Raw genomic sequence first — 115,343 nt, forward strand, 5'->3', positions numbered from 1 at the left:
TTTATAGTAAAAGTGAGGTTTTTGGTAAAATATATAAAGACAGAATAGCAAAATTATTACAAGGATTTGGTTATGAATGCAACTCTATTAATTCTCTCAAGGATCTTGAGAATCATATTAGAGTTAATAAACGCATTTTGATAGTTGATGATGATCAAAATGTTTTGGATGCAATATCTTTAGATATATATGCTGAACAATATACTCCAGAACCAGTTAATAATGCTTTTGAAGCTGTTAAGTTGATTAAGGAAAATCCATTACAGTACTCTTTGGTATTACTTGATATGGTGATGCCTGAAAAAACCGGAGAGCAAGTTGTGCAGGAAATTTATACAGTAACAAAAATGTATGGCATTCCTATTATTATTATTTCAGGTTATAGCCAAACCTATGAAACTAAAAACCTGCTTTATTCCATGGGAGTAGTAGCCTTCATTGAAAAACCTTATACTTATAATCAGCTTCGTAATGTCATCAACAACTACCTTAAGCAAACAATTATTCCTATTCCTTATTCTTATCTCCCTTAGATTATATCACTCTTTTATGTTAACTATTAGAGTTCAGATAGACTTTTTGAAAAGTATATATTACATCAATTCTACAAAGTTAGCAATTTGTCATAACAAACACATTTTCAGCAATAGAGTTTTTAACAAAATTTCTAAAATTGGTAAGAGTAGTTATGGCTGGTTCTTATGCTTTAAGCTTCATCTTATAATCAATAAGATGTTCTATAGGTAAATGTGCAAAGGTAGATCAAGTATAAGGGAGAAGAAAAGTTAATTTTTGTTAACTTCTACACTTTATAGAACCTACTATTAACTTGTGTTAATTTTTATTAATATTTTTAATCAAGCTTCAACTTTAACTATAAATATATTTGCAATATTTGTCAATATAACAAAAAAATTAAAGCAAAAGGTTGACAGAAAATTTAGGAAATTGGTGTCCAGTTTTCAATCTAGAGGTTAATCTAATGATCGAAAAATATATACAACTTGGGATTGATAAGCGATTTTCAAGTTATATGTATTATGAACAAATTAGTATAAAAAATTTGCTATCAAATAAACAGTATAATATAGATCAGCTGTTTAATTAAACGTAATACTTTAATAATAAACATTAATAACGCTAATTTAGGATAAGGGATTAGAAGAGAAAGAAGAAGAGATAAGATAGGGATTAAGTTTGGAGATGGAATAACTAGCAAGAGAAGCAATTATATGAACAAAGAAGTTAATATGAGAGCGATGTCGAGTATGCTCTAAATGCATGTGTTTTTTTAGTACATTAAAGACAGACTCAATTAAGGAACGTTTATTTAATAAAAGCTTATCATCTATGTCCAATAAATATGTTTTCATATCTTTACGAAGATTAGTAAATAAACGTAGACCATTGGAGAAGAGTTGATGAAATAACTCTTTAGATATGTAAGCTTTATCACCAAACAATTTACCAGATAAGCCTTTAGAAATAACTGAAGCTACAGATAGATCGCTTTTATTGCCTTTAGTAATTTTAACTGACATTATTTCACCTTTATTATTAATTATGAGATGCAGCTTAAAACCTAAGAACCAGCCATAGCTACTCTTACCAATTTTAGAAAATCTGTTAAAAACTCTATTGCTGGAAATACGTTTGTTATGACAAATTGCTAACTTTGTAGAATCGATGTAATATATACCAGTCTCTTCTCCTTTCAGATAATGCATTAATACGGCTAATGGTAGCAACATTCTAGGTAATAGTTGTATTATCGTACTATAGCTTGGTAAACAAAAGTATTCTTTATACTTATAACGCAAGTAATATAGATAATAATTTTTAAAATCCTTGCATGGAGATAAATAAAAATATATCGTTATTGTTAATAACTCAGCTAAGGACAACTTTCCATCTCTGTTCCTTTGATTACTACCTGGTATTAATCTCTTTCTTTCCCAGTCTTGATATATCTTGCAAAAATTATCTATTAAATAGTATACTGTTATAATACATTTTTTCATGTTGGGTTATTTTATTTTTATTTAAATTTTCTTTTTAACTCAACATTCTCTCTTTGTATACCTTTTGTATTATGCCTTCCCTGCTTCCTCTTATCCTAAACTGGCGTTTATAACACCATTCTACATCATTCTCTAGTTTCGAAAGAAGTCTATTGTTCTATTATTAAGATCAATAAAACCTGCATTCTCTTAATTCTACTAAGCACTACCTAACCCTTCTGCGGTGAAGACCTAATGACTCTTCAAAAAAAAGTAATAACTCTCCTGTAATTCTTCTATATCTTTATTGTAATAGATCTATAATCTAAATACTATCAATGATAAAAGCTGTTTAGATGTTTTGCTTAATTCTTTTTCCATTATCTCCAGTTAGCTTTCTCCATTCGGCTGGTATAAAATTTCCAATCAAACGATAAAATATTGTGGTATTATTGTTACTATTATTTTTAACAAAATTACAACCATTAGTTAAAATATCGCGTACTATATGTTGCACTTTTTACCTCCAAAATGCAGCTATAGCAGGTATTTTAGAGAATAATTTTTTTATAAATTATTCTAAAATTTTTATACAAAAGGTAGAAAATAGGTAGAAAAAATTTTTATACCAAACCTATATAAATCTTCATACTGATACTATCTACCTTAGAAGACCAATTTTACCTATAGATAATGTTATATGTAAAAACACACATTTTTTTTATAATAAAATTATTATTTATTTTCTTGATTTTTAACATAGTATCTAATACAATTAAGTTTATTAACTCTCTAGTAGTTTCTAACTACAGAATATTTTTTTTAAATCCTGTAACTACTTTTTTAGTTATGTTCAGAGTTTGAGCATAAAGTAAATAATTTAGTTATAAAACTATCTAAATTAGAGTATTACAGTGTAGTATTGTTTAACTTCAATGTCAAAAATGGGGCTATAGCTCAGTTGGTAGAGCTTTTGAATGGCATTCAAAAGGTCAGCGGTTCAATTCCGCTTAGCTCCACCAATTTTTTTTGATGAAATAACATAAAAGAAGTACTATGTAAAAGCAAACAATACTCTTATGAACTTAAATCCTATATTCAATTATTCAATAATGCTATAGACTGTGGATTATTAGATAAAATCCTGTATATAGAATAAAAAATCGTAAGCAAAAATCAAGATCTAGATATATAACAAATGAAGAAATGGAAAGACTCATAAAAGTGCTGAAAGAGTAGGAAGTCATCAATTAACAGAACAGCAAAAACAATTAAAGATATTAGAAAAATCCATGTTTGTATTTATAGCTTTTACATATAGTGTTAGCTGATAAATTAATAAAAATACTGAAAAACAGAAAACCATGCTTAAATAGTGAATTAATATTGCCAAAATCCAAAAGACAATAGACCTCTTTCAAAACTAGTTAACGTAGTTCAAAATTATTGCTGATAAATATCGAAATAGACGTAAAAGATTCGGTCTTAGTTTTAATTTGATCTCTGGCATTTATAATTTTGAACTACGTTAACTAGTTTCGAAACAGGTCTAATAGTAAACACATATCAAGTTCAACAATACATCGAGCGTGTGATGAGATTCAGAAAAAAGGCTGAAATACCGAATGAACAATACATGATCTTAGAATAAGATTTGCCACTTGAATTGTAAATAATGAAGAAGAACTTAATGTAATAGCTAAAATATTATTGCATAGTATTCAACAACTGAAATTTATGCTATAACTAGGTTAGATAAGGCAAAAGTAGCTACAAATAAAGTTGTAGAAAACATGCTGATGATATGTGGTTCCAATTTTTATCTAAACGGAGATACTATCTGGAATCTTACCATCATTAGATTGCAGTGAAGAAATATTGACAACAACTTAGCTAGGTAGTTACTCTACATTAGATTTTGCTAAATTTTTGAAAATCACAGAGTAGAATAAGATTTTTTATGCTAGAATTGAGGCTGAAGGTTATTATGCAAAAAAATTATGTTAGTCGTTATCGAGGCGTTGAAGTATATAGGTTTGAGCATTGACGAATAGGAAGTAGTGTTAGCTGAAGTAGCTACAGGAACAGCAATTATTAAAGTTCATAAGAGTAATATTTGGCTGGTCTGAAGAAAAAGAATATTCAGAGATTAACCAGTATGAAATATTGTCTGAACAAATTCTAAGTTAAGATTTTTCGTTACTTGAAGAGATTGATTGTGTAAATGTAAATGATGATCAAATTATTTATCAGTCTAGAAGCAAGAAAGAGGCCTGAGGAGTGGAAATTATCTGTCATGTATTTGCTTTTAGACAATGAAATGCGTTGTGATGAATATATAAAATCAAATTTCCTGATCCATTTTGGTCTGTAAATTCTACCAAATCAAGCGATTGAAAGTACTGCTGCCATAACTAAAAGAGAGGCACTAGAAAGAAATATTAATGCAGAAATGGGTAAATTTCCTGATATACAGCAAGAAGTTGCTGATTTAGCAGATGTAGTAGCTACTTTACAGAGCGGTGATTATTATGTTGGATAAAACAAAAAAAGCTAAGCAATATGCATCAGCATTTTGTTCGATGTTAAGACGCAGTAAATGGTATTTTGTTCTATGCAAATATGATTATGTAGCTATTTTATTAGCTGCGCTACCAATGCAGTAAGTTGAGTAAGGTAGAAGAGGTGTATTAGGTCAAAAAAAATATCAGGAGTCGGAGTAGCACTTTCTAGCTTAGGTAGAAGCATAAAAACTGTTTCTGTAGAGAATAAAGTATTATTAAGCCTTTTTAGAAACTGGTTAACGTAGTTCAAAATTATAAATGCCAGAGATCAAATTAAATCTAAGACCGAATCTTTTACGTTTATTTCGATATTTGTCAGCAATAATTTTGAACCGTTTTAGCATACCAACAACGTTTTCATTGACAACTCTTTCTCCTGCTAACCTACGATTATTCTTTTTATCATTTTTAGTTAAAGGATTTTTCTTGCTTTTTTTCTTTGGTAATTCAGAATTATTGTGAATTTTTTGTATACCTTGATATCCTGTGTTAGTAATCGCTTTAACTTCAGGATGAATAAGAATTTTGGATTTCTTAAATAATCTAAAGTCATGTTTTTTACCGTTAGAAAAATCTGTACATATTACTTGATGCGTTTTCTTGTCTACCACTATTTGAGTTTTTAGTGTATGCATTTTCTTCTTTCCTGAATAATAGAATTTTTGTTTTTTTTAGGTCTTTCTATAGGACTCTCAGTAGCATCAATCAAGACTACTTCATAATTCATATCACTCTTCATTAAAGCTTTACGGCCTGGAAAAGCAAAGTTTGGGTGTTTAACTAGGGTGTCTTCTACCCATTTTACAGCTTTATATGCTGAACTTTCACTAATTCCATAGTTCTGACCTATATGGAAATAAGTACGGTATTCTCTAAGGTATTCTAACACCATCAGCAACTGTTCCTCCAAATTGAGCTTATTTTTACGTCCACCTTTTGATTTCTTAAGACCATCAGCTTTCCTCAAAATATCCACCATCTTTAAAAATGTTACCTTCATTACTCCTGTTAATTAACGAAATTTTTCATCCTTTAACTCTTTAATCTGATCTAATTTCATTATTACTTCAAATTAGATTTTTATAACAGCATTCTACATCATTCTCTAGTTTCGAAAGAAGTCTAATATAAAAACCAGAGTTTAAAAATAACGATAGGGGCATTTCCAGATTTATCTATTAAAGAAGCTAGAAAAATAGCAAGAGAATTAAAGAGATTAATGACGAACGGAATAGATTCAAGAGAAGTAAAATGTTAACAACAGATAGAAGAAAATGAGAATCGTATAAAAGAAAGACAAGAGATTACATTCAAAGAGCTGTGTTATAAGTATATTGAAGAGTATGCCAAAATATATACTATAAACTTGCAGAAAGATACTGCAAGAATACATAATTATGGGAAACTGTTATTTTAAAAAAGATAAGTGATATTAAAAGTAATGATATTGAACAAATATTCAATGATATCAGCAAAGAGGGAAAATATGCCACAGCAAATGCATTGCTAGCAACCTTACGCACTATATTTAATAAGGCAAAAAAATGGGGATTAATAGAAAACAATCCTACTCTAGGGATAGAGCTGCATAAACTGCAAGCAAGAGAAAGACGTCTAAGTTACGATGAAATTGGTAGATTTTTACAAGTATTATGTGGAGAAAAAAATACGTTGATAAGAGATTTTGCATTATTAGGGTTATATACTGGAGCTAGAAAAAGTAATGTGTTGGAGATGGAATGGGACAATATAGATTTTGTAAGAAAAATATGGCATATACCAAAAACTAAGAACGGAAAGGCGCAAAATATACCATTAACAAATGAGATGATAAAAATATTGCAAGCAAGGAAATTAACATCTACAAGTAAATGGGTGCTACCAAGTGATAATAGCAAAAGCGGACACTTAGAACAGCCATATGAAGCATGGAATAGGATTTGTAAAAAGGCTTGCATAAAAAATTTCAAGATACACGATCTAAGAAGGACGTTTGCAAGTTGTCTGTCAGATATAGGTGCAGGTCATTATATAATTCGTGCAGCATTGAATCATATTAATTTTGAATCAACAAGTGATTATAGTATAGTTAGTACAGAGTTACTAAGAGAGTATATGTCTAAGGTTACACAAATGATTAGTGGATATATGCAAAGTTATAATATTTTATAATACTATCTGACTAAAACGTTGTGGTAAGAATAGTGCGACTTCATGTCGCACATGCATGTATGCAAACTAATTATTGCAGGTAAAATCTATGTTTGAAGATATTTAGCTAATTTAAACATTATAGTAGCAGAATGAGAAATCTCATGCTACAATTGGGGCTAAAGGTGATTATGCAAAATCAAAAATTATGTTGGGCATTATCGAGGCCATTGAAGTATATGGGTTTGAGCATTGATGAATGGGGAGTAGTGCTAGCTGGAGTAGCTCCAGGAATTGTACTACTAAACAGCAGGCATGCTAAATTAGGCCTAGCATTTATGGTTGGAGGAATTGCTCTATGTTATTGCTTTAAGAAATTTAAGAAGGTATCGGAGAATTTTTTGCTAAAAAGTTTTTTAGTAGCTAAAGGTTTATTGCCAGCTCCATTAGGATATTCAAGATTGCTGGGCAAAAAAGTTGGCAAATAATGAATCATCTCTTTAAGCAAAATGCTATACAAGAGCTGGTTAAATATAATAAATGCTTACTTTCAGTAACTATATTGCTAGCTGCAGCTAATATAATTGCGATAATGGCTGCAATTACCAAAGAAGAAAAGTGGTTGTTAATTCCAGCAATGGAGCCTGATCGTAAAATGACGATTTCATCAAAAAATTACCATGAAACCTATTTAAAGGAATGGGCAATTTATGTGATGAAATTCTTATTTGCTACTTCTCCAAATGAGGTAGAAAGACAAATAGCAGACATGAAAGTGGTATTCAGTAATACTGAATCTTTAAATAAATTTTTTCATGATCATTTGCAATTTGTTAAAGGCTTAAATGTGTCTTCAGTCTTTTTTTCTAAAGAAGGTTGAAGTGATAAATGAATGGAGTATTAATTAGTAGAACGCTTCGTTATTGGTTTAGCGATAGTAAACATATAGCTGTCGATAAGACTTACCTTTTGACTTACAAGCGAACTCCTAATTACCTTTTATTGTTGACTGGTGTTAAAGAGAATGGAATAAAAAAATGAGTATTAGAATTTTGAGATTTATCATAGGGTTTATTGCTTTGGTAAACGTTAATAATATATATGCAGTAGAATATGAGTTAGAAGCTGACAATTTACTAAAGCTTGAGATTTCTGATAGTGGGCCAACAAGAATTAATCTTAAAGATGAAAAAATTAATGATATTCTTATGTACCCTCAAAACACAGTTGAAGGTATAGTTCATGAGTCTGGATGTTTGTTTATTGCTCCACGAGCAGAAGAAAACAAAGTTTATTTAATGGTAATAGGAAAATATAAAACAATTCAAGATTTAATGTTAACTTTTACTCCAAAAACTCCAAGCCCTATAATGCTTGTTAATGCTGCTACAAAAATAGAGGAAAAGGATAATTCAAAACAAAACAATAACAATTTGTTCAGTAATGACCTTAATACAAAAGAATTAACAGCAAAACCTTCTAAAAAACAAAGTAGAAATACTAAGGAAAAATAAAACTGGCTTAAAATGCTAGTTTTTACTTCAAAGACTTGAAGTTCTGGTAGGGTATCTGAAACTCGCTTCAAAGTAAAATTTCATTCAATGTGGAATTCACTAGCACTAGGAGAATAATGCAAAATTTACTAATAAGCAATAACAATGTTCATATATCAAAAATCTCGACTAAATATGCTAAACCCTACATTTAGAATACAGTGGAATAATGTAGTTGTAGGGCTGTTAATTATTATAATTACTGCTTGTGTTTTTTCTTTTGAGCCAGCATTAGCTGATACTCTTGAAGGACAGCTTAATAAAATAGACGGACTTTTTAGTGGAAAGCTAAAAACAATAGGTATATCAAGCGCAACTATTTTATCATCGATTTGGGCTGTAGCACGAGGGAATATAAAGCTTGCAGGAGTAATGGTAGCAATTGGTGTTATTTTAGGCTTTTACCTAGTGAATTGCCAGTGGTATGAAAATTAATTGATAAGGTAGAAACATTAACATTCAAAAAGCGGAGGAATAGTGGAACAGGACAATTCAGACAATAATAATACAAAAGAAGAAGATTTAGAGCTAAATGATAAACCAAAGGCTGAATCTGGTGTTAGGTCTAATAGCAAGTTATCAGAATTAACAAATATCATTCGTAGAAAGCCAGTAATTGCCTTAACTTTTATAAGCATCACAATAATGGTTGTTTCATTTTTTTTATCTGAAAGTGGTAAAACGAAAGAATCTATAATTTTTATTGAAAATCGTGAGTCAAGAGAAGCGATTTCTGGAATAGAACAAGCTGTAGATTTGAGAGCGAAATGGACAGAGGAAATACTTAATGAAGTCAAAACATTAAAAGATAGATTTGAAAATGTAACAGAAAGCAGATATTTAGAAATTACAGCCCAAATTAATAATTTTAACCAAAAACTTGAGATATTGGAGAATCAGCCTAAGCAGAGTCTATATAATAATGATAGTGATGAATTTAGTTCTGATCTTAATCATCATATTTTAAATTCACCACATGATAACAAAACAGAGCAAGCTCCTGTAGTAGTAAAGCCTTATGTAAATCTTAGGAGAGCTGAATCTGAGCAAAAAAAATGTTGAGAACTATGTTACTAGCGGTAGTTCTGCTAGAGCTGTCCTGCTTATTGAAGTCGTTGTAGGCACAGGAACAAACAGCTCTTCATCACCAGAACCAATTGTTCTGCAGCTATTAGATACAGCTATTCTTTATGATGAATATAAAACTGATCAAATCAAAAAGGCGATTTTAATTGGATCATGTAATGGAGAGATTTCCTCAGAGAGAGCTAAATGTCGCATCGAAACTCTTTCAGTAGTCAATAACCAAGGAGATATTATCGAAAAAAAAGGTGGAAGGCTGATTGATAGGCGAAGACGGACGTTTTGGAATTAAAGGAATAGTGGTGAATAAATCGTCTAAAGTAGTAAAAATGGCTGCATTAAATGGAGTATTTAGCAGTATGGCTAAGTTTCGGCAAGCTAAAGCTATTAAACCTGATATGACAACAGCTCCAACGTTAAATATAATGACTCCAGGTCAGGCGCAATCAGAGTTAAGTGTTGGAGATGCGCTTCAGTCTGGAGCTTACGCTGGAGCTAGCAATGCTTTTGATAAGCTAGCTGATTTTGCTATAAAACGAGCTGATTCTATTTTTCTGAAGTGCCAGAGGATGACAGCGCAAAGTCTATAGAAGCTAGATCGGATTTTTTATCTAACTTTCCATCCATTTTAGCTACTATGGCTGCTCCACAGTATGGAACAAGCGATTTACAACAACCAATGCTACAGAGGGCTTTGATATCAGTCTGGCAAAAAAAGGGAGCTAAAGCTGAAATCACGGATATTGCAGACTGGTTATCAAATAGAGAAGAATCATATGCTAAAGAGCTTGGAAATATGCTCTTTCCTTTTACTAAAGATGGTCAACATGGAAGATTTTTTAGCGGTAAGGCGCAATTATCTCTAAACTCTGATATTGTGGTAATTGAAACTGATCATCTACGCTCTGTACCAGAGCTATTAGCTGTGATTGTACAGATTATGATTGTTCATATTAATCAAACAATGGTTAAGGGAGATAGAAGTAGACCATTTTTAATTATGATAGATGAAGCTTGGAAGCTATTAGCTGGAAAGCGTTCAGGAGAGTTTATTGAAGAAGCAGGTCGAATAGCTCGAAAATATAATGGATCGATTGCTTTAGCAACTCAGCAACTCACGGATTACTTTCGTCAAGAGGGTTCTGCGTCTGAAAAGGCGTTTGAGAACTCATCGCATAAGATAATTTTGAAGCAAAATTCGGAATCGTTTAAGGCAATGAGAGCTAATCCTAAGCTTGCAGGCTTTGTTGATGAAGATTGGAAGCTGAATTTGCTGCAATCTGTACATTTAAATCCTTCACATTATAGTGAAATAGCTATTTACAGCCCTAATGTTTCAGGTGTTATAGGCAGATTAATGATTGATCCATTTACTCTGCTGTTAACTTCGACGAATGCTAGAGATTATCAAGCTATAGAAGATCATATAGCTAAAGGGATGAATGTCAGTGAGGCAATTAATTATGTGATAAGAGAGCGGAAAATAATTCCATGAAGCAAGGAGTAGTAATTTGTATAGGCACATTCTTTGCTTTATTTGCTGTTGCTTATCAAGTAAGCGATATAAGGGCCAATTTATTAAATGCTGATATAGGTATTGAGATTAAGGATTATGGTACTAGAGGGCATGTTTTTCCAATCATTGAGGAATCATTACTAGAAGTGATTATGGCTAAACTTAATGCTGCATCAAAAAGTGGATTGTTGAACCAAATGCAGCTGGAATTTCAGGAAAAAGTTAGGCAAAAAATCATGAGACCAGTTCCAGTAAAAAATTTAAGTAAAGCTACTGAAAATAAAACGCGAATATATGATTCTACCTATGTTCAAAAGGATGACATTAAGACAAAAAATGGTATAATAATAGTAAAGGGAGGAACTAAAATAAATCCTTTAGAGATAATAAATTGGGGTGAACCACTAATATTAATTGATGGAGATGATGAAGATCAGGTTGCTTGGGCAAAATCAAGACCAGGAAAGATAGTGTTAGTTAATGGAAATCCTATTGAACTTAGCAATCTATTAGGCCGGCACGTATTCTTCGATCAATTGGGTTTTTTGAGTATGAAGTTTAAAATACAAGCTGTGCCAGCCATAATAGAACAACAAAATAACGTGCTTAAAATTAGCGAAGTAAGCACCCTATGAAAAGCATGTAACATACACTTGAAGCATATGTTGTAAGTAGTATAACTCAATATACTATTTGATTCAACTTAAAAGAAGGTTTTATATGAAAAGTTGGAAATTACAGCAATTAGAAAAAGATCTAGTCAAAATATTCAATTATACGCTTATAAGTGGTGAAATACAGGAGATAGTCAATCTAGGTGGCAAAACTGCATATTTAGTACCAGGAAATAGATATCCAAAACTTCTTCGTAAAATCTCATCAATGCAAGCAAAGTGAGTGAAGGAACTGGTAATTTTGTTTGCGATAATAATGTCTATAACAGCTAATAACTGTTATGCAGCTGCTGGATGTGTTGGACGATTTGTAAATCCCATAACAGATGTATGTTGGAAGTGCTTGTTTCCAATTACTATAGCTGGATTTAAGGTAGTTAGTAGTTCAATGCCTGATACTAATGCTTCTGGTAGACTTATATGCCTTTGTCCAAAACCAGGGATTCCAGTGCCTATACCTGGTATTCCGGTAGGATTTTGGGAGCCAGTACGCCTTGTAGATGTTACGAAATCACCAATGTGTATGGTAAGTCTTGGTGGTTTGTCATTTGGAAGCCCTACTCAAAAAGGCATGAAAGATGAGGCTGAAGGAAGTGCTTTTTATCACATTCATTGGTATGTCTACTCAATGATTTATTGGCTGGAAATTTTGCTTGATTTTATTTGTCTGGAAATGGCTGCAGTCGATATAGCATATTTAACAGAGTTTGATCCATTATGGAGCGATGATGCTAAATCTGCGATTTTAAATCCAGAAACGCTGTTGTTTCAAAATGTAGCTGCTTATCAAGCATGTATAGCTGATTGCATGAGTTGTAGCGCTGGTTTATTAGCAAGCGATTATGCTTTTTGGTGTGCCGAATGTCAAGGAATGCTTTACCCTTTTATTGAAACTGCTGCTGCTCATAATGGTGGAGTTGGAACATCTGTATTAATGGTAAGTAAGTTTATGGCTAGAATGCATAGGCAACTGATGTTATGGGGATATTATGGTTATAAAGGCCTATGTGGCAAGTATCCTATGCCTATCATGAAGAAAAGTCAGTATCGACTACAAATGACTTATTCAATTCCAGAAACAAAATCCTGCAAGAGCATAGGTCAAACAGAAGCTACATGGCAAGCTGGTAGAGAATTTCCAGTTAATGGTGAAGATTTTGGTTACTTGATTTGGCGAAAAAGAGATTGCTGTTTGCTTTGATTTATAAAGCTTGGAGAGGAATATGGTTATACGAGTAATGATGTTGATGGTTTTATTATTTGTTAATAATGCTAATGCTTTTTTTTTGGATCAGCAAAAAACTTTTATTTTTGTCTCATTTTCAATGAGTGATGAGGCTTTAAAAAGCTATTTTGCTGAATCTCAAAAGGCTGGAGCTCAATTAGTGATGCGTGGGTTAATTAATAACTCATTTATACAAACAAAGAATAAAACTATGGAGCTTGGTATTAGCTTCGATATAGATCCTAGCTTGTTTGAGAAATATAAGGTTGATGTTGTACCAGTGATAGTAATAGATGATGAAAAAAGAGGATTAACCAAGAAATTAACTGGCCACATTCCTTTAGCAACCGCATTAGAAATTATGAATGAGAATACTCAATGAGATTATTATCTATATTAACTTTAATAACGCTCAATATTAGCAGTTGTATAGCTTCAATGCAAAGCAGTTATAATGAAGCTAGCAACTATAATGTAAATCTTGGAAATTCTTCAAATACACAAGAATTATTTCATCAAGGTAGTAATGTCAATTATCCTAATAATGATGAGGATTTAACCTATCATGGCCGTAATCAGCTTGGTACAGAAAGTGGGGCAATGTTATTTCAAGCTGAAAACAGTAAAAACAATGCCTTAACTCAACATAATATCAACGATCAAAATTATATGATAGCTAATTCAATGAGAATTGAATCTGATCCTTTAAGTGCCCTTGATAGCAGTAACTTCGTAACTCAGACAAGTACAACTAATACTGAAATTATTCAAAGTTGTACTGAAGGCAGTAAGTTCAATATTGAACTTATTCGAGAATTAAATGTTGAGTGCAGATTAGAGAATGTATGGCTTCCATGGCAAAACCGGCAAATGGAATTTGCAACAGAAAAAATAAAGGAGAATCATAGTAATTGGCTTAAGAGTCGTAGCGATGTCTATGATGAATCAGGTGCGCAAATATACTGCCTAGTAGATGATCCCGAAGCAATTGAAAGACAAATGAAATGGGCTATTGTTAATAGGCTCGGTGTACCTACACAGCATATTGGTAGAAATTTTTTATTAGAAGTAAATGAAAAAATATGTATACTTCACTATGACTACAGAGATAAGACTCAAGAACTAAGGAAAGTAGCAGAATATTGGAAAGTTTTAAACCCTGAACTTGAGCAATTAACAGAAAGTAACGAATGCTATGAGGTCAATAGAATCAACTATGATGGTGGTGATAGAGTATTTTTTGACAAGTTTAAAGTCAATCGTCCATATTGGAAACAAAAGATTGTTTTTTCTTGTACTAGCGATCCAAAAGATGGTTGCAAACACCTTAAAATACAAAATTGTGAATTAAAAAACAGCACTTGCCAAAAATCGGTAGCAAATATTTGTTTACTCTGGCAGCACGATTATAGCTGTTCAACTGAGAAGCAAACAATGCTACACTCATCGTTGCGTAATAACTCGATCTTTTGTTTAGGAGGTAATTGCAACACTCCGACTATTATACCAAACAGGGATATAGCTAAAGTAGCTCATCTAGCAATGCTAAATCAGATGAGCAAGGACATTAAAACAAATCCCGTTTCTGTATTTTCAGGTAAACATCGCAAATGCAAAAAAGATGTATTTAGTTTTTTGAATTGCTGCTCTTCAATGACTGGCTGGGGGCGTGATATAGGCTTATCGCAATGCAAGTCTAAGGAACAAGAATTAGCTCTATATAGAAAAAAAGGTTACTGCTACTATATTGGAACCTACTGTTCTTCAAGAATTCCGATATTAGGTATTTGCTTAGCTAGAAAGTCTACTTACTGCTGCTTTCAGTCGAAACTTGCTAGAATTTTTCAGGAAGAAGCAAGAAAACAGCTAAAAATAGACTTTGGTACACCTGAATGTCCAAATTGTAGAGGCCTTACTGTTAAGGAATTACAAAAAGTTGATTTCACTAAAATCAATATGGACGAACTATTTGGTGATATACTCACTAAGGCTCAAAACAGCATGAACAAAGACATTATTGCAGGAATCAAAGATAAAGTTCATCGTATGCAACAAAGTCGTTATTAAATACTATAGCTAGTTCCTATTACACAAAAACTCTACTAGATCTTTGCTGCCACTTCGAGCAGCAAAGTGTAAAAGAGTTTTACCATAATCATCTTGTAAATTAATATTAGCTACACTATTAGGCAGAATCTGCATTATTATATCATTCATACCATGGCAAGCAGCGACATGTAGAGGAGTCCTACCATCCCTATTTTGTGCATTAATATTAGCATTTTTATCCAATAAAAGATATATTATATCTACACGGTTATACCAGATAGCAACATGTAAAGGGGTGGCACCATAACCTCTTTGCTCATTTGGATCAGCTCCACTATCTAACATAAGCCTCACTAGATTTATATCATCATTTATAACAGCCTCATGTAAAGTAAACCCAATACCATATAATGCATTGATAATGTCACCAGCATTATATTGTGCTAGAAGCTGCTTTACCCTTTCTACATTACCCTCTGCGGAGGCATGACGGAATTCAAGCAATAAATCATTATTATTCATTAGTTTTTCACCATATTTAATATACAATAATCATACACATTTTATGTATTTTATTATTATACATTAAAAAAAATTAATATAAAGTAATATACAATACAATAATTACTAATACAATTAGTAATTATTGTATCTACTACTCTGCAAGTTCAATAAGTACCTCAATAATGTTGTATTTGTTGTATACGATGAACTTTATCTTTGATGCCTGAAATAATGTCTTTGTTCATGCTGTTTTGAGCCTTAGTGAGTATATCACCAAATAGTTCGTCCATATTGATTTTAGTGAAATCAACTTTTTGTAATTCCTTAACAGTAAGGCCTCTACAATTTGGACATTCAGGTGTTCCAAAGTCTATTTTTAGCTGTTTTCTTGCTTCTTCCTGAAAAATTCTTGCAAGTTTTGACTGAAAGCAGCAATAAGTAGACTTTCTAGCTAAGCAAATACCTAATATTGGAATTCTTGAAGAACAGTAGGTTCCAATGTAATAGCAGTAACCTTTTTTTCTATATAGAGCTAATTCTTGTTCTTTAGATTTGCATTGTGATAAGCCTATATCACGCCCCCAGCCAGTCATTGAAGAGCAGCAATTCAAAAAACTAAATACATCTTTTTTGCATTTTCGATGTTTACCTGAAAATACAGAAACGGGATTTGTTTTAATGTCTTTGCTCATCTGATTTAGCATCGCTAGATGAGCTACTTTAGCTATATCCCTGTTTGGTATAATAGTTGGAGTGTTGCAATTACCTCCTAAACAAAAGATCGAGTTATTACGCAATGATGAGCGTAGCATTGTTTGCTTCTCAGTTGAACAGCTATAATCGTGCTGCCATAGTAAACAAATATTTGCTACTGATTTTTTGCAAGTGCTGTTTTTTAATTCGCAATTTTGAATTTTAAGGTGTTTGCAACCATCTTTTGGATCGCTAGTACAAGAAAAAACAATCTTTTGTTTCCAATATGGACGATTGACTTTAAACTTGTCAAAAAATACTCTATCACCACCATCATAGTTGATTCTATTGACCTCATAGCATTCGTTACTTTCTGTTAATTGCTCAAGTTCAGGGTTTAAAACTTTCCAATATTCTGCTACTTTCCTTAGTTCTTGAGTCTTATCTCTGTAGTCATAGTGAAGTATACATATTTTTTCATTTACTTCTAATAACAAATTTCTACCAACATGGTGTATAGATGCACCAAGCCTATTAGCAATAGCCCATTTCATTTGTTTTACAATTGCTTCGGGATCATCTGCTAGGCAGTATACTTGCGCATCTAATTCATCATCATAGACATCGCTACGACTATTAATCCAATTACTATGATTCTCCTTTATTTCTTCTGTTGCAAATTCCATTTGCCGGCTTTGCCATGGAAGCCATACATTCTCTAATTTGCACTCAACGTTTAATTCTCGAATAAGTTCAATATTGAACTTACTGCCTTCAGTACAACTTTGAATGATTTCAGTATTAGTTGTACTTGTCTGAGTTACGAAGTTACTGCTATCAAGGGCACTTAAAGGATCAGATTCAATTCTCATTGAATTAGCTATCATATAATTTTGATCGTTGATATTATGTTGAGTTAAGGCATTGTTTTTACTGTTTTCAGCTTGAAATAACATTGCCCCACTTTCTGTACCAAGCTGATTACGGCCATGATAGGTTAAATCCTCATCATTATTAGGATAATTGACATTACTACCTTGATGAAATAATTCTTGTGTATTTGAAGAATTTCCAAGATTTACATTATAGTTGCTAGCTTCATTATAACTGCTTTGCATTGAAGCTAAACAACAATTGATGTTCAATATTATCAAAACTAGTACTATAAGTTGCTTCATGGAGTATTCTCATTCATAATTTCTAATGCTGTTGCTAAAGGAATATGGCCAGTTAATTTCTTGGTTAATCCTCTTTTTTCATCATCTATTACTATCACTGGTACAACATCAACCTTATATTTCTCAAACAAGCTAGGATCTATATCGAAGCTAATATCAAGCTCCATAGTTTTATTCTTTGTTTGTGTAAATGAGTTATTAATTAACCCACGCATAACTAATCGAGCTCCAGACTTTTGAGATTCAGCAAAATAGCTTTTTAAAGCCTCATCACTCATTGAAAATGAGACAAAAATAAAAGTTTTTTGCTTGTCCAAAAAAAAAGCATTAGCATTATTAACAAATAATAAAACCATCAACATCATTACTCGTATAACCATATTCCTCTCCAAGCTTTATAAATCAAAGCAAACAACAATCTCTTTTTCGCCAAATCAAGTAACCAAAATCTTCACCATTAACTGGAAATTCTCTACCAGCTTGCCATGTAGCTTCTGTTTGACCTATGTTCTTGCAAGATTTTGTTTCTGGAATTGGATAAGTCATTTGTAGTCGATATTGGCTTTTCTTCATGATAGGCATAGGATACTTACCACATAGGCCTTTATAACCATAATATCCCCATAACATCAGCTGCCTATGCATCTTAGCCATAAACTTACTTACCATTAATACAGACGTTCCAACTCCACCATTATGAGCAGTAGCTGTTCCAGTAAAAGGGTAAAGCATTCCTTGACATTCGGCCCACCAAAAAGCATAATCACTTGCTAATAAACCAGCGCTACAACTCATGCAATCAGCTATACATGCTTGATAAGCAGCTACATTTTGAAACAACAGCGTTTCCGAATTTAAAATCGCAGATTTAGCATCGTCACTCCATAATGGATCAAACTCTGTTAAATATGCTATATCGACTGCAGCCATTTCCAGACAAATAAAGTCAAGCAAAATCTCTAACCAATAAATCATTGAGTAGACATACCAATGAATGTGGTAAAAAGCACTTCCTTCAGCCTCATCTTTCATGCCTTTTTGAGTAGCACTTCCAAATGATACCCCACAAGACTTACCATACACATTGGTGACTTTGTAACATCTACAAGGCGTACTGGCTCCAAAATCCAACAGGAATACCAGGCATAGGCACTGGAATCCCTGGTTTTGGACAAAGGCATATAAGTCTACCAGAAGCATTAGTATCAGGCATTGAACTACTAACTACCTTAAATCCAGCTATAGTATAGGGCTGTAAATAGCTATTTCACTATAATACGGAGGATTTGAATGTACAGATTGCAGTAAATTTAGTTTCCAATCCTCATCAACAAAGCCTGCAAGCTTAGGATTAGCTCGCATAGCCTTAAATGATTCCGAATTTTGCTTCAAAATTATCTTATGCGATGAGTTCTCAAATGCCTTTTTCAGACGCTGAACCCTCTTGACGAAAGTAATCCGTGAGTTGCTGAGTAGCTAAAGCAATCGATCCATTATATTTTCGAGCTATTCTTCCAGCTTCTTCAATAAACTCTCCTGAACGCTTTCCAGCTAAGAGATTCCAAGCTTCATCTATCATAATTAAAAATGGTCTACTTCTATCTCCCTTAACCATTGTTTGATTAATATGAACAATCATAATCTGTACAATCACAGCTAACAGCTCTGGTACAGAGCGTAGATGATCTGTTTCAATCACTACTATGTCTGAATTCAAGGATAATTGCGCCTTACCACTAAAAAATCTTCCATGTTGACCATCTTTAGTAAAAGGAAAGAGCATATTTCCAAGCTCTTTAGCATATGATTCTTCTCTATTTGATAACCAGTCTGCAATATCGGTAATTTCAGCTTTAGCTCCCTTTTTTTGCCAGACTGATATCAAAGCCCTCTGTAGCATTGGTTGTTGTAAATCGCTTGTTCCATACTGTGGAGCAGCCATAGTAGCTAAAATGGATGGAAAGTTAGATAAAAAATCCGATCTAGCTTCTATAGACTTTGCGCTGTCATCCTCTGGCACCTCTGAAAATGGATTAATTGATACAGGATTTTTCATGTCGAATTCTATGTATCTACCACCTAGAATCAAGCATGTACGCTTAAACGATCTTCCGTAATCAAGAACAAAAACTTTACCACCAACTCCTAGAACAGATAGCATTAATTCTTGCATGAAAACAGATTTTCCAGAGCCTGGAACTCCAGCTATACAAAGGTTAAAGTTCTCATTTGGAGCTGCTGCATTCTTATTTAATGCAGGTAATAAAGCTCCACCAAAAGGAGACCAGTACATTATTTGACCTCGTCTTCCAGCTAGCAACATACCTGGAGAACTTAAATCACCTTTCCATTCACCGATTATTGGTAATAATACTTTACTCTCTACAGAAACAGTTTTTATGCCTCTACCTAAGCTAGAAAGCGCTACTCCAACTCCTGATGTTTTTTGACCCAATATACCTTTTGGGCCTTGCTCGACTAACTGCATTGGTAAGGCTGCTAATAACACGGCTACATGATCATATTTGCATGGAACAAAATACCATCCACTGCGTCTTAACATCGAACAAAAAGCCGATGCAGATTGCTTAGCTTTCTTTGTTTTATCAAACATGATAACATTGAAGTGAATATTAACAACTCTATCACCGCTCTGTAGAGCAGCCACTACACCGGCTAAATCAGCAGCTTCTTGCTGTATGTCAGGAAAAAATTTGCCCATTCCTGCATTAATATTTCTTTCTAGTGCCTCTCTTTTAGTTATGGCAGCAGTCCTTTCCATTGCTTGATTTGGTAAAATTTGCAGACCAAAATGAATCAGGAAATTTGATTTTATATATTCATCACGACGCATTTCATTGCCTAAAAACAGATCCATAGCAGATATTTTCCACTCTGCAGGCCTCTTTCTTGCTTCTAGACTGATAAATATTTGATCATCATTTACATTTACACAATCATCATTCTCAAATAACGAAAAATCTCCACTTAGAATTTGTTCAGACAATATTTCATACTGGTTAATATTTGAATGTTCTTCTTCAGGCCAGCCAAATATTACTCTCAAAAACTTTAATAATTGCTGTGCATTCACATTTTCAGTACTTAATCCAATGGACCTAAACGTATCTTTTAAAGCATCTCGTCTGCGAATCATATCATCGATATTTGCATTTAAATTAGGTATAGTAACTGAAATTAACAATACTACATCCTTTATAGAACCTATTTTTTGAGCTTGATCACGTAAAAATTCTGTTCTTTTATTAGCTAACTCAATAAATATCTCTCCTTTACGATATGACTGCCAGTTGCTTAAAAAATTCTCTATATTATTACTATCAAGCATCAAGACTTGAAGGCTACTTTCACCAGGTAAATTTTCATCGCTTTTCAGAAATTCAGCAATTTCATTTTGAGCAGAAACACTAGCTTCAGCCAATGGCCATGCAAGCAATACAAAACCTATTGAACCACGATTAAAGAATAGCTGAGTCTCATCATCATATGATTCATAGACAAAGTGTTTAGAAAATCTTTCTCGATCAAAATCCTTATGTATGCTTGCGTTCACCTTGACTCTGTTTTGATTTAAATAAATTAATAAGATATTTTTTTGGTTTTTTCTGCGACTTGTTAACAACATCTACGCCTTGAACTGCTTTAGCTTGCCTGTAGCATAGAATACAACGTCTTTTTGATTTAGTTTTGGATGTTTCAACTTTCTCAAGATTATCAATATCAAAAGCGCCTTGAGCAACCATATTCTTTATTTCGTATAAAGACTTACATTTTAGCCCTTTAGGAATTTTACAATCAAAAGTACTCCTGTAAAAGAAACTGGTTAGGCTCATACAGCACAATAGCAATAATAAAAACTTCATTATAAATACTCCTCTAACTTTTGTGATTGATCGAATTTATTATGCAAATTAACTTTTTCATTGTTAGTTGATTGTGAATAAGTTAAATTATGCGGCTTCTTCTTGTGCTCAAGTAAGTCAAAACCTTTTTTAAATACAACATCGATGACTCTACCTGAGGCAACAACAATGACTTGGCTCATGGAATCAGCTCGCTTTATAGCAAAATCAGCCAGCTTATCAAAAGCATTGCTAGCTCCAGAGTAAGCTCCAAACTGAAACGCATCTCCAACACTTAACTCTGATTGCCACTAACCTGGAGTCATTATATTTAACGTTGAAGCTGTTGTCATATCAGGTTTAATAGCCTTAGCTTGCAGAAACTTAGCAATATTGCTAAATACTCCATTTAATGCAGCCATTCTTACTACTTTAGACGATTTATCTACCACGATTCCTTTAATTCCAGAACGTCCATCTTCACCTATCAACCAGCCTTCCACCTTTTTCTCGATAATATCTCCTTGGTTATTGACTACTGAAAGAGTTTCGATGCGACATTTAGCTCTCTCTGAGGAAATCTCTCCATTACATGATCCAATTAAAATCGCCTTTTTGATTTGATCAGTTTTATATTCATCATAAAGAATAGCTGTATCTAATAGCTGCAGAACAATTGGTTCTGGTGATGAAGAGCTGTTTGTTCCTGTGCCTACAACGACTTCAATAAGCAGGACAGCTCTAGCAGAACTACCGCTAGTAACATAGTTCTCAACATTTTTTTTTTGCTCAGATTCAGCTCTCCTAAGATTTACATAAGGCTTTACTACTACAGGAGCTTGCTCTGTTTTGTTATCATGTGGTGAATTTGAAATATGATGATTAAGATCAGCACTGAACTCATCACTATCATTATTATATAGAAGTTGCTTAGGCTGATTCTCCAATATCTCAAGTTTTTGGTTAAAATTATTAATTTGGGCTGTAGTTTCTAAATATCTGCTTTCTATTACACTTTCAAATCTATCTTTTAATGTTTTGACTTCATTAAGTATTTCTTCTGTCCATTTTGCTCTCAAATCTACAGCTTGTTCTATTCCAGAAATCGCTTCTCTTGACTCACGATTTTCAATAAAAATTATAGATTCTTTCGTTTTACCACTTTCAGATAAAAAATATGAAACAACCATTATTGTGATGCTTATAAAAGTTAAGGCAATTACTGGCTTTCTACGAATGATATTTGTTAATTCTGATAACTTGCTATTAGGCCTAACAGATTCAGCCTTTGGTTTATCATTTAGCTCTAAATCTTCTTCTTTTGTATTATTATTGTCTGAATTGTCCTGTTCCACTATTCCTCCGCTTTTTGAATGTTAATGTTTCTACCTTATCAATTAATTTTCATACCACTGGCAATTCACTAGGTAAAAGCCTAAAATAACACCAATTGCTACCATTACTCCTGCAAGCTTTATATTCCCTCGTGCTACAGCCCAAATCGATGATAAAATAGTTGCGCTTGATATACCTATTGTTTTTAGTTTTCCACTAAAAAGTCCGTCTATTTTATTAAGCTGCCCTTCAAGAGTATCAGCTAATCCTGGCTCAAAAGAAAAAACACAAGCAGTAATTATAATTAACAGTCCTACAACTACATTATTCCACTGTATTCCAAATGTAGGTTTTAGCATATTTAGTCGAGATTTTTGATATATGAACATTGTTATTGCTTATTAGTAAATTTTGCATTATTCTCCTAGTGCTAGTGAATTCCATGATCAATGAAATTTTACTTTGAAGTGGTTTTAATAAGCTTGATTCAGAGCGGGCAAGTCTTTGAAGTAAAAACTAGCACTTTAAGCCAGTTTTATTTTTTCTTAGTATTTCTACTTTGTTTTTTAGAAAGTTTTGCTGTTAATTCTTTTGTATTAAGGTCATTACTGAACAAATTGTTATTGTTTTGAATTATCCTTTTCCTCTATTTTTGTAGCAGCATTAACAAGCATTACAGGGTTTGGAGTTTTTGGAGTAAAAGTTGACATTAAATCTTGAATTGTTTTATATTTTCCTATTACCATTAAATAAACTTTGTTTTCTTCTGCTCGTGGAGCAATAAACAAACATCCAGACTCATGAACTATACCTTCAACTGTGTTTTGAGGGTACATAAGAATATCATTAATTTTTTCATCTTTAAGATTAATTCTTGTTGGCCCACTATCAGAAATCTCAAGCTTAAGCAGCTCATCATCTTCTAACTCATATTCTACCGCATATATATTATTAACGTTGACTAAAGCAATAAGCCCTATCATAAATCTCAAAACTCTAATACTCATTTTTTTATTCCATTCTCTTTAACACCAGTCAATAACAAAAGGTAATTAGGAGTTCGCTTGTAAGTCAAAAGGTAAGTCTTATCGACAGCTATATGTTTACTATCGCTAAACCAATAACGAAGCGTTCCACTAATTAATACTCCATTCATTTATCACTTCAACATTCTTCGGAAAAAAGACTGAAGATACATTTGAGCCTTTAACAAATTGCAAATGATTCTGAAAAAAATTTTTAAAGATTCAGTATTACTGAATGCCACTTTCATGTCTGCTGTTTGTCTTTCTACCTCATTTGGAGAAGTAGTAAATAAAAATTTCATCACATAAATTGCCCATTCCTTTAAATAGGTTTCATGGTAATTTTTTGATGAAACCATCATTTTACGATCAGGCTCCATTGCTGGAATTAATAACCACTTTTCTTCTTTGGTAATTGCAGCCATTATCGCAATTATATTAGCTGCAGCTAGCAATATAGTTACTGAAAGTAAGCATTTATTATATTTAACCAGCTCTTGTATAGCATTTTGCTTAAAGAGATGATTCATTATTTGCCAACTTTTTTGCCCAGAAGTCTTGAATATCCTAATGGAGCTGGCAATAAACCTTTAGCTACTAAAAAACTTTTTAGCAAAAAATTCTCCGGTACCTTCTTAAATTTCTTAAAGCAATAACATAGAGCAATTCCTCCAACCATAAATGCTAGGCCTAATTTAGCATGCCTGCTGTTTAGTAGTACAATTCCTGGAGCTACTCCAGCTAGCACTACTCCCCATTCGTCAATGCTCAAACCCATATACTTCAACGGCCTCGATAATGCCCAACATAATTTTTGATTTTGCATAATCACCTTTAGCCGCAATTGTAGCATGAGATTTCTCATTCTACTACTGTGATTTTCAAAAATTTACAAAATCTAATGTAGAGTAACTACTTAGCTAAGTTGTTGTCAATTTTTCTTCTCCACAACTTAATTATGGCACTATTCCAGATAGTATCTCGTTTAAACAAATATTGGGACCGAATATACTCAGCATATTTTCGACAACTTTATTTGTAGCGATTTTTGCCTTAGCTAAACTATGTACAATATAAATTTTAGTTATGTTAGTATCACTATGTCCTAGTATTTGAGATATTGTATCTAGTGTTTCACCATTATTTTTCATCCAAGTTGCAAACGTTCTTCTAAGATCATGTATTGTTACATTCTGTATTCCGGCTTTTTTTCGAATCTTAGCCCATGCTCGCTGCATTGTTGAACTTGATATGTGTTTACTATTGTCTGCTGAACTTGGAAATACCCATTCACTTTTTGAGCATAGTTTTCTGGTTTGCAATACTTCTATTAATTTATCTGCTAACCCTATATATAGAGTTTTACCATTTTTAGTCTTAGTTTTTGGTATACACCATATTTTTTCGCTAAGGCTTATCTCGTCCCATCTCATTGCTAATATATTGCCACTACGAGCTGCTGTGAATAAAGCTGTAAATAAAAACAGTTTTTCTGATATCTTTGATTGTTTTTGCTCTTCTGTTAATTGACTATTTTCTTTCTCTGCCAGCACTTTCATGACTCTTTCCATTTCTTCACTTGTTACATATCTAGATCTTGATTCCTCTTTGTGCCTTTTTATTCCACATACAGGATTCTTTTCTATTAATCCCCACTCTATAGCCTTATTAAATATAGGGCTTAACAGTTTTAGAATACTGTTTGCTGTTACATAGTGTTTCCTTGCTGTTATTTCATCAAAAATTTTCTGAATATCTTCTTTGGTAATCTCTGATATCTTTTTATTGTATAAAAATGCTGCATATATCTTTACTCTTTCAGCGGTTCTCTTCCAACTTTTATGATAAAGACTACTATATTCAGTATATTTTACATGCACCTGTCCGAATGTTAGTTCATTCTTTAATTTAAGCCTCTTCTCTCTTTTTTCATTTAATGCTGATTGTGTAAATTTAAATACTTTTACTGGCATATTTATCACCCTTAATTAATTTAAAATTGAAGTAATTAAATAATAACTTATTAATTTTTAAAATTAGCTTAAACTTATAGTCTAAGTATGATTTTTATTTAATAGCAAATACTTTTGTAAAAATAAAAAATATTTTTAAGCGACGTTATCAACTGAAGGTTACTCTGAGCTTATCAACTATAAATTCAAGTTGTTGGATTAAAAATTAGCACTTCAACTAGCCAAATATTAGACATAAATTTCGTTATATTTTCGCAATTAACATCAAGATATTATTGTCATATTGACAAAGAATATTAATACATCTACAGTTAAATTCATGTATCAATTCAAACGAGAATAAACTACATGGCAGATTTTATAAAGCGTATAAAGCTCATAATAGCTCTTAATCTAACTTATTTCTTCTTGTTAGTTAAATCATCTTAAACATGACATGTACAGTCATTATTTCCCTCTTACATTCTGACTTTTCTGCTAACCTTCAGCTCCATCCACGTTACTGGATTTCATCACTACTATGGCTAACTCAGCCATCCTTACACCATCTCCAAAGCCTTATGTTTCACCACTTGTACTTTAAATACTTACTTAATTACGTAAGAGTTATAAGGACTTCTCAAGTTGTGTCATTTTTACAAACTCGCTGATGCCTGCGACCCCGGTGGTTGAAAATTTTTGGATTTTTACTAGTTTGACATCCAATCTTCTTTTGCCTACTATGTGGTAGAACATATCGGCTTCCACAACATCATACTTTCGTGGCTATCACGTTCACCATTTGGTTTCTGCTCGAATATTTCGCTGTCTACGCTTTACTACTGTTGCTACCTTCAGCAGTACAAGACTCGCTATATGGTGGATCTAGCTTCTCCTTTCATAACTGGACTTTCACCAATAAGATTAATTCACCTTATCTTGATTCACCTATCAATCTTGCACTGCAATAGTAGTAACTTAGTGTAAATACTCCTTGCTATATCTCTGCAGCTTATCTTTAAGCAACATCATGTCGTACTTTCTAATATACAATTGAAACATTGACATCAAATGAAGAATTATTCTTCAAAATACCTACATTTTTTTATAAAATTACTATTTCTTTTCCTGATTTTTAACACAAAATCTCTAACATACTTGCTTCATTATACTAACGCAAGATATTTGACTATATGTATTAAATACTGTTTAATATAATAAGGCTTATATAAATTTGTATTGGGAAAACATAGAGATGAAAAATTATTTATTATTAGAAGAAGAAATCAAACAGGTAACTCGAATTAATAACATTATTACATTATTGTATTGGGATCTTTCCACATGTATGCCAGTTAATGCTGGTACAAGTAGAGGAGAAGATATTGCTACTCTAACTACAATAGTATATGACATATTAAGGTCAGATAAAATTTTTGATCTTATAGCTAGAGCTAAAGAAGAAATACCTCAGCTTGATCAATGGCAAACTGCTAATCTAGCATTAATTGAAAAAAAAGCTATAGAAAGTAGATGTATAGATTATAGTCTACAGAAAAAATATATACTTGCAGCAACTCAAGGAGAATTAGTATGGAGACAAGCAAAAAAAGAAAATAATTATGAACTATTTAAGCCTTATTTACAGCAAATACTAACTTGTGTTAAGGAAATAGCTAGCACTAAGTCTAAAATCCTTAATTGTACTATGTATGATAGTTTGATTGATATCTATGACTGTGGCAGAAAAGTAACTGAGATTAAAGAAATTTTTTCTGCTATAAAGAAAACAATACCTAATTTAATTCATAAAATAGTTGAAAAGCAACGAAAAGAAGTAATTTTACCTATTACTAATAAAGTTAGTATTGCAAAACAAGAGCAAATTTGCAAAAGAATTATGCAAATTTTAGGTTTTGATTTCACTAAGGGTAGACTTGATCAATCAGCTCATCCATTTTGCCGTGGTATGTTTGATGATATCAGACTAACAACAAGATATAATGAAGATAATTTTCTTACTGGAATAGAAGCAACTATACATGAAACAGGTCATGCATTGTACGAGCAAGATTTCATACCTAAGTATAGGCACCAGTTTGTAGGTCAAAAAAGAAATATGTCGTTACATGAAAGTCAATCATTACTTATGGAAATGCAAGTTGGAAGATCTCAAGAATTTGTTGAGTTTTTTGCTATGATACTTAGAGATGAATTTGATTTTAAAGGTCAAGAATACTCAAGTGATAATTTATATAAAATACTAAACAGAGTTAATCCAAGTTTGATAAGAGTTTATGCTGATGAAGTAACATATCCCATGCATGTAATTTTAAGATTTGAGCTTGAAGAAGCATTAATTAATGGCGATATTACATTAGATGAACTTCCGGCTTATTGGAATGATGGTATGAAAAAATATCTAGGTATTAGCCCTACTTCAAATAGTGTAGGCTGTATGCAAGATATACACTGGTCGGCTGGAAAATTCGGATATTTTCCTACCTATACTATTGGTGCTATTATAGCAAGCATGATTATGAGAACAATCAAGAGCATTTATCCAAATATCAATTCTGATTTTGCTGTAGGTAGGTTTGATAATTTACATAAGTTCTTAAATCAAAATATTAGGTGCTTTGCTTCGTTATATAAAACTGACGAATTAGTTAAACATGTAACTTTGGAAGATAAAGTCAATCCTCAAATATTTTCTGAATATATTGAAAATAAATATTTGAACTAAAAACAGAAGAATAAGTAAAAATTATATGCTCTATAAACACATACATAAGCATAGAAATGTACCTTGGTTTAATTTAGCAATGGATATACATACAGATAAGATTTTAAACTAAAAATACGTAGGCAATATATAAAAAAGTAATGTAGCCTATAAAATCAGTTAATGCTGTCAAAAATACTGTTGACCCAGCTGCTGGATCCAGTTTAATACTATGTAGTGTTATAGGAATAATAAAGCCTAAAGTGCCAGCAATAATAGTGTTAATTATTACTGTTGCACTAAATGCAATACTAAAATTAAGATTATTATGCATAATCATCATACACAAAAAACTTATTAGTGCTAATAAGAATCCATTAAAGCTACAAATTAATATCTCTCTTATAAAAACCTTAAAAAAGTTAGAATAATTAATGTACTTGTTTGTTAATGCCATAACAGTAATAGTCATAACTTGAGTTCCAGTATTTCCTCCCATAGAAGCGATAATAGGCATTGTAGAAGCAAGTAATATGTATTTACTTATAGTTTCTTCAAAATGAGCAATAGTTTGTGCAATTGTCAATGCGGTAATAAAATTAAAAAATAACCATGGTAACCGATGCTTAGCAGCGCTAAATACATTAGCAAAAAGGCTATACTTTTGTACTCCAGCCAGCTGCATTATATCTTCTTCAGCCTGCTCTTCCAGAATATATAGCATATTATTTATAGAGATAGTTCCAACTAGTTTTCCTATTTTACTAACAACAGGTACAATTGTTAGCTCATAATGCTTAAAAATGTATGACACTTCATTTAAGTCAGTATGAGTATCTACTTTAATATCAGTATTCATAACTTGATTAATTAAACAATCAGGAGAACATTTCAATAATTTAAACAGTGGTAAGTTACCAACAGGCCGTTGCTTAGCATCTACGACAATTGCTGCATAAAAATTTTTACTTGTATTATAAGACGCAACATAGTTTATTGATTGATCGACAGTCCAATGTTCAGGTAAGCTAACATACTGCTTTTCCATTACTCGGCCAGCTGTATTTTCTGGATAGGTCAACCCTTCAATAACATATTTTTTCTTGTCTGCACTAAGATGAGCCATAATGTTTTGTATTATGTCATCATCAAGATCTTCAATAAATCCTATAATATCTTGAGTTTCTAATTCCTGTAATAAACTTGCAGTTTTTCTAAATCCTAATATTTCTACAATTGAAATTCTACTATCATAACTTAGCCCTTCTAATGCTTGCTTTTTAAGATCATCAGGCGCTAAATCAAGAATTTTTTTATGAAACTTCGCAGGAGCTTGTTCAAATAGTTCAACGAAGTCTGCATAATGCATATTCTGCAGCTTAAGCTTAACCTCAGCAAAATCATTGTTCATGATTAAATTGTAAATCTTGTTATAATCCATAGGACTCTTAGACAGCACTATATTGTTATAACCATCTTGATTTACCATCATGATTCCTCACTTAAATTGCAAGATAAGAAATGGTGCGGCTGAGAAGACTTGAACTTCCACTCCAGATTAACAAGAACAGCACCCTCAATGCTGCGCGTCTACCGATTCCGCCACAACCGCCTGAATCATTAGATATCAAATTATTAACTAATAATCAACTATTATGTATATTTTTTTTGCAACAAATTATACTAATGTAGTAAATTCAAAACTCAAACGCAATTTATGTGTTATTTTCAAAAAAACTACTTCAATAATGTTATTGATATAATGATGTGTTGTCTTAACTGATAATTCCGCCATGTATAATTCATTCAATGTATGCAATACGTTATTTAATGTCTTAGTTTGTGCTATTAGTTGAAAATCTTGAACATATTTAAAAAATATGGGAGGTTGAATTAATTTAACAGCTTGTTCAATACTAACTCCATGTTCTCTTTTCATTAAAACAATATACAGGTTAATATAGTATCTAATTAGTGCTCGTAACATCCAAACATCTGGTATATTATTATTCCTTATCTTTTCTACTTCTTTAAAAAAATTCATTGCTAGTCCCTTGGCGAAATATATGCACATAAGATCAGCTGTTCCAAGTATTTCTGAGCTAATGCATTTATTTACTTCCTGCTTACTAATAGTATCGCAATCATGACAATACAGTATAAGCTTATTAATTTCATTAATATAACAGTACTTATCTCCATAAGCAGTATTAGAAAAATATACTGCTGCTTCTGCCGTAATATTTTTGCCTGCTTTATTTACAATTTGTGATAATAATTTCTTTATATCTTGGCTATTTTCTGTATAACATCCTAGTGCTGCAAGATATTTTTGAGTTTCAAACCATTGTCTAGTTGTAGAGGAAGTTGAGAACTCACTGCCTAACATTATTAAAAAATTCTTATTATTGAAAGTTAAAGCTTTTTTTAATGCTGCATTAATATTGCCAGGAGTATTATATATTTTTACTATTTCACGTTGAGAAAATAAGTTATTAGAGTTTAATATAAAAATAAAATCAGCTTCAGTAAGCTCTCTATAATCGTATATTCTAAGATTAGCATTGAACAACTTAATAATTTCCTGACACCGGTAATCAATTAATCCATGATCATTACCGTAAACTGCTATCGCTCTAATATCTCCTTTTTTAATATAAGACCATAATGCAGCAATATTATAAGACGTGAACTTCACTAGTAATAATCCTATATTATCATACAATTATATTGATCAATTTATTTGGAATAAAAATACATTTTCTTACTTCTTTATCGCCAATGTGCTTTTTTACCTGTTCTAATTTTAAAATTGCAGACTGCACGTCATGTTCTGGAGTATCAATTAGACAATTATATAATGATCTTAACTTACCATTAATTTGTATAGCAATAGTAACATGCTCTTCTTCATGAATATATTTTTCTTCATATTTAGGCCATGGTAATTCAACTAGCATTTTCTCTCCGTCTGAAAGCAAACTCCATATTTCCTCTGATAAATGTGGAATAAATGGATTAAACAATCTTATTAAAATTAAAAAACTCTCTTTTTTTTGAACTGTTAATTCAGACATTTTAAATATAAGATTATATAATTCTCTTAATCTAGCTATAGCTTTATTTAGCCTGCAACTTATAATATCTTGTGTAACGTTTTTAATAGTTTTGTGCGTTTTGCTAAGCAAAACTTTATCAATTTTATTATCAGTTAAATTTATATTCTTAAGCTTCAATGCAAAGTTATATAACTTTTGAATAAATTTATAACAACCTTCAATGCCTTCAGTTGACCATTCTAAATCTTTTTCAGGAGGTGTATCTGATAAAACAAACATACGTGCTACATCAGCGCCATATAGCTTAAGTACCAATTCTAAATCTACAACATTCTTTTTAGACTTGCTCATCTTTTCTAATTTACCTACTGTCACATATTGTGAATCTGCCTTACATCTTAATTTCCCATTTGAATCAACTTCAACTTCATTTGGATACAACCAATTATTACTTTGATCCTGATAAGTTCTATGCAGAACCATGCCTTGAGTTATCAAAGATGTAAAAGGTTCTTGAATATCTATATACTTCAGATCATACATTACTCTAGTTATAAATCTAGCATATAATAAATGCATTACTGCATGCTCAATACCTCCAATATATTGATCTACTGGTAACCAATATTTTGCAGCTTTAGCATCTACCATATCATCACTCGTAGAATTACAAAATCTAGCGAAATACCAGGATGATTCAAAAAAGGTATCAAATGTATCTGTTTCTCTAACTGCATCTAGGTAGCACTTAGGACATTTAACATATTTCCAGGAAGGATGATTATCTAATGGATTGCCTTTACCAGTAAATTCAACTCCATGTTCTGGTAATATTACTGGCAAGTCCTCATAAGGTACTGGTACTGCTCCACAGCTTTTACAGTGGATAATCGGAATAGGACATCCCCAAAATCTTTGCCGAGAAATCCCCCAATCTTTCAATTTGTAATTCGTAACTTGTTGTCCTATATTCTTGTGCTGCAGTTCATTAATGACTTTTTGCCGAGCTTCAGTAGTAGTTAATCCATTCAAATGAAATGAGTTAATCATTATTCCATCACCTACATATGCTTCTTTAAGCACATCAATATTTCTTTGAGTTGAGGTTATGACCTGCTTGATATTCAACTTTAATAATTTTGCAATCTCATGATCCCTCTCATCGTGTGCTGGACATCCAAATAATGCTCCAGTTCCATAATCCATTAAGACAAAATTACTAAGAATTACTGGCAATTCTATACTACTGTTTAGTGGATGAATTACCTTAAGATTTGTTAGTACAGCAAGTTTACTCATTTTATCAATATTAACATTTGAGGTGCCAACATTACTGCATTTATCAATAAATTCTTGAATTTCTGGTGTGATATGTACATATTGCTGCACTAAAGTATGATTATAACTTAATGCTATAAAAGAAGCTCCAAACAAAGTTTCAGGCTTAGTTGAAAATACCTTAATTGAAGCTTCTATTCCTTTAAGTTGAAAATCTATATTAATTCCTTTTGACTGACCAATCCATTTTTTTTGCATTGTTTTTACACTTTCTGGCCAACTTTGTAAGCTATCAAGGCCTTTTAATAAAGCATCAGCATAGTTAGTAATTTTAATAAACCACTGCTTTAAATTACGATATTCAATTATTGCTCCTGATCTCCATCCTTTGCCATTAATTACTTGTTCATTAGCAAGAACTGTTTGATCAACAGGATCCCAATTAACTAATGATTCTTTTTGATATACAAGACCTTTTTTCAGCATTTCAAGAAAAAATCTCTGTTCATGAACATAATATTGTGGTGAGCAAGTAATTATTTCGCGACTCCAATCATAAGACAATCCAATTGCCTTAAGTTGTTGCTTCATAACATCAACGTTGCTATTTACCCAACTATTTGGGTGAGTATTATTTTGCATAGCAGCATTTTCGGCTGGTAGTCCAAATGCATCCCAACCCATAGCATGCAATACATTATGCCCTTGAGATCGTTCAAACCTCGCAATAACATCACATATTGTATAGTTACGTACATGTCCTACATGAGCCTTACCAGATGGATAAGGAAACATAGGTAATATATAACGTTTGATCTTATTTAAAATCTCTTTTACTTTAAATACCTCATTCTGCTCCCAGATTTCTTGCCACTTTTTTTCAATTTTTACTAAGTCCATAAAATTTTTCCATAAATAGCTTACTTAATAAATGCAAATTTTAGTTTTTTGCAATATGTTGGAATACCATACTTGTACTTGCTAATTCTTGATTAGCTTTAATTATAATACTATATAATACATTTTTTAATGAGTAAAAATTTTTATGAGCAGTACTAAATGCAAGTACCGCTTATTTTATTTTTTCTTTACTATACATTCTTGCTCTCATGATGTAACTATCTTTATTTATGCTATATTTCGTCAGCTTTTGTTTAAGGAACTACATTTATTTACTAGTCTTCATTAAAATATGAAAACATATTTATTAAACATAGAGGATAAGCATTTATTAAATATGTTTCTTAATTGATTCTGTAAAAGACATCTGCAGTTAGAGCATACTAAACATAGCTCTTCTATTCCTGCAAGTTATTCTATCTCAAAACTTAATTCCAATCTTATCTTCTCTTCTTTATCTCCATCTCACTTATCCTAACCTAGCGTTTTGAGTATTCCAAAGTTATATGTAGTCTATCTTCTAATTCGAACTTATTCACTTTCAATTTTGTCCATTTTTAACACTATGCTTTTTATATCAATATAAATTTAAAGCTTAGATTAACTTTTTTGGACTATTTTAATTTGCATTATGTTTAGTACTAGCATGTAGAATATATCTCCTTAGTTTACTTGCTAATGGCATGACTAGTGTTACATGTTCTACAATAAAATAGTTGTCAATATTATTGTAGAGCATATGATCATTACATGATATCTTAAATCTTATATCATTCTTGATTATATGTACTGTTTGTAAACTGCCAAGCTCTGTATGTTCAGCTCTGAAGTTAAAATGAGGTAAAATATTGTGTACTGCAGCAGGATAGATAGTAATAAAATAAAAATTACCGTTGTTATTCGTGGTGGTAACACCTGAACCAGTAAAAGTACTCTCTAAATTATTATTACTAATTAGAGATTGATCAATAGAATTTTTGAGAGGAGTATATGGATACTTACCATTACTATCAACTTGCCATAGATAGACTTTTGCATCAGGAACTGGAATACAATGCCTATCAATGACAGTGCCTTTTATAACTACTATTGTACCTTTGATATGAGGATTTTGTCCAACTTGCCGTAATAAATTATTTGTGATACTGAAAACTTCTGGCTCATAATTATTGGTGACTTGGCATGAGTGAATCTCATTACTATAGCTTATATTAATATATGAATTTGATTTGTTGTTATAATTAGTAATGCTATTTGCTTGTATATTGTTAATTGCTAGATAGCAAAACATCAATAACCTTACCCACTTCCATTTAAGGTCGATTATGTTCAATATATCTAATTTAACCATTTATAAATATATGAAATCCATTTTACTATCAATAACAGATACTTTATCATATTTGTCATATTGCATCAATATTTAATTCTAATAATATTAGATATAACGTTTTCAAAGCATAATTGAATTTATCCTCTTCAAAATATAAAAATTCACTAAATAATTTGCCAGATAAGACTTTAAAAATAACTTAAGCTATAGATAGCGTTTATTGCCTTTGGTAATTTTAACTGTCATTATTTCGCCGTTATTATTAATTATAAATGTTAGATTAAGATAAGATAAAAGCTGAAAAGCATACAAAGAGAAAATGTTGAATTATAAAGAAAAATTTTCATAAAAAAGGAATAACCAAACATGAAAAAATATATTATAACAGGATACTATTTAATAGACAATTTTTGCAAGATATATCAATAGAAATAATAAAGATGTATCATCTCTAAATGTATATTCACTTCCACGTTCAATCTCTTGTCCATTATAGTTTGTCATTGTTATTATCCAAAATATTAAATTATTTTAAAAATTATAATAGCCCTCTTTCGAAACTGGTTAACGTAGTTCAAAATTATTGCTGATAAATATCGAAATAGACGTAAAAGATTCAGTCTTAGATTTAATTTGATCTCTGGTATTTATAATTTTGAACTACGTTAACCAGTTTCGAAAGAGGGCTAATGTAATATATTAAAAGAAATAATACATTTTATAAAAAAATTGCAAGTGTTTATAAAATTATTATTTCTTTTAAGGATTTATGTAAAGTATTGATGCTACTAAATATGTTGTATAACAAATAATATTCTTAGAGCAAATAAAGGTATTTGAAACATAACTTGTAATATCTCAATTACTTTTTACATCCATAATTATATGTAAAAATTATTTTCAATAATCTATTCACTTAATATTACTGTACAATATCTTTAGATCTCTAATAGCACTGTTTACATATGCATTATCTACCTTTCTACTAATGTTATCCAAATATATCATTCTTTGTAACTGATATTATACAAATAAGCTACTATAAAACAGTTATAATTGGCTATTACTATGACCTAGCTAGGCCTATCGAAAAGTATATGATATAACTGTTTTATAGTAGCTTAGCTATATCACATTATAACTAAAAATAGTGTAAGATATTGAAAGAGATAAAATAGCAACAAAATATGGCTAATAGTATACAAAGAGCACGTAGAAAATTATGATTTTATAGTATTAACCAGAGTGTAATATAACACAAGTTCAACATAATGAAGAAGTCAAAACTAACTTGTCTTTTGGAATTATCATAATCGTGTCTATAAACTCATTCATTAATATAGTACTTCTTTTGAATGATAAAAAATTTTTTATAGCTGTACCCAAGGTTCTTGGTTGCTATTATTGGCTACTTTAAATCTTTTTAGCATATTAAAGTATGATAACCAAGTGGTTTTTTGACTACTTTTTGCATATCTTACAGCTATTTATCTTTTGCAGAAATTATTGCCGATATGATCTAAGGGAACATATTTTTTTTAACTTTCTAACAACTTTAGTCCAAATCATCTTTGGTAATACAGAAGTAGTACTAAGCTCAATAAATTTATAATTTACTGGTAGTAAAAATGACGGACTTTTTAGAGGATGCCCATCAATATCTTTAGCAATGCTAATTACAGTACCGATAATCATACTATTACAAAAATCTGTTTTTGGCAAAATTTGTTTTGCTATTTTAGTAATACGCAATACTGATTTTGAATCAGAAGCAGCCTTAGCTAAAACTAGAGATAATATTACTCTTTGACTATGACTAAATGGTAAATCTGATGTTAAAATATATTCTGATAAAAAGCTTGCTCTAAACAATGTATTAATCTCTTGAGTATAATTTACAAGAATAATAGATGCTCTAATAATCTGTTCAGTTGCTTCATTAGGTTGTATTAATAATGGTAAAATCATTTTAACATATTGCTCTAAATAACAATCATCTTCCTGCAAATTAACTAATTTAGAACAGTATTTATATAACATGTTATCATTTTTAACAGTATGAAAAAAATTAACAAAGCTATTGTTTAGCTTTTCAACATCTGCAGGTAATTGCTCATTGTTAGGTAAAAAGCAGTTTCGTACATGCACACCTTCCTTAAGCCCATAATTAGAAACTACAACAGTTTTGATATTAAAAACCTCTATTAAAGCTTGTAATATCATTGTTGCATGAGCATTTACTTTAAATTTGCTGCTGCGATAACTTGAATTAATATTTTCTATATTGTCTAACTCAGCAATATATAACAGAATATTATTAGCCTGAACTCTAAAGTTGTGTGTATTAATAAGAGGATAGTTAATAAACATCATATAAAATCTAGTAATAATTCGAAACGCTCCTCCAATCAAATATAGATTTTGATAACCAACATTACTAAATTTTTGAATTTGCTCTTTAATAAAATCAATGCTAATAGTTTTCAAATTATTAAGCAGTTTAGTGCCTAACTGTAATGAAGTACAACTAATAATTTTAGACTGTCGTACTTCAATCAATTCTAAGCTCCCTCCTCCAAGATCAGCTACAATTCCATCTACATCAGGAATTCCAAGCATCAAACCAATAGTAGTTAAATATGCTTCCTGTTCTCCTGAAAGGATTTCTATATCAATTCCATATCTTTGTTGAATAATATCTTTAAATATTAATGCTTTATGATGCCATCTAAGTACAGCAGTAGCAACGCATTTTACATTTTTAACTCCAATACGGTTAAAAATATGTATAAAATGCTCTATAATAAGATATGATTGATGTGTTATATCTATATCATCACATTCTAGTAAGGACCAAATATCGGCTTTAAATTTATCACTGTAAATTTTAGCACTAGCAATATTTAAGTTTTTATATATAGCAGCTCTAATAGCATTTGAACCAATATCCATTACAGCGTAATACATATGTATATTTATATAAATGACTTAGCATTATATATATTATAATATTATAATAATTGGTAGTAATTTCATTTATAACACTGGAATATAAAAATGGGAAGTGTAAAAGGTATAGAAAGAGAAAATGTTAAGTTATAAAGAAAAATTTAAATAAAAGTGGAATGACATAATATTAAAAAATGTATTGTAACAGTATACCATAATGAAAAAAGTTGGATTAGTCATTTAAAACGTCAATTTAGGATAAGAAGTCAGGAGAAGAAGAAGAGATAAGATGGGGATTAAGTTTAGAGATAGAATAACTAGCAAGAGAAGCAATTATATGAACAAAGAAATTAAAAGGAGAACGGTGTTTAGTATGCTCTAAATGCATATGTTTTTTTAGCACATTAAAGACAGACTCAATTAAAGAACGTTTATTTAATAACCGCTTATCTTGTATATCCAATAAATATGTTTTCATATCTTTACGAAGATTAGTTAATAAACGTAGACCATTGGTCAGCAGTTGATGAAATAACTCTTTAGATATGTAAGCTTTATCAGCAAGCAATTTACCAGATAAACCTTTAGAAAAAACTGAAGCTACAGATATGTTGCTTTTATTGCCTTTAGTAATTTTAACTGACATTATTTCGCCTTTATTAGACCTCTTTCGAAACTGGTTAATGTAGTTCAAAATTATAAATGCCAGAGATCAAATAAAATCTAAGACCGAATCTTTATTTGTCAGCAATAATTTTGAACCGTTTTAGCATACCAATAACGTTTTCATTGACAACTCTTTCTCATGCTAATCTACGATTATTCTTTTTATCATTTTTAGTTAAAGGATGTCTCTTGCTTTTTTTCTTTGGTAATGCAGAATTATTGTGAATTTTTTGTATGCCTTGATATCCTGTATCAGTAATCACTTTTACCTTAGGATGGATAAGAATTTTGGATTTCTTAAATAATCTAAAGTCATGTTTTTTACCGTTAGAAAAATCTGTACATATTACTTGGCGCGTTTTCTTATCTACCACTATTTGAGTTTTTAGTGTATGCCTTTTCTTCTTTCCTGAATAATAGAATTTTTGTTTTTTTTAGGTCTTTCTATAGGACTCTCAGTAGCATCAATCAAGACTACTTCATAATTCATATCACTCTTCATTAAAGCTTTACGGCCTGGAAGAGCAAAGTTTGGGTGTTTAACTAGGGTGTCTTCTACCCATTTTACAGCTTTATATGCTCAACTTTCACTAATCCCATAGTTCTGACCTATATGGAAATAAGTACAGTATTCTCTAAGGTATTCTAAGGCCATCAGCAACTGTTCCTCCAAATTAAGCTTATTTTTACGCCCACCTTTTGATTTCTTAAGACCGTTAGCTTTCCTCAAAATATTCACCATCTTTGAAAATGTTTCCTTACTTACTCCTGTTAATCGACTAAATTTTTCATCCTTTAACTCTTTAATCTGATCGAATTTCATTATTACTTCAAATCAGATATTTATAAACGCTAATTTAGGATAAGGGATTAGAAGAGAAAGAAGAAGAGATAAGATGGGGATTAAGTTTAGAGATAGAATAACTAGCAAGAGAAGCAATTATATGAATAAAGAAATTAAGAGGAGAACGGTGTCTAGTATGCTCTAAAAGCATATGTTTTTTTAGTACATTAAAGACAGACTCAATTAAAGAACGTTTATTTAATAACCGATTATCTTGTATGTCCAATAAATATGTTTTCATATCTTTACGAAGATTAGTAAATAAACGTAAACCATTGGTCAGCAGTTAATGAAATAATTCTTTAGATATGTAAGCTTTATCACTAAACAATTTACCAGATAAGCCTTTAGAAAAAAACGAAGATACAGATAGGTCGCTTTTATTGCTTTTAGTAATTTTAACTGACATTATTTCGCCTTTATTATTGATTATAAGATGTGCTATAGGAAAAATTGGTCTTCTAAGGCAGATAGTATAAGTATGAAGATTTATATAGGTTTGGCATAATGATTTTTGTCAACCTTTTGTCAACCTTTTGAACAAAAATTTGATGGTAATTTGTAAAAAAATTATTTTCAAAAACACCTACTATAGCTGTATTTTTGGAGATGAAAAATGCGACCTGTAGTATTCGACTTTTTAACCAATGGTTGTAATTTTGTTAAAAATAATAGTAACAATAATGACACAATATTTTATAACTTTATTGGAAATATCATTCCACCAGAATGGAGAAAGCTAACTGGAGATAATGGAAAAGCATTAAGTAAAACATCTAAACAGCTTTTATCCTTTATAGTATATAGACTATATATCTATTACAACAAAGATATAGATGAATTACAGGAAAGTTATCAGCTTTATGAAGATAAGCTGAATGTTGGTCAAAGAAGAGTTAGGCAATGCTTGGTTGAATTAAGAAATGCAGGTTTTATTAAAGTTGAAAATAGAACAATAATTAAAGGCAATCTCAAGTTACGTAATGTTCTTTGTGTAAAACTTCTAAAAAATTTTCAGCGTTTCACTGAAAAAGAAAAAAAAGAAGAAAAAATTGTCCTTCTGCAACAAAAAAATTTTCACATCAATTTGCAAGAATTTGCAGGTGAACCTGCAAAAAATTGCAGCTACATATATAGATATAATAATAATAAAAAAAATAATAATAGATCTAGATCTACTGAAGATAAGTTAATAGAGAATGATCAAAATAAAAATGAAGATCAACAGCAAAATTTGAAGTTTAAATATACGGAATCTGATGATTTTATAGAAATTGAGTTAGTAGGAAATGAAAAAGAAAATCAACAGCAACAACAGAATTTGAATTCCTATGAGCTTAGTGATTTTAGCAATAAAAAGCTATCAAACAAGGATTATGAGCAAAATAGTGAGTTAGTAACTCCAGTTATTACTAAGGATTTAGAGGTTGAAAAGAATAAATGCTGTCCCAAAAGAAAAAGACTAGCAGATTATTATCCACTAACACCAGAAGATGCAATTATACTACAACGTATGTCTAGTAGAAGCTTCAACATATACTTCATAAATCAATTACTGTTGAAGTTATCAAATAAATATCCAAACCGTCATTTTGTAAATAAGATAGCAGTGCTAAACTATATGGCAAAAGCCTTAGCAAATGAATTACTAACTACTGATCAGGCTAATAGTGGAAATTTTTTTAATGATGTAGGAAGATTTAAAGAACAGTATCTAGCAAACATTGAATCTGGTACAGATCGTAGTATGAAGGCTCAGTTGAAGCGTAAAATAGCTGGAGTCTTTGAAGCAGATATGGCTTATCAAATTTTAACATCTTGTGATTTTGTAGCAGCGGTTAAAAACAAATATTACATCAAGTTGATTAAGAATATTACACTGTCAGATCATATTAAATTCAAGATATTACAGGAGATACGAGCTGTACATGGCAACGATATTGAGCTGTTACAAGTTATACCATTTGATGAATCAAAACAAGTTACAAATAGCACAACTGAGTATCAAAAAACAACAATTTTACAGCAACAAATAAGTGACGAAGATTACCTTTCAGAACTTAGTAAAGAGCTAGGCTCCAACTCGATTTGGTACAAAGTACGAGAATCTTTGATTAAAAGTTATGGTCAAGCTATCGATAAGTCATGGTTTAGCAAATTAGAAGTTATAAATGAAGATAGTGTTAACAAAAAAATATTCATCAAAGCAAAAACAGAATTTGAAGATAGTTACATCAGAGAGAACTATCTGAAAGATCTTGAGTCCTCTTTTAAAGCTCAGGGATTTTCTTTCGAGTTAGTTAAGTTTAGTAATTTTAATAAAATTTAAAGAGTGATATGGAAAAAGATCTTGCAAAGATTGCTCCAAATAATATTCAAGCAGAGCAAATGATACTTGGAGCAATTCTGATTAACAATCGTGCGCTATATAACATTAACGAATTTTTACTGCCAGAACATTTTTATGAACCATTACATGGCAAAATATACAAGTCAATTAATCTCATTATTAGTAAAGGAATTAGCGCTACTGTAATTTCGCTCAAAAATATGCTAGGCAATGAACTCACATTTGATGAAATAGGTGGAGTAGATTATCTAGCTAAACTTACAACGTTAGCATTAAGTATAGTTAATGTTAATGAGTACGGCAAAATAGTATATGATCTTGCGCTGAGGTGTTATTTAATTGAAATTGGAGAAAAAATAGTAACAAATGCGTATTCTTCTACTTTAGCAGATTTAGCTATAAGTCAGATCGAAACTGCTGAATCTCAATTATATGATCTAGGTTCAAGGGGAACTTTAAGTAAAGGATTTACAAAATTACAAACTTCAATTGAAGAATCATGGACATCAATTTCATCTGCTATTAAAAATAAAAACTCTATTAACGGTATTAGTAGTGGACTACTTGACCTTGATTCAAAGCTTGGAGGATTTAAAAATTCTGACCTAATAATATTAGCTGGCAGGCCATCAATGGGTAAAACTGCTTTAGGAGTTAACTTAGCAATAAATGCTTGTAAATATTTTCTTACTCAAAAAAATACTAAAGATAATGTAGTGCCATCAGTTGGATTCTTTTCTTTAGAAATGTCATCTCAGCAAATCTCTACTCGAATTCTTTCTATAGAATCAGAAATTAATAGCTCTGCATTATTTAACGGTAAAATAGATGAACAAGATGTTGATAAGTTAAAGACTGTACAAGACCAAATACAAAAGTGGAATTTTTTTATAGATGATGCTCCAGCAATCTCGATATCTGCAATTAGATCTCGAGCTCGTAGACTTAAACGTACTCATAATTTAGCAATATTATTTATTGATTATTTACAGCTAATAAAAATTGATTCCAGAGGAAGTCAGTATAATCGAGTACAGGAGATTTCTGAAATTACTCAGAGCTTAAAAGCTCTTGCTAAAGAGCTCAATATTTCAATCATTGCGTTATCTCAATTGTCTAGAGCTGTAGAACAAAGGTCAGATAAAAAGCCTATTCTCTCAGATCTACGAGAATCAGGCTCAATTGAACAGGACGCCGATATTGTAATGCTTATATATCGTGACGAATATTACTTGTCTAGATCAGAACCAGATCGAGGTACTCCAGAATACACAGAATGGAAAGCTAGACAAAATAAATGTTATAACACTGCTGAAATAATTGTTGCTAAACACCGTAATGAGCCAGTTGGTACAGTGAAGTTGCACTATAATAGTAGGTATTCTAAATTTGGCAATATTGTTAAAAACTCTCAGCAATGTTAATAAACGCTAGATTATGCATAAGATGAAAAAATGCTGGTCCAAAAAAAAAATTACAGCAAAATTTTACTCATTAACACCAGAGATATGCAACTCAAGATTAGTTTTTTTTGGCATCGTGATAACTGAATTCAAAAAATTTATAATTTAATTTGCTTCTTTTCCAGTTTTTATCTGGGATTGGAGTATACAAAAAGTTTAAATTATGGTATAATTTATTAATAACCATTTAGAGGTGGCCAATGATAGATTTTTATAGTGAGAGCTTAATAAATAAGCTGTTCAGAAGCAAAGTACAGCAGCTTATTAATAAGGATAGTACACTTGTCAATTCAAAATATAAAGACGGTACTACAGCTTTATCTGTTGCTTTGAAATATAAGAATCTACCTATTGCCGAGATTTTACTAAGCAATGGAGCTAACATAAACGCACAAGATAATGATGGGCACACCGCTTTACATCTTGTTGTGGATACAATTCAAGTATATTATGAATTTTTCGAAAAATATCCTACCTATTGCAATGATCATATAGCATTACTGCTACAATATAATGCTGATGTAAATATCGAGAATAATCAAGGTAATACACCTTTATCTGATGCTGTTGAATGCAAATGTGTAGAACCTTTAGCAATTATGCTAAAACATAATTCTACTGGTATTAATAAAAAATATGATGAAGGAGAAACGCTACTACATATTGCTGTTCGTAATAAAATCATAGATATTATACAGCTTTTGATTGATTATGGAGCAGATATTGATGCAAAAGATGATAACGGCATGACTACTATAGATTATGCTGCTAAAAGCGGTAATGCAGATGTATTCAACTTTCTAACGGAACAATCGGTCCCATGGTATTAGGTTTTAACAGATAGCTAATATGTTAATATTAAAAAGAGAAGTTAATATGAATGTTTTGAAATTACTTTTACAACCGGGTTATGCTGTTATATTAGCATTCGTTGTATTATCTTCACCATCGATATGTACAGCGAATAATAATGTAAACTTCAATGCCTCTAAAGGTGGTATTGATACTTCGCAATTCTATATAAAATTTTCAACTGGTATTGTTACTAACTACGATACATTAGAAGCTGGAATTGGTTATAGATTAAATCGGCACAGAATGGATGTAAGATTAGGATTTATGTGTCATCACAACTGTAGAGATAACTTTATTCAAGGAAATTATTATTACAATATAATTGAAGGTAACAAAGCATCAATTTTTGTTACAGGTGGCCTAGTATCAGCTTTCAATAGTGATAGCGGTACTGGTATAGACTTAGGAGTTGGTACAACAATAAACTTATCAAGAGATACATATTTGGACATTGAATGTAGCACAATGGCTAACTATAGACCACTTCCTATTCATATACGATTTGGATTGCGGGTTCATCTTTAATTGCTAAGCTCAGGTCAAGTAGTTAGTTCGAATAGTTAGTAATGATTAGCTCATTAACAGGATTGCGTTGTTCATTGATTGAGTATATAATCCAATATGAGTAATGAAGAAGTCTTTTTTACAGCGTGATAACTAGTAATTAAGTCGAGATTAATATCAGAAAAAAACATTGTTTAAACAGATGCCTAACTTGAAAAAATAAAGCCCCACCTCCAAGGAATGGTTCATAGTAATTATAGTATGGCCCTGAAGGAAGATGCTCTATTAATCTATTAACAATTCTCCTTTTGCCTCCAACTCAATGGAGAAAAGGCTTTGGTTCATTAGAAATTGCTATTGACACAAGAATTTTTGATTAATTAAATCTCTACTATGAATTATAGCAGAAAATAAGCCTTAAAGCCAGTAATAATAACTGCTACAGAACTTTTTTATAAATCTTTTTTGAATGATATTTTTGTAGCTAGAGATACAATGTGATAATTTCGCATCTATTTTAAAAATTTCATAATTATGACAAAAAGTCATGTACTGATAAAAATCTAAATGATACTGTATACCTGATATTATCTGAGATTCAAGATTTAGATAATGTTCGGATAGAGATTAAAAGCGTAAACGATCAAAATTTATTCTTTAATCTCTAGCTGCTATATAAACTAATACAGCAGGAGGATTCTATGCCTATTGAAGACGAAGGTCAAAATAAAATCAATAAATTAACCGAAAAATTATCCACAGAGGGAATTAATAGCACAACAATAAAACAGATAGATACTGAAATGCAAAAACTATACTTTCAGCTAGAGGAATCTGAGCAAGTAAGCATAAAACTCATAGATTGGATACAATATTTTAGGCTAATAGTAAATAACTACGACAGAAAAAAAGTAAATATAATAGCTTCTCTAAATGGAATGATTTTTTTATTTAGACAATACATAGCATCAACGAATGTAAGACATGAAAATTTATGTTTAAAAAAATTTAGCATACAAAAGCTAGTAAAAAATGCCGTCAGGAGACTAGAAGACATTGCAAAAGAGAAAGATATAAAAATCAATTACAATTTTCAGTACAAAATGAAGGATATTGTGATTGGAAATAGTGATCACTTACAAGCTATATTAAGTCAATTAATAGGAAGCGTCATTAGATTTAATCACAGCTGCCAGGTTATAATTACAGTTCATTTGTTTACTATAAAAAATTATATAAAAAGCGATAACATACTACAATTTAGAATACATGATACAGGAAGCGGTATTTCAAAAGAAAAATTAGGGAATATAAAAGCTAAATTAGCTGATTTTGAGTTGGTAAGAGACTATCCGCTAATGCTTGAATCAGGATTATGGTTTGTAAATTACCTTATTAATCAACTTAATGGAGAAATGGAAATAGAAAGCGAAAAAGACAAGTTTACAACCATTACTTGCAATATTCCAGTACAACTTTTTTAATCAAATTAATTCGCTTCTTTTTCAGTTTTTGTCTGAGATTGGAGTATATAAAAAGTTTAATTTATTGTATAATTTATTAAAGATTATTTAGAGATGAAAAATGATAGACTTTTATAGCGAAAGCTTACTAAATAAGCTGTTTGAAACCAACGTAAGATTTGACACTAAAATTGATCTTGATAAAGTTGAAAAAGCAATATTTTATGCCAAAAAATATCATGGCCAGCAAAAGAGAGATACTGGAGAACCTTATTATATGCATCCATTAGAAGTAGCTTATATGGTATCAGACTACAGCTTTGAAACAGATACGATTATTACAGCAATACTACATGATACACTAGAAGATACAACATTAACTAAAAAAAAGATTGCTAAGGTCTTTGGTGTAAAGATTGCAGAACAGGTTTTTGACCTTACCAGAATTAGGAATAATAAAAAAATCAGTTCTAGAGAAATGATTAAAATATTGCGTCAGCAAAACAAAAAAGATTTGTTATTAATCAAATTATGCGACCGTTTACATAACATTCAAACTGTATTCATAAAATCTGATGAAAAAAGACAAAAAATCATCATTGAAACTGAGCAAGAATTTATACCTCTTGCTCGACACCTTAAACTATCAAAGATTGCTGATAAGTTAAGTGGATACTGTTTACTTAATACTTATCTGGAATAAATGCTAATTCAAAAGAACAACAATATTTTATTTTTAAATAAAGATAGCTAGTTCAAAAAAAGTAGCATTGTTTTTTGAACTCTAAGATTTAAGACTATATCTCTTAATGTTTAGGAATATTTTTTGATATAGTCCATAATCCAGAATAAATCTTATGTTAAATGTTAAAACATTTTTGCTGACACATTCTTAACTTATGAACATGTGATTCTCTGTACCTTGATTCTAATGAAAAAATAGTTGCAAGCTAAATCGACAAGATTGAAATATTACTGTGACTTGGATATGTGAACAGTGTATAACATAACTGTCTTATTTAGTGTTTTAGCTATTACATTGCATAATTATATTGACAACTATTAGTAAATGCATGTTATAATACAAAATATAGAGATTAAGCAAGGTATTATAATGAATCCTTTTTCAATAGCAGCAGCTAAAGCACTATCATTTGCCACTGAATCTATGAGCGATGCAGTTGAATGCGTTAACAAAATTATGTTGAATTCTGTGAGTGCTAACTGTAATGTGACTACATTTAGGAAAATACCTCCAGCTGACGAGTTGTTCGCCAGTACAGACAGTATACTTGCATGTAATAGTAGCAAGATAGATCCATATAGATATCTCGGCAATACTATGGATTCAATTCGTATGTTTGGAATAACATATAATCCTGACCTTCTTCATGAGTGTACAGGTCAGGAAGTATTAACATCGAGTAATGCTATATCGTGTGAAAAAAATGAGTTACTATATGAACATAATGTTCCAAATTATGATGATAGTATCCAGAACACTGTAGTTAGATACTGTATTAGCTCTTGCAAAATAATCAACTGCAACTTGATCAAGCTGAAAGAATTTTGCTCTGGCATGGGGTGTGATAATTATGATAATACTACCTATAGCAGTGTAAATTTTGTTAATGTTACAACTAGTCCTGAAGAGGAAAATTTTTTCACTTCTGCTACAGCAACAGTAGCAGGTGTAATAGTTCCATGGATAGTGCCAACAGTACTAGCAGTTTCTGGAGGTATAGCATTATATGGAATATATCATTTGCGCTCCTCAAAAAATAAAACCAGTTCTTTGCCTGTAAACAGTGTAGACGTAGGTACAAATGCTAATACTAGTGTTAAAAATTTAAATGCAGAAAAAATTTCAACAGATTTCCTAGATAATGATGCACAAGCACATCTTTATGAAGATCTAAAGACATATAAATGTGAAGAAGCAGCATATGATGACACTGCACTGCCAATATCAGGTGGTCAAGATGCAATAAGGGCTGAGGCTGTATAACAATATTCTCTATACCTCTATCATAATCTTTATTATTAATAGATACTTTTTTCTTATTTAAGATATAAGTTCTAAATTATATTGAACATTGAGAAGGCCATTCTTTAAGGCCTCAATGTCCTTAACATGGCCGCACCATTCTTGACGAAAACTGTTCCATTTTAAGCCATGAAGGTGAATGTGGCGCTTAGTGTTTTCGTCTGGTTCAGAGGTGAATTTTAAAATCACAGCAGCTTTATTTTGCTGTTCTTTATCAAAAATATCTTTACCTATTGTAGTCCAATTGATCCTGAACATTTGGATGTTGTGTTAAAGTTTCTTTTAGTGAAACAATTGCACCAAATAAAGTATTTGTTGATAAGTGATCAAGCTTAGCTTTAGCAACTAATCCACCCATTTCGATAAGACGTCGAGTACGCATTTTACGTTCTTTAATTTTAAGGTTAACCTCATCCATGATTAGCTTAGCCTTTTTTTGCTGAAGAGTAATTTTTTGCTGCATAAGATTTGCCATGTTAGTAATTCAGAAAGATAAAAAAATCAGGCAAGAATATATCAAAATAAAATCCCAGTAAAGAAAAAAACCGTGCCTACCAAACCAACATCAAATAATTATAGTCAAAAAAACGTGAATTCAAGGTTAGAAGCTTCATTGAAAAATAAGCTTACTACGCAATACGTAAACTTGAAAGTTTACTGCTAAAAAATGAGTACTCATTAACCGATTGAATGTTAAAAAAAAGAAGTTTGTGCTAGCAAAATCAAAAAAACCATGCTAACTTAAAACTCAGGTGAAAATTGGTGTTGAGATGGCGATAAAGTTTGCAAGGATTGAATTTTTACGTAGAAGTGAAGGAGGTGATAGTTGTCGTAAGGCAGCGTATAATGCAAGAACTATTGTTAAAAATAAGCAGACAGGTATAAGGTATAACTTCTCTCGTAAGAAAGATAACGTATATCATACAGTGCTGATACCGGATTATGTAAAACAAGAATTCAAGAATATTCAAACATTAATGAATGAGGTAGAACGAACAGCAAAAAAAGACAACAGCCAGTTGTTGAAGGATATAGTAATAGCATTGCCAGACGAGAAGGAGCTAAATTTAGAGCATAGAATAGAACTAACTCATCAAATAGTTGATGCAATGGAATGGGGGCAAAATGGTCTTGGAGTACAGATAGACATTCATAAGCCTCAAATAGGAGATAAAAACTGGCATGCGCATATATTGGTTACTACAAGAAGATTTAAAGAGAATGGTGAAGAATTGGGTGATAAAGCTGTTGACTTAGAGGCTAAATTTATAACAGTAAAAGGTCAGTGGCGTATTATTAAAGATCACAAGATGATTCATGAAATAGCAAAAGAAGAAACTAATGTATATTTCGCTGAATTAGGCTTACCATATAGAGTTGACGAGACAAGCGAAGTGCCTGGAAAGCATATTGGACCTCGTAGAATTAGGAATTTAATTAATGAAGTATTAAATGAAAATGAGTTACGTAAAGAGGCTCATTTGAAGATTATTAATGATGCTGACGTAATAACGGATTCTATAACACATTACAAATCTATTTTTACTAAGCAGGATGTTGAAAAAGCAGTAAAAGATATACCAGATCCAACAGCAAGAGAACAGTTAGTTCAGAAAGTGCTTAGTTCAAATAGAATACTAGAGTTATATCATGATGATGGTGAAAGTAGCAAATATTTTACGACAATTGAGGTTCGAAATGAGGAGACGAGAATAATCAGAATAGCTAATAAAATCAATAATCAGGTTTATTACAACGATATTTACAATCTTAAAAGTGATATCGAAGGTCTAGCAAATGTTAGCGAAGAACAGAAACAAGCGCTAAGGCATATTTTGCTTAGCACTAGCGGAGTTAGAGTCTTAAGAGGAAGAGCTGGTACAGGAAAATCTTATGTTTTAGTGAAAGCTCATAAGCTCGCAACAAATCGTGGACAAAAAGTTATTGGTCTTGCCCCCACTCATAAGGCAGTATCAGAGCTGAAGAGCAAAGGTTATACTGAGGTCTATACAGTAAAGGGATTTTTGTATAATCGAAAAAAAATTTTTATGAAAGGCAGCTTAATAGTAGTAGATGAAGCTGGAATGGTAGGTACTAAAGCTTATGCAGAGCTGTTTAGAGTAGTTAGAAACAATTATTGTCAACTGATACTCGCTGGAGATGAAAAACAGCTAGCTTCAATAGAAAGAGGCGGAATGTTTGAGATGCTGAGTAATAATTTCGGTTCACATGTTTTAATAGATATTCGCAGACAAAGTGAAAACTGGAGCAGAGAAGCAGCAACAAAGTTTGCTGAGAGTAATATTTTAAGCGGTATAACCTTACTGAGACAAAATAAATGTGTTAAGTTTGATAATACATTACAGGATTCAATTAGTAAGTTGATTTATGATTGGAGTCTAAGCAAGTTTAAGCTACATGAAAAATTGGTAATTACAGTACGTAATAAAGATGTCGACATTCTTAATTCAAGTATTAGATCTTTGTTAAAAGCAAATGGTACGCTACAAGGCACAGAATATAGGCGTTCAATAGCTGGAAGGAAAGAGTCCTATATGGCAGGAGATAGAATCGTATTTCAAAAAAGCGATAAGGATTTACAAATACAAAACAGTGAATTTGCAACTTTAACTTCTGTTAATAAAAATGAATTTGTAGCTAAGACAGATGCAGGAAAAGAGGTGAGTTTTGATCCTAGTAAAATACAATTTAAACATGGCTATGCAAGTACTGTTTATAAGGCTCAGGGAGCTTCTATAAAAGATGTATACGTTTTGCATAATGGAATAAGTAATATAAGCAGCTCATACGTAGCTATGACAAGGCATATAGAGAAGTTGCAGCTATATTGCAATAAGAAAGCTACTGTAAGCATTAACAGTTTAATAAATCAGCTCAGCAGACCAAATGATAAATCAGCTAGCATAACTCTAAAAACTGCTCATGATTTGGAGAAAGAACGGACAAAGACAACTGTTTTTAGTAAAATTGAAAACTGGTTTAAGTCTATAATCAATGATATCAATGATAGATCTCATGTGAATAAAGAATATTATCATTTTACCGCTAAACCAGAGCAAGAAGCTAAAGTAGAAAAAGTCCAGCTCAAAGATATTTCTACTCCATTATTTATGCAGATCAAAGAACAAAGACAATATGATTATGATGTAACCATTCTGTCAGCAGAAGGAAAAACGATATCAAGTTTTCAGGAAGCTGGCATTGATAGCAGAATGGTATATAGCTCAAATGTAAATAATTTGAAGTACTATCAACCATTTCAAGGAGAAAAGATTCTTATAGCTGCAAATAATGATAAACAAAATAAAGAATATGTAAGCACTATAAACGAGGCTGCAAAAGTACTGACAAGCAAAGGAGCAATCACTAGTATCGTAGTTCCTTCAGAAGGTGAAGATTTTAACGAAATGCTAAAAAATAAAGGAGCCACAGCTGTTAAGGAGCTTATGATACCTGAAATCATGAAGTTAATTAATACTCAGAACGTAAAAACAGAGCCTGAACAAATTGTAAAAGCAGATATAGCTCCAAAAATTAGAATTAGACGACGCTAATTTAACCTCAAAATAGTTGAAAATTTTAAACTTCAAGATTACTATTGAGAAATCTAATCTTCTATGTATTATTAGGATACATTAAGTGTATTGATAAATTAAGCAGATTTTTTACTGTAACGAAAATATACACAATAATTGGTGCAACAATCGCAAAGTATCAATGTTCAACTTTTTGATAATTATATCACCAATAAGAATGGAACATGCTTTGTATTGCTGCACCAATTATTGTGTATATCAATCACATTTTACATATTACTACTTATAAATGTCTAACCTACAAACATACCATCATTAGTATATCTTAATATTCCAATTGTTGCTACTTTTCTTGTTTACTACTCAAGCTGAAATAATAGATATAAAACAGATCATAGTATGGTTTATGTAATTTGTGTTACGCTAAGAACGCCAGTTTAGGACAAGAAAAAGCAGGGAAGGCATAATGTAAAAGGTCTACGAGAGATAATATGAAATTAAATTATGCGATATATTTAAATATTAATTTCAATTAATAACAGTTTATTTATTGCTCATATTTCTACAAGTATTAGTTCATAATACTATACTTAATAACCTGAACATTGACCATTGTAACACTTGTATATATATCTCTCTCTTTCTAACTGTTTCTTATTCTAAATTTGCATTTGCAAACATGCGAGCAATAAGTAAATGGCTATCTATATTTAATATATCACATAATTATAATTGCACATTATCTCTTGTATACCTTTTGTATTATGCTTTTCCTGCTTTCTCTTATCCTAAACTGGCGTTTATAATTTTGCACTACCTTAACCAGTTTCGAAAGAGGTCTAATAAACGTTCATTAATTGAGTCTGTCTTTAATGTACTAAAAAAACATATGCATTTAGAGCATACTCGACATCGCTCCCCTATTAACTTCTTTGTTCATATAATTTCTTCTCTTGCTAGTTATTCTATCTCCAAACTTAATCCCTACCTTATCTCCTCTTCTTTCTCTTCTAATCCCTTATCCTAATCTGGCGTTTTATAGTATATATAGCCAAACTATAAACACCTTCTCTCAATTGTTATCTCGTCTATAGTTGAATAAAAAGAGCAAAAGTTAATAAAAGTTAAATAATCATTGTAAATTTATTTTTCATTGCATACACTAAAATAATGGGCTATGTGAAAGCGCATTATTGCTACTTTGTGTGGTAATAAACTTACAATTTATAAAGGAAGGAAGATATATATGATGTATGATTCATTAGATGTTAATATTCGGTTTTTTTATGAAGAATATTTAAAAAAAGCAAACAATGTATTAACATTTGAGATAAATGATTACGTATACGAGTCATTATTACACGATGTAATGCTTGATATACAGCAGTATCAATGGAATCAAGGACCTCTCACAATAGAGTTCAACTTTAACTATAGTAACTTTGGATATGTAGACTCATGTATTTTATGTGATGGGCTGTCTGAAGTAGAATGGTATTCAAAATCAACAATTAAATTATCATTGCGATGTCGAAGTTTAAACTTTGAGGGAGCTATGAAGGTTATAGACCTTTATAACAGACTGCCAAATATCAATTTATGGATCGATTTAGAAGGTATTAATAGTGATCGTAGGATGCTAATATCTTATATTAAACAAGTAATAGTGGCAAATGCAGAAAATGTGGAAGAAGATAAAGATATTGTAACTATCCATAATGATAGGATGACTGTACTGTGCAGTCAAGAAATAGATGATTTAATATGCGAAGGGGATACAAATCATGAGCCAAACAATCATTTTTGATACAAATAATTATATTTCACTCAAAATGCTATTTGACACTATTTGTGTTGCATATAACAAAGTACCAAGTGATGCTATGCAGACCCTTTTTAAAAATGAAGGTATTTTTGATGATAGGTCAGGAGAGGCCTATAAGACAATAAAATACGAGCATATAGCTAAATATTTTGAAAAGGCTACTACACAGGAGGATTTTGATAGCTTAGTAGACAATCTAAAGAAAGCAGCAGGGGATAGCAAATCGTTTTATCTAAGTATAAAAACTAAGGATTGCAAAGATAGAACAGTATTTCCAGTATCTATGGTGAAGGATGAACTAGACAAGCATGTATATCAGGAAAACATAAATCAAGACAAATCACATCGCTACAAAAAAATAAGTGAATATTTTGGTATTTTGGGAAATGCTAAAACTTTTTCAGAAATTATAGATCCACAAGGACCAGATCTTAGAAACAATAAGCATATTATATTACTGCTAAACTTAGCAAAAAACTCTGATATTAACATTAAAGTTATTCCACCTGTTTTTCATGAATTTGTACATCATAAATCATCAAATTTACAAGGTAATAATAACATAGAAACAGAAAACCAACCAGTGCTTTCTGCAGAAGCACAAACAATATTCAATTATGCTACTGAGCAAAACTCTCCTCAACCTAGAGAGTTATTTTTAGCAAGCATTAATGCAAAAGTAGAAGATATATTTATAGGACATGTTCAGCCTGAACATATAATAGCTTCTGAAAAAGCTACTGATGGTAAAAAACCTGATGCCAAGCAACCTGATTACTTACCAATACAAAAATTCTTAGAACGAGTTTACAACGCTGAAGTTCGTGGCTATCAAGATACTAAGTTTTTCTATTATAGAAAATATCTACACCATATTGTAGATTATATTTACGATCATTTAACTTCACAAGAAGTAAGTGAGAACTTTCAGAGGTTAAAAAATATATGTAGTAAATATTCTCATCTGTATGATAATATAGATTCTCAAATTATAGTTGCCCTAGATGCTATCAAAGGCAAAGGTGCAGGCAACATTAAAGGCACAAAAAGTAGTAAAAATTATTATGCTGCATTATCTAAAACTTGGTCTGGTATTTTTCATAGCATAAATGATGGACAAGGTGATATGCAAAATGCTAATACAATGTACAATGATCCAAAATTTAAATCAGATAGAGAACACATATTGGAGGTTATTGCATATACATTATTTCAAAGAGGCCAAGAGTTTAATTTTTACGATTTAATGATTAATGCTTATGCTAAAGTGCATGATGCTTTTTTCACAACTGCTAATACTAAAATGGTATCTCAACTGCATGACGGTGCTTTTAAAATGTATTTTGATGATGTAAAAATATTATTTACACAGTTGGATTATAGTTATAGTAAAGAAACCTTTTCTAACGGAAGAGATAATAGTTTTAGAGCAGCAGCAAAAGAATTAGAAGTAAAGTTTCCTGGCTTCCTGAAAGATAAAACTATAAAACATTTGCGAAGTGTATTTGAAGACTCTGAATTAGCCAAATTTTTTTCTCAAGATAGTTTAGATACATATAAAGAGAAGTTAAATGAATATATTAAAACCTTACAAAGCTATTATAGTGCTGATGTAAACCACAGAATTAATTTTAATACAAAAACGTGGAAATCATTAGTAACTCACTGGGAATCAATAGATGATACATTGCATGCTATGTCTTTTTTGTTAAAACCTAATTATAAATCATATCTTAAAATAAATGCTGTGGCTACATCAACTCGTGCACGTGAGTTAAGTAAGCTACAGCACCAAAAACAAGAATCTGTTGAGCAATATAAAAGAGTACTAGGTATATTAGATGCTAATGCTATAGGAGGAATAAATAATAATATATTCATACGCAAAAGCGAAAAAAGCATCACATACGAAGTACTATCCAATAGACAAGAACAATTTGCACAGATATTACACGAATACATAGATAAGAATAGTTATTCAATTGAGACACTTAGCTTAGAACTAGCAGCTGTAATAACCCCAGGAAAAGTAGGCACAAGTAGCGGGCTATGTCTCACTGATTCTAAAGTTAGGAATAAGAGAGGAGTAGATAGTAAGTGCGTAATAAGCTGGAACGATGTTGATAAGTTTAATACAAATGAAGAAATTTCAGAGAAACGGAACTATTATAAAATTAAGATTGATACTGAAAAATTTAATAAGCTATTATCTGAGAATACTAACTTAGATCTAGAGCCTCAATTATTAGATTTAGCAAAAGGTATACTAGCAGAAGATAGTGATAGAATAGTTGGTCATGAAAAATACTTATTTAGCAAGATTGTAGAAAATGATGGTTATGCAAGCTGGCGTAATAATAAGTTCTTAGAAGAGATGAATAATATTGCCAAGAGCCCTTCTTCAGGCTTTAGTACTACACTGCAGAATAGATTAGCCAATGCTGGATCACGTATTCTACTAATAAGAGGAATACATGGGACTATTGTTTCATGTCAGCAAGCACTCAACGGAGGCGGATCAGAGCAAAACCTAGGCTGCTCATTAAGCCTTGGCGAGATAAGTTCGTCATTTTTAATACCACGTGGTGAAGATGCATTAATAAAAAAATTTCCTAAATTTCCAAAAACAATTAGGCTTGGAGGAGCTGTATTAGGCGGAGTATTTGATATTATAACCATAGTCCTATCAACAATTAAGTTAATTGAATGTGCTAAAGTAGCAAATACTGATTATACATGTAGTGATAAGGAGATAAGAGATAGCATCGCTGCTATTACATTTGCTGGAGTATCATTTGCTTCTGGTATTATTTTAGTAGCTCTTTCAGCCGGTGGCCCAATTGGTATTGGAGTAAGTATAATTATAATGGTAGCTAGTATAATATATAGTGGCATCAGTACCATTATAGAATGGGAACAAAAGTATGATACTACACATTTAGAAAATTTACAGCTGTTCATAAGCAACGCGTTTATGTTAAGCACATCGAAAGATCTTGATGAGCTTGTGCTTAGAACAAATTCAGTAAATTCTATAGTTAAGTCAGCATGGGATGCACTAAACTCTTTTCCGAATAATACAGCTGCTTATGCTACTGGGCTTGGATACATTGATATCTATACTGAGGTTGTACTAAAATGTCCAAAACAACTAAAAAAATGTGAAACATGTACTTCCGAGAAGCCTACTTCGGGTCTGAATAAGATTCTATCTATGAGATTTACTAAAAGATGCTATATTGCAGAAGCTACAGCTAGAATTGAACTTAATTTTAGCCCTAGTGTTCATATATCTCGTGTTTTGCCAGATGAAATAGCAGGAGCTACATTTAGCTGTTTACCAAAAGTTACTAATAGTCCTTATGAATACAAACTCTCGAACAGTAACTTAGCATCTTCATATCCAAATGTTAGACACTATTGTGATAATGCAGTAGTTATTGAGCATGATAGCAGGAAATTACAAGCTGATCAAACAAAGTTTATTGTTTTTGATTTTAGCTATATATACTATGGTTATGTTAAAGGTAGCAATGAGCTAAATAACATTTTTTTCATTCGTACAGGTAATCCCATAGTACAAGGTGGCCACGCTGTTACTAATCACTTTATGTTTTTGGATGATAAGTTTAAAGGTAGAATATATTTTGGTAACTACATAAACATAATAGATGCAAGTAATATAAAGTCTCAAGTTGTAGAATTTAAAGTTGATTATGTGAACTGCATAATCGGATTAGCAGGTACTATAGGAGATACTGTTAACTTAATGCAAGAAACATTAAATGATGAGGAGATTAGAGATACTCCATATATAGGCAATCTAAATATTCAATATATAGGTAGAGTTAATAAAGCAGATCATGTTGATTGTGATACTGTTGATGCATCTATTAGGGCAAGGAAAATAGGGGACAGTATATATAAGGACAAAGAGATACTTAATTCTGATAGTATGCATATAGACAGTAATGGAGGTAATGGAGAAAAAGGATTTGATGTTATAAAAAACTGCAAAAAGTTAACGATAGGACCATATACAAAGGTAGAAGGTGATAGCGGTTATTACACTATTTTTGTTAAGTCAATGCAAAACGAGTATGCAAATCAGGAGATGAAATCAACAATAGGAGTACGTGGTACAGGTAATATTGTGTTCCTAGATATTGCTTTATTACAAGCTGAGATTAAATACTTGCCAACTAATACTATATCTATAAGTATATCATTGACTCAAGGTGGTATATTCACACTTGAGATAAACAACTATTTCAATCAAGCAAAAAAAACTCCAAATTTTAATCTAATTGATAAGTATGGTAGTGTTGTAATTCCTAAAGTTGATTTTACACCTATGAGCATTAGCAAAGGTAGTAGCGTTTTTATTGACAAGTTTGAATTACATCTAAATTCTAAAGAAGTAAAAAGTTTGACAAATCAAGATGTAGTTACGTATTACAACAAAGTATCTAAAAGTACAAGCGATCTTAAAGTGTTTGGCACAGCCAAGTCTGACCTAACAGTCTTTAATTTTGGTTCTGCTAGTAAAGATATTATTGTTTTAGATCGAACAAGTATGATTGTTAAAGGTGGAGAAGAATCAGATATATACTTTCTACATAAAGATTTTTCTAGGCAAAAAAGCATTGTACAGATTGATAATTTTGCTACAGATAAAATTTTAGACATATTACAACTATCTAGTATAGAGAATATTTTAATAACTAATTCAGAAAGTAATGATTTGAAAATATCTTCTATAACAACTAGCATGGGCAATGAGTTCGAAATTATTGTTCTGAACTGGCAGAAGAACAATTTCCATAAACATCTTATCTTAATAGATCAACAAAATGACTATTATGTACCATGTAAATCTGTATGCTCCAACCAAGGTTTAGCTCAGTTTTATATGGCTAATAGTAACAAGAAAGATTTTGAAGTAAGGAAGGATGAGTCAGCTGTAGTTTTTACTGAAAGTAGGAATGTTAAACTTTATCAAATAAAGGATTCACTTATTCTATCTATAGGGAATGAAGGAAGTAATGAGCTTATATTAACTGTAAAGAATTTTTATTTAGATAGTACTAAGTGGAAAGGTTTAAAAATATATTTCTATAAGGATGGTGATATTGATTATACTTATTCAATTAATGTATTTGCTGAAAGCGAAAAAATAAGAAGCTACAGCGAAGACAGCTATGATGCCATTGTAAGTGAGCACACTATTATTATGCACGTGGATTCTGTACCAACAGTATCTAAGATAGAACATGATCGTGATAAGGGAAAAGTAGGTGTTTTAGTACTAAAAAATATAACTCCAAATCATATACTTGCAACACAAGAGGAGCAAAATTTGGTATTAACTCATACTACTAGCAAAAGCAAAGTTATAATAGAGAAATATTTTACTAATATAAAGTATAAGATTGATGTAATTGAGTTTAGTGATACCGAGGAGCCGATAAGAATATATTTATGTGACCTTACTATTAAAGGAATAAAGTTAGCAATGGATGCTGCTAAAGAATTATACTCATATGGAATGATGGGTTGGACAAAATATCGAGAAGACATTATAAAATGTATTGTGTCACTCCATAGCTTTCAGATAGAGAAAACAACGATCAATTATGAAACATTGGGATTTGTATCAGAGCATGATCAAATACTTTTTACTAGTGCATGCGTTAAAGATAATAGTTTTCCATCACACTTAGACATAAAGTTTTATCTAAACGCATACAAATCTGTCTTATCATATCGGATCACATTAAAGAACTATCTTCATACTAAAACTACACAGCATAATGATGCAATAACATCTCTCAACGCAGATGATATTATTAGTACAGCACAATACTTAGGTATTAAACATAAAGATTTTGCCGGATTACCACGGTCACGTTCTAAAAGGTCAGATACTTCGTTTGAAACTATAGATAGCTATGAAAGTGATATAGCTGATAATGAGAGTGATGAATATGATGAGCAGCAGGATCAATTAGAGCAGGTATCTAGTAGTGCTAGCAAAACTGAATCATTTATAGGTACGTGGATAGAAAATAGTATTAATACAGTTACTCACTATCTTAAAGAATTAGTTCAATTGTTTGGAAGTAGTGCTAGTAAATTGAATTATGATGACACTATGAGTATGGTAAGTAAAGGATTATCCTATGATTTTGTTGATAATGATAGTACTGATAATACAAATACTAGCGTTTCTACTGCTCCATGGTTTGGGAGTAGTGCTAGTAAATTGAATTATGATAATACTATGACTATGGCAAGTAAAGGATTGTCCTATGATTTTGTTGATAATGATGGTACTGATAATACAAATATTAGCATTTCTGCTACAGATTTCAATTCTAATCTATTATTCATACAGTATTTAGGATTACAACTTGGCCTTTTTAGCAAAAATGATACTGTTAGCCATCACTACTTATCTGAAGAACAAAAACGAGAAAAAGAAATTATAGATGCACTGGAGAAATCTTATAAACTTTATAACGATGATGATTATCAGTCAGAAAATTCAGAAAATGATATAGAAGAAGATTCCTTTGTTGAAGAAGAAGTAAATTATGAGCATGATTTATATTGGTAATGAGATTCTGTACGATGTGAGGTGATAGTTCGTATTTAAGATATAGCCAGTATAAAACAGTTATGCTATATACTTTTCGAAAATAGTGTCTAAGTCACAGTGATATTTCACTCTTCTTGTTTTAGCTTGAAACTATTTTTTCAATAGGATTTAAATCATGAGAATAAGGAGGTAAATACTCTAATATAGCTTAAATTGTTAAGGTAGTTACACTTTGTGAAATGAAAAAAACAGCATTAAAAACGCCAGAATAGGATAAGGGAAATATGAAAGGTAGTGAATAAAAGGTATACAAAGAGAGAATGTTGAGTTATAAAGAAAATTTAAATAAAAATGAAATAACCCAACATGAAAAAATGTATTGTAACAGTATACTATTTAATAGATAATTTTTGCAAGATATATCAAGAGTGGAAAAGAAAGAAATTAATACCAAGTAGTAATCAAAGGAACAGAGATGGAAAGTTGTCCTTAGCTGAGTTATTAACAATAACGATATATTTTTATTTATCTCCATGCAAGGATTTTAAAAATTATTATCTATATTACTTGCGTTATAAGTATAAAGAATACTTTTGTTTACCAAGCTATAGTAGGATAATACAACTATTACCTAGAATGTTGCTACCATTAGCCGTATTAATGCATTATCTGAAAGGAGATGAGACTGGTATATATTATATCGATTCTACAAAGTTAGCAATTTGTCATAATAAACGTACTTCCAGCAATAGAGTTTTTAACAGATTTTCTAAAATTGGCAAGAGTAGTTATAGCTGGTTCTTAGGCTTTAAGCTTCATCTTATAATCAATAACAAAGGCGAAATAATGTCAGTTAAAATTACTAAAGGCAATAAAAGCGACCTATCTATAGCTTCAGTTATTTCTGAAGGCCTATCTGGTAAATTGTTTGGTGATAAAGCTTACATATCTAAAGAGTTATTTCATCAACTCTTCTCCAATGGTCTACGTTTATTTACTAATCTTCGTAAAGATATGAAAACATATTTATTAGACATAGATGATAAGTGCTTATTAAATAAACGTTCTTTAATTGAGTCTGTCTTTAATGTACTAAAAAAACACATGCATTTAGAGCATACTAGACACCGTTCTCCTCTTAATTTCTTTGTTCATATAATTGCTTCTCTTACTAGTTATTCTATCTCCAAACTTAATCCTTATCTTATCTCCTCTTCTTTTTCTTCTAACTCCTTATCCTAATCTGGCGTTAAGAGAATACTGAAAGCGTTTGAACTTTTGCAAGCTCTACATTTAACAGGAAAACTATTCCAATAATCACCTAGCAATAAAATTATAATTCAAACCGTAAAAATAGCAAATATTTATACCGCAAAACAATTTAGTGACGCGAAGGTGAGGTTTTATATGACTGACAAAATCAATGATTCAAATAATTTCAATAACATTCATAATTCAAAAACAGATATAGAAAATTCTAAAGCTAACAGCTTGAACCACAATGTAGCTGTAAAGCTGACAAATGGTGATATTGCTGATGGCATAGTGCTACTTAGCGATCATAATAGCTTGAGGGCTGATAATACTCTAAAAGAATCAATAAACCAATTAATCAATGATTGGAAAAATAGTAAATTTGAGCTGCAGGATCGTTTGATAATTGCTGGCCATAAAGAAGCTGAAAATATTAATCAAAACATCAGAAACTACATGAAGGAAAATGGTGATCTAAAAGGTCCAGAATACAGCATTTTAATTTCAGGAGCCGAATCAAAAAAATATGCTAACTACATGGCTGGAGACCGAATTGTATTTCAAACAAACGATAAGGATTTACAAATACAAAACAGTGAATTTGCAACTCTAGTATCAATTGATGAAAATAAGTTTGTAGCTAAGACAGATACAGGAAACGAGGTAAGCTTTGATTTAAATAAAATAAGCTTTAAACATGGATATGCTACAACAGTTTGTAACCCACAAACAGCTGTCAAAAAAGATGTATATGTTCTTCATAATAATGGTGTAGGAATAGAAAGTTCTAACATAAGCATGATAGGGAATGCAGAGCAAGTACGGCTGTACTACAATGTGCAAGCTACAAAAAATGTTGCTAACCTAATAGAGCAGCTTAGCACAGCTAAGACAGACTTTATCAATTCAAAAGAGGAGAATAATGATGTTCAAGCAAATGAAGTAAGGCAATATCAATCTGCTCAAAACTATAGAAAAAACGATTATTATTCAAATAGCGAGGAAGAACTACAAAAATTGAGGGATGCAATAGCTTATAGAGCTGAAACTATAGCTTGTGAGCTTCTTGGAGATCCAAATAAGCGCCTATCTACATACGGAAAAATACGTTGGGGAGACACTGGCAAAATACAAGTAACCACCGAGGGCAAGTACGCTGGAAAATGGTATGACTTTAGTACAGGACAAAAGGGTGATTTATTATCCCTGGCTCAAAGAGAAAGAGGATACAGCTTTTTTGAGGCAAAGGAATATTTGAAAAGTATGGTTGGAATGTCTAATATTAGTCAACGGTATCAGAGACCGCCTAAGACTGACGATTCTCAACAATACACTCAACAATCTGAAAGTGTTAAAATCGCAAAAGTTCAAAACTTGTATGAACGATCAAGCAGAATACATGGTTATGAGATAGATACGAGCCCAAGCGCAGAAGTTGAAATAGTAAAAAAGTATCTTGAAAATCGTGGTATTACTTTTGACAAAAGCACTGCAAGTTCAGACTTAAAAGCCAGTATACTGCTTGATACTCAAACGAGAGAAAATTATCCAGCATTTACAGCATTTGCAAGAAATTCAAAAGGGGAAATTACAGGAGTACAGGCTGTATATCTAAATTTGGCAGGAGATAAGGCGAATATTTCAATTAACAGAAGATCTTTCGGTAAAATCAGCGGATCGTTCATAACAATCGCAAAGCGAAATGCGAATGACCCTAATATAACAATTATAGCAGAAGGCGCTGAAACAGCATTGAGCTTGCAGCAATCAGGCATTAAAGGTAATATCATTGCTAGTGCAGGAATTGCGAATTTGAGAAATTATTCACCATTTCCTGGTGAAAAAATCATCATTGCAGCAGATAATGATAGCAAAAATCCTATAACTAATAATACTGTAATTAAAGCTGCAAAAACGTTAGAAATGAAGGGAGCGATAACTTGTATAGTCAAACCACCAGAAAATGGTGATTTTAATAATCTGTTGCAAAGTTGTGGAGACCAGTCAATTAGAGACATTATAGAACCTGAAATTACTAAACTTACTAAAGCAGTTGAAGCAACCAAACTTACGCAAACAGAAAATAATAGTATAGAAAAACAAAATGATATTACGAATGTTAAAGAATTGTATAATAAATCATCATCTCTATACTACTCTAAACAAAAAGAGGAAGCTAAGGTGGAAGCGATAGTAGGTGCGTCAAGATAAAGAGGAAGCTAAGGTGGAAGCGATAGTAGGTGCGTCAAGATAAGGTGAATTAATCTTACTGGTGAAAGTCCAGTTATGGAAGGAGAAGCTAGATCCACCATATAGCGAGTCTTGTGCTGCTGAAGGTAACGACAGTAGTAAAGCGTAGACAGTGAAACATTCGAGCCGAAACCAAATGGTGAACGTGATATCCCCGAAAGGCTTATATAGTGGAAGCCGATATGTTCTACTACATAGTAGGCAAAAGAAGATTGGAGGTCAAACTAGTGAAAATCCAAAAATTTTCAACCACCGGGGTCATAGGCGTCAGCGAGTTTGTAAAGATTAATGACACAACTTGAGAAGTCCTTATAACTCTTACGTAATTAAGTAAGTATTCAAAGTACAAGTGGTGAAACATAAGGCTTTGGAGATGGTGTAAGGATGGCTGAGTTAACCATAGTAGTGATGAAACCTAGTAACACCAGATTAGGATAAGGAAAAACATCAAAGGTATACTACAAAAGGCCTGCAAGAGATAATGTACAATTATGATTATGTGATATATTAAATATAGTTTTATAATTCATAGCAATTTATTTATTGCTCTCATATCTGCAAACACAATTTTAGAATAAGAAACAGTTAGAAAGAGATAATATACAAGTGTTACAAGTCAAATGTTCAGGTTATTAAGTATAGTATTATGAACTAATACTTATAGAAATATGAGAAATAAATAAACTGTTATTAATTGAAATTATATTTAAATATATCGCATAATTTAATTGTACATTATCTCTCATAGACCTTTTACATTATGCCTTTTATGCTTTTTCTTATCCTAAACTAGCGTTCTGACTGTTTTTTATTCTAAAATTGCGCTTGCAGATATGTGAGCAATAAATTAACTGTTATTAATTAAAACTATATTTAATATCTCACATAATCATAATTGTACATTATCTCTTGTAGACCCTTTTCATTATGCTTTTCATACTTTCTCTTATCCTAAACTGACGTTATTACGTAAAATTGCAAACCAAGTGTGCATGGAAAGTCCAAAATATCGCTGGTTTTATGGTTGATTTGGGAAATATTAACAAGAGCCTGTCGAGTATCCAAGTCTTCACGAAAGCACGATACCACCCAGTCATATTGAGTTTGGTTGTTGGCCTCAGGTAATTGAATATGGAAAACATAGTGGCCATAGTTTGAGTTTATCTTACCATTTTTATCAGCAATCTTCTCCCAAAACTTAGAAGCATTAGACAGTCCATCATGAACTTTGAGGCTTCCTTTGAAAAAAGCTAATAGCTCCCTACACAGATAGCGATGGAATATGGTCGTCTTAACGTAAAAACTCTATCCAAGGGGTTTGTTAGGGTGTAACTAACATTGTATGCCTGTAGGCAATGTTTTGATTTGGCCGAAACACGTACACCATTATTCAAAATATTTGCTATACCTTGGACAACTAAATCGTTCATATTACTACAAACAATATCTGTTTGTTTTAAAATATTTTTTAGGTTTGAGTTCATAATTTTATCCTAATTATCCAAAAACATTTCATAAAGGGGGTTATTTACTGGTAATACATACAGCAAACTGCAAAACCTATAACAAGACAAAATACTGACACCAATTCTGCAGGGAGTAGTTTCTCGCCCAAAAACAGAGAAGCTGACAACATGCAAAACACAGGAGTTGCATTGAGAATAGTCCAAGATTGACTGGTGTTCTCGGATGTGATCGCAAAAAAAAAGCTATCTGAGACAAATAAGCAAAGCCTGCTCTTACAACAAGTTGAACCTTAAGACCCCTACCTAGGCTATTTTTGGTCTTAAATAGGAGTAAAGACCACCCACCAACTGTAACCCATCTCCAGAATAATATTGCTGCCACGTACGCACAAAACTGTATGACACTGTTTGGGCGATCCTTAGATGCAAAACTTCCAAAAAGTGCCTGTAAGCCAATCGTAGAAATAATGCAAAAAACTGATACAAAACAGATGTTCCGAAATTTTATTCCGGAGTAAACAAAAGGTATATAGAAAAAAATAGATATAAATAATTCCCAATGTATTGTTTGAGTGGAATGTGAAGCAATTAGTATGAATGGGATGATCAGATCTACAAGTTTTTGGACAACAACAACGTACTTAAGGTTCATATTTTTCAGTCCAAGAGATATACTCCAAGATGCACAGGCAAGTATAACCCCTTGAGCGATGATCACCAATGAGAGTAGATACTCAAGCATGCTCTGCCTTTGCCCTAGTACTAAAATAAACAAGATAGAGAATAAAAAAGGATACGTAGAATTCGTCTGCATAATTTCAGAGAAGAGCTTAGGATTCTTATTCAGAATTTTACGGTCAAAGACCTGTAAACCAACCCTTAATATTACGGCCACAACCGCACTTAAAACACTTGTCATATCTAGAAGTCAAATTTCTGTTGAGTTTGGACACACACTGACATTTTTTTACTCTACTTATTTATAATAAACTAATTGTCTGTTGACTCTATGAATAGCCTTTGCTCGAAGGATCCTCGTTCAGAATTTTTTTTACGCCTCACCTCATCAAGTTTTTTAACATCATGGCCAATGGCTTTTGCTAATGCATAGATAACTTCAACGATATCTGCCAATTCCTCAAGGTTTGCTTCGGTAAGAAACTCATCGACTTCCTCAACCAACTTTTTTTTAAGCTCTAAATAATACTCTGTCTCATCAAGCACACGCACATTACAACGCCGTCCAGTGTTCTCAATGATTTTAGGAATTTGATCACGCACTAACTTTTGCACATTCACCTCTGTTAATAATATCTTTGGTAGCCTTAATAAAATGTTCAATGTCCTTTTTTGTTGTATAGTTCCCCATGCTTACGCGAAGTGTACCTGTAGGCAAGGTTCCAATAGTTTCATGGAGCCAAGGGGCGCAATGAATCCCAGAGCTTAAAACTACACCCCATTTTTTAAATAAATATAAGCTAGTTCTGATGGTAAAGATCCAACCACACAAAATGAAATAATTGGAATTTTCTTATTTATATCCTTTGTGCCATATATTTTTATGCCTTCAATTTTCTCTAACTCATTCTGAGTAAACATTAATATATCCTTGTATGATGAAAATAAGTGCTATTGCTATAATCTTTTATTTTATAGCAATAGCACTTATTTTCATCATACAAGGATTATATGCTGTTAGAAATATTATCAGCCCTGAAATAAGAAAACTTAATGAAAAAATTGAATCAATACAAACTAATATACAACCAGGATTATGTCCGAAACACTAGGCAGAGTATGACACAGCATTTTTTATTAAAAAAACTATAGAGTGAAAAAATATGACAAAACAATTAAAGCATGATTCATTGGCAAAGACAATCATGAGTGATCCAGTGGCTGAACAAGAATTTCTAGAGTATTATTTACCAACGGATTTCAAGAGTTTAATAGATTTATCACAAATAAAAGTAGAGCAAGAGAGTTATATAGAAGAATCGTTAAAGAAAAAATACAGTGATATCGTCTATAAAGTTGCAACCAAAAAACATGGCAATGCTTTTATTTATATATTAATTGAAGCTCAATCAACCGTCGATTATTGGACAGCTCTGCGGTTATGGAGATACACATTGTTATTGTGCGAAAGGCATAAGAAAGAAAAAACTAAATTACCATTAGTGTATAATTTAGTGATCTACAACGGCAAAGAAGTCTACAATGCACCTAGGAATTTGTGGGATTTATTTACAGATTCAATGATAGCTAAGCAATTAATGACCTCCGACTATCAATTAGTCGATTTGCAAAGTATGTCGAATGATGAAATTGTTAGGAAAAAGCATATAGATACCGTGATAAGAATCAAGAAAAGAAATAATAATTTTATAAAAAAGATGTAAGTTTTTATAAGATTATTATTTCTGATTGATTAAAACATTAGGATTAAAAGGAGAATTATGCTTTAAAACACCATAAATGATATGTAATAACTTACGCATAGCGGCAATAAGGATAAGCATTTTGGGTTTGCCAGTATCAGACAAACGTTGAGAAAATTGCTTGATAATACAATTATGTCTTAAGGCAGACATAGCAGGCATATAAAAAGACTTACGTAGATCTGAATTACCAGTTCTAGAGATTCTACTAGCACCCCGCACGGAACTGCCAGATTGACGATGCTTAGGATTAAGACCTACAAAAGCTACAACTTGTTTAGCAGAACTAAATTTCTCAATATCTGCTAAAAAAGCAAGAACTACAGCCTGTGTTTTTGCTCCTATGCCTGGTATTGACTCAAGTAACATAGCCTTATTATGAAGATCTTTGTTATTTTTAATATGGTCATTGATTAGTTGTTCAATTTCTTTAATTTGTGTTTCAAGAAATTCAATATGCATTTGAATATTATTAGCAATTGCTTTAGAAGCTCCTTCTAATCTATTTGTTTCTTGTGTTTTATGCTTAATTAAAACATTCAGGCGATTAACTAGCTGCTGTAGTTCTTGAATATAAAGAGGCTGTGGATACCATGCTTCCGGTTTCATTGCTTTGCAAAAATCTGCTATTAATACACTGTCTGCTTTATCTGTTTTTGTACGACTAAGTTTACTCATTGCAAAACCTTTAATACGGGCAGGATTTACTACGCTTACTTTATAACCATAATCGTACAGATATTTAGCTAAATTTTTCCAGTAGATACCTGTTGCTTCCATACAAACATGTCCAGTTCCTCTGCTTTTTAACCATGTTACTAATTTGTTAAACCCTTCAGAATTATTATTAAATTTTCTTGTTTGAACTTTATTATTAATTAACACAGCTGCATCAAATGTCTCTTTAGAAACGTCAATTCCTACAATTATACTATTCATAATCACCAAATTTTATGTTAAATATCTCAAAACCAACCTTGTAAATACAGGCTTTTTGCCTAAGAATACCGTCCGGTTTTTAATTAAAAAAGCTAGTTACTTATCTATAGAACAGGCTATTAGCCTTAGGAACGCTACTGTATACTAGCTTTCTTTTGTGCTATTGCTATAATCTTTTATTTTATTGCAATTTCACTTATTTTTATCATACAAGGAATGCTAATATTCATATAAAAGATAAGAGCGGGAAATTTCCAATACATTTAGCTGCTGGAAATGGCTTCAAAGATGTAGTACAGTTTTTGTTAGATTTAGATATATATACATATCCTAATATGATAAATTCACAAGATAATGATGGTCAAACTCTTTTACATTTAATTGCTAAGTATAGCTTTGAAAAATTTCCTACTAATCTTCTTAGTACTGTTCTTTCTTACGAGCGTGATTTAGATGATTATGACAAGCGATTTATAGATACAGCAGATATGCTGTTGAATAGAGGAGTAGATACAAACATACAAAATAATGATGGTCAAACTGCTTTACATTTGGCTATTTTATATCATCCTAAAGATTTACATGTAAGATATGAAGAATACCTAAGAAAGAATAGTAATGTAGCTATTTCATATCGCTCAACAGAGTTAATAAAGAGTTTGTCAAGTAATAATGTTAATTTTAATTTGAAAAATAAAGACGGTTATACAGTTTTAGATTTAGCTTTAGCTATTGAACATGATCAGCATAAAATCGCAGAGCACTTGCAAGAGAAAAGGCTATTATGGAGGGAAGGGCAAATAAAGGTCGCAAATAACTCGCTGGTAATAATAGCGGAAAATAAGGAGCAGATATTAAAATTAAAACCCGATTCAGCAAAAACCGATGCTGATAAATTTTTGGAAAAGTGGCGTGAGTTACCTATCAACATAACTGAGCAGATATTAGACACATTGGATGATGATGATTTTGGAGCATTTCAACAGCTTAACGAAGAACGTAAAGTACCGTTGGGAGAGGACAGTATTCATGAAATGATTTAAGATTTGACGACATCTATTTTTAGTTGCTTTGTTTTGATTTGTTATGTTCTTAGATTTGTAGTAACTAGTATTATCACAAATAAGATAATAACTATAGTTGAAGCATTTCAGCAATCTTTGATTGTGTCATGCTTCTCTTCTTTGAGTAAACTTCATTTTAGATAGATATAAAAATAATGCAATAATGAATCCATTAGCAATAATGCTAATTATGGGGCTACTTAATTACTTATCGATAGAATTAGCTATTGCTAACTCTTCGCCTACATGGTTTTTTATGGTACAATGATAAACATGGTCATGAGCCTGATGACTCTACTTCTAAGTTGATAAATTTGGCCCATGATCATAGAATCGAGGAATTAAAGGAGCAATTTAATGGAGCTCAGCGTATAGCGCTTGATAATCCAACGCTCGAAAATGTAATTACAGCCCAAAGATTGCAGAAGCAAATCATGGAGAAGGCGCATAAGTTTGCTACTATGTGGCAATTAGCTACTCTACTTGATTATCAACTGATTAATGCTCATGAGCCATCTAATAGCTTACATAGAAAGCTATATCAAGAAAAATCAGAGCAGAAAAACGACTTAAAACTCAAAAACATTGCTAAAAACTGGGGCTTGATTCTGCAAGTTAAAGAAGATTGCTTGCTCTGTAAGGCCTTTATGCCTATTGTTCAGGGCTTTGCTAATAAATATGCATTTCAGTTGCTAGCTGTCAGTAAGAATAATGAGTTGCTTAATAAACTAAATCCTAAGCATATTGTACCTGTATTATATCTAGTAGCTAGCGATGGTAAAAAAATATATTCAGTAGCTAGAGGCATAATCTCTGAGAATAAAATTATCGACAATATTCTAGCAATCGATAGATATTATCATAAATTGGAGACTAGATGAGCATCAAAATCAGAGTTTATGTTATTGCAGCATTATTTTTGCTACAAGCTCTAGTATCACTAGCTTGGAATATCGAAAACGTATTTCAAGGAATGAGTGTTAATGTTACTAGATCTGGATCATATCAGAATCAAGCGGCTGGATATTATGCGGCTGGCGGATTATCTGCCAGAACAAGCCAAACATCCTTTCAGCCATTTGCTATAACTCCACCATCTTTAAACATGAGCTGTAGCGGTATTGACGCCTATCTTGGTAGTTTCTCTGTTATTTCTGGAGAAGAATTAGTTCAACTAATGAAGAATATTGGTTCTCAAGCTAAAGTTTATGCATTTTCATTAGGATTAAAAACATTTGCTCCACAGATTGAGAACGCTCTCAAGGACTTACGTAATCTAGCAATGGAGATGAATCAATTTGCTAAGGGAGATTGCGAATTAACAAAAGCATTATTTGCTACAGCTTTACCAAAGAACTGGGCTATGAGAGAAGCTGTTTGCCGTGATATACAGTCACACAGCGGGTTTGATTATTTTGCTGCTGGTAAAAAATGTCGTAATGATTTAGCCCAAAAACAAGCTCTGCGACAAGCACAAAATAAGGATTCAGAGTTAATGCTTGATGATTATAACATCTTCACTAAAGCAGCAGCGAAGGTTGGAATACCATCAAATATGCGTGATTCAATCATGTCTATGACTGGCACTATCGTGGTTACAAACAATAATGTACACTTTTATGACTCATTAGCTCAGGATGAAAAAAGTTGGATTAGTCATTTAAAAGGCGGAGAATCAGCCTCGATTTACAGTTGTGATAATGTCAGTTGCTTGCATTCAACGCTTGCGACGAAATATCACAATATCACCAGAGAAATCTTATGCAGGTAAAGCTAAACAACAATTGACTAATCTAAAAATTAAATTTGGTAAGAATACTGAATTTAGTGACCATGAAATAGCCTTTTTATCTTCGATTGGAGATATATTCCCAATTTATGATTATATCATATTAGAAGCTATTTCTGGAGTCACAATTTTAGATAGCTCATCAGAATTAATAGCTAGCTATACATTAGTTCAGCATTTGAAGGAAGTAATCACCGAAATACGTAGAGCCGTTACTTCACTAGGTGCTAAGCAAGTTTCGAATGAACATTTAGAAAGATATTTGAAGGAATTGAATCGGGTACAACTTTTTGCAAATGAGAAATGGACTAGCCTACAAACAGATGCAAGTCGAATAGATAAAAGGGCTAGATTAATAGAGCAGCATTTAATAGCGAAGGAGAAAAGTTAATGGATTACGTAATATACACATTTGGTGGTGGAGATCTGTTATGGCATGTGTTTAACGGCATAGGCAGAGTCTTTGCTTCAAATAGCGAATACTTCACTCCAGTAGGCCACTTAGCCTTGACTATTGGCGGCATATGGGCTGCTACTAGGGCTATTTTTAGAGGAAATATCGGCATCTTTGCTATGGAGTGGTTCTTTCCATCGATATTTATTTTTACGCTGTTATTTGCCCCCAAAGCTACTGTTTGGCTCAAGGATGAGGTATCAATGAGTGCACCAGTAAAAGTTGATAATATTCCGATAGGTATTGCAATGTTTGCTTCTCTTTCATCGCAAACGAGTTACTTTGTGTCCAAAATGTTGGAAAATCATCTTTTACCGGCTTATGAAGGACTATCAAGCAGAAAAACTGGTATTATGTTTGGAGCTAAGGCTGTAGCTAAGATTCGAGATGTGCAAATACATGATCCAGTAACTTTAACTAATACTAAGGAATTTCTTAGACAATGCTTTATGAAGCCTTACATCATAGGTAATATTCTAGGCAAAAAAGCAGCTGCTCAACAAACTAATGACATTATAGGATTTATCGAGCAGAATATACCTAATAATTTCGGTATTTATTATCGTGAGCCTAGTAATTTAGGTATTAGTTTCAAGACATGCAGACAAGCTACTCCATTGATTAAAGCAGCAATTCATAAAGAATTAAATGAAGGGCTTCTAACAAAGTTCGCAGCAGCGATTGGAGTTCAATCTGATCAGTCAAGCATGTTAAGTCAAAGACTAAAAGTCATGACTGGCGACACACTAAAATATTTACAGAGAGAGCAACAAGACATTCATGAATGGATGAAGCAAGCTATGCTACTTAATGCTAATCGTGAGTCATATGATGACTGGCGTGAGAAGTTTTCATTATCACGAATTTATCCTAATCTGGTGAGTATGCATGCAATCAGAGGGCTCTTTCAACAATCATTTTCGTATCTAGTCGCTGGGGAAATGGCTGCTCACATGATGCCTATTTTACAATCTGTTTTTTTTGCATTAGTAGTTTCAATGATCTTTATTGTATTTCCAATGGGCTTACTGCCTGGTGGTTACAACATACTCAAAACATGGATTCTATTAATAATATGGGTCAGCAGCTGGCCAGTATTTTTTACAATAATCCATTGTCTAGGAATGATCAGCTTATCCAGTAAATCTGGAGCTTTCGGTAGTGATTATGGTCTGAATATGCTATCGCAAGGAAGCTTTGCAGAGATGATTTTATATAGCTATGCGACGTTTCAAATGCTTGCATCATCAATACCAATGCTTTCTTGGTCAGTGATAAAAGCTTGCGCTCATGCTACAGCTAACTTAGCCAGCCAGTTCTCTCCTATACAAGTTGCTAGCAGCTTAGGAAGTAATATAGTCGACAATAACTTGAGTATGGATAATTACAGCATAGGCAATAGAACTATTTCTCAACAAAACCTAGCTCCTTCATTACATATGGCTGCTATTATCAATGATGGTAGTATAAAAGTCACTACAACGGATGATGGTCGACAAATTATAAATAAAAACGTAGATTTATTATTAGATAACTACCGCTCTTCTGCACTGCTACAATCTGGATATCAAAACCAGTTTGTGCGTTCACAGAGCAATCTTGATTCACTGACAAAAAAAGAGTCCAATCTTATTTCAACAGGAAACTCCATTACCATGGAAATAGCCGACAGGATAACTCATGATGAAGCTCTGTATATAGGTCTAACTGAGAGTGAATACCAAGCTCTGCAGAAGGTTGGTTCTAGTAGCATTGCTACTACTGAGTATACAGGTACTAGCCACAGTAAAAGTAGTAGTACTAGTACTAGTGCTGGAGGTGGGGTGTGGTGATTTAATACTAAATATCATTGCAGAACATGAAACAATGTTAAAAAGGTTAACAGAATTGAAGAATTTTACTGGAGTAAAAGAGTATGAGCAAAAACTACAGATATTGAAAAAATACTCTTGAGATAGATGAATTTTCAGAATCAAGGAAATTTCACCAGGGGCTCGCAGTTATTTGCCCATAAGTTAAGAATGTTTGGGCAAGGTAGTACCAACGTTTTTATAATTGGATTAGGATTATCGATATTCTGGATTATATGTCGATTATATCAAAAAGTTTTTCTGAGCAGCTTGTATTATTTTGCAATTGAAAGATATGTGCAGCTTAAGCTAGCAATTGGTGAGCATTTTTATGATATCGATCAAATAGGCATTAAGTTTTATAGTTTAAGGTTTAAAAAATGGATGCACCTCAATGCTCAAGACTTTTTGCATGAGTTTTATACAGGCAAACATGGATTTAAAATACAGCAATTATGGGAATTCTTAATCAATTCAGCATTGTTAGAAGGATTAATTGTTTTTACTATTGGTGTGATAATCTCAATTGTTTTCTTTACTGCTCAAGGCAAAAACACGATTATTAAGGCCAAAATTAGAGGTGCTGATTTTGTAGAGTGCAAATGCCCTATCTAAAATGCTAAAAAGCGCTAAAAAGGCCTCGAAAATCCGTTTTGGAGGCTTGCCATTAGTAAAGAATAGTGAAAGACTACATATTCTTATTACTGGAACAACAGGTACTGGTAAAACTAATATGCTTAATGAACTGCTGCCACAAATTCGATTACACAAAGATCGAGCAATCATTGTAGACACAACTGGAGCTTTTACTGATAGATTTTTTGATCCTAAATGTGATAAACTGCTTAATCCTTTAGAAAAAAATAGTGAACAATGGTTGCCTTGGAATGATTGTTTTGAAGCAGCTGATTTTCATGATATAGCTAGTAGTTTTAGTAATTATACTCCTAAACTTGATGACTTTTTTGCTAAAAATGCTGAATTAGTCTTGTCTGAAGCGTTGAAGCTATATAAGGATGATAAAGATATCATAAAACTAATTCATACAATCATTTACTCTGATAATAGACAATTTGCAAAAGCTTTTAGAAACACTGCTGTATCAGGTATTATAAGTGAAAGCGCGCTCGAAACTTCTGCAGGAATTCAGTCTACGCTTGGAAAGAATATTACTTCGCTACAATATTTAAAGCCTGGAGGTAGTTTTAGCATAAAAGAATGGTTTAGTAATTCAAATGAAACTAGCTGGCTATTTATCACAGCTAACCCAAATCAAAGAGCTACTTTATGCCCACTTATTTCAGCCTGGATAAGCATAGCTATCAAGGCTTTGATGTGTAGAAATCCTAATCATGATAACAAAAACATGTGGTTTATACTTGATGAACTTCCAGCTCTACAAAAAGTTTCGTCTTTACCAGTTGCTTTAGCTGAAAGTAGAAAGTATGGAGGCTGCTTTGTTGCTGGATTGCAGAATATTCATCAATTAGAAGCAATATATGGGGCTGCTGAATGTGCTTCTATGCTGGATTTGTTTAATAGTAAATTTATTTTTCGAGTTAGCGATCAGGTTACAGCTTATAAATCAGCATTAACACTAGGTGAGCAAGAAATTATTGAAACTCAAGAGAACTTGTCATATGGATCAAATACTATGCGAGATGGGGTAAATATGAATAATGTTGAGCGTAAAAAGATTTTAGTTATGCCATCTGAAATTATGAACCTACCAGACCTTACATGTTATGTAAAGCTTGCCGGTAACTTTCCTATCACAAAACTAACTATGCAGCTACAAAACTTAAATACAGCTTTTGTTTGTGAATATAAATTGCTCAAAAAACTTAAGTTAGTAGAGTATTAATTCGAAAAATTAATACTCTATGTTATTTTTTAAATTAATCACTTCTTCTTTTGACAATCCAGTATTTTCAGAAATAAATTCAACTGAAAAGCCAGCTTTTAATAAGTTTCTTGCAAGCCCTTGTGCGGCTTCAGCTCTGCCTTCAGCTCTGCCTTTAGTCTCACCAAGCTTTATACCTTCAGCTCTGCCTTCAGCTCTGCCTTTAGTCTCACCAAGCTTTACACCTTCAGCTCTGCCTTCATCAATATATTTTGCAGCAATAGTTCTCATAATATTACCTTTTTCTTCTTCAGATAAATACTTAGCCAGAACCTGCTCTAATTCTGGTTGCTGACTCTCTAGTAATTTAGTATCAGTATACCATAAAAATGATCTTAGGTAAATATAGCCTTTTTCTTTATCAAGTATTAAAACATGTTTGAACTTTATTAGAAACTCTTCCCAAAGCTTTAACATATCTCGTTGATGAATGTGCTTTAGCATATATTCGAGCATTCCGATATGCTTTTTCCTAACAATTTCATCATTCGACATACTTTGTAAATCGACTAATTGATAGTCAGAGGTCATTAATTGCTTAGCTATCATTGAATCGGTAAATAAATCCCACAAATTCCTAGGTGCGTTGTAGACTTCTTTGCCGTTGTAGATCACTAAATTATACACTAATGGTAATTTAGTTTTTTCTTTCTTATGCCTTTCGCACAATAACAATGTGTATCTCCATAACCGCAGAGCTGTCCAATAATCGACGGTTGATTGAGCTTCAATTAATATATAAATAAAAGCATTGCCATGTTTTTTGGTTGCAACTTTATAGACGATATCACTGTATTTTTTCTTTAACGATTCTTCTATATAACTCTCTTGCTCTACTTTTATTTGTGATAAATCTATTAAACTCTTGAAATTCATTGGTAAATAATACTCTAGAAATTCTTGTGCAGCCACTGGATCGCTCATGATTGTCTTTGCCAATGAATCATGCTTTAATTGTTTTGTCATATTTTTTCACTCTATAGTTTTTTAAATAAAAAATGCTGTGTCATACTCTGCCTAGTGTTTCGGACATAATCCTGGTTGTATATTAGTTTGTATTGATTCAATTTTTTCATTAAGTTTTCTTATTTCAGGGCTGATAATATTTCTAACAGCATATAATCCTTGAGTTTTTAATACATTATTGAAGTCATTTTTGACTGTGCAGACTACTGCTTCCTTATCCTCCAGAACTTTTTCAGCTTTTTCAGTATTTACGTCATTTTTAACTGCTAGAATGATCTTTTCTTTTGGGCCAGGATTATAGTTTTGCAAATTTTCGGCTTCAATTGCACATAAGATTTTGCCTTCGACTCCAGCTTGTTGAATGGTTAACGCTGTTTCAATATCCTTTGTAATGATTGTTACAGGTGAGTATTTTGAATTTTGTTGAGCAATTTCAGCAAATGATCCACTAATTGTACCAATAGATTTTTCTGGAATATCAGCTTTATTACAGGTTTTTGAATTCAGAGTTAATATCTTAGCTCCAGTAATTTCGCCTGTTTCATTTTTAACAAAAATAGTGAGTGCAGGCCAGGATTTTTGAGTCTCTTCATCAAAAACCATATTTGCTCTTAAATTAGAATTGTTAAAGATTTTTGAACTATAAATTTCTGTATGGTTTTCTAGATATTTATTAACTACTATCGTTTCCACCTTAGCTTCCTCTTCTTGTTTAAAGTAGTATAGAGATGACGATTTATTATACAATTCTTTAACATTCGTAATATTATTTTGTTTTGCTATACTATTATTTTCTGTTTGAGTAAGTTTGGTTGTTTCAACTGCCTTAGTCAGTTTAGTAATTTCAGGTTCTATAATGTCTCTAATTGACTGGTCTCCACAACTTTGCAACAGATTATTAAAATCACCATTTTCTGGTGGTTTAACTATACAAGTTATTGCTTCCTTCATTTCTAATATTTTTGCAGCTTTAATTACAGTATTATTAGTTAGAGAATTTTTGCTATCATTATCTGCTGCAATGATGATTTTTTCACCAGGAAATGGTGAATAATTTGTCAAATTCGAAATTTCTGCACTAGCAATGATATTACCTTTAATTCCTGCTTGCTGCAAGCTCAATGCTGTTTCAGCGCCTTCTGCTATAATTGTTATATTAGGGTCATTCGCATTTCGCTTTGCGATTGTTATGAACGATCCGCTGATTTTACCGAAAGATCTTCTGTTAATTGAAATATTCGCCTTATCTCCTGCCGAATTTAGATATACGGCCTGTACTCCTGTAATTTCTCCTTTTGAATTTCTTGCAAATGCTGTCAATGCTGGATAATTTTCTCTCGTTTGAGTATCAAACAGTATACTTGCTTTTAAGTCTGAACTTGCGGTGCTTTTGTCAAAAGTAATACCACGATTTTCAAGATACTTTTTTACTATTTCAACTTCTGCGCTTGGGCTCGTATCTATCTCATAACCATGTATTCTGCTTGATAGTTCATACAAGTTTTGAACTTTTGCGATTTTAACACTTTCAGATTGTTGAGTGTATTGTTGAGAATCGTCAGTCTTAGGCGGTCTCTGATACCGTTGACTAATATTAGACATTCCAACCATACTTTTCAAATATTCCTTTGCCTCAAAAAAGCTGCATACTCTTTCTCTTTGAACCAGGGATAATAAATCACCCTTTTGTCCTGTACTAAAGTCATACCATTTTCCAGCACGACTACCACCAATGTTTACTACTATTTTGCCACGATCTCCCCAACGTATTCTTCCGTGTCTGAATAGGCGCTCATTTGGATCTCAAAGAACCTCACAAGCTATAGTTTCAACTCTACTAGCTATTTGATCCTTCAATTCTCGTAGTTCTTCCTCGCTATTTGAATAATAGACTTCTTTCGAAACTAGACAATGAAGTAGAATTGTGTTATAAAAATCTGATTTAAAGTAATAATGAAATTCGATCAGATTAAAGAGTTAAAGGATGAAAAATTTCGTCGATTAACAGGAGTAAGGAATGGAACATTTTCAAAGATGGTGGATATTTTGAGGAAAGCTGATGGTCTTAAGAAATCAAAAAGAGGACGTAAAAATAAGCTCAATTTGAAGGAACAGTTGCTGATGGAATATCTAGAGAATACCGCACCTATTTCCATATAGGTCAGAACTATGCATTTAATATTTGCTGCTATAAAATATTTCTAGCAAATATGCCTTTGTAACATCCATTCTTAATAACTTGCTATTCTTTGATTATATTTCATACTCACCATTATCCTAACTAATTTGGTATTCTTAATGTCCAATAAAAGCAAATAGTTTGACAGTAGTTAGCAAAAACCTTTACAATCAATAATAACAGTAAAAAAATATAGGGTGATGATGAATAGTACTATAATAATGGACAATATTATATCAGCAAAAGCTCACATTTGGTATATGGCTGAGTGTGCTAAGTCTTTAGGCAATAAATACGTATTTAAGCATGTAACTGAATGTATAATTTTTACAATGAAATATATTCATTCAGGTGTGTATGAGATACAGCCTAAGCTGCTATGCGGTACTAATCCTAATTCTGAGGATAAATTGTTTGAAAGTGCTAATACAACACTTACTATGCAAAGTGGTGAGTACATGCCAGCTGATATAGTAAAAACTCTTCCTGAGTGCGAGCTGCATGACATATTTGCATATACTAATAATACAGCTTCCTGTAATATGATTACTAACACTAGTTTTTGTTTTACTAAGTGTAAAATTAGTGACTGTATAAATTATTTAACAGAAATCTCTGAGAAATTGTTTGCTAATAATGTTGATAGTAATGAAAATACTGTTGGCTTGCAAGATTCTAAAGAAAATTCCTATATACATTCCTTATTAGCTAGAGTAGGGGCAGTAGAAATATTTGGTTTTTGTGTTATTACAGCAATGGTCTTAATAGTTCGCCTTGCGTATAAGACTAAGTTGGAAATTAACAATTTAGATATTAAAAAAGGTGATAGTGTTGTTGAGCTATCAAATGTAGAAGTGCAAACAATAGATAATAACACACATGAACATATTTATGCATGTATTGATGAACATATTTATGCACATGCTAATGAACATATTTATGAAACTATACAACCAAAAGGAGAAATTATGATACAAACAGCAGAGGTTATAGAGGTTATATAGATACTTACTTTGTGGTGCATATTAATAACCATACTATATAATATGTGCTACCTATGACTTATAACTGAAATATCATTAAAAACAAATGTCTTTTTTCATCTTAAAATTTTTGTAAATAGAACTTAGATATCTAATGCTAATTTTTTAATTAAAAAATCTTTAAAGAGATTGATATATAGAGCTTAATTTACTAACGCTAAGTCAAAGCATAAAAAGCATACAAAGAATAATATTTTGTAATATATTACATTAAATACAATCTTACTTCAGAACTATGCATTTAACATTTGCTGCTATAATAGACCTCTTTCGAAACTGGTTAAGGTAGTTCAAAATTATTGCTGACAAATATCGAAATAGACCTAAAAGATTTTCTCTTAGATTTAATTTGATCTCTGGCATTTATAATTTTGAACTACCTTAACCAGTTTCGAAAGAGGTCTAATAATCATTTTGTCTATAGTTTTGAGCAGATTGATATTGCCTTACTTCATTTGCTTGAACATTATTATTCTCCTCTACAACTTTTGAATTCATAGAGTCTGTCTTAGCTGTGCTAAGCTGCTCTATTAGATTAGCAACATATTTTTTGTAGCTTGCACGTTGTAGTACAGCCGTACTTGCTCTGCATTCCCTATCATGCTTATGTTAGAACTTTCTATGCCTACACCATTATTATGAAGAACATATACATCTTTTTTGAAAGCTGTTTGTGGGTTACAAACTGTTGTAGCATATCCATGTTTAAAGCTTATTTTATTTAAATCAAAACTCACCTCTTTTCCTGTGTCTGTCTTAACTACAAATTCATTTTTATTAACAGAAGTTAAAGTTGCAAATTCACTATTTTGTATTTGTAAATCCTTATCGTTTGTTTGAAATACGATTCTATCTCCTAACATATAGGACTCTTCCCTTCCAGCAATTGAACGCCTATATTCTGTGCCTTTTAGCGTACCATTTGCTTTTAACAAAGACCTAATACTTGAATTAAGAATGTCGACATCTTTATTACGTACTGTAATTACCAATTTTTCATGTGGTTTAAATTTGCTTAGACTCCAGTTGTATATTAACTTACTCATTGAGTCCTGCAACGTATTATCAAACCTAACGCAGTTATTTTGCCTCAGTAAGGTTATACCGCTTAAAATATTACTCTCAGCAAACTCCATTGCTGCTTCTCTGCTCCAGTTTTCACTTTGTCTTCGAATATTTACTAAAACATGTGAACCAAAAATATTACTCAGCATCTCAAACATTCCACCTCTTTCTATTGAAGCTAACTGCTTTTCATCTCCAGCAAGTATCAGTTGACAATTATTGTTTCTAACTACTCTAAACAGCTCTGTATAAGCTTTAGTACCTACCATTCCAGCTTCATCTACTACTATTAAGCTGTCTTGCATAAAAATTTTTTTTCGATTATATAAAAATCCTTTTACTGTATAGACCTCTGTATAACCTTTGCTCCTCAGCTCTGATACTGCCTTATGAGTAGGAGCAAGACCAATAACTTTTTGTCCACGATTTGTTGCGAGCTTATGCGCTTTTATTAAAACATAAGATTTTCCTGTACCAGCTCTTCCTCTCAAGACTCTAACTCCACTAGTGCTAAGCAAAATATGCCTTAGCGCTTGTTTCTGTTCTTCACTAACATTTGTTAGACCTTCGATATCACTTTTAAGATTGTAAATATCGTTGTAATAAACTCGATCATTGATTTTATTAGCTATTCTGATTATTCTCGTCTCCTCATTTCGAACCTCAATTGTCGTAAAATATTTGCTACTTTCACCATCATCATGGTATAACTCTAGTATTCTATTTGAACTAAGCACTTTCTGAACTAACTGTTCTCTTGCTGTTAGATCTGGTATATCTTTTACTGCTTTTTCAACATCCTGCTTAGTAAAAATAGATTTGTAATGTGTTATAGAATCTGTTATTACGTCAGCATCATTAATAATCTTCAAATGAGCCTCTTTACGTAACTCATTTTCATTTAATACTTCATTAATTAAATTCCTAATTCTACGAGGTCCAATATGCTTTCCAGGTACTTCGCTTGTCTCGTCAACTCTATATGGTAAGCCTAATTCAGCGAAATATGCATTAGTTTCTTCTTTTGCTATTTCATGAATCATCTTGGAATCTTTAATAATACGCCACTGACCTTTTACTGTTATAAATTTAGCCTCTAAGTCAACAGCTTTATCACCCAATTCTTCACCATTCTCTTTAAATCTTCTTGTAGTAACCAATATATGCACATGCCAGTTTTTATCTCCTATTTGAGGCTTATGAATGTCTATCTGTACTCCAAGACCATTTTGCACCCATTCCATTGCATCAACTATTCGATGAGTTAGTTCTATTCTATGCTCTAAATTTAGCTCCTTCTCGTCTGGCAATGCTATTACTATATCCTTCAACAACTGGCTGTTGTCTTTTTTTGCTGTTCGTTCTACCTCATTCATTAATGTTTGAATATTCTTGAATTCTTGTTTTACATAATCCGGTATCAGCACTGTATGATATACGTTATCTTTCTTACGAGAGAAGTTATACCTTATACCTGTCTGCTTATTTTTAACAATAGTTCTTGCATTATACGCTGCCTTACGACAACTATCACCTCCTTCACTTCTACGTAAAAATTCAATCCTTGCAAACTGTATAGCCATCTCAATACCAATTCTCACCTGAGTTTTAAGTTAGCATGGTTTTTTTGATTTTGCTAGCACAAACTTCTTTTTTTTAACATTCAATCGGTTAATGAGTACTCATTTTTTAGCAGCAATCTTTATAGATTGCATATTGCGTAGTGCGACATGAGGTCGCTCAAACAGAGACTACAGAAATGTAGCAAGGTTGCATTTAAACCTTAGTTACCGCTATTGCGGTGCGAGATTGGTAACGGTCTTGTACTAAGCGCGATAGAAAGCCTAACTAAAGTACTAATCTGGATGGGAAATAGGGGCAAGGTAAAGTTAAAATTGGTTAAACGAAAGTGAATCTTCGTATGGAAAATATCGTCAATGCAGAAGCAGATACTCCAGATAAATTCTGTTATAAGGATAAAGCTGAAAAGCTTAGCTGTAAGAAGGAATACGCAGCCTTCTTTAAAAATGCCAGCTCCTCGGTATAAAGAAGATAACCAACTTAACGTCTCTCTGATGAGTGAAACATGGTAAGCCTATTATTAGGCAACTGATAGTAGGTAAGAGAGGTCTTAGAAAGCAAATGACACTAAGTCGAAAGACTACAGAAATTAATAACTGAGTGTATAGGCATTTATATGCTAATCAGAAATGATGCTAACTTAAGACTGGTGATTTACCCTAAATAGGTAAACAAGATTATGAATTAATTGGAAAAGTTGGATGCTAAACGCAAATGTAACAATTGAGACTAAAGATAATTTCAAGAAAATCTATTGGCATTCAATAGACTGGAAAGAAATTATACAAAAGGTTAATAATCTTCGTAGACGTATTTATAGGGCATCTGCAAATGGTAATATGAAGTTAGTACGTAACTTACAAAGATTGATGTTAAAATCAAGAGCAAATAGGTTACTTGCTATAAGACGTGTTACTCAAATCAACAAAGGACGAAAAAGTCCTGGAATTGATAAAATAGTTGTTAAGACAGATAAAGAAAGGAGTCTGTTGATGGAAAAGTTAGCAGATAATAATCTATCATCTGTAAAACCGATTAAGCGTGTATACATACCAAAAAGTAATGGCGAATCTAGACCTTTAGGCTTGCCAACTATTGTGGATAGGTGTAGACAGGCTGTTGTAAAATCAGCACTTGAACCATATTGGGAAGCTAAGTTTGAAGGTTGCAGCTATGGCTTTAGACCTGGACGTAGCGCTCACGATGCAATACAGAGAATATCTGGTATTATTCGACATGGAACCAATAGAAATTGGATATTAGATGCTGATATTAAAGGAGCATTTGATAATATTGATCATAATTTTCTTTTGAAAATTATAGGAAATTTCCCTGCTCGTAATTGGATTCAAGCATGGCTTAAATCTGGTGTAATGCAGGATTATCAAATTATCAAAACAACAGCTGGTACTCCACAAGGTGGATTAATTTCTCCATTACTTTTAAACATAACTCTTCATGGAATGAGTGATATACTTAATATTATCTATAATAAGTATGATCACCTATATTCTAAATCCGAATATGCTTTAGTGAGATACGCTGATGATTTTGTCGTTTGCGCTAAGTCAGAAAGCTCATGTATCAGAGCCAAAAGTATTATTAATGATTGGTTAAGTATTAGAGGCTTAGAATTGTCAAAGGAAAAAACCAGGATACTTCATATTAATGAAGGTTTTGATTTCCTTGGATTTAATATTCGACAATATAAAACCAATAGTACAAGAAGAGGTGTAGCTCTACTAGTTAAACCGTCTAAAGACTCTATAAAGTCGTTTAAAAAACGAATGTCAATAGAATGGAAAAAAAGTTTCTCATGGAATATTGATAGAATAATTGATAATCTAAATTCTAAAATATTTGGATGGTGCAGTTATTTCAACAAAGTTGTGTCCAAGAAAATTTTTTCCAATTTAGACTGTTGGATGTGGATTCTACAAGCAAGATTTGCATGTAGAAAACATCCTAAAAAATCCTGGGAATGGCTTAAGAAAAAGTATTGGGGTCGCATTAAAGGCAGAAATGATAATTGGGTCTTTATGAATAAAGATCTATATCTATGGAAATTACAATGGACAACGATTAAACGACATATTCTTGTTAAAGGTAAATCTTCTCCTGATAATTCAAAACTTAGAGAATATTGGCATAAACGTCAGGCTGATAGCCCTAAGTATTTGTTTAAATCTAGGCAGATTCTTTGGCGTAGACAAAAGGGTAAATGTCTTGTTTGTTTTGATTTAATAGATAATGGTGAAAGTGTTCATGTACATCATATAACACCTATAAGATGTGGTGGCACTGACCATATTAACAATTTGTGCTTATTGCATGAAAACTGCCATCGACAAGTACACAGTAATCGCGGACAACTTATTGCAGCTGTTTGTAAATTGCTTGAGCCGTATGCGGAGTAATTCGCTTGTACGGTTCTTTGGGAGGAAAAGCGCTTCTGCGCTTACCTACCCGCTTAAGCTTATTCTTTAATGAAGCTTCTAACCTTGAATTCACGTTTTTTTGACTATAATTATTTGATGTTGGTTTGGTAGGCGCGGTTTTTTTTCTTTACTGGAATTGTATTTTGATATATTCTTGCCTGATTTTTTTATCTTTCTGAATTACTAACATGGCAAATCTTATGCAGCAAAAAATTACTCTTCAACAAAAAAAGGCTAGGCTAATCATGGATGAGGTTAACCTTAAAATTAAAGAACGTAAAATGCGTACTCGACGTCTTATCGAAATGGGTGGATTAGTTGCTAAAGCTAAGCTTGATCACTTACCAACAAATACTTTATTTGGTGCAATTGTTTCACTAAAAGAAACTTTAACACAACATCCAAATGTTCAGGATCATTGGACTACAATAGGTAAAGATATTTTTGATAAAGAGCAGCAAAATAAAGCTGCTGTGATTTTAAAATTTTCCTCTGAACCAGACGAAAACACTAAGCTCCACATTCGCCTTCATGGCTTAAAATGGAATAGCTTTCGTCAAGAATGGTGCGGCCATGTTAAGGACATTGAAGCCTTAAAGAATGGCCTTCTCAATGTTCAATATAATTTAGAACTTGTATCTTAGTTTTTAAATACTTAGTATACTGCAGTAGGTTGATATAGCATTTAAGTTTCTATTTCTAGCATAATTGGAACATGATCAGATGGCATATCCCATCCCCTGGCATCTTTGATGATTATACAAGATTTAATTTTGGATTCTAAAGGGTGACTAATCCACATATGATCTAGCCTGCGACCGCGATCGGATTTGCTCCAGTCAACATTTCGATAGCTCCACCAGGAATACAATTTTTCGTGTTTACCTGAAAAAAAGCGCACTGCATCAATCCAATCAAAGCTAGTAATATTATGCATTAATTTTTTTCGTTCAATATCTGTATGAGACACAACATTGCGTAATTGATAACTTGACCATACATCACTTTCTAATGGCGCAATATTAAGGTCTCCAAGCAGTATAATCTTATCTTTTTTAGACTTATTATTCAAAAACCAAGCATTCATAAAATCAACATAGCATAATTTATGCTTAAACTTTATATTTACATTTGCATCTGGAATATCTCCTCCTGCAGGCACATAAAAATTATGTATGCTTAACTCTCATATGTTAATAGCAATATGCCTTTTTTCATCATTATATAGATTTATTACAAACGTAGATTCAAATGAAATTCTGGATAAGATTGCTACTCCATTATAAGATTTTTGTCCACTATAAGTAATATATTTATATCCTAAATTTATGCATTCTGTTACTGGAAACAGCTCGTCTTCTACTTTCGTCTCTTGTAAAGCAATAATATCTGGATTATATAGATGAACTAATTTTTGTAAAAGAGGTATACGTATCCTAATAGAGTTAATGTTCCAAGTAATTATTTTCATTTTAAAAGTTAATTTTTTCTATTGTGCTATATTTTTCTGTTTCATACTTTGGCCTTTTTATATTAATACCAAGAAGACGTTACAACAATTACTATTTTTGATATCATATAGTTTATATAACTCTATCTTAATATTAGAATATATGCTTTGAAACACGCACATTAACTAGCATAAAGCTTACAGTTTATTTAGCTCTATGACAATTTTTGGTAGATTAAGGTACTTAGCAAGAGGTATAAATTCTTGTTGAGTTTCTAATATGATTTCTTGCCTTCTTTTGAGTTGCTTTATGAATATAGTTTTAATATTATCAAATCTATCGAATAGTTTAATTAGTAATAGTAATTTGTGTTCAAAAGCAATCACATTCTTAAAATGTTCTAGCATTTATAGACCTTCTGCATTATGACTTTCATACTTTTATTTATCCTAAATTTGCGTTATAAGCAATAAATAAACCGTTATTAATTGAAACTATATACGAGATAATATACAATTCTAACTGTATATTATCTCTTGTATAGCTTTTGCCTGATACTTTCTATCTCTTTTTATTGTCCTAAACTGGAGTTATTATTAATTCTTACTTAATCTGATATCTTTTGTAATACTTATTCCAAAATGTAAGCTGAATCTCATGCTGTACCAGTAATGATGAATCATTCGGTATCACTACTAAGGATGCAAATCGATTCGCCTGCTAGATGACTAATAGTGCCAAAAGTATGGCAACCTGCATTAATGCTATCTGCTGGCTTATCTAATGCTACTTCTGTGTCATGATCTCTATTTAACGCAGAATTGTCACACTGACGTTTACAAGCGTAAGAATGATCTTCATGATCATCATAACATGATTTTCGTTTTTCTACTGATTGCATAACTTCTTCAGTATGCATCTCTCTTATTATTTGCAGATTTTCAATATTATTTTCTTGATAGCCTTCTATCGGTTGAGATTGATTGTTAACAGTTGAGATATTTGCTGCTTCAGTGAGTATCTTGTTTATTCGAGTATCATACATATCTAGCCCCAACTCTAATATATCATCTAATTCTAGATTGCTCGTATTTATCTCATTACTACTGTTCTCAATATCATCTTCTTCTAGATATATCTTATTCTGCCTAGATACGGATCCTTCATAACAATATGGTGCTTCTTTTTCTGCAGTTATTAGCATAGAATCTGATATGTTAGCTAATTCTTGACTATCACTATGCGTACTTATCTCATCACTATTGGTTTCAATATCATCTTCACTGTGTTTGTCTATACTATTGATTTTGTTAAACGCTCTATTTATATTGATCTTGTTAAACACCCTATTTATATTGATTTTGTTAAACGCGCTATTTATGATGTTCAGAAGATCTTTTTGACACTTATCTTTCGCACTAGCTAATGTCGGTTCTGATGCGTAGAAAGATATTAAGTTCTCTTCGTCATTTTTATGCACTTTTATCATTTCAGCAAGACTCTTAAATATCTCAGTCAACAAATCTGCTGCCTCAGATTTTGCCGTAATTAACTTACCGGAAATAGTAGAAAAAGGTATCTCTAAGTCGTATAGTGCTTTTAGCATATTAATATTTAAAGTTAGTACTTTTAATGTTTTCTTTAGTGCAAGTATATCAAGTCTATGATTATGGAGTAACATACATGTGATATTGGAAGGTTCTATTATTCTAGCTGGTGATAGTAGTTTTTCTAAGTTATCTAATTGTATACTAGAAATCAAATCATCAAAATCTTCATTTGTGAAAGTGCTTTTCCAAGGTTTTTGAAAAATTTCCCTGAAAAAAAATTTCATAGAACATGAATAACCTTCTAATTTATTGTTGTTAGCAATGTATAGGTCGAATGGATTTTGTTTTATCGTTGTCTGATTCGTAATATTATTATCAACATCATAATTAGAACTGTTAATATCATAAGACTTTAGTTTCGATTTTTTGAGAAAATTCAGAACATACTCTACATACGCTTTTTGTTTACATTTTTCTTCATATGTATTTCCTGGCCAATTTTTCATCTTTTGCTTAAAACCTTCGAATATATTTTTTAAATGACCTGGAGTAGCAGATCCTGTATGACAGTACCTACCTGAAATAGTAGAAAAAAATATGTGTAAGTCGTATAAGTTTTTTAATATATCAATATTTGAAGTTAATTCTGTTAATGTGTCTCCTAATATATCTAGCTTGACCGTATGATGATCACCTATCATACTTGTAATATTACGGACTTCTATTAATCTAGCTGGTTGTAGTAGTTTTTCTAAGTTATATAAGTTTAGATTGTAAACGAATTTATCAAAATTTTTACTTGAGTAAATACATTTTTTACACCACTGAAAAATTTGACTTAAAAATTTCTTAGAGCACGGATAAGCCTCTAATAATTTTGTTCCTAAGTTATCTTTGTTATCAAGGTATTGGTTGAAAGTATATAAATTATCTTGTTCACCATATGGCATATAAATTCCTTTTATTGATTCATTAAATAAACCCTCCTCCTCTATATACTCATTTTCTAAATAATCTATAATGCAAATATAGCATTACTTGATTCAAAATCAAACAAAAAAACTAACAAAATTAAATTAATTTAAAATATCTATTAAAATATCTTAAGTTTTTTATGTGAAGTTATTTATATAAACTAGCGTTTGATATAAAGTGATATGCTAGATGATAACAAGAATAAGAATTATACTTGTAACGCAGGATTAGGATAAGAAAAAGTTAAAAACAGATAATGTACAATAGACCTCTTTCGAAACTGGTTAAGGTAGATCAAAATTATAAATGCCAGAGATCAAATTAAATCTAAGACCGAATCTTTTACGTCTATTTCGATATTTATCAGTAATAATTCTGAATTACCAAAGAAAACAAGCAAGAAAAATCCTTTCACTAAAAATGATAAAAAGAATAATCGTAGATTCGCAGGAGAAAGGGTTGTAAATGAAAACATTATTGGTGTGCTAAAAAACGGTTCAAAATTATTGCTGATAAATATCGAAATAGACGTAAAAGATTCGGTCTTAGATTTAATTTGATCTCTGGCATTTATAATTTTGATCTACCTTAACCAGTTTTGAAAGAGGTCTATTATTAATTGATGATCCAGAACGATAATATATCTATGCTAAGCAGCTATACTCCATTGTGCAAGTAGAAAATGTAATGCTATGTATGCTAGTTAGAAAAAGCTTGTATTCTAACTAGCATAAAGCTTACAGTATTTATTTAGCTCTATAGCAATTTCTTGTAATTTAAGATATTCAGCAAGAGGTATAAATTCTTGCTGCGTTTCTAGTATGATTTCTTGTCTTTTTTCATAAGGTTTTATTGATACAGTCTGAATATTATGGAATCGGTCGAAAAGCTTAATTAATAATAGTTCTGTTTTATTTTGTCTATAAAATGTTTGAATCATTTCTCTAGAACTGATTTTTTTTATTATCCTTAATCCTGGTGAGATCTGAAACCTGTTCTGCAATATTATGACTAAATTCTTGACCTATTTTTTCTTTAGTTAGTGTTGTGTCTTCGATGGTATCATGTAGTATTGCTGTAATAATCGTATCTGTTTCAAAGCTGTAGTCTGATACCATATAAGCTACTTCTAATGGATGTGTGTAGTATAGTTCTCCTGTATCTCTCTTTTGCTGACCATGATATTTTTGGGCATAAAATATTGCTTTTTCAACTTTATCAAGATCAATTTCAGTATTAAATCTTACGTTGGTTTCAAACAGCTTATTTAGTAAGCTCTCGCTATAAAAGTTTATCATTTTTCATCTCTAAATAATCTTTAATAAATTATACAATAAATTAAACTTTTTATATACTTCAATCTTAGATAAAAACTGCGAAAGAAGCGAATTAATTTGATTAAAAAAGTTGTACTGGAATATTGCAAGTAATGGTTGTAAACTTGTCTTTTTCGCTTTCTATTTCCATTTCTCCATTAAGTTGATTAATAAGGTAATTTACAAACCATAATCCTGATTCAAGCATTAGCGGATAGTCTCGTACCAACTCAAAATCAGCTAATTTAGCTTTTATATTCCCTAATTTTTCTTTTGAAATACCACTTCCTGTATCGTGTATTCTAAATTGTAGTATGTTATCGCTTTTTATATAATTTTTTACAGTAAACAAATGAACCGTAATTATAACCTGGCATCTGTGATTAAATCTAATGACGCTTCCTATTAATTGACTTAATATAGCTTGTAAGTGATCACTATTTCCAGTCACAATATCCTTCATTTTGTACTGAAAATTGTAATTGATTTTTATATCTTTCTCTTTTGCAATGTCTTCTAGTCTCCTGACGGCATTTTTTACTAGCTTTTGTATGCTAAATTTTTTTAAACATAAATTTTCATGCTCAATTTCGCTTCTAAGCGTGTAAACTACATCATTACAGTACTCTTGGAGATTTGCTGATCGATTTAATATTGTTTCCAGCTTATCTTTGTTTTCCGAATCATTTAACATGATCTCGCTTGCTAGCCTTACAATTTCACTCGTTGCAATATTAAATCTATATTTAATCTCCTGTATTAAATCTGTACAATATTCTTTCAATGATTCAGCTGCCTCGACCTGATACTTCGCTTTTCTTAGCTTTGTTATTATTTCCATATATTCATCGATATTCTCACTCTCTCCATTCACCAACGTAATTGGTATTGGAGGAATTTGTACCATCCATTTGTTAATTGTTTTCTTCTTTTCTTTCATAGCATTCTCCTAAAGAATAATTCAAACTAGTTATTGGCACTTCAAATGAAAAAGTTATGTAATTATTTTCCTCTTTTGCTCTTAGTCTTCCTTTTAGCTGATCTGTAAGATGTTTTATAAATGCTAATCCTTCTCCTAGTTCTTGATACGTTACCAAATTCAAATTCTCTAGTTCAGCATTTATTCTTTCTAATTTTTCTTTAGAAGTGCTTAGTCCTATGTTTTGTACTGTAAATTGTAATATTTCTGAATACTGATTGAGGTTAATAGTAATCTTGCTATTTTTGCTGCTATTTATAATAGCACTACCAATTAACTGACTTATTACTGCTTTTATTCGAAAACTATCTCCAATCAGAACCGTCTTTATGTCATTTTGAACATTTAGCTTTATATTCTCATTTTCAAAATGTTCCCTCATTCTGATAACGGTATTATTTATTAGCAATTCTATGTTAAATGTTTCAATCCTTACATTCGTTGATGCTATGTATTGTCTAAATAAAAAAATTATTCCATTTAGAGAAGCTATTATATTTATCTTTTTTTTATCATAGTTATTTACGATTCGCCTAAAATATTGTATCCAATCTATGAAATTTATGCTTACTTGCTCAGATTCCTCTAGCTGGCAGTATAGTTTTTGCATTTCACTATCTATCTGTTTTATTGTTGTGCTATTAATTCCCTCTGTGGATAATTTTTCGGTTAATTTATTGATTTTATTTTGACCTTCGTCTTCAATAGGCATAGAATCCTCCTGCTGTATTAGTTTATATAGCAGCTAGAGATTTAAAAAGTAAATTTTAGGTTTATCGTCTTTAATCTCTAGCAGAATATTATCTAAATCTTGAATCTCAGATAATATCAGGTACACAGTATCATTTAGATTTTTATCAGTACATGACTTTTTGTCATAATTATGAAAAATTTTTCATCTTTTTTAAAGTAGATGCGAAATTGTCGCATTGTTATTTACATCTAAAAAAACAAAATATCCTTCAAAATTAGATATACAATTGATTCTGAGTTATAAAAAAAGACTTTGATAATTTAGTATATTAACTGAAAAAGTTCTGAACTTATCTTATTGCTCTTAATTTAAACATCAGGTTCGAGCACGTCTTTAAAACGACCCATAATATCACAAATATAAAAATCAAGTGCTGTATTAACTAAGTCAAAATCTTTTTTTTCTATCGAATTAAGATCTTCTTTTATTTCAAGCTGCCCTTGAGCCAATAGTAGTTGTTTGATAATTACGTTTCTTTGTTTCGAATTAATACAATGATAATACTTAAGTGTGCGGTATAGTAGTTTTTGTTCAAGATAAATTATATTCTTAAAATGTTCTGGTGTAATAAATTCCTGAAAGGGTTTGATCCCTTTATTTATTAGCATATTGCTAGAACATTTTTTGATTGGTATTTCAAGTGCTATGGAATGCATTCGTATAATTTTATACATACAAAAATCAAGAAAGTTTTGACCTTTCTTATTCCAAATAAAATCATTTTCATTTGTTAATTTTAAAATATATTTTTGTTCCTTTCTGGTTAAGTTATAATTTAGATCAGTTAAATAACCTGTTAAACATTTTTTTTGCTGATCTATTGTTAAATTAGATTTTATCTTTATAAGATGAGTTATTAGAAGTTGTATTAAATTTTTTTGTTCTGTATGACTGTGCAAGTCATTAAAAAAAGCAAACCATTTTTCCTGTGAAACTGAAAAAATTTGTGTTGCTTTATTTTGTTTGCGTAGGTTAAACATTCGATAGAACAAGTGTTTTGCTGCGCTTAAGACTTGTATATGCATACTTTACTCTTTAAAACCCCGCATAATATTTAACAATTATATATTTATTATTAATCTTGAGTTATAAATTGAGATAGCCTAAAATAATTAGGCCATTAGCAAAATGTAAAACGTAGCTATGGAGATATCGTATTTTTAGATTTTTTTTTGTTTATTGTTATTTTTATAACTAATAATCATAGCATTACTTTTGCTATTTGAAGTAGTAATTAAAGTGTAGCTAGAGATTCATTTGTACCTTTACTAACAGATTCTGAAGTTTTAATGAAATAACCTCTAGCTAAATATTATCTAAATCTTGAATCTCAGATAATATCAGGTATACAGTATCATTTAGATTTTTATCAGTACATGACTTTTTGTCATAATTATGAAAAATTTTTTCATCTTTTTTAAAATAGATGCGAAATTATCACATTGTATCTCTAGCTACAAAAATATCATTCAAAAAAGATTTATAAAAAAAGCTCTGTAGCAGTTATTATTACTGGCTTTAAGGCTTGTTTTCTGCTATAATTCATAGCAGAGATTTAATTAATCAAAAATTCTTGTGTCAATAGCAATTTCTAATGAACTAAAGCCTTTTCTCCATTGAGTTGGAGGCAAAAGGAGAATTGTTAATAAATTAATAGAGCATCTTCCTTCAGGGCCACACTATAATTACTATGAACCATTCCTTGGAGGTGGGGCTTTATTTTTTCAAGTTAGGCATCTGTTTAAACAATGTTTTTTTCTGATATTAATCTCGACTTAATTACTAGTTATCACGCTGTAAAAAAGACTTCTTCATTACTCATATTGGATTATATACTCAATCAATGAACAACGCAATCCTGTTAATGAGCTAATCATTACTAACTATTCGAACTAACTACTTGACCTGAGCTTAGCAATTAAAGATGAACCCGCAATCCAAATCGTATATGAATAGGAAGTGGTCTATAGTTAGCAATTGTGCTACATTCAATGTCTAAATATGTATCTCTTGATAAATTTATTGTTGTACCAACTCCCAAGTCTATACCAGTACCGCTATCACTATTGAAAGCTGATACTAGGCCACCTGTAACAAAAATTGATGCTTTGTTACCTTCAATTATATTGTAATAATAATTTCCTTGAATAAAGTTATCTCTACAGTTGTGATGACACATAAATCCTAATCTTACATCCATTCTGTGCCGATTTAATCTATAACCAATTCCAGCTTCTAATGTATCGTAGTTAGTAACAATACCAGTTGAAAATTTTATATAGAATTGCGAAGTATCAATACCACCTTTAGAGGCATTGAAGTTTACATTATTATTCGCTGTACATATCGATGGTGAAGATAATACAACGAATGCTAATATAACAGCATAACCCGGTTGTAAAAGTAATTTCAAAACATTCATATTAACTTCTCTTTTTAATATTAACATATTAGCTATCTGTTAAAACCTAATACCATGGGACCGATTGTTCCGTTAGAAAGTTGAATACATCTGCATTACCGCTTTTAGCAGCATAATCTATAGTAGTCATGCCGTTATCATCTTTTGCATCAATATCTGCTCCATAATCAATCAAAAGCTGTATAATATCTATGATTTTATTACGAACAGCAATATGTAGTAGCGTTTCTCCTTCATCATATTTTTTATTAATACCAGTAGAATTATGTTTTAGCATAATTGCTAAAGGTTCTACACATTTGCATTCAACAGCATCAGATAAAGGTGTATTACCTTGATTATTCTCGATATTTACATCAGCATTATATTGTAGCAGTAATGCTATATGATCATTGCAATAGGTAGGATATTTTTCGAAAAATTCATAATATACTTGAATTGTATCCACAACAAGATGTAAAGCGGTGTGCCCATCATTATCTTGTGCGTTTATGTTAGCTCCATTGCTTAGTAAAATCTCGGCAATAGGTAGATTCTTATATTTCAAAGCAACAGATAAAGCTGTAGTACCGTCTTTATATTTTGAATTGACAAGTGTACTATCCTTATTAATAAGCTGCTGTACTTTGCTTCTGAACAGCTTATTTATTAAGCTCTCACTATAAAAATCTATCATTGGCCACCTCTAAATGGTTATTAATAAATTATACCATAATTTAAACTTTTTGTATACTCCAATCCCAGATAAAAACTGGAAAAGAAGCAAATTAAATTATAAATTTTTTGAATTCAGTTATCACGATGCCAAAAAAAACTAATCTTGAGTTGCATATCTCTGGTGTTAATGAGTAAAATTTTGCTGTAATTTTTTTTTTGGACCAGCATTTTTTCATCTTATGCATAATCTAGCGTTTATTAACATTGCTGAGAGTTTTTAACAATATTGCCAAATTTAGAATACCTACTATTATAGTGCAACTTCACTGTACCAACTGGCTCATTACGGTGTTTAGCAACAATTATTTCAGCAGTGTTATAACATTTATTTTGTCTAGCTTTCCATTCTGTGTATTCTGGAGTACCTCGATCTGGTTCTGATCTAGACAAGTAATATTCGTCACGATATATAAGCATTACAATATCGGCGTCCTGTTCAATTGAGCCTGATTCTCGTAGATCTGAGAGAATAGGCTTTTTATCTGACCTTTGTTCTACAGCTCTAGACAATTGAGATAACGCAATGATTGAAATATTGAGCTCTTTAGCAAGAGCTTTTAAGCTCTGAGTAATTTCAGAAATCTCCTGTACTCGATTATACTGACTTCCTCTGGAATCAATTTTTATTAGCTGTAAATAATCAATAAATAATATTGCTAAATTATGAGTACGTTTAAGTCTACGAGCTCGAGATCTAATTGCAGATATCGAGATTGCTGGAGCATCATCTATAAAAAAATTCCACTTTTGTATTTCGTCTTGTACAGTCTTTAACTTATCAACATCTTGTTCACCTATTTTACCGTTAAATAATGCAGAGCTATTAATTTCTGATTCTATAGAAAGAATTCGAGTAGAGATTTGCTGAGATGACATTTCTAAAGAAAAGAATCCAACTGATGGCACTACATTATCTTTAGTATTTTTTTTAGTAAGAAAATATTTACAAGCATTTATTGCTAAGTTAACTCCTAAAGCAGTTTTACCCATTGATGGTCTGCCAGCTAATATTATTAGGTCAGAATTTTTAAATCCTCCAAGCTTTGAATCAAGGTCAAGTAGTCCACTACTAATACCGTTAATAGAGTTTTTATTTTTAATAGCAGATGAAATTGATGTCCATGATTCTTCAATTGAAGTTTGTAATTTTGTAAATCCTTTACTTAAAGTTCCCCTTGAACCTAGATCATATAATTGAGATTCAGCAGTTTCGATCTGACTTATAGCTAAATCTGCTAAAGTAGAAGAATACGCATTTGTTACTATTTTTTCTCCAATTTCAATTAAATAACACCTCAGCGCAAGATCATATACTATTTTGCCGTACTCATTAACATTAACTATACTTAATGCTAACGTTGTAAGTTTAGCTAGATAATCTACTCCACCTATTTCATCAAATGTGAGTTCATTGCCTAGCATATTTTTGAGCGAAATTACAGTAGCGCTAATTCCTTTACTAATAATGAGATTAATTGACTTGTATATTTTGCCATGTAATGGTTCATAAAAATGTTCCGGCAGTAAAAATTCGTTAATGTTATATAGCGCACGATTGTTAATCAGAATTGCTCCAAGTATCATTTGCTCTGCCTGAATATTACTTGGAGCAATCTTTGCAAGATCTTTTTCCATATCACCCTTTAAATTTTATTAAAATTACTAAACTTAACTAACTCAAAAGAAAATCCTTGAGCTTTAAAAGCGGACTCAAGATCTTTCAGATAGTTCTCTCTGATGTAACTATCTTCAAATTCTGTTTTTGCTTTGATGAATATTTTTTTGTTAATAATAAAGGTGAAATAATGTCAGTTAAAATTACTAAAGGCAATAAAAGCGATCTATCTGTAGCTTCAGTTATTTCTAAAGGCTTATCTGGTAAATTGTTTGGTGATAAAGCTTACATATCTAAAGAGTTATTTCATCAACTCTTCTCCAATGGTCTACGTTTATTTACTAATCTTCGTAAAGATATGAAAACATATTTATTGGACATAGATGATAAGCTTTTATTAAATAAACGTTCCTTAATTGAGTCTGTCTTTAATGTACTAAAAAAACACATGCATTTAGAGCATACTCGACATCGCTCTCATATTAACTTCTTTGTTCATATAATTGCTTCTCTTGCTAGTTATTCCATCTCCAAACTTAATCCCTATCTTATCTCTTCTTCTTTCTCTTCTAATCCCTTATCCTAAATTAGCGTTTGAGCTTTAAAAGCCGACTCAAGATCTTTCAGATAGTTCTCTCTGATGTAACTATCTTCAAATTCTGTTTTTGCTTTGATGAATATTTTTTTGTTAATAATAAATGTGAAATAATGGCAGCTAAAATTACTAAAGGTAATAAAAGCAATCTATCTGTAGCTTTAATTATTTCTAAAGAGTTTTTTGCTAAATTGTTTGGTGATAAAGCTTACATATCTAAATCATTATTTCATCAACTCTTCTCCAATGATCTACGTTTATTTACTAATCTTCGTAAAGATATGCAAACATATTTATTAGACATAGATGATAAGCTTTTATTAAATAAACGTTCCTTAATTGAATCCGTCTTTAATGTACTAAAAAAACATATGCATTTAGAGCATACTCGACGTCGCTCTCCTCTTAATTTCTTTGTTCATATAATTGCTTCTCTTTCTAGTTATTCTATCTCAAAACTTAGCCCAAATCTTATCTTCTCTTCTTTCTCTTCTAACTCCTTATCCTAATCTGACGTTATAAATGCTTATATAGTCATTTACAATGAAGTTTGAGTATAGAAAAAAGCGATAATAGCATCATAAGATTTACCAACAGGATATTTTATACGCAAACTTCATTGTAAATGACTATACACCTAGTTATTAATTCCTGTACTCTTTCGACTCAGTGTCATTAGCTTTCCAAAATCTCTCTTACATACTATCATAAGTTTAAATGCTACCTTGCTACATCTCTGTAGTCTATCTTTGAGCAACATCATGTTGCAGCACATCCTATCATAGTTAAACAATCATATATAGTCATGTACAATGAGGTTTGAGCATAGAAAGAAGCGATACAAATTAATAGAATCTGTTGGTTATAAAGTTATTTTTTTGCTACCTTATTCTCAAGATTTAAATCTGATAGAAAAGTTTTTGGCTAATATGAAGCGGTGGATTAGAAATCAAATTACTCAATTTAGTAAATTTTATGAATCTATTACCGCTTCTTTTTATGTTCAAACCTTATTGTACATGACTATATATCCTCCCATCGCACACAGGCAACATATATATGCGCTTTATGGCAAAAAAATCTATTCACAGTAGTTCTGTTCTATTATAAGTATTTCTTTCTATACTCCATGCCGTTCAAACATCTTTTTCTTAATTTCGCTAATTGCCTTTGCTGGGTTTAATCCTTTTGGGCAAGTTTTTGTACAATTCATAATAGTATGACATCTATACAGCTTAAAAGAATCTTCAAGTTGATCTAGCCTTTCTGATGTATGTTCATCCCTAGAATCAATAATCCAACGGTATGCTTGCAACAATACTGCAGGTCCTAGATATTTGTCCGCATTCCACCAATAACTCGGACAAGCTGTAGAACAACAAGCGCATAATATACACTCATATAGACCATCTAACTTATCCCTATCTTCTGGAGTTTGTAGCCTCTCACCACTAGTTATATCTATAGTTTCTGCTTTTAACCAAGGCTCTATCGATTGATATTGAGCATAAAAATGTGTCATATCAGATACTAAGTCCTTTATTACACTCATATGCGGTAATGGATATATTATAACATCACCTTTAATATCATTTATAGCCTTAATACAAGCTAACCCATTAGTACCATTAATATTCATTGAACAGCTGCCACAAATGCCTTCACGACACGATCTTCTAAAAGTCAATGTAGGATCAATCTCGTTTTTAATTTTAATTAATGCATCAAGCACCATAGGTCCGCAATTTTCCATATCAATTTCAAAGATATCTATACGAGGATTATCACCAGTATCAGGACTGTAACGATAAACACTTACTCTTTTTACTTTCTTAACGCTATCTTTGGCAGCATAGCGCTTACCTACTTTAACTTTTGAATTTGGTGGTAATCTAAATTCTACCATTTGCATGACTCATTTATTACTTACTAATCACTAGTTAATATACTCGCTTTTTAGGAACTATAGCTATCATTTCATCATCTTTTGGATCTAATACTACGTTCCTATAATCTATATCTACGTGGCCTTCTTCATCAATTGTGGCTAATGTATGTTTGAGCCAATTATCATCATCTCTATTAGGATAATCTTCTCGAGCATGGGCACCTCGGCTTTCTTGACGGTTAGCAGCGCAAAACATAGTTATTGCAGCTTGATATAATAAATTTTGTAATTCAATTGCCTCAACTAAATCAGTGTTCCAAATTAGTGAATGATCTGTTAATTTAATATCTGTTCTAGAATTAAAATTTTGTTTTATTATTTTCATACCTTCTGTTAACTTATCGTAGCTACGAAATACTCCAGCATAGTTTTGCATAGCACGTTGCATAGTTAATCTTAACTCAGCAATTGGCATATTACCATTTAAAAACCTTGTTTGATCAAATCTTTCTATAATAGCATCAACAATGTTATTGCCTAACGGTTGATGTTTTGTTGATATAGCAATAATTTCTTTTGCTTTATTCGCTGCAGCTCGACCAAAGATTATTAGATCAAGTAGAGAGTTGGATCCTAGTCTATTAGCTCCATGAACTGATACGCAAGCAGCTTCTCCAATCGCCATTAATCCAGGTACTATTTCCATATCACCATTTTCTGTTTTAGTTACTACCTGGCCATGATAATTGGTTGGTATACCACCCATATTATAATGTACAGTTGGAATTACTGGTATAGGCTGCTTTGTAACATCAACTCCAGCAAAGATCATTGCAGTTTCAGATATTCCAGGTAACCTTTGCTGTATCGTTTTACTATCAAGATGATTTAAATGCAAAAATATATGATCTTTATATATACCTACTCCGCGGCCAGCATTAATTTCCATAGTCATAGCCCTTGCAACTACATCTCGCGAAGCAAGATCTTTGGCTGATGGGGCGTATCTTTCCATGAAACGCTCACCTTCCGAGTTAACTAAGTACCCACCTTCTCCTCTGGCTCCTTCAGTGATTAAACATCCTGCGCCATAAATTCCTGTAGGATGAAATTGAACAAATTCCATATCTTGTAAAGCTATGCCAGCTCTAGCGCACATAGCATTTCCATCACCAGTACAACTGTGGGCTGATGTTGCTGAAAAGTAAGCCCTTCCATACCCTCCAGTTGCTAAGACTACTATATGTGATCTAAAGCAATGAATAGTACCATCGTCAAGGTTCCAAGCAACTATCCCCTTACAAGCTCCATTATCCATAATTAAATCAAGAGCTATATACTCAATAAAAAATTTAGCTTTATGTTTCAACGCTTGTTGATATAAAGTATGTAACATAGCATGACCAGTCCTATCAGCTGCTGCGCAGGTTCGTACAGCAGCCGCACCATCACCAAACTCAGTTGTCATCCCCCCAAAAGGTCTTTGATAAATTTTCCCATCTGCTGTGCGTGAAAATGGAACTCCATAATGCTCTAATTCAATAATAGCAGCTGGAGCTTCTTTGCACATATAAGCAATTGCATCTTGGTCTCCCAGCCAATCCGATCCCTTAATAGTATCATAGGCATGCCATTGCCACTTATCTGGTTGTATATTACCTAGCGCAGCACTAATACCACCTTGAGCTGCAACAGTATGACTACGAGTAGGAAACAATTTGGTAATACAAGCAGCACGGAGACCAGATTCAGCCATACCAACTATAGCCCTTAGTCCTGCTCCACCAGCTCCAACTACTACAACATCAAATTCATGATTTATAATTTTATAAGCCTTCACAATTTACTTTAAAATTAAATTAACATCAAATTTTGCAAACATCATATACTATTTAAAGTCTGTATTTCTTTTATTGGTGTATTAACTTAACTTGTTACTATTATTTTAAAATTGAATTTTTTCTAACTAATATGCCCAGCATAGTTATCAAACCTTATTATAGATTCATATCTTGTTAAACAGATAACATTATTTTAATAATTAATACATAATAATATTATAGATATGATTCCTGCAACTACAGTTACAAAGGTAAAACATTGTACTAAAACAATCAATAAATATCTTACTGAAAGATTATTGACATAATCTTCTATTATGACTTTTAGTCCTATTGAAGCATGGCAAAACATTGTAATCAATAATAAAATAATCATTAATACATTGTAAGGATACTTTACTAGCTCTACTAGCTCTACTGGAGATTTTTGAACTATTGCCTTACCAAAGAATACTAGCCATACTAATAATGGCAACATTAATATAGCACTAAGTCTCTGATACCACCAATGTTGCACACAATACTTATCAGTACTTAGACTCTTAATTGTATTTAAACTGTTTTGTAAATTTGGTGCTTTCATTTAAATTAATTGATTCACTGAAAACTAAAATTAAAAATTATTAATACACATATAGAATACAATTATAGACAAAGCAACTGCTATCCAACCTGAAATATTAATGTATTTAATAGAAAAACCGTATCCAGTATCCCATATTAAATGTCGAATACCTGTGCATAGATGAAAGCAAGTAGTAAATATAGTTAGATATATTAATGCTTGAAACCATAAGTTATAAAATATATCAACAATAACCCTATCAAAATCACTATATACACATAGAATTAACCACCAAGTAATAATGCTAGCTCCACCAAAAACCGCCATTCCACTCAAGCGGTGCAAAATTGATAATATCATACTCATTTGCATACGATAAATCGTAATATGTGGTGAAATAGGACGAGTATGTGAATTATTAAACTTATTCAATTTTATGCCATTAAACTTGTTGGTATTACTAATAATAAAAGATATACTTTACCTACTACTATAACCTGCATTACAGTATATATACTTCATCTTAACTATATTTTATAGCCAATAATACTAAAATACCACTAAAACTTATAAAGCTTTGAAATATTGAAGGTTTTTTATTAAAAATATACAAACTTTTTATAATTTCAATATTAATTAATATCAGGTTAGGATAAGAAAAAAGACGCAAAGGCATAGAATAAAAGTTATAGCAATAGCAAAAAAGCTAGTATACAGTGCATGGCCTTAGGCTAATAGCATGAATTTTAGGTAAGTACCTAGCTTCTTTAATAGATAAATTTGGAAATACTACTATCTTTATTTTTAAACTCTGGTTGTTAAATTTTTGTTCTACATAAAGTGTTGCTCTTCCACTATGTGATTTTCTTCCACGAAGCCACTGTACAACTTTACATAGATTCGTGGTTTTTTTCATTTGTAGTTTTAATTTTACGTAGTGCTCGATTTATAAACTTTAATGATATTGAAGGCATAATCACCCCACATAATATTAATGTATATATTATTATTAATATATATTACACTTACTTAAACATCTGATCTATATTATGCTTCTTTTTGATAGCAAATTTTTATACTAATTTGTTCATAATACATATAACTTGAAAATCATTTATCAATCTTAAGTTGTATATATTTTTCGATCATTAGATTAACCTCTAGATTGAAAACTGGCCCCCAATTTCCTAAATTTTTTTTTCAACATATTTTCAACCTTTTGCTTTAATTTTTTTGTTATATTGACAAATATTGCAAATATATTTATAGTTAAAATTGAAGATTGATTATAAATATTAATAAAAGTTAACATAAGTTAATAGTAGGTTCTATAAAGTGTAGAAGTTAACAAAAATTAATATTTTTTTCTTTATATTTGATATGTCTTTGCACATTTCCTATAGACATGTTATTATTAACATTATCTTGATTTACAATTTCTAATTCACTAAACCATATTTTATCAATAGCCTGCTTATATTCGTAATGTTGAAGTATGTATTTTCGTACTTTGAACAATATAGAGTTAGAACCTAGCTCTTTACTAAGTTCTGAAAGGTAATCTTCATCACTTATTTGTTGCTGTAAAACTGTTGTTTTTTGATACTCCGTTGTGCTATTGGTAACTTGTTTTGATTCATCAAATGGTATAACTTGTAACTGCTCAATATCGTTGCCATGGACAGCTCGTACCTCCTGTAGTATCTTGAATTTAATATGATCTGACAGTGTAATATTCTTAATCAACTTGATGTAATATTTGTTTTTAACCGCTGCCCCAAAATCACAAGATGTTAAAATTTGATAAGCCATATCTGCTTCAAAGACTCCAGCTATTTTACGCTTCAACTGAGCCTTCATACTACGATCTGTACCAGATTCAATATTTGCTAGATACTGTTCTTTAAATCTTCCTACATCATTAAATCTAAAATTTCCACTATTAGCCTGATCAGTAGTTAGTAATTCATTTGCTAACGCTTTTGCCATATAGTTTAGCACTGCTATCTTATTTACAAAATGACGGTTTGGATATTTATTTGATAACTTCAACAGTAATTGATTTATGAAGTATATGTTGAAGCTTCTACTAGACATACGTTGTAGTATAACTGCATCTTCTAGTGTTAGTGGATAATAATCTGCTAGTCTTTTTCTTTTGGGATAGCATTCATTCTTTTCAACCTCTGAATCCTTACTAATAACTTGAGTTACTAACTCACTATTTTGCTCATAATCCTTGTTTGATGGCTTTTTATTACTAACATCACTAAGCTCATGGAAATTCAAATTCTGTTGTTGCTGTTGATCTTCTTTTTCATTTCCTACTAACTCAATTTCTATAAAATCATCAGATTCCGTATATTTAGACTTCAAATTTTGCTGTTGATCTTCATTTTTATTTTGATCATTTTCTACTAACTTATCTTCAGTAGATCTAGATCTATTATTATTTTTTTTATTATTATATCTATATATGTACCTGATTGGTACAATTAATGTTTAAAACTACTTAAGTTATTATAAGCCTTTCAGAGTGTTAAATTTTGAGTATAGCTACTAAATCGCTATATTTACGCGGTATAAAAACGTGGTTTTGATAGCAAAAATCGCCTGAACCACCTGCCATATCTGACATTTTTGGAGGTTAGAAATGGCGCAAAATTTGCGTAATTTTGCAAGCAAAAATTGCAAAATTGCTAATAACAATGGTAGCAATAATGCAACTGTCTTTTATCGTTTTATTGGAAATTTTGTTCCAGCAGAATGGAAAGATCTGATTGGAGATAATGGAAAAGCATTAAGCAAGACACCTAAACAGCTTTTATCATAGATAGTATATAAACTACAGATCTATTACAATAATGATATAGAGGAATTACAAGACAGTTATTACTCTTTTGAAAAGGAGTTGCAGGTTTGTCAACGCAGGGTTAGGCAATGCTTAGTTGAACTACAAAAAGCCGGTTTCATTGAAGTTGAAAATAGGGCAATAATTAAAAACAATTTTAAGTTGCGTAATGTTCCATGTATAAAACTTCTAAAAAATTTTCAGCGTTTCACTGAAAAAGAAACAAAAGGAGAAAAAATTATTGATCTAACCCAAAAAATTTTTCGCTACAACCTGAAAAAAGTTTCAGGTACAAATCAGTTTTATTACTCTACATAACACATAGCTAGGTCATCTTTTACCTAATGTTTCCAGTACTATTGCTCCTAGCTTTACTTGTTATAGCTGTGCTCAAATTTTCGCTTATAGACTCAGAACTTGCTCTACATTCTGACAACGCGCTATCAGACAGATGTCTCTTTAAAGATCTAGTAATTTCTGGATAAGAAGATATCAACTTTTCAACTTTGCGATTTTGACCAGTTAAATATCCTACAACATTAGATACCGTGTTCTTAAAACTTTCCCAAGCTCCATACCATCCTTTTTTATTATTATACTGAGAGACTAATTTCTTTACCATAGCAGACGTATTTTTTTTAAGTGTTGCTTTTTCCTTTTTGTTTTTATCATTACATAATGGCAATAGTATTGATGTCACTTCTTCTTCAACGGCTTTTTGTACATTTTTATCATAAATATTACCCTGTTGCTCAGAAAAGAACATATCTAAACATTTACCAGCAAATTTTTCTCTTAGTATAGGATCAACTTCAACTTTACAAAAGTGATTTACAGCTTTCTGTAGTGTTAATGGCTGTGACTCATGTAATGAACTACTATCTACTACACCAGATCTAGCTCTTTTTACAATATCAAGTATATCCTCCATTATAACTTCATTAGCGATACTCTGAATATCTAGCTCTGTTTTTAAAGACTTATTGTCACTATTTTGACAATATACTTCTTTTATTATAGAGTTTAAAGCATTATCTAATCCTACTGTTTCTGTAATATTACGCCAACCTCTAGCAAATTTTGTATCTAAAGTTTCTTGGCTTAACTGAGCGCTTATATCTTTTTTTGCATATTGAGAACATATCATATTCAAAGATCCTGATACAAAATCTTTTTTAACATTATCTATTTCTTCTCTAGCATAAGATCTTGTAACTTTTAATCCTTCAGGAACATCTAAAACACTAACTGCTGGATCAAATTTATGCATATTGATCAAAATTTGAGGTGCTGATGAACAACCAGGTATAAACTTATCACCAGTCATATTAGAAATATCAACTGATATTGTACTGTCAAAACAAGGAACTCTTTCTTCATGAATATTTTGCGACTCAGCAAATGTACTAAAATACCTACTATGAACCTTGGTACCATTCGATGCATCGATTAAAATATCACATCTTCCACCACCATCAAATATCATACCAGTAGAATTTGAAGAAAACTTACGACCACCATAGATTGCGGTATTTCCTGAGCGAAAAGTACCTTGCTGCCAAGATGCCATTAAAAACTCTCTCTGCTCATTAGATAAAGCAAGATCCTGTGACTCTTGTAACTCTTGCAAAGTAATTTCTTTTACTACACCATCTGGTCCCTTATATAAAATCTCTGCACGATTAAAATCACGTTTTGATTGTGCAGTCCCGCTATTTTTATAGTTATCAATTGCACAAAGTACTCCTTGTTTAAAGCTATTCAAGTTTCGCTCATACTTGTTAAACTCTAATAATGCTTGTGCCGAACACTTTGCAGGCTGCAACATATCATCAGATAATTCTGAACATTTGTTAATAAAATTTTTATATTCAACTGATCTTTCTTCAGGTTTTTTATCAACCTCATTATAAAACTCATCTTTAAACTCTGGAAGTATACCACGTACACTTGGTAACTTAGATAAATTAGCCAAATCGCTTAATAGTTGTTTAGCATGTTTGTTTTCTAATTCATTCAATTGTAATTGAGGGCTAGCCTGTAAATCATCATATAAACCTTTTAATCCAGGTGTATGAACCTGCCACTCCAATGCTAAATAATCTGCTATTGGATCTGGATTAGGACTATTAGCAACATAAGATTTAAGATCAGATACATTCAGGGTTACATCTCTTGACATTAATTTATCAATATCAGCTGCTACAGCTTGTTCAAATGCAGTTAAGTTTTCAGGAGTTAAGTTTTTTAAAGAATCATCATCTAGATATTCTATATCACTTGAATTTGCAAAAAATTTCAAAGCATTAGAATATAAAATATTCTGAAATGGATGATGTTTATCATTTGCTTTTAATAAAGAATAACTATCATCAGGCAATTTGACAAAAGGACTTATTTTTTCCATGAAACTTTCAGACTCAGAACCTAAAAAAGGAATGACACGCAATGCATCCTCTTTAATTCTTTTATTAATTAATTCTTTTATTTCGTTATCATCGAATAATTTAGCCTCTAAACTTGCACGCTCAAACTTAAGTTTTGATTCTATATTAACTACTTCTTCCTCGCTAACTTTTTGATCTCGTAATTTTTGAGTCATTTTACTTACTGCGCGTTCTACCTCAGCTAAACTAACCGCTCCTTTTTCTTGAGAATTTAGTAAAACAGATGCACTTTCTTGCCAATTTTTACTTGTATGATCAATTCTTCCATTTTCATTTTTAACTATTTGCATTAGTTCTTGGACAAGACGTCCTTTAAAGAATTTTAACTCAGTTTCTAGATTAGATGTAACTTTTTTGACAAGACGTTCTTTAAGAATTTTTAACTCAGTTTCTAGATTAGATTTAACTTCTTTAAGTTCAGCTAACTCATCTATTTTTGATAAATCTTTACCTGATTCGACTGCTTCTTTATTCGGTGAAACAGCATCGATAGTTACAGCTGCCTCCTTTAACATCAAATTATTAATACCAGTTGTAACTGCTGCTTCGAAAGCTTTTAAATTATCAGAAGTTATTTGATTGTAAGCACTAGTATTAAGATATACTGCATTGCTTTGAGGAGAAAAGAATTTTACTGCATTAGCACCTACAATATTACAAAATGGGTGACGTTTTTCCTTTTGCTTTAGCAATGAATAGCTATTATCTGGCAATTTTACAAAATGAGCTAAATGTTTTTTAAAATTTGCACGTTCTACTGCATTTCCAAAAAAAGGAATAGCCTGCAAAATTTCCTCCTTGATTTTTTGATTAACTAAACTTTTTACGTCTTCAGTATTAGATAATTTAGCTTCTAAAACAGCCCGATTAGCCTTCAATTGTAATTCTATAGCACTTACTCTTTCTTCATTAACTTTTTCTTTTCTTAGTTGCTGAATCATCTTATTAAAATTTTGCTCTATAGTAGCTAAACTAGTTGTCTCCTTTGATTGAGAATTTAATAGAGATGATACTTCCTCTTGAAAATTTGAACTATTACAGTCAATTTCACCATTACTGTTTTTAACTATTTGCATCAACTGACTAGCAATATGTTCGTTAATATATTTTAGTTGAGCTTCAAGACTTTCTTCAACTTCATTTATCTTAGGTACATATAATTCTTCTTTACTACTCACTTCAGCACTAGCATTGCTTGCTTGTAAATTTGCTGTACTTTTATTAAATTTTTCATTTAACAAAACATTAGCTTGCTGCTGCACAAAATGTGTACCAGCCAACATTCTTGTTAAACTTTCTTTAGTTAAAGATTTATTTTCTTTAATATGATTATCTAATAAATTATTAAGTAGTTGTTGCTTTTCTTGTACAGACAAAATTTTATTATCAAAAATCCTATCTACTAAGATACCTTCAGTAATTCTGTTATTATTCTCCAATAATGTATCTGCAAGAGCTGCAGCAGCACTAGTTATCATTCTATTTTCAGAAAGAAAATTTACCTGTGATTGTCTAATGTTTTGCGCTTGTTGCTTGGCTTCTTCGGTACTAAGTATAGGTTGCCCTTGAGACATTTTAATTAAATTATCTACAACAAATGGACCACAATCATAGACATTAGTTTGCTGAACTGTTTGTAAATCATTGATTTTGGCACCATGGCATAGCTCTTTTATGCAGTTTATAAGTGTAACTTTATCATCTATTGGTATACCAAGTGGATCATTATATGAAATAACAATATCATCATTCATACCTTTCTTAATTGCCATTGCTACCCAATGATTATTACCAGTATGTAGTGGTATAACTGCTTTTTCCTGCACACCACTAAAAATATCAGATAAGACTTGATGTAAAGTCTGCTTAAGCAGCATACTTTCATTTAGCGCAACATGCTGTATTATACTAATCCTGTCATCTAAACCTAAATAATGCTTTAACAGCTGATTAATATCATCTTCAGTATATAAATATTTAGGATTGGATAAATCTTGATCATTGGCCATAACAATTTTACTCCTAGTAAAATAACATATTTATTGTAAATCTATAGCTAATAATTTAAATAAACATATATATTTAATTATATTCACTATGTAAATAGTAATCAAAGTTTCTAGATACTGTCAACAAGAATAAGGCAGAAAACTAAATAAGAAGTTTATAAAAGCTTTACGTAGATCTGAATTACAAGTTCTAGAGATTCTACTAACACCACACACAGTACTACAGGATTGGCTGTGCTTAGGATCAAGACCTACAAAAGTTACAACTTATTTAGCAGAATTAAATTTTTCAATATTAGCTAAAAAAGCAAGAACTATAGTTTATGTTTTTGATTCTACACCTGGTATTTATGCAAGTAATGCAGCTTTATCGAAAAGATATTTAGTTATTCTTAAATATGATCATTAATCATCTGTTCTATTTCTTTATTTTTTTTATAAAATTATTATTTCTTTTCTTGGTTTTTAACACGGTATCTCTAACTCTAGTTATTCCAATAATAGACTTGCGGCACTGTACTTGTTTTATCAAATCTATTTGGTAGGACTAATTTAGCGAAAAATGCATTAATTATTTCTTTTATTTTTTCATGAAGCATCTCTAATTCTGGAATAATAAAATGTTTGACCAGCACTGTTCAAAACTGAGTATTTAAATTTACAGCCTTAACACCTAATCCTTTATTTAAAGATTTCTTAATAAAAATGTTATTGACATGTTAAAACATCTCAAAATAATCTCTTAAAGGTATCGAAACAGGTATAAAAGTTTAGATTTGTATTTATACCTTATTGCTTACATTTGTAACTTTGAATCTAACGCTAGTTTGGAAAGATATCTAATATAAATTTATTTTGATTTATTAAAATAACGTAATATTATTTATATATTATTAATAAGGTTGTAGTTTATGCTAGAAAGGAATTTTATAGTACTAGCTAGTCAAGCCATTAGTCAAATTGCTGATAGTATCATATTGCAAGACTTGGATGGGATAATTGATGTCAACTTCATTGATGAAATGATTTTATATATCACTATATCAACTAAGCAATTTGTTATTACTGGTCACACATTTGCTCGTCAAATATGGTTAGTATCTCCAATAAGCGGACCTCATCATTTTAGTTATATTGACAATAAGTGGCTTAATCGTGATAAGCAAGATATATGGCCTTTACTACAAACAGAAATCAATCAACTTACAGGTTTTAATATTCATTTAAATGCATCTAATGAGTAATTATAAAATATTACATTTATTCCTTAAATATCTTCAACCTTATAGATTTAAAATTTTTATTGTATTAATATCTTTAATTATGGTTTCTGGATCATTGCTTTATGTAGGCAGTGCAATTAAACTTTTAATAGATCATAATTGTAGTTGTGTTAATATAATTATGGCTCAAATCAGCATTACAATTGTAATATTCAGTATATTTAGCTTTCTTAGATCTTTCACAATTAATAGTATTAGTGAAAATTTAATATTAGATATTAGATCAGACTTATTTAAGCATTTGCTAAAACTAAGAATTAGCACTTTTGCTAAGTTAAAAGTTACAGACATTAATAATAGACTTTTATCAAATATTAATAATATTGGAGAACTTATTAACAATTTATTCTCGTTCATTCTTAGAAACAGTATTATGTTTCTTGGAAGCTTAATGCTAATGTTTGCGCAAAGTAATAAGTTTACCTATTTAGTAATAATAATGTTTATCACTATAGCATTGCCAATGATAAAAATAGGGCATTATATTCGCACTTTAGCCCATATTACTCAATTTGAGCTATTAAAAATTCATTCTAAGATTGATGAATCATTTAATAATATCAAATTAATATATGCTTTTAATCAGCAATCACATCAAGTTGATACACTTAATACAATTCAACGAGAATATTTTGTTGAGTTTAAACGTAAAATAAAGTTAAGATCAATGTTCTTTGCACTAACAATGGCGTTAGTTATTAGTGCTGTTACTTTTATTATTTGGCTTGGTAGCAATGATATAGCTGTTGGAGTTATGTCATCTGGAGACTTAACGTCATTCCTTTATTATGCAATTGTTGCAGTAGCGAGTTTAGGAGGCATTATCGAATCATTTGCAAAATTTCCTGGATACTTTATGGCTGCAGAAAAAGTTTTTAGCTTATTTGAGATTGATAGTGTTGAAAGTAATTTATCAACCAACGATCTCCATAATGGAGTTATTAAATTTAACAACGTCAGTTTTTCCTATCCATCAAGGCCAAATATTGCAATACTATCCAATTGTAGTTTGTCAATTGCTCCTGGTCAATTTGTTGGCATAGTTGGTAAATCTGGTGCTGGTAAAAGTACAATATTACAACTATTAATTAAGTTTTATGATCCTACAACAGGCACTATTCAAATAAATAATGTAGATATTAGTTCAGTTCACTTGCCTCAACTGCGAAAAAATTTCAGTTACATTCCACAAGAGACTTATATTTTTTCAGATACAATAAAAAATAATATTCTTTTCTCAAATCAACATGCAAGTAGTGAGGATATTGCATATGCTATACAAGTAGCACTGCTTGATGAGTTTTTAACGAAAATGCCAGATGGTTTGAATAGCTTTATCGGAGAAAAAGGAAATATGCTGTCAGGTGGCCAAAAACAAAGATTAGCAATTGCTCGAGGATTAATTACTAAAGCTCCTGTAATGCTTTTAGATGAGGCTACTAATGCTATTGACAGTAAAACTGAAAAGATAATTTTAAATAATCTTCGTAGTATTTCTCCACAAAAAACAATAATTGTTGTTACACACAGAATTAGTGCTATAGAGCAAGCAGATAATATTATAGTACTAGACAATGGAAAAGTTAATGCTCAAGGCAATCATGCTGAGTTAATGCAGCATTGCCAGCTATATCAAGAACTCATAAGAAGAAGAACTAACTCTTCTAATTGTAAAGCATAATAGCAGTGTTAACAAACTTATAGAGTAGAACAGGTTCAATAGGAATTGAACTTAAAGATGCTTGAGCCATATGATACCAAAACATCACGTATTGTTCTTATGACAGAGATGTGCAAACGCTTCTTTATTACGACAGTTTTGTAAACTTTAATGCTATTGAAGCCATAATTACCTATATTGTAATGTTTATATTAATTAATAAACATTAGACTTCTTTCGAAACTAGACAATGATGTAAAATTGTGTTATAAAAATCTGATTTGAAGTAATAATGAAATTAGATCAGATTAAAGAGTTAGGTGATGAAAAATTTCGTTGATTAACAATTAGTAAGGAAGGGAACATTTGCAAAGATGGTGGATATTTTGAGGAAAGCTGATGGTCTTAAGAAATCAAAAAGTTGGCGTAAAAATAAGCTTAATTTGAAGGAACAGTTGCTGATGGCCTTAGAATACCTTAGAGAATACCGTACTTACTTCCATAAATGGGTAGAAGACACCCTAGTTAAACACCCAAACTTTGCTCTTCCAGGTCGCGTAAAGCTCTAATGAAGAGCGATATGAATTATGAAGTAGTCTTGATTGATGCTACTGAGAGTACTATAGAAAGACCTAAAAAAAACAAAAATTCTATTATTCAGGAAAGAAGCAAAGGCATACACTAAAAACTCAAATAGTGATAGACAAGAAAACGCATCAAGTAATATGTACAAATTTTTCTAACGGTAAAAAGCATGACTTTAGATTATTTAAGGAATCCAAAATTCTTATCCATCCTAATGTTAAAGCGATTACTGATTCAATTACAGAATATCAAGGTATACAAAAAATTTATAATAATTCTGAATTACCAAAAAAAAAGCAAGAAAAATCCTTTAACTAAAAATGATAAAAAGAATAATCGTAGGTTAGCAGGAGAAAGAGTTGTCAATGAAAACGTTATTGGTATGCTAAAACGGTTCAAAATTATTGCTGATAAATATCGAAATAGATGTAAAAGATTCGGTCTTAGATTTAATTTGATCTCTGGCATTTATAATTTTGATCTACCTTAACCAGTTTCGAAAGAGGTCTATTACAATTACTTAAACAGCATTATGCTTTTTATTTGAATCAAATTTTTAATACCAATTTGTTCGTAATATACCTAACTTGAAAACATCTTGGTTAATCTTGAGTTGCATAAGCTTGATCCTCAGTTTAATCTTAGATTGAATACTAGCTCCAAATTTTCTAAATTTTTTTACCTATTATTGCAAATATATTTATAATCAAAGTTGAGGATTAATTATAAAAACTAATAAAAGTTAACACAAGTTAATAGTAGGTTCTATAAAGTGTAAAAGTTAATAAAAACTAACTTCTATTCTTCTTTATTGGATATGCTTTTCAAACTTTTTTACTATGTTATGAGATACTAGCAGTCTAATCTTCATCTTGCAATTCCAATCCCTTTCAAGCCGAGTACATAGACTTTTATACATCAAATCACTTCTTTGCATATGCCAAGTAAGCTTCTGTTGATAGAACGGTTTATCTTTCCTTAGTCAAACAATCGTATATATAACCTTACATCGCACAATCTTCATAAAGATATGAAAACATATTTATTTGACATAGAAGATAAGCTTTTATTAAATAAACATTCATTAATTAGGTCTGTATTTAGCGTTTTCAAAAAACATCTTCATTTATAGCATACTAGACATTGTTCTCACATTAATTTCTTGGTTCATATAATTGTGCTTCTCTTGCAAGTTATTCTATCTACAAACTTAATCACATTATCTCCTCTTCCTTCTCTACTACTCCATTATCCTATTCTGGTGTTATGAATGAAGAAGCAATAATAAATTATTTTAGTAATCCAAAATTTGATATAACGATAGTAATGCAAAGTAAAGATTATATACTTTTACGCTTATGTATAGTATTAAAGTTACTTTTTCTCTCTTCCTTACTAAAAGTATTTCATTAACTTAAAAATCTTTGCTATAGACATCGTTCTTATCTTTTTTATCACTCAACTATTTGTGTTAACATACTTACTCATTCTACTCTCTGCTTTATTTGCTAATCAATGTTTAGAGCTGATTACAAAAATCAGATCTAACATGGAAGAAAAAGTAATTCATCATATAAAACCTCTACTTCTTAATAAAAGGTACATTAGACCTCTTTAGAAACTATTAGTGGTCAGTTAAAAAATCTTTTCCATATTGACCATACTCATCACAGGTTTGTTCGATTATGTATTTTCAAAACTAATGTTCTTTCTGCATTGCTTTCTTATCTTTTTAACCATAATAAAATTTCTGTTTCTTTTTCAAGTTTTAAGCATCTTTTTTCTTACTCTAACCTAGTATTTAAAATGAGCTTGATATTTTACTTTCGTTTTCATTCTATAAAGCTCATTAGCCTCACCTTGGTACACACTTTATAGAAGATACAGAAGCCTTGCCTTGACCAATTGGATAAAGCGAATATGATACCGTAGATGCTAGCTTAGGAACCCCATTATCATTTAAACACATTCTAGTTACCACAGAATGTGATACTTTATAATCTGGATTTTCACATCGAGGACGAGATTCTTTACCTACTTCAGCTTCTGACCATATAATTCCATTTTCTAATACTTCAGAGCACTTATTTGGATCATAACAAGTTATCTTAGATGCTAAAATATATCTTATTATGTGACCTCTTGTTCTGGAATCTTCAGCATCTATTATTGCGTGTAATGCTAGTCTAGGGCTACCTCCTTCATTATCACACTTTCTACGTGCAGTTGGATGGGATAGTTTATGATTTTCGTTTGCACATTTTGCACGAGATATTTCTCCTACTTTAGCTTCTGGCCATACAACTCCATTTTTTGTATCTACAAGTCTATTGCACTCATTTGGATGAAAGCAAGTTACATTAGCTGTCGGACTTGTAAATACAGGATTATTTTTACGATCTAGTTCGCACTTTCTAGTTGCATTTGGATTAGATAGTTTATAAGCTGAATTTACGCATTTTGGTTGAGATGTTGCATCTACTTCAACAGCTGGCCATATAACCCCGTTTTCTGATATTTTAGAGCATCTCACTTTATATTCTTTGCATCCAACTGTTTTCTTCTTTGGAAGCTCAAAAACTGGTTTTGCTGTATCTCCAGATGTAAAATGAACATTTGAATTTGCATCTATAGCTGGATCAAATAGACAAAGTCTCTTTAGAGAATCATTATTAATAGGAATATATTTTATCCTTGGATTAGTTCCTTGCTTGCATTTTCCTATAGCTTGATCCCCTGGATTAGTTTCTGGCCATATTGCGTTATAGCTTTCCTCTTGTTTGCATTTTGGTATATCTGGTATTACTTGACATAATCCTAGCTCTAGCGCATTTTTGCTACGAAATCTTGTTTTGCCATCACCTTCATAAGGTGATTTAACTAATGCATCATCTTTATCAACCTTCTTCTCTTCTGAAGTTTTTGCATAACACAACTGAGTTTGGCAACGTTTTATTACATATTCTTGTTCATCACCTAGAATAAACTTTTTACCTTCATCAAATATAGTACAGTGCTTATTTTCAGGGCATTGCTTAATTCTATTGCCACAAAATTTAGGATCTATTAATACAGCTTTAGTATCTAGTTTATTAACATATTTTTTCGTTTCAACTAGTTCACCCAATAAATTAGCACTATTATAATGACGTATCAGATTTTCATGACTATTAGTGAAAGTATAAAATTTACTCTCAGATAATTTATCACAAGACTCTAATTTAGTAGTACTACATACAAAATCAGTGATAGGTGCTGCCTTTTTTTTATTCGCAGAAGTAGAAGCATCATCTGTACATGTTTCAATAGCTATAACTGTACCATTGTCTGATATAGTGAATTTTGGTTGACATTTATATTTTACATCTTTACAT

80 protein-coding genes, 2 tRNA genes and 34 pseudogenes (2 of these 116 cut by a window edge) are annotated in these 115,343 nt (G+C 31.4%); 60 read left to right on the top strand and 56 right to left on the bottom strand.

Annotation, left to right across the window (positions count from 1 at the left end; all coding sequences use genetic code 11):
• Both DK405_RS11065 and DK405_RS11070 read left to right on the top strand, forming a co-directional pair.
• Positions 1–533: the final stretch of a hybrid sensor histidine kinase/response regulator gene (locus DK405_RS11065; protein WP_064612866.1), read on the top strand. 2,905 nt of this gene lie to the left of the window's left edge; 533 of the gene's 3,438 nt are visible here — the last part of the coding sequence; its start codon lies beyond the left edge, outside the window; it ends in the stop codon at positions 531–533.
• A gap of 52 nt (positions 534–585) precedes the next feature.
• Positions 586–729 (top strand): annotated as a pseudogene (locus DK405_RS11070) (transposase); the annotation flags it as partial.
• 416 nt (positions 730–1,145) lie between these two features.
• Here the strand turns inward: DK405_RS11070 and DK405_RS11080 are convergent.
• Both DK405_RS11080 and DK405_RS14695 read right to left on the bottom strand, forming a co-directional pair.
• The gene (locus tag DK405_RS11080) at positions 1,146–2,021 is read right to left on the bottom strand and encodes an IS982 family transposase (RefSeq protein ID WP_064612865.1); all 876 of its coding nucleotides are present in this window, start codon (positions 2,019–2,021) and stop codon (positions 1,146–1,148) included.
• Between the two features lie 331 nt (positions 2,022–2,352).
• Entirely contained in the window at positions 2,353–2,517 is a 165-nt protein-coding gene (locus tag DK405_RS14695) for a hypothetical protein (protein WP_231967820.1), read from the bottom strand.
• Positions 2,518–2,946: 429 nt separating this feature from the next.
• Between DK405_RS14695 and DK405_RS11090 the strand changes: the two genes are divergently transcribed.
• The 3 genes and pseudogenes from DK405_RS11090 to DK405_RS11100 all read left to right on the top strand — a co-directional run.
• Positions 2,947–3,022, top strand: a tRNA-Ala gene (locus DK405_RS11090).
• Between the two features lie 414 nt (positions 3,023–3,436).
• Positions 3,437–3,532 (top strand): annotated as a pseudogene (locus DK405_RS11095) (IS5/IS1182 family transposase); the annotation flags it as partial.
• A gap of 553 nt (positions 3,533–4,085) precedes the next feature.
• A pseudogene (locus DK405_RS11100) lies at positions 4,086–4,800 on the top strand (conjugal transfer protein TraC); the annotation flags it as partial.
• Here DK405_RS11100 and DK405_RS11105 read toward each other — a convergent pair.
• A protein-coding gene (locus tag DK405_RS11105) for an IS5 family transposase (RefSeq protein ID WP_109510581.1) occupies positions 4,801–5,564 on the bottom strand; the annotation gives its coding sequence in 2 pieces (ribosomal slippage) (positions 4,801–5,237 and positions 5,237–5,564; 765 coding nt in all).
• A 177-nt stretch (positions 5,565–5,741) separates the two neighbouring features.
• Here DK405_RS11105 and DK405_RS14700 point away from each other — a divergent pair.
• The 14 genes and pseudogenes from DK405_RS14700 to traN (DK405_RS11170) all read left to right on the top strand — a co-directional run bounded on the left by DK405_RS14700 (position 5,742) and on the right by traN (DK405_RS11170) (position 14,833).
• Entirely contained in the window at positions 5,742–5,822 is an 81-nt protein-coding gene (locus tag DK405_RS14700; protein WP_245406935.1) for a hypothetical protein, read from the top strand.
• A gap of 245 nt (positions 5,823–6,067) precedes the next feature.
• A complete protein-coding gene (locus tag DK405_RS11110; protein WP_174197598.1) occupies positions 6,068–6,736 on the top strand; it encodes a tyrosine-type recombinase/integrase in 669 nt (222 codons plus the stop codon).
• Between the two features lie 131 nt (positions 6,737–6,867).
• Positions 6,868–7,203 (top strand): hypothetical protein, encoded by a 336-nt coding sequence (locus DK405_RS11115; RefSeq protein WP_045918854.1) that lies wholly within the window; start codon positions 6,868–6,870, stop codon positions 7,201–7,203.
• Positions 7,203–7,756, top strand: a pseudogene (locus DK405_RS11120) (TraE/TraK family type IV conjugative transfer system protein). Before DK405_RS11115 ends, DK405_RS11120 begins: the two are co-directional and overlap by 1 nt.
• Complete coding sequence (locus tag DK405_RS11125; RefSeq protein WP_064613219.1) at positions 7,753–8,229, top strand: hypothetical protein; 477 nt, start codon at positions 7,753–7,755, stop codon at positions 8,227–8,229. Before DK405_RS11120 ends, DK405_RS11125 begins: the two are co-directional and overlap by 4 nt.
• Positions 8,230–8,373: 144 nt before the next feature.
• Positions 8,374–8,707, top strand: a pseudogene (locus tag DK405_RS11130) (hypothetical protein).
• A 38-nt stretch (positions 8,708–8,745) separates the two neighbouring features.
• The gene (locus DK405_RS14705; RefSeq protein ID WP_064613217.1) at positions 8,746–9,330 is read left to right on the top strand and encodes a hypothetical protein; all 585 of its coding nucleotides are present in this window, start codon (positions 8,746–8,748) and stop codon (positions 9,328–9,330) included.
• 323 nt (positions 9,331–9,653) lie between these two features.
• Positions 9,654–9,941, top strand: a complete 288-nt coding sequence (locus tag DK405_RS11145) for a TraB/TrbI/VirB10 family type IV secretion system protein (RefSeq protein WP_410522062.1) — start codon at positions 9,654–9,656, stop codon at positions 9,939–9,941.
• Positions 9,902–10,846, top strand: a pseudogene (locus DK405_RS11150) (TraG/VirB4 family ATPase); the annotation flags it as partial. The gene DK405_RS11145 and the pseudogene DK405_RS11150, both read left to right, overlap by 40 nt.
• Complete coding sequence (locus DK405_RS11155; protein WP_064612714.1) at positions 10,843–11,502, top strand: hypothetical protein; 660 nt, start codon at positions 10,843–10,845, stop codon at positions 11,500–11,502. The pseudogene DK405_RS11150 and the gene DK405_RS11155, both read left to right, overlap by 4 nt.
• Positions 11,503–11,587: 85 nt before the next feature.
• Positions 11,588–11,764, top strand: coding sequence for a hypothetical protein (locus DK405_RS13210; protein WP_174190484.1), 177 nt, complete (start codon positions 11,588–11,590; stop codon positions 11,762–11,764).
• The gene (gene traU / locus DK405_RS11160) at positions 11,765–12,742 is read left to right on the top strand and encodes a conjugal transfer pilus assembly protein TraU (RefSeq protein ID WP_174197600.1); all 978 of its coding nucleotides are present in this window, start codon (positions 11,765–11,767) and stop codon (positions 12,740–12,742) included.
• 22 nt (positions 12,743–12,764) lie between these two features.
• On the top strand, positions 12,765–13,148 hold the full coding sequence (gene trbC / locus DK405_RS11165) for a type-F conjugative transfer system pilin assembly protein TrbC (protein WP_064612674.1): 384 nt from the start codon (positions 12,765–12,767) through the stop codon (positions 13,146–13,148).
• A complete protein-coding gene (traN, locus tag DK405_RS11170; RefSeq protein ID WP_064612713.1) occupies positions 13,145–14,833 on the top strand; it encodes a conjugal transfer protein TraN in 1,689 nt (562 codons plus the stop codon). Before trbC (DK405_RS11165) ends, traN (DK405_RS11170) begins: the two co-directional genes overlap by 4 nt.
• 9 nt (positions 14,834–14,842) lie before the next feature.
• Here the strand turns inward: traN (DK405_RS11170) and DK405_RS11175 are convergent, their stop codons facing one another.
• The 14 genes and pseudogenes from DK405_RS11175 to DK405_RS12920 form a co-directional block, all read right to left on the bottom strand.
• Positions 14,843–15,337: an ankyrin repeat domain-containing protein gene (locus DK405_RS11175; protein WP_064612712.1), complete on the bottom strand. Its 495-nt coding sequence runs from the start codon at positions 15,335–15,337 to the stop codon at positions 14,843–14,845.
• Between the two features lie 158 nt (positions 15,338–15,495).
• Complete coding sequence (traN, locus tag DK405_RS11180; RefSeq protein WP_064612711.1) at positions 15,496–17,190, bottom strand: conjugal transfer protein TraN; 1,695 nt, start codon at positions 17,188–17,190, stop codon at positions 15,496–15,498.
• Positions 17,187–17,570 carry a type-F conjugative transfer system pilin assembly protein TrbC gene (gene trbC / locus DK405_RS11185; RefSeq protein ID WP_045912829.1) on the bottom strand — a complete coding sequence of 128 codons (384 nt, stop codon included), beginning with the start codon at positions 17,568–17,570 and terminating at the stop codon, positions 17,187–17,189. Before trbC (DK405_RS11185) ends, traN (DK405_RS11180) begins: the two co-directional genes overlap by 4 nt.
• A 22-nt stretch (positions 17,571–17,592) precedes the next feature.
• A pseudogene (locus DK405_RS11190) lies at positions 17,593–18,448 on the bottom strand (TraU family protein); the annotation flags it as partial.
• Positions 18,430–18,582: a hypothetical protein gene (locus tag DK405_RS14710; RefSeq protein WP_231967822.1), complete on the bottom strand. Its 153-nt coding sequence runs from the start codon at positions 18,580–18,582 to the stop codon at positions 18,430–18,432. The pseudogene DK405_RS11190 and the gene DK405_RS14710, both read right to left, overlap by 19 nt.
• Positions 18,583–18,604: 22 nt before the next feature.
• A complete protein-coding gene (locus DK405_RS11195) occupies positions 18,605–20,833 on the bottom strand; it encodes a TraC family protein (protein WP_331828139.1) in 2,229 nt (742 codons plus the stop codon).
• Positions 20,745–21,074: a hypothetical protein gene (locus DK405_RS11200; protein ID WP_064612825.1), complete on the bottom strand. Its 330-nt coding sequence runs from the start codon at positions 21,072–21,074 to the stop codon at positions 20,745–20,747. Before DK405_RS11200 ends, DK405_RS11195 begins: the two co-directional genes overlap by 89 nt.
• Complete coding sequence (locus DK405_RS14715; RefSeq protein WP_231967827.1) at positions 21,074–21,256, bottom strand: conjugal transfer protein TraB; 183 nt, start codon at positions 21,254–21,256, stop codon at positions 21,074–21,076. The genes DK405_RS11200 and DK405_RS14715 overlap by 1 nt, the downstream gene beginning before the upstream one ends.
• Before the next feature lie 108 nt (positions 21,257–21,364).
• Positions 21,365–22,408: a TraB/VirB10 family protein gene (locus tag DK405_RS11205; protein ID WP_231967786.1), complete on the bottom strand. Its 1,044-nt coding sequence runs from the start codon at positions 22,406–22,408 to the stop codon at positions 21,365–21,367.
• 38 nt (positions 22,409–22,446) lie between these two features.
• Positions 22,447–22,777, bottom strand: a pseudogene (locus DK405_RS11210) (hypothetical protein).
• A gap of 231 nt (positions 22,778–23,008) precedes the next feature.
• Positions 23,009–23,395 (bottom strand): hypothetical protein, encoded by a 387-nt coding sequence (locus DK405_RS11215; RefSeq protein ID WP_064613177.1) that lies wholly within the window; start codon positions 23,393–23,395, stop codon positions 23,009–23,011.
• Positions 23,392–23,943 (bottom strand): annotated as a pseudogene (locus tag DK405_RS11220) (TraE/TraK family type IV conjugative transfer system protein). The gene DK405_RS11215 and the pseudogene DK405_RS11220 overlap by 4 nt, the downstream one beginning before the upstream one ends.
• Positions 23,943–24,278, bottom strand: coding sequence for a hypothetical protein (locus tag DK405_RS11225; RefSeq protein WP_045913081.1), 336 nt, complete (start codon positions 24,276–24,278; stop codon positions 23,943–23,945). The pseudogene DK405_RS11220 and the gene DK405_RS11225 overlap by 1 nt, the downstream one beginning before the upstream one ends.
• Positions 24,279–24,369: 91 nt before the next feature.
• Complete coding sequence (locus DK405_RS12920) at positions 24,370–25,386, bottom strand: tyrosine-type recombinase/integrase (RefSeq protein ID WP_162563017.1); 1,017 nt, start codon at positions 25,384–25,386, stop codon at positions 24,370–24,372.
• 1,234 nt (positions 25,387–26,620) lie between these two features.
• Here DK405_RS12920 and DK405_RS11245 point away from each other — a divergent pair.
• The gene (locus DK405_RS11245; protein WP_045912768.1) at positions 26,621–28,111 is read left to right on the top strand and encodes a carboxypeptidase M32; all 1,491 of its coding nucleotides are present in this window, start codon (positions 26,621–26,623) and stop codon (positions 28,109–28,111) included.
• Between the two features lie 103 nt (positions 28,112–28,214).
• Here the strand turns inward: DK405_RS11245 and mgtE are convergent, their stop codons facing one another.
• The 5 genes from mgtE to DK405_RS11270 form a co-directional block, all read right to left on the bottom strand.
• Positions 28,215–29,582, bottom strand: a complete 1,368-nt coding sequence (mgtE, locus tag DK405_RS11250; RefSeq protein WP_045912767.1) for a magnesium transporter — start codon at positions 29,580–29,582, stop codon at positions 28,215–28,217.
• Positions 29,583–29,612: 30 nt separating this feature from the next.
• Positions 29,613–29,702, bottom strand: a tRNA-Leu gene (locus tag DK405_RS11255).
• A gap of 66 nt (positions 29,703–29,768) precedes the next feature.
• Positions 29,769–30,788, bottom strand: a complete 1,020-nt coding sequence (gene holA / locus DK405_RS11260; protein WP_045912770.1) for a DNA polymerase III subunit delta — start codon at positions 30,786–30,788, stop codon at positions 29,769–29,771.
• Between the two features lie 19 nt (positions 30,789–30,807).
• Complete coding sequence (gene leuS, locus DK405_RS11265) at positions 30,808–33,327, bottom strand: leucine--tRNA ligase (RefSeq protein WP_045912766.1); 2,520 nt, start codon at positions 33,325–33,327, stop codon at positions 30,808–30,810.
• Between the two features lie 619 nt (positions 33,328–33,946).
• The gene (locus DK405_RS11270; protein WP_231967829.1) at positions 33,947–34,660 is read right to left on the bottom strand and encodes a dioxygenase family protein; all 714 of its coding nucleotides are present in this window, start codon (positions 34,658–34,660) and stop codon (positions 33,947–33,949) included.
• Positions 34,661–35,233: 573 nt separating this feature from the next.
• Here DK405_RS11270 and DK405_RS11275 point away from each other — a divergent pair.
• A pseudogene (locus DK405_RS11275) lies at positions 35,234–35,329 on the top strand (IS5/IS1182 family transposase); the annotation flags it as partial.
• An 834-nt stretch (positions 35,330–36,163) separates the two neighbouring features.
• On the opposite strand, the gene DK405_RS11280 reads toward DK405_RS11275, so the two are convergent.
• The 4 genes and pseudogenes from DK405_RS11280 to DK405_RS11295 form a co-directional block, all read right to left on the bottom strand.
• A complete protein-coding gene (locus DK405_RS11280) occupies positions 36,164–37,627 on the bottom strand; it encodes a Ppx/GppA phosphatase family protein (RefSeq protein ID WP_045913079.1) in 1,464 nt (487 codons plus the stop codon).
• A 235-nt stretch (positions 37,628–37,862) separates the two neighbouring features.
• Positions 37,863–38,273: pseudogene (locus tag DK405_RS11285) on the bottom strand (transposase); the annotation flags it as partial.
• 73 nt (positions 38,274–38,346) lie between these two features.
• Positions 38,347–39,098 (bottom strand): annotated as a pseudogene (locus DK405_RS11290) (IS5 family transposase).
• Positions 39,099–39,132: 34 nt separating this feature from the next.
• Positions 39,133–39,558: pseudogene (locus tag DK405_RS11295) on the bottom strand (transposase); the annotation flags it as partial.
• 177 nt (positions 39,559–39,735) lie between these two features.
• Here DK405_RS11295 and DK405_RS11305 point away from each other — a divergent pair.
• The 4 genes from DK405_RS11305 to DK405_RS11320 all read left to right on the top strand — a co-directional run bounded on the left by DK405_RS11305 (position 39,736) and on the right by DK405_RS11320 (position 44,312).
• Positions 39,736–41,448 carry a DnaA N-terminal domain-containing protein gene (locus DK405_RS11305; RefSeq protein WP_109510717.1) on the top strand — a complete coding sequence of 571 codons (1,713 nt, stop codon included), beginning with the start codon at positions 39,736–39,738 and terminating at the stop codon, positions 41,446–41,448.
• An 8-nt stretch (positions 41,449–41,456) separates the two neighbouring features.
• Positions 41,457–42,893, top strand: a complete 1,437-nt coding sequence (locus tag DK405_RS11310) for a replicative DNA helicase (protein ID WP_109510718.1) — start codon at positions 41,457–41,459, stop codon at positions 42,891–42,893.
• A gap of 239 nt (positions 42,894–43,132) precedes the next feature.
• Positions 43,133–43,762: an ankyrin repeat domain-containing protein gene (locus tag DK405_RS11315; protein ID WP_109510530.1), complete on the top strand. Its 630-nt coding sequence runs from the start codon at positions 43,133–43,135 to the stop codon at positions 43,760–43,762.
• Between the two features lie 46 nt (positions 43,763–43,808).
• Positions 43,809–44,312 (top strand): hypothetical protein, encoded by a 504-nt coding sequence (locus tag DK405_RS11320; RefSeq protein ID WP_109510733.1) that lies wholly within the window; start codon positions 43,809–43,811, stop codon positions 44,310–44,312.
• 113 nt (positions 44,313–44,425) lie between these two features.
• Here the strand turns inward: DK405_RS11320 and DK405_RS11325 are convergent.
• Positions 44,426–44,655, bottom strand: a pseudogene (locus DK405_RS11325) (DNA adenine methylase); the annotation flags it as partial.
• 337 nt (positions 44,656–44,992) lie between these two features.
• Between DK405_RS11325 and DK405_RS11330 the strand changes: the two are divergent.
• From DK405_RS11330 to DK405_RS14720, 3 genes are all read left to right on the top strand, one after another.
• A complete protein-coding gene (locus DK405_RS11330) occupies positions 44,993–45,775 on the top strand; it encodes a sensor histidine kinase (protein ID WP_109510531.1) in 783 nt (260 codons plus the stop codon).
• A gap of 100 nt (positions 45,776–45,875) precedes the next feature.
• Positions 45,876–46,457, top strand: coding sequence for an HD domain-containing protein (locus DK405_RS11335; protein ID WP_064612558.1), 582 nt, complete (start codon positions 45,876–45,878; stop codon positions 46,455–46,457).
• Between the two features lie 411 nt (positions 46,458–46,868).
• A complete protein-coding gene (locus DK405_RS14720) occupies positions 46,869–47,762 on the top strand; it encodes a hypothetical protein (protein ID WP_231967637.1) in 894 nt (297 codons plus the stop codon).
• A 57-nt stretch (positions 47,763–47,819) separates the two neighbouring features.
• Here DK405_RS14720 and DK405_RS11345 read toward each other — a convergent pair.
• Positions 47,820–48,276: pseudogene (locus tag DK405_RS11345) on the bottom strand (conjugal transfer protein TraD).
• Positions 48,277–48,571: 295 nt separating this feature from the next.
• On the opposite strand from DK405_RS11345, the pseudogene DK405_RS16320 reads away from it, so the two are divergent.
• From DK405_RS16320 to DK405_RS11375, 7 genes and pseudogenes are all read left to right on the top strand, one after another.
• Positions 48,572–50,110: pseudogene (locus tag DK405_RS16320) on the top strand (AAA family ATPase); the annotation flags it as partial.
• 465 nt (positions 50,111–50,575) lie between these two features.
• A complete protein-coding gene (locus DK405_RS16325) occupies positions 50,576–51,376 on the top strand; it encodes a toprim domain-containing protein (protein ID WP_458692813.1) in 801 nt (266 codons plus the stop codon).
• A gap of 823 nt (positions 51,377–52,199) precedes the next feature.
• A pseudogene (locus DK405_RS11355) lies at positions 52,200–52,385 on the top strand (transposase); the annotation flags it as partial.
• 219 nt (positions 52,386–52,604) lie between these two features.
• Positions 52,605–53,165, top strand: coding sequence for a hypothetical protein (locus tag DK405_RS11360; protein WP_045912795.1), 561 nt, complete (start codon positions 52,605–52,607; stop codon positions 53,163–53,165).
• Positions 53,143–59,802, top strand: a complete 6,660-nt coding sequence (locus DK405_RS11365) for a calcium-binding protein (protein WP_045912796.1) — start codon at positions 53,143–53,145, stop codon at positions 59,800–59,802. Before DK405_RS11360 ends, DK405_RS11365 begins: the two co-directional genes overlap by 23 nt.
• Positions 59,803–60,150: 348 nt before the next feature.
• Complete coding sequence (locus DK405_RS11370; RefSeq protein WP_064612554.1) at positions 60,151–61,026, top strand: IS982 family transposase; 876 nt, start codon at positions 60,151–60,153, stop codon at positions 61,024–61,026.
• Positions 61,027–61,191: 165 nt separating this feature from the next.
• Positions 61,192–63,249: a toprim domain-containing protein gene (locus DK405_RS11375; protein ID WP_064612552.1), complete on the top strand. Its 2,058-nt coding sequence runs from the start codon at positions 61,192–61,194 to the stop codon at positions 63,247–63,249.
• A 990-nt stretch (positions 63,250–64,239) separates the two neighbouring features.
• On the opposite strand, the gene DK405_RS15920 is transcribed toward DK405_RS11375, so the two are convergent.
• The 4 genes from DK405_RS15920 to DK405_RS12925 form a co-directional block, all read right to left on the bottom strand.
• Positions 64,240–64,572, bottom strand: a complete 333-nt coding sequence (locus DK405_RS15920; protein ID WP_080946480.1) for a thymidylate synthase — start codon at positions 64,570–64,572, stop codon at positions 64,240–64,242.
• 1,172 nt (positions 64,573–65,744) lie between these two features.
• The gene (locus DK405_RS11395; RefSeq protein ID WP_197709775.1) at positions 65,745–66,035 is read right to left on the bottom strand and encodes a nucleoside triphosphate pyrophosphohydrolase; all 291 of its coding nucleotides are present in this window, start codon (positions 66,033–66,035) and stop codon (positions 65,745–65,747) included.
• Positions 66,028–66,264, bottom strand: a complete 237-nt coding sequence (locus tag DK405_RS15930) for an aminotransferase class V-fold PLP-dependent enzyme (protein WP_162563018.1) — start codon at positions 66,262–66,264, stop codon at positions 66,028–66,030. The genes DK405_RS11395 and DK405_RS15930 overlap by 8 nt, the downstream gene beginning before the upstream one ends.
• Positions 66,204–66,353, bottom strand: coding sequence for a hypothetical protein (locus tag DK405_RS12925; protein WP_162562995.1), 150 nt, complete (start codon positions 66,351–66,353; stop codon positions 66,204–66,206). Before DK405_RS12925 ends, DK405_RS15930 begins: the two co-directional genes overlap by 61 nt.
• A gap of 80 nt (positions 66,354–66,433) precedes the next feature.
• Between DK405_RS12925 and DK405_RS15935 the strand changes: the two are divergent.
• Together DK405_RS15935 and DK405_RS11410 are read left to right on the top strand one after the other, a co-directional pair.
• Positions 66,434–66,544, top strand: a pseudogene (locus tag DK405_RS15935) (toprim domain-containing protein); the annotation flags it as partial.
• 51 nt (positions 66,545–66,595) lie between these two features.
• Positions 66,596–67,126 (top strand): annotated as a pseudogene (locus DK405_RS11410) (Rpn family recombination-promoting nuclease/putative transposase); the annotation flags it as partial.
• 45 nt (positions 67,127–67,171) lie between these two features.
• Here DK405_RS11410 and DK405_RS11415 read toward each other — a convergent pair.
• Positions 67,172–68,140 carry an IS110-like element ISOt5 family transposase gene (locus tag DK405_RS11415; RefSeq protein ID WP_012460827.1) on the bottom strand — a complete coding sequence of 323 codons (969 nt, stop codon included), beginning with the start codon at positions 68,138–68,140 and terminating at the stop codon, positions 67,172–67,174.
• Between the two features lie 149 nt (positions 68,141–68,289).
• On the opposite strand from DK405_RS11415, the gene DK405_RS11420 reads away from it, so the two are divergent.
• The 7 genes and pseudogenes from DK405_RS11420 (at position 68,290) to DK405_RS11445 (ending at position 75,155) form a co-directional block, all read left to right on the top strand.
• The gene (locus DK405_RS11420; RefSeq protein ID WP_064612718.1) at positions 68,290–69,177 is read left to right on the top strand and encodes an ankyrin repeat domain-containing protein; all 888 of its coding nucleotides are present in this window, start codon (positions 68,290–68,292) and stop codon (positions 69,175–69,177) included.
• Positions 69,178–69,425: 248 nt separating this feature from the next.
• Complete coding sequence (locus tag DK405_RS11425) at positions 69,426–70,079, top strand: conjugal transfer protein TraF (RefSeq protein WP_231967717.1); 654 nt, start codon at positions 69,426–69,428, stop codon at positions 70,077–70,079.
• Complete coding sequence (locus DK405_RS11430) at positions 70,076–70,969, top strand: conjugal transfer protein TraH (RefSeq protein WP_331828127.1); 894 nt, start codon at positions 70,076–70,078, stop codon at positions 70,967–70,969. The genes DK405_RS11425 and DK405_RS11430 overlap by 4 nt, the downstream gene beginning before the upstream one ends.
• Entirely contained in the window at positions 70,923–71,378 is a 456-nt protein-coding gene (locus tag DK405_RS15540) for a conjugal transfer protein TraH (RefSeq protein ID WP_331828126.1), read from the top strand. The genes DK405_RS11430 and DK405_RS15540 overlap by 47 nt, the downstream gene beginning before the upstream one ends.
• On the top strand, positions 71,378–73,273 hold the full coding sequence (locus DK405_RS11435) for a conjugal transfer protein TraG N-terminal domain-containing protein (protein WP_231967775.1): 1,896 nt from the start codon (positions 71,378–71,380) through the stop codon (positions 73,271–73,273). Before DK405_RS15540 ends, DK405_RS11435 begins: the two co-directional genes overlap by 1 nt.
• Entirely contained in the window at positions 73,260–73,394 is a 135-nt protein-coding gene (locus DK405_RS15235; protein WP_269459330.1) for a hypothetical protein, read from the top strand. The genes DK405_RS11435 and DK405_RS15235 overlap by 14 nt, the downstream gene beginning before the upstream one ends.
• 5 nt (positions 73,395–73,399) lie before the next feature.
• Positions 73,400–75,155: pseudogene (locus tag DK405_RS11445) on the top strand (type IV secretion system DNA-binding domain-containing protein).
• A 9-nt stretch (positions 75,156–75,164) separates the two neighbouring features.
• Here DK405_RS11445 and DK405_RS11450 read toward each other — a convergent pair.
• Together DK405_RS11450 and DK405_RS11455 are read right to left on the bottom strand one after the other, a co-directional pair.
• Positions 75,165–76,160 (bottom strand): Rpn family recombination-promoting nuclease/putative transposase, encoded by a 996-nt coding sequence (locus DK405_RS11450; RefSeq protein ID WP_064613309.1) that lies wholly within the window; start codon positions 76,158–76,160, stop codon positions 75,165–75,167.
• A gap of 51 nt (positions 76,161–76,211) precedes the next feature.
• Positions 76,212–77,771, bottom strand: coding sequence for a DUF7146 domain-containing protein (locus tag DK405_RS11455; protein ID WP_064612665.1), 1,560 nt, complete (start codon positions 77,769–77,771; stop codon positions 76,212–76,214).
• 342 nt (positions 77,772–78,113) lie between these two features.
• Between DK405_RS11455 and DK405_RS11460 the strand changes: the two are divergent.
• The 3 genes and pseudogenes from DK405_RS11460 to DK405_RS11470 all read left to right on the top strand — a co-directional run.
• Positions 78,114–78,340 (top strand): annotated as a pseudogene (locus DK405_RS11460) (helix-turn-helix domain-containing protein); the annotation flags it as partial.
• A 202-nt stretch (positions 78,341–78,542) separates the two neighbouring features.
• Entirely contained in the window at positions 78,543–79,343 is an 801-nt protein-coding gene (locus tag DK405_RS11465) for a hypothetical protein (protein WP_045912952.1), read from the top strand.
• A gap of 328 nt (positions 79,344–79,671) precedes the next feature.
• A pseudogene (locus tag DK405_RS11470) lies at positions 79,672–79,767 on the top strand (IS5/IS1182 family transposase); the annotation flags it as partial.
• Between the two features lie 145 nt (positions 79,768–79,912).
• Here DK405_RS11470 and DK405_RS11475 read toward each other — a convergent pair.
• A complete protein-coding gene (locus DK405_RS11475; RefSeq protein WP_410522044.1) occupies positions 79,913–82,048 on the bottom strand; it encodes an AAA family ATPase in 2,136 nt (711 codons plus the stop codon).
• Between the two features lie 320 nt (positions 82,049–82,368).
• Here DK405_RS11475 and DK405_RS15240 point away from each other — a divergent pair, with 320 nt between their 5' ends.
• From DK405_RS15240 to DK405_RS11485, 3 genes are all read left to right on the top strand, one after another.
• Positions 82,369–82,494 carry a hypothetical protein gene (locus DK405_RS15240; protein ID WP_269459331.1) on the top strand — a complete coding sequence of 42 codons (126 nt, stop codon included), beginning with the start codon at positions 82,369–82,371 and terminating at the stop codon, positions 82,492–82,494.
• 235 nt (positions 82,495–82,729) lie between these two features.
• The gene (ltrA, locus tag DK405_RS11480; protein ID WP_109510722.1) at positions 82,730–84,445 is read left to right on the top strand and encodes a group II intron reverse transcriptase/maturase; all 1,716 of its coding nucleotides are present in this window, start codon (positions 82,730–82,732) and stop codon (positions 84,443–84,445) included.
• A 209-nt stretch (positions 84,446–84,654) separates the two neighbouring features.
• A complete protein-coding gene (locus tag DK405_RS11485; RefSeq protein ID WP_064612663.1) occupies positions 84,655–85,110 on the top strand; it encodes a conjugal transfer protein TraD in 456 nt (151 codons plus the stop codon).
• Between the two features lie 41 nt (positions 85,111–85,151).
• Here DK405_RS11485 and xth read toward each other — a convergent pair.
• From xth to DK405_RS11500, 3 genes and pseudogenes are all read right to left on the bottom strand, one after another.
• A pseudogene (xth, locus tag DK405_RS11490) lies at positions 85,152–85,937 on the bottom strand (exodeoxyribonuclease III).
• A gap of 161 nt (positions 85,938–86,098) precedes the next feature.
• A pseudogene (locus DK405_RS11495) lies at positions 86,099–86,279 on the bottom strand (HD domain-containing protein); the annotation flags it as partial.
• 317 nt (positions 86,280–86,596) lie between these two features.
• Positions 86,597–88,417 carry a hypothetical protein gene (locus tag DK405_RS11500; RefSeq protein ID WP_045912934.1) on the bottom strand — a complete coding sequence of 607 codons (1,821 nt, stop codon included), beginning with the start codon at positions 88,415–88,417 and terminating at the stop codon, positions 86,597–86,599.
• Positions 88,418–88,804: 387 nt separating this feature from the next.
• On the opposite strand from DK405_RS11500, the pseudogene DK405_RS11510 reads away from it, so the two are divergent.
• A pseudogene (locus DK405_RS11510) lies at positions 88,805–89,034 on the top strand (transposase family protein); the annotation flags it as partial.
• Between the two features lie 129 nt (positions 89,035–89,163).
• Here the strand turns inward: DK405_RS11510 and DK405_RS11515 are convergent.
• From DK405_RS11515 to DK405_RS11530, 4 genes and pseudogenes are all read right to left on the bottom strand, one after another.
• Positions 89,164–89,740, bottom strand: a pseudogene (locus DK405_RS11515) (HD domain-containing protein).
• A gap of 100 nt (positions 89,741–89,840) precedes the next feature.
• Positions 89,841–90,698, bottom strand: coding sequence for a sensor histidine kinase (locus DK405_RS14735; RefSeq protein WP_064612662.1), 858 nt, complete (start codon positions 90,696–90,698; stop codon positions 89,841–89,843).
• On the bottom strand, positions 90,673–91,449 hold the full coding sequence (locus tag DK405_RS14740; RefSeq protein ID WP_064612660.1) for an ATP-binding protein: 777 nt from the start codon (positions 91,447–91,449) through the stop codon (positions 90,673–90,675). The genes DK405_RS14735 and DK405_RS14740 overlap by 26 nt, the downstream gene beginning before the upstream one ends.
• 350 nt (positions 91,450–91,799) lie before the next feature.
• Entirely contained in the window at positions 91,800–92,516 is a 717-nt protein-coding gene (locus DK405_RS11530; protein WP_064612658.1) for a hypothetical protein, read from the bottom strand.
• Between the two features lie 550 nt (positions 92,517–93,066).
• Between DK405_RS11530 and DK405_RS11535 the strand changes: the two are divergent.
• Positions 93,067–93,296, top strand: a pseudogene (locus DK405_RS11535) (DNA adenine methylase); the annotation flags it as partial.
• Positions 93,297–93,409: 113 nt separating this feature from the next.
• Here the strand turns inward: DK405_RS11535 and DK405_RS11540 are convergent.
• From DK405_RS11540 to DK405_RS16330, 4 genes and pseudogenes are all read right to left on the bottom strand, one after another.
• Entirely contained in the window at positions 93,410–93,913 is a 504-nt protein-coding gene (locus DK405_RS11540) for a hypothetical protein (protein ID WP_109510755.1), read from the bottom strand.
• A gap of 46 nt (positions 93,914–93,959) precedes the next feature.
• Positions 93,960–94,589, bottom strand: coding sequence for an ankyrin repeat domain-containing protein (locus DK405_RS11545; RefSeq protein ID WP_109510530.1), 630 nt, complete (start codon positions 94,587–94,589; stop codon positions 93,960–93,962).
• Positions 94,590–94,828: 239 nt separating this feature from the next.
• Positions 94,829–96,265: a replicative DNA helicase gene (locus tag DK405_RS11550; protein WP_109510723.1), complete on the bottom strand. Its 1,437-nt coding sequence runs from the start codon at positions 96,263–96,265 to the stop codon at positions 94,829–94,831.
• An 8-nt stretch (positions 96,266–96,273) separates the two neighbouring features.
• Positions 96,274–96,420: pseudogene (locus DK405_RS16330) on the bottom strand (DnaA N-terminal domain-containing protein); the annotation flags it as partial.
• Here DK405_RS16330 and DK405_RS11555 point away from each other — a divergent pair.
• Positions 96,415–96,831: pseudogene (locus DK405_RS11555) on the top strand (transposase); the annotation flags it as partial. The pseudogenes DK405_RS16330 and DK405_RS11555 overlap by 6 nt on opposite strands.
• On the opposite strand, the pseudogene DK405_RS16335 reads toward DK405_RS11555, so the two are convergent.
• Positions 96,828–96,938 (bottom strand): annotated as a pseudogene (locus DK405_RS16335) (DnaA N-terminal domain-containing protein); the annotation flags it as partial. The pseudogenes DK405_RS11555 and DK405_RS16335 sit on opposite strands and share 4 nt — an antisense overlap.
• Here DK405_RS16335 and DK405_RS11560 point away from each other — a divergent pair.
• Positions 96,933–97,349: pseudogene (locus DK405_RS11560) on the top strand (transposase); the annotation flags it as partial. The pseudogenes DK405_RS16335 and DK405_RS11560 overlap by 6 nt on opposite strands.
• Positions 97,350–97,960: 611 nt before the next feature.
• On the opposite strand, the gene DK405_RS11570 reads toward DK405_RS11560, so the two are convergent.
• The 5 genes from DK405_RS11570 to DK405_RS11600 form a co-directional block, all read right to left on the bottom strand.
• On the bottom strand, positions 97,961–98,746 hold the full coding sequence (locus DK405_RS11570; RefSeq protein ID WP_012462330.1) for a succinate dehydrogenase iron-sulfur subunit: 786 nt from the start codon (positions 98,744–98,746) through the stop codon (positions 97,961–97,963).
• Positions 98,747–98,780: 34 nt separating this feature from the next.
• Positions 98,781–100,571 (bottom strand): succinate dehydrogenase flavoprotein subunit, encoded by a 1,791-nt coding sequence (sdhA, locus tag DK405_RS11575; protein ID WP_045912855.1) that lies wholly within the window; start codon positions 100,569–100,571, stop codon positions 98,781–98,783.
• A 191-nt stretch (positions 100,572–100,762) separates the two neighbouring features.
• On the bottom strand, positions 100,763–101,152 hold the full coding sequence (sdhD, locus tag DK405_RS11580; RefSeq protein ID WP_045912856.1) for a succinate dehydrogenase, hydrophobic membrane anchor protein: 390 nt from the start codon (positions 101,150–101,152) through the stop codon (positions 100,763–100,765).
• A 30-nt stretch (positions 101,153–101,182) separates the two neighbouring features.
• Complete coding sequence (sdhC, locus tag DK405_RS11585) at positions 101,183–101,566, bottom strand: succinate dehydrogenase, cytochrome b556 subunit (RefSeq protein ID WP_052691728.1); 384 nt, start codon at positions 101,564–101,566, stop codon at positions 101,183–101,185.
• A 912-nt stretch (positions 101,567–102,478) separates the two neighbouring features.
• Entirely contained in the window at positions 102,479–103,510 is a 1,032-nt protein-coding gene (locus tag DK405_RS11600) for a hypothetical protein (protein WP_231967835.1), read from the bottom strand.
• Positions 103,511–103,787: 277 nt separating this feature from the next.
• Here DK405_RS11600 and DK405_RS14745 point away from each other — a divergent pair, with 277 nt between their 5' ends.
• Both DK405_RS14745 and DK405_RS14750 read left to right on the top strand, forming a co-directional pair.
• A complete protein-coding gene (locus DK405_RS14745; protein WP_045912458.1) occupies positions 103,788–103,967 on the top strand; it encodes a hypothetical protein in 180 nt (59 codons plus the stop codon).
• A 78-nt stretch (positions 103,968–104,045) separates the two neighbouring features.
• Positions 104,046–104,303: a hypothetical protein gene (locus tag DK405_RS14750; protein WP_064612850.1), complete on the top strand. Its 258-nt coding sequence runs from the start codon at positions 104,046–104,048 to the stop codon at positions 104,301–104,303.
• Between the two features lie 19 nt (positions 104,304–104,322).
• On the opposite strand, the gene DK405_RS11610 is transcribed toward DK405_RS14750, so the two are convergent.
• A complete protein-coding gene (locus DK405_RS11610) occupies positions 104,323–108,258 on the bottom strand; it encodes a Ulp1 family isopeptidase (RefSeq protein WP_231967837.1) in 3,936 nt (1,311 codons plus the stop codon).
• Between the two features lie 306 nt (positions 108,259–108,564).
• Positions 108,565–108,869: pseudogene (locus DK405_RS14755) on the bottom strand (transposase); the annotation flags it as partial.
• Positions 108,870–109,352: 483 nt separating this feature from the next.
• Between DK405_RS14755 and cyaY the strand changes: the two are divergent.
• The 4 genes and pseudogenes from cyaY to DK405_RS14770 form a co-directional block, all read left to right on the top strand.
• Positions 109,353–109,685: an iron donor protein CyaY gene (gene cyaY, locus DK405_RS11620; RefSeq protein WP_045912455.1), complete on the top strand. Its 333-nt coding sequence runs from the start codon at positions 109,353–109,355 to the stop codon at positions 109,683–109,685.
• Complete coding sequence (locus DK405_RS11625) at positions 109,678–111,405, top strand: ABC transporter ATP-binding protein (protein WP_231967839.1); 1,728 nt, start codon at positions 109,678–109,680, stop codon at positions 111,403–111,405. The genes cyaY and DK405_RS11625 overlap by 8 nt, the downstream gene beginning before the upstream one ends.
• Positions 111,406–111,676: 271 nt before the next feature.
• Positions 111,677–112,459, top strand: a pseudogene (locus tag DK405_RS15245) (IS5 family transposase).
• Between the two features lie 525 nt (positions 112,460–112,984).
• A pseudogene (locus DK405_RS14770) lies at positions 112,985–113,223 on the top strand (transposase); the annotation flags it as partial.
• A gap of 601 nt (positions 113,224–113,824) precedes the next feature.
• Here the strand turns inward: DK405_RS14770 and DK405_RS11640 are convergent.
• Positions 113,825–115,343, bottom strand: partial view of a hypothetical protein gene (locus DK405_RS11640; protein WP_045912453.1) — the 3' portion only. 2,987 nt of this gene lie beyond the right edge of the window; the window shows 1,519 of its 4,506 coding nt (coding positions 2,988–4,506); its start codon lies beyond the right edge, outside the window; its stop codon occupies positions 113,825–113,827.

Source organism: Orientia tsutsugamushi (genome assembly GCF_900327275.1).
GTDB classification, from domain to species: domain Bacteria; phylum Pseudomonadota; class Alphaproteobacteria; order Rickettsiales; family Rickettsiaceae; genus Orientia; species Orientia tsutsugamushi.

Excerpts from the sequence above, each read along its gene's own strand:
- DK405_RS11080 (WP_064612865.1), bottom strand. The coding sequence starts at position 2,021 with ATGAAAAAATGTATTATAACAGTATACTATTTAATAGATAATTTTTGC.
- DK405_RS11115 (WP_045918854.1), top strand. The coding sequence starts at position 6,868 with ATGAGAAATCTCATGCTACAATTGGGGCTAAAGGTGATTATGCAAAAT.
- DK405_RS11125 (WP_064613219.1), top strand. The coding sequence starts at position 7,753 with ATGAGTATTAGAATTTTGAGATTTATCATAGGGTTTATTGCTTTGGTA.
- DK405_RS11155 (WP_064612714.1), top strand. The coding sequence starts at position 10,843 with ATGAAGCAAGGAGTAGTAATTTGTATAGGCACATTCTTTGCTTTATTT.
- DK405_RS13210 (WP_174190484.1), top strand. The coding sequence starts at position 11,588 with ATGAAAAGTTGGAAATTACAGCAATTAGAAAAAGATCTAGTCAAAATA.
- trbC (WP_064612674.1), top strand. The coding sequence starts at position 12,765 with ATGGTTATACGAGTAATGATGTTGATGGTTTTATTATTTGTTAATAAT.
- traN (WP_064612713.1), top strand. The coding sequence starts at position 13,145 with ATGAGATTATTATCTATATTAACTTTAATAACGCTCAATATTAGCAGT.
- DK405_RS11175 (WP_064612712.1), bottom strand. The coding sequence starts at position 15,337 with ATGAATAATAATGATTTATTGCTTGAATTCCGTCATGCCTCCGCAGAG.
- traN (WP_064612711.1), bottom strand. The coding sequence starts at position 17,190 with ATGAAGCAACTTATAGTACTAGTTTTGATAATATTGAACATCAATTGT.
- trbC (WP_045912829.1), bottom strand. The coding sequence starts at position 17,570 with ATGGTTATACGAGTAATGATGTTGATGGTTTTATTATTTGTTAATAAT.
- DK405_RS11200 (WP_064612825.1), bottom strand. The coding sequence starts at position 21,074 with ATGAAGTTTTTATTATTGCTATTGTGCTGTATGAGCCTAACCAGTTTC.
- DK405_RS14715 (WP_231967827.1), bottom strand. The coding sequence starts at position 21,256 with ATGAGCCAAGTCATTGTTGTTGCCTCAGGTAGAGTCATCGATGTTGTA.
- DK405_RS11215 (WP_064613177.1), bottom strand. The coding sequence starts at position 23,395 with ATGAGTATTAGAGTTTTGAGATTTATGATAGGGCTTATTGCTTTAGTC.
- DK405_RS11225 (WP_045913081.1), bottom strand. The coding sequence starts at position 24,278 with ATGAGAAATCTCATGCTACAATTGCGGCTAAAGGTGATTATGCAAAAT.
- DK405_RS12920 (WP_162563017.1), bottom strand. The coding sequence starts at position 25,386 with ATGCCAGTAAAAGTATTTAAATTTACACAATCAGCATTAAATGAAAAA.
- DK405_RS11245 (WP_045912768.1), top strand. The coding sequence starts at position 26,621 with ATGAAAAATTATTTATTATTAGAAGAAGAAATCAAACAGGTAACTCGA.
- mgtE (WP_045912767.1), bottom strand. The coding sequence starts at position 29,582 with ATGATGGTAAATCAAGATGGTTATAACAATATAGTGCTGTCTAAGAGT.
- leuS (WP_045912766.1), bottom strand. The coding sequence starts at position 33,327 with ATGGACTTAGTAAAAATTGAAAAAAAGTGGCAAGAAATCTGGGAGCAG.
- DK405_RS11280 (WP_045913079.1), bottom strand. The coding sequence starts at position 37,627 with ATGTATTACGCTGTAATGGATATTGGTTCAAATGCTATTAGAGCTGCT.
- DK405_RS11305 (WP_109510717.1), top strand. The coding sequence starts at position 39,736 with ATGCGACCTGTAGTATTCGACTTTTTAACCAATGGTTGTAATTTTGTT.
- DK405_RS11310 (WP_109510718.1), top strand. The coding sequence starts at position 41,457 with ATGGAAAAAGATCTTGCAAAGATTGCTCCAAATAATATTCAAGCAGAG.
- DK405_RS11315 (WP_109510530.1), top strand. The coding sequence starts at position 43,133 with ATGATAGATTTTTATAGTGAGAGCTTAATAAATAAGCTGTTCAGAAGC.
- DK405_RS11320 (WP_109510733.1), top strand. The coding sequence starts at position 43,809 with ATGAATGTTTTGAAATTACTTTTACAACCGGGTTATGCTGTTATATTA.
- DK405_RS11330 (WP_109510531.1), top strand. The coding sequence starts at position 44,993 with ATGCCTATTGAAGACGAAGGTCAAAATAAAATCAATAAATTAACCGAA.
- DK405_RS11335 (WP_064612558.1), top strand. The coding sequence starts at position 45,876 with ATGATAGACTTTTATAGCGAAAGCTTACTAAATAAGCTGTTTGAAACC.
- DK405_RS14720 (WP_231967637.1), top strand. The coding sequence starts at position 46,869 with ATGAATCCTTTTTCAATAGCAGCAGCTAAAGCACTATCATTTGCCACT.
- DK405_RS11360 (WP_045912795.1), top strand. The coding sequence starts at position 52,605 with ATGATGTATGATTCATTAGATGTTAATATTCGGTTTTTTTATGAAGAA.
- DK405_RS11365 (WP_045912796.1), top strand. The coding sequence starts at position 53,143 with ATGAGCCAAACAATCATTTTTGATACAAATAATTATATTTCACTCAAA.
- DK405_RS11370 (WP_064612554.1), top strand. The coding sequence starts at position 60,151 with ATGAAAAAATGTATTGTAACAGTATACTATTTAATAGATAATTTTTGC.
- DK405_RS11375 (WP_064612552.1), top strand. The coding sequence starts at position 61,192 with ATGACTGACAAAATCAATGATTCAAATAATTTCAATAACATTCATAAT.
- DK405_RS12925 (WP_162562995.1), bottom strand. The coding sequence starts at position 66,353 with ATGTTTACTCAGAATGAGTTAGAGAAAATTGAAGGCATAAAAATATAT.
- DK405_RS11430 (WP_331828127.1), top strand. The coding sequence starts at position 70,076 with ATGAGCATCAAAATCAGAGTTTATGTTATTGCAGCATTATTTTTGCTA.
- DK405_RS11435 (WP_231967775.1), top strand. The coding sequence starts at position 71,378 with ATGGATTACGTAATATACACATTTGGTGGTGGAGATCTGTTATGGCAT.
- DK405_RS11450 (WP_064613309.1), bottom strand. The coding sequence starts at position 76,160 with ATGACAAAACAATTAAAGCATGATTCATTGGCAAAGACAATCATGAGC.
- DK405_RS11455 (WP_064612665.1), bottom strand. The coding sequence starts at position 77,771 with ATGGTTGGAATGTCTAATATTAGTCAACGGTATCAGAGACCGCCTAAG.
- DK405_RS11465 (WP_045912952.1), top strand. The coding sequence starts at position 78,543 with ATGAATAGTACTATAATAATGGACAATATTATATCAGCAAAAGCTCAC.
- DK405_RS15240 (WP_269459331.1), top strand. The coding sequence starts at position 82,369 with ATGGAAAATATCGTCAATGCAGAAGCAGATACTCCAGATAAATTCTGT.
- ltrA (WP_109510722.1), top strand. The coding sequence starts at position 82,730 with ATGCTAAACGCAAATGTAACAATTGAGACTAAAGATAATTTCAAGAAA.
- DK405_RS11485 (WP_064612663.1), top strand. The coding sequence starts at position 84,655 with ATGGCAAATCTTATGCAGCAAAAAATTACTCTTCAACAAAAAAAGGCT.
- DK405_RS11500 (WP_045912934.1), bottom strand. The coding sequence starts at position 88,417 with ATGCCATATGGTGAACAAGATAATTTATATACTTTCAACCAATACCTT.
- DK405_RS14735 (WP_064612662.1), bottom strand. The coding sequence starts at position 90,698 with ATGAAAGAAAAGAAGAAAACAATTAACAAATGGATGGTACAAATTCCT.
- DK405_RS14740 (WP_064612660.1), bottom strand. The coding sequence starts at position 91,449 with ATGCCTATTGAAGACGAAGGTCAAAATAAAATCAATAAATTAACCGAA.
- DK405_RS11530 (WP_064612658.1), bottom strand. The coding sequence starts at position 92,516 with ATGCATATACAAGTCTTAAGCGCAGCAAAACACTTGTTCTATCGAATG.
- DK405_RS11540 (WP_109510755.1), bottom strand. The coding sequence starts at position 93,913 with ATGAATGTTTTGAAATTACTTTTACAACCGGGTTATGCTGTTATATTA.
- DK405_RS11545 (WP_109510530.1), bottom strand. The coding sequence starts at position 94,589 with ATGATAGATTTTTATAGTGAGAGCTTAATAAATAAGCTGTTCAGAAGC.
- DK405_RS11550 (WP_109510723.1), bottom strand. The coding sequence starts at position 96,265 with ATGGAAAAAGATCTTGCAAAGATTGCTCCAAGTAATATTCAGGCAGAG.
- DK405_RS11570 (WP_012462330.1), bottom strand. The coding sequence starts at position 98,746 with ATGGTAGAATTTAGATTACCACCAAATTCAAAAGTTAAAGTAGGTAAG.
- sdhD (WP_045912856.1), bottom strand. The coding sequence starts at position 101,152 with ATGAAAGCACCAAATTTACAAAACAGTTTAAATACAATTAAGAGTCTA.
- DK405_RS14745 (WP_045912458.1), top strand. The coding sequence starts at position 103,788 with ATGGCGCAAAATTTGCGTAATTTTGCAAGCAAAAATTGCAAAATTGCT.
- cyaY (WP_045912455.1), top strand. The coding sequence starts at position 109,353 with ATGCTAGAAAGGAATTTTATAGTACTAGCTAGTCAAGCCATTAGTCAA.
- DK405_RS11625 (WP_231967839.1), top strand. The coding sequence starts at position 109,678 with ATGAGTAATTATAAAATATTACATTTATTCCTTAAATATCTTCAACCT.